This window comes from Mycobacterium sp. 3519A, from assembly GCF_900240945.1.
GTDB lineage: Bacteria > Actinomycetota > Actinomycetes > Mycobacteriales > Mycobacteriaceae > Mycobacterium.
The window spans coordinates 2,112,455-2,225,341 of sequence record NZ_OESG01000014.1 but is presented as its reverse complement, the minus strand read 5'-3'; the positions used below and the strand labels follow the sequence as shown (position 1 = coordinate 2,225,341).

113 protein-coding genes, 1 tRNA gene and 2 pseudogenes (1 of these 116 running past the window's edge) are annotated in these 112,887 nt (G+C 66.3%); 64 read left to right on the top strand and 52 right to left on the bottom strand.

Annotation, left to right across the window (positions count from 1 at the left end; all coding sequences use genetic code 11):
- The first annotated feature begins 6 nt into the window (after nt 1-6).
- The 10 genes from C1A30_RS31960 to C1A30_RS31915 all read left to right on the top strand — a co-directional run bounded on the left by C1A30_RS31960 (nt 7) and on the right by C1A30_RS31915 (nt 11,435).
- On the top strand, nt 7-1,689 hold the full coding sequence (locus C1A30_RS31960) for an acyclic terpene utilization AtuA family protein (protein WP_200828578.1): 1,683 nt from the start codon (nt 7-9) through the stop codon (nt 1,687-1,689).
- The gene (locus C1A30_RS31955) at nt 1,686-2,846 is read left to right on the top strand and encodes an acyl-CoA dehydrogenase family protein (protein ID WP_101952208.1); all 1,161 of its coding nucleotides are present in this window, start codon (nt 1,686-1,688) and stop codon (nt 2,844-2,846) included. Before C1A30_RS31960 ends, C1A30_RS31955 begins: the two co-directional genes overlap by 4 nt.
- A 59-nt stretch (nt 2,847-2,905) precedes the next feature.
- Nucleotides 2,906-4,438 carry an acyl-CoA carboxylase subunit beta gene (locus tag C1A30_RS31950; RefSeq protein ID WP_200828577.1) on the top strand — a complete coding sequence of 511 codons (1,533 nt, stop codon included), beginning with the start codon at nt 2,906-2,908 and terminating at the stop codon, nt 4,436-4,438.
- An 86-nt stretch (nt 4,439-4,524) separates the two neighbouring features.
- Nucleotides 4,525-6,459: a biotin carboxylase N-terminal domain-containing protein gene (locus tag C1A30_RS31945; protein ID WP_101952206.1), complete on the top strand. Its 1,935-nt coding sequence runs from the start codon at nt 4,525-4,527 to the stop codon at nt 6,457-6,459.
- The gene (locus tag C1A30_RS31940) at nt 6,456-7,616 is read left to right on the top strand and encodes an acyl-CoA dehydrogenase family protein (protein WP_101952205.1); all 1,161 of its coding nucleotides are present in this window, start codon (nt 6,456-6,458) and stop codon (nt 7,614-7,616) included. The genes C1A30_RS31945 and C1A30_RS31940 overlap by 4 nt, the downstream gene beginning before the upstream one ends.
- A complete protein-coding gene (locus C1A30_RS31935) occupies nt 7,616-8,386 on the top strand; it encodes an enoyl-CoA hydratase family protein (protein WP_101952204.1) in 771 nt (256 codons plus the stop codon). The genes C1A30_RS31940 and C1A30_RS31935 overlap by 1 nt, the downstream gene beginning before the upstream one ends.
- Nucleotides 8,387-8,539: 153 nt before the next feature.
- Nucleotides 8,540-8,860 (top strand): hypothetical protein, encoded by a 321-nt coding sequence (locus tag C1A30_RS31930; protein WP_142392693.1) that lies wholly within the window; start codon nt 8,540-8,542, stop codon nt 8,858-8,860.
- An 80-nt stretch (nt 8,861-8,940) separates the two neighbouring features.
- Nucleotides 8,941-9,702 (top strand): SDR family oxidoreductase, encoded by a 762-nt coding sequence (locus C1A30_RS31925; protein WP_101952202.1) that lies wholly within the window; start codon nt 8,941-8,943, stop codon nt 9,700-9,702.
- 93 nt (nt 9,703-9,795) lie between these two features.
- A complete protein-coding gene (locus C1A30_RS31920; RefSeq protein WP_101952201.1) occupies nt 9,796-10,377 on the top strand; it encodes a DUF1707 domain-containing protein in 582 nt (193 codons plus the stop codon).
- Between the two features lie 104 nt (nt 10,378-10,481).
- Complete coding sequence (locus C1A30_RS31915) at nt 10,482-11,435, top strand: IS481 family transposase (protein ID WP_101949618.1); 954 nt, start codon at nt 10,482-10,484, stop codon at nt 11,433-11,435.
- A 108-nt stretch (nt 11,436-11,543) separates the two neighbouring features.
- On the opposite strand, the gene C1A30_RS31910 is transcribed toward C1A30_RS31915, so the two are convergent.
- The 8 genes from C1A30_RS31910 to sfnG all read right to left on the bottom strand — a co-directional run bounded on the left by C1A30_RS31910 (nt 11,544) and on the right by sfnG (nt 21,392).
- Nucleotides 11,544-13,526 (bottom strand): VWA domain-containing protein, encoded by a 1,983-nt coding sequence (locus C1A30_RS31910; protein ID WP_101952200.1) that lies wholly within the window; start codon nt 13,524-13,526, stop codon nt 11,544-11,546.
- Nucleotides 13,519-14,901 (bottom strand): sigma 54-interacting transcriptional regulator, encoded by a 1,383-nt coding sequence (locus tag C1A30_RS31905; RefSeq protein WP_200828480.1) that lies wholly within the window; start codon nt 14,899-14,901, stop codon nt 13,519-13,521. The genes C1A30_RS31910 and C1A30_RS31905 overlap by 8 nt, the downstream gene beginning before the upstream one ends.
- Before the next feature lie 53 nt (nt 14,902-14,954).
- Entirely contained in the window at nt 14,955-15,602 is a 648-nt protein-coding gene (locus tag C1A30_RS31900; RefSeq protein ID WP_101952198.1) for an LpqN/LpqT family lipoprotein, read from the bottom strand.
- A 2-nt stretch (nt 15,603-15,604) separates the two neighbouring features.
- Nucleotides 15,605-17,284 carry a bifunctional phosphoribosylaminoimidazolecarboxamide formyltransferase/IMP cyclohydrolase gene (purH, locus tag C1A30_RS31895; RefSeq protein ID WP_235010292.1) on the bottom strand — a complete coding sequence of 560 codons (1,680 nt, stop codon included), beginning with the start codon at nt 17,282-17,284 and terminating at the stop codon, nt 15,605-15,607.
- Nucleotides 17,281-17,910 carry a phosphoribosylglycinamide formyltransferase gene (gene purN, locus C1A30_RS31890; RefSeq protein WP_101952197.1) on the bottom strand — a complete coding sequence of 210 codons (630 nt, stop codon included), beginning with the start codon at nt 17,908-17,910 and terminating at the stop codon, nt 17,281-17,283. Before purN ends, purH begins: the two co-directional genes overlap by 4 nt.
- 20 nt (nt 17,911-17,930) lie before the next feature.
- Complete coding sequence (locus C1A30_RS31885; protein WP_101952196.1) at nt 17,931-19,268, bottom strand: DUF6350 family protein; 1,338 nt, start codon at nt 19,266-19,268, stop codon at nt 17,931-17,933.
- A 60-nt stretch (nt 19,269-19,328) separates the two neighbouring features.
- Complete coding sequence (locus C1A30_RS31880; RefSeq protein ID WP_101952195.1) at nt 19,329-20,171, bottom strand: DUF5336 domain-containing protein; 843 nt, start codon at nt 20,169-20,171, stop codon at nt 19,329-19,331.
- Between the two features lie 90 nt (nt 20,172-20,261).
- The gene (sfnG, locus tag C1A30_RS31875; RefSeq protein ID WP_101953034.1) at nt 20,262-21,392 is read right to left on the bottom strand and encodes a dimethylsulfone monooxygenase SfnG; all 1,131 of its coding nucleotides are present in this window, start codon (nt 21,390-21,392) and stop codon (nt 20,262-20,264) included.
- Between the two features lie 480 nt (nt 21,393-21,872).
- Between sfnG and C1A30_RS31865 the strand changes: the two genes are divergently transcribed.
- Nucleotides 21,873-22,556: a sensor domain-containing protein gene (locus C1A30_RS31865; RefSeq protein ID WP_101952193.1), complete on the top strand. Its 684-nt coding sequence runs from the start codon at nt 21,873-21,875 to the stop codon at nt 22,554-22,556.
- A 487-nt stretch (nt 22,557-23,043) separates the two neighbouring features.
- Nucleotides 23,044-23,871 (top strand): hypothetical protein, encoded by an 828-nt coding sequence (locus C1A30_RS31860; protein ID WP_160112811.1) that lies wholly within the window; start codon nt 23,044-23,046, stop codon nt 23,869-23,871.
- 3 nt (nt 23,872-23,874) lie between these two features.
- Here the strand turns inward: C1A30_RS31860 and C1A30_RS31855 are convergent, their stop codons facing one another.
- Nucleotides 23,875-25,035, bottom strand: a complete 1,161-nt coding sequence (locus C1A30_RS31855; protein WP_101952191.1) for a type III PLP-dependent enzyme — start codon at nt 25,033-25,035, stop codon at nt 23,875-23,877.
- On the bottom strand, nt 25,004-25,519 hold the full coding sequence (locus C1A30_RS31850; RefSeq protein ID WP_101952190.1) for a hypothetical protein: 516 nt from the start codon (nt 25,517-25,519) through the stop codon (nt 25,004-25,006). Before C1A30_RS31850 ends, C1A30_RS31855 begins: the two co-directional genes overlap by 32 nt.
- 126 nt (nt 25,520-25,645) lie before the next feature.
- Between C1A30_RS31850 and C1A30_RS31845 the strand changes: the two genes are divergently transcribed.
- The 6 genes from C1A30_RS31845 to C1A30_RS31820 all read left to right on the top strand — a co-directional run bounded on the left by C1A30_RS31845 (nt 25,646) and on the right by C1A30_RS31820 (nt 29,509).
- On the top strand, nt 25,646-26,494 hold the full coding sequence (locus C1A30_RS31845) for an LLM class F420-dependent oxidoreductase (protein WP_101952189.1): 849 nt from the start codon (nt 25,646-25,648) through the stop codon (nt 26,492-26,494).
- 311 nt (nt 26,495-26,805) lie between these two features.
- Nucleotides 26,806-27,102 carry a type VII secretion target gene (locus tag C1A30_RS31840; RefSeq protein ID WP_101952188.1) on the top strand — a complete coding sequence of 99 codons (297 nt, stop codon included), beginning with the start codon at nt 26,806-26,808 and terminating at the stop codon, nt 27,100-27,102.
- Between the two features lie 21 nt (nt 27,103-27,123).
- Nucleotides 27,124-27,360: a hypothetical protein gene (locus tag C1A30_RS31835; RefSeq protein WP_142392691.1), complete on the top strand. Its 237-nt coding sequence runs from the start codon at nt 27,124-27,126 to the stop codon at nt 27,358-27,360.
- A 52-nt stretch (nt 27,361-27,412) separates the two neighbouring features.
- Nucleotides 27,413-28,495, top strand: coding sequence for a hypothetical protein (locus C1A30_RS31830; RefSeq protein ID WP_101952186.1), 1,083 nt, complete (start codon nt 27,413-27,415; stop codon nt 28,493-28,495).
- Nucleotides 28,496-28,511: 16 nt separating this feature from the next.
- Entirely contained in the window at nt 28,512-29,021 is a 510-nt protein-coding gene (locus C1A30_RS31825; protein WP_101952185.1) for a hypothetical protein, read from the top strand.
- 65 nt (nt 29,022-29,086) lie between these two features.
- Nucleotides 29,087-29,509, top strand: a complete 423-nt coding sequence (locus C1A30_RS31820) for a hypothetical protein (protein WP_101952184.1) — start codon at nt 29,087-29,089, stop codon at nt 29,507-29,509.
- A gap of 7 nt (nt 29,510-29,516) precedes the next feature.
- Here C1A30_RS31820 and C1A30_RS31815 read toward each other — a convergent pair whose 3' ends face one another.
- The 3 genes from C1A30_RS31815 to sucC all read right to left on the bottom strand — a co-directional run bounded on the left by C1A30_RS31815 (nt 29,517) and on the right by sucC (nt 33,224).
- Nucleotides 29,517-31,055, bottom strand: coding sequence for an acetyl-CoA acetyltransferase (locus C1A30_RS31815; protein WP_101952183.1), 1,539 nt, complete (start codon nt 31,053-31,055; stop codon nt 29,517-29,519).
- 89 nt (nt 31,056-31,144) lie between these two features.
- Nucleotides 31,145-32,047 carry a succinate--CoA ligase subunit alpha gene (sucD, locus tag C1A30_RS31810; RefSeq protein WP_101952182.1) on the bottom strand — a complete coding sequence of 301 codons (903 nt, stop codon included), beginning with the start codon at nt 32,045-32,047 and terminating at the stop codon, nt 31,145-31,147.
- Nucleotides 32,048-32,057: 10 nt separating this feature from the next.
- On the bottom strand, nt 32,058-33,224 hold the full coding sequence (gene sucC / locus C1A30_RS31805) for an ADP-forming succinate--CoA ligase subunit beta (RefSeq protein ID WP_101952181.1): 1,167 nt from the start codon (nt 33,222-33,224) through the stop codon (nt 32,058-32,060).
- 249 nt (nt 33,225-33,473) lie between these two features.
- Between sucC and C1A30_RS31800 the strand changes: the two genes are divergently transcribed.
- Together C1A30_RS31800 and C1A30_RS31795 are read left to right on the top strand one after the other, a co-directional pair.
- Complete coding sequence (locus C1A30_RS31800) at nt 33,474-34,541, top strand: M23 family metallopeptidase (RefSeq protein ID WP_101952180.1); 1,068 nt, start codon at nt 33,474-33,476, stop codon at nt 34,539-34,541.
- A 2-nt stretch (nt 34,542-34,543) separates the two neighbouring features.
- Entirely contained in the window at nt 34,544-35,131 is a 588-nt protein-coding gene (locus C1A30_RS31795; RefSeq protein WP_101952179.1) for a hypothetical protein, read from the top strand.
- On the opposite strand, the gene C1A30_RS31790 is transcribed toward C1A30_RS31795, so the two are convergent.
- On the bottom strand, nt 35,128-35,775 hold the full coding sequence (locus C1A30_RS31790; protein WP_235010288.1) for a LysE family transporter: 648 nt from the start codon (nt 35,773-35,775) through the stop codon (nt 35,128-35,130). The two genes, C1A30_RS31795 and C1A30_RS31790, sit on opposite strands and share 4 nt — an antisense overlap.
- A gap of 49 nt (nt 35,776-35,824) precedes the next feature.
- A complete protein-coding gene (pcrA, locus tag C1A30_RS31785) occupies nt 35,825-38,137 on the bottom strand; it encodes a DNA helicase PcrA (protein WP_101952178.1) in 2,313 nt (770 codons plus the stop codon).
- Between the two features lie 236 nt (nt 38,138-38,373).
- Between pcrA and C1A30_RS31775 the strand changes: the two genes are divergently transcribed.
- A complete protein-coding gene (locus C1A30_RS31775; protein ID WP_067809631.1) occupies nt 38,374-38,637 on the top strand; it encodes a chorismate mutase in 264 nt (87 codons plus the stop codon).
- Between the two features lie 126 nt (nt 38,638-38,763).
- On the opposite strand, the gene C1A30_RS31770 is transcribed toward C1A30_RS31775, so the two are convergent.
- Entirely contained in the window at nt 38,764-40,677 is a 1,914-nt protein-coding gene (locus C1A30_RS31770; RefSeq protein WP_101952177.1) for an acyltransferase family protein, read from the bottom strand.
- 52 nt (nt 40,678-40,729) lie between these two features.
- The gene (locus tag C1A30_RS31765; RefSeq protein WP_101952176.1) at nt 40,730-42,187 is read right to left on the bottom strand and encodes an NAD-dependent succinate-semialdehyde dehydrogenase; all 1,458 of its coding nucleotides are present in this window, start codon (nt 42,185-42,187) and stop codon (nt 40,730-40,732) included.
- 54 nt (nt 42,188-42,241) lie between these two features.
- Here C1A30_RS31765 and pgi point away from each other — a divergent pair, with 54 nt between their 5' ends.
- Nucleotides 42,242-43,903: a glucose-6-phosphate isomerase gene (gene pgi, locus C1A30_RS31760; protein WP_200828575.1), complete on the top strand. Its 1,662-nt coding sequence runs from the start codon at nt 42,242-42,244 to the stop codon at nt 43,901-43,903.
- 89 nt (nt 43,904-43,992) lie between these two features.
- On the opposite strand, the gene C1A30_RS31755 is transcribed toward pgi, so the two are convergent.
- From C1A30_RS31755 to C1A30_RS31730, 7 genes and pseudogenes are all read right to left on the bottom strand, one after another.
- Nucleotides 43,993-44,292 carry a hypothetical protein gene (locus tag C1A30_RS31755; RefSeq protein ID WP_235010286.1) on the bottom strand — a complete coding sequence of 100 codons (300 nt, stop codon included), beginning with the start codon at nt 44,290-44,292 and terminating at the stop codon, nt 43,993-43,995.
- Nucleotides 44,293-44,363: 71 nt separating this feature from the next.
- Nucleotides 44,364-45,113, bottom strand: coding sequence for an SDR family oxidoreductase (locus C1A30_RS31750; protein ID WP_101952173.1), 750 nt, complete (start codon nt 45,111-45,113; stop codon nt 44,364-44,366).
- Between the two features lie 9 nt (nt 45,114-45,122).
- Nucleotides 45,123-45,590: a zinc finger domain-containing protein gene (locus C1A30_RS36270; protein WP_235010408.1), complete on the bottom strand. Its 468-nt coding sequence runs from the start codon at nt 45,588-45,590 to the stop codon at nt 45,123-45,125.
- 183 nt (nt 45,591-45,773) lie between these two features.
- Nucleotides 45,774-46,016, bottom strand: a pseudogene (locus C1A30_RS36265) (DNA-formamidopyrimidine glycosylase family protein); the annotation flags it as partial.
- Nucleotides 46,017-46,032: 16 nt separating this feature from the next.
- Complete coding sequence (locus tag C1A30_RS31740; protein ID WP_101952171.1) at nt 46,033-46,425, bottom strand: phage holin family protein; 393 nt, start codon at nt 46,423-46,425, stop codon at nt 46,033-46,035.
- Between the two features lie 5 nt (nt 46,426-46,430).
- Entirely contained in the window at nt 46,431-47,174 is a 744-nt protein-coding gene (cobF, locus tag C1A30_RS31735; protein WP_101952170.1) for a precorrin-6A synthase (deacetylating), read from the bottom strand.
- Between the two features lie 15 nt (nt 47,175-47,189).
- Nucleotides 47,190-48,144: pseudogene (locus tag C1A30_RS31730) on the bottom strand (YihY/virulence factor BrkB family protein).
- A 115-nt stretch (nt 48,145-48,259) separates the two neighbouring features.
- On the opposite strand from C1A30_RS31730, the gene C1A30_RS31725 reads away from it, so the two are divergent.
- Nucleotides 48,260-49,150 (top strand): diiron oxygenase, encoded by an 891-nt coding sequence (locus C1A30_RS31725; RefSeq protein ID WP_101952169.1) that lies wholly within the window; start codon nt 48,260-48,262, stop codon nt 49,148-49,150.
- Nucleotides 49,147-49,425 (top strand): DUF4873 domain-containing protein, encoded by a 279-nt coding sequence (locus C1A30_RS31720; RefSeq protein WP_101953032.1) that lies wholly within the window; start codon nt 49,147-49,149, stop codon nt 49,423-49,425. The genes C1A30_RS31725 and C1A30_RS31720 overlap by 4 nt, the downstream gene beginning before the upstream one ends.
- On the opposite strand, the gene C1A30_RS31715 is transcribed toward C1A30_RS31720, so the two are convergent.
- Complete coding sequence (locus C1A30_RS31715) at nt 49,401-50,570, bottom strand: MFS transporter (RefSeq protein WP_101952168.1); 1,170 nt, start codon at nt 50,568-50,570, stop codon at nt 49,401-49,403. The two genes, C1A30_RS31720 and C1A30_RS31715, sit on opposite strands and share 25 nt — an antisense overlap.
- A 20-nt stretch (nt 50,571-50,590) precedes the next feature.
- Nucleotides 50,591-50,860, bottom strand: a complete 270-nt coding sequence (locus tag C1A30_RS31710; RefSeq protein WP_101952167.1) for a DUF4235 domain-containing protein — start codon at nt 50,858-50,860, stop codon at nt 50,591-50,593.
- Between the two features lie 66 nt (nt 50,861-50,926).
- Here C1A30_RS31710 and C1A30_RS31705 point away from each other — a divergent pair, with 66 nt between their 5' ends.
- The 4 genes from C1A30_RS31705 (at nt 50,927) to C1A30_RS31690 (ending at nt 55,543) form a co-directional block, all read left to right on the top strand.
- On the top strand, nt 50,927-51,793 hold the full coding sequence (locus C1A30_RS31705) for an LLM class flavin-dependent oxidoreductase (protein ID WP_101952166.1): 867 nt from the start codon (nt 50,927-50,929) through the stop codon (nt 51,791-51,793).
- Nucleotides 51,794-51,874: 81 nt separating this feature from the next.
- On the top strand, nt 51,875-52,891 hold the full coding sequence (locus C1A30_RS31700; RefSeq protein WP_101952165.1) for a chemotaxis protein CheB: 1,017 nt from the start codon (nt 51,875-51,877) through the stop codon (nt 52,889-52,891).
- 55 nt (nt 52,892-52,946) lie between these two features.
- The gene (locus tag C1A30_RS31695) at nt 52,947-53,645 is read left to right on the top strand and encodes an STAS domain-containing protein (RefSeq protein WP_101953031.1); all 699 of its coding nucleotides are present in this window, start codon (nt 52,947-52,949) and stop codon (nt 53,643-53,645) included.
- Nucleotides 53,646-53,692: 47 nt separating this feature from the next.
- On the top strand, nt 53,693-55,543 hold the full coding sequence (locus C1A30_RS31690; protein WP_255413276.1) for a CheR family methyltransferase: 1,851 nt from the start codon (nt 53,693-53,695) through the stop codon (nt 55,541-55,543).
- Here C1A30_RS31690 and C1A30_RS31685 read toward each other — a convergent pair.
- The gene (locus C1A30_RS31685) at nt 55,540-55,944 is read right to left on the bottom strand and encodes a hypothetical protein (RefSeq protein WP_101952164.1); all 405 of its coding nucleotides are present in this window, start codon (nt 55,942-55,944) and stop codon (nt 55,540-55,542) included. The genes C1A30_RS31690 and C1A30_RS31685 overlap by 4 nt on opposite strands.
- 71 nt (nt 55,945-56,015) lie before the next feature.
- The gene (locus C1A30_RS31680) at nt 56,016-57,014 is read right to left on the bottom strand and encodes a helix-turn-helix domain-containing protein (RefSeq protein WP_101952163.1); all 999 of its coding nucleotides are present in this window, start codon (nt 57,012-57,014) and stop codon (nt 56,016-56,018) included.
- 112 nt (nt 57,015-57,126) lie between these two features.
- Between C1A30_RS31680 and C1A30_RS31675 the strand changes: the two genes are divergently transcribed.
- Both C1A30_RS31675 and C1A30_RS31670 read left to right on the top strand, forming a co-directional pair.
- On the top strand, nt 57,127-57,888 hold the full coding sequence (locus C1A30_RS31675) for an SDR family NAD(P)-dependent oxidoreductase (protein WP_101952162.1): 762 nt from the start codon (nt 57,127-57,129) through the stop codon (nt 57,886-57,888).
- A gap of 76 nt (nt 57,889-57,964) precedes the next feature.
- Complete coding sequence (locus C1A30_RS31670) at nt 57,965-58,264, top strand: hypothetical protein (protein WP_101952161.1); 300 nt, start codon at nt 57,965-57,967, stop codon at nt 58,262-58,264.
- Here the strand turns inward: C1A30_RS31670 and C1A30_RS31665 are convergent.
- The 3 genes from C1A30_RS31665 to C1A30_RS31655 form a co-directional block, all read right to left on the bottom strand.
- On the bottom strand, nt 58,243-59,748 hold the full coding sequence (locus tag C1A30_RS31665) for a cell wall metabolism sensor histidine kinase WalK (RefSeq protein ID WP_101952160.1): 1,506 nt from the start codon (nt 59,746-59,748) through the stop codon (nt 58,243-58,245). The two genes, C1A30_RS31670 and C1A30_RS31665, sit on opposite strands and share 22 nt — an antisense overlap.
- Nucleotides 59,745-60,449, bottom strand: a complete 705-nt coding sequence (locus C1A30_RS31660; RefSeq protein WP_200828574.1) for a response regulator transcription factor — start codon at nt 60,447-60,449, stop codon at nt 59,745-59,747. The genes C1A30_RS31665 and C1A30_RS31660 overlap by 4 nt, the downstream gene beginning before the upstream one ends.
- Before the next feature lie 123 nt (nt 60,450-60,572).
- Nucleotides 60,573-61,460 (bottom strand): NmrA family NAD(P)-binding protein, encoded by an 888-nt coding sequence (locus C1A30_RS31655; protein ID WP_101952158.1) that lies wholly within the window; start codon nt 61,458-61,460, stop codon nt 60,573-60,575.
- 95 nt (nt 61,461-61,555) lie between these two features.
- Here C1A30_RS31655 and C1A30_RS31650 point away from each other — a divergent pair, with 95 nt between their 5' ends.
- A complete protein-coding gene (locus tag C1A30_RS31650; RefSeq protein ID WP_101952157.1) occupies nt 61,556-62,038 on the top strand; it encodes a helix-turn-helix domain-containing protein in 483 nt (160 codons plus the stop codon).
- A gap of 42 nt (nt 62,039-62,080) precedes the next feature.
- Here C1A30_RS31650 and C1A30_RS31645 read toward each other — a convergent pair whose 3' ends face one another.
- Together C1A30_RS31645 and C1A30_RS31640 are read right to left on the bottom strand one after the other, a co-directional pair.
- Nucleotides 62,081-62,995 (bottom strand): nuclear transport factor 2 family protein, encoded by a 915-nt coding sequence (locus C1A30_RS31645; protein ID WP_101952156.1) that lies wholly within the window; start codon nt 62,993-62,995, stop codon nt 62,081-62,083.
- A gap of 54 nt (nt 62,996-63,049) precedes the next feature.
- Nucleotides 63,050-63,829: an alpha/beta hydrolase gene (locus C1A30_RS31640; protein WP_101952155.1), complete on the bottom strand. Its 780-nt coding sequence runs from the start codon at nt 63,827-63,829 to the stop codon at nt 63,050-63,052.
- A gap of 186 nt (nt 63,830-64,015) precedes the next feature.
- On the opposite strand from C1A30_RS31640, the gene C1A30_RS31635 reads away from it, so the two are divergent.
- Together C1A30_RS31635 and C1A30_RS31630 are read left to right on the top strand one after the other, a co-directional pair.
- Nucleotides 64,016-64,963 carry a hypothetical protein gene (locus C1A30_RS31635; protein ID WP_235010285.1) on the top strand — a complete coding sequence of 316 codons (948 nt, stop codon included), beginning with the start codon at nt 64,016-64,018 and terminating at the stop codon, nt 64,961-64,963.
- 30 nt (nt 64,964-64,993) lie between these two features.
- On the top strand, nt 64,994-65,611 hold the full coding sequence (locus C1A30_RS31630) for an FHA domain-containing protein (protein WP_101952154.1): 618 nt from the start codon (nt 64,994-64,996) through the stop codon (nt 65,609-65,611).
- Here the strand turns inward: C1A30_RS31630 and C1A30_RS31625 are convergent.
- A complete protein-coding gene (locus C1A30_RS31625) occupies nt 65,604-68,603 on the bottom strand; it encodes a serine/threonine-protein kinase (protein WP_101952153.1) in 3,000 nt (999 codons plus the stop codon). The genes C1A30_RS31630 and C1A30_RS31625 overlap by 8 nt on opposite strands.
- Before the next feature lie 87 nt (nt 68,604-68,690).
- On the opposite strand from C1A30_RS31625, the gene C1A30_RS31620 reads away from it, so the two are divergent.
- The 3 genes from C1A30_RS31620 (at nt 68,691) to C1A30_RS31610 (ending at nt 70,941) form a co-directional block, all read left to right on the top strand.
- The gene (locus C1A30_RS31620) at nt 68,691-69,311 is read left to right on the top strand and encodes a glyoxalase (RefSeq protein ID WP_101953028.1); all 621 of its coding nucleotides are present in this window, start codon (nt 68,691-68,693) and stop codon (nt 69,309-69,311) included.
- Between the two features lie 185 nt (nt 69,312-69,496).
- Nucleotides 69,497-70,297: an alpha/beta hydrolase gene (locus C1A30_RS31615; RefSeq protein ID WP_101952152.1), complete on the top strand. Its 801-nt coding sequence runs from the start codon at nt 69,497-69,499 to the stop codon at nt 70,295-70,297.
- A gap of 41 nt (nt 70,298-70,338) precedes the next feature.
- Nucleotides 70,339-70,941, top strand: coding sequence for a TetR/AcrR family transcriptional regulator (locus tag C1A30_RS31610; protein WP_160112810.1), 603 nt, complete (start codon nt 70,339-70,341; stop codon nt 70,939-70,941).
- On the opposite strand, the gene C1A30_RS31605 is transcribed toward C1A30_RS31610, so the two are convergent.
- Nucleotides 70,881-73,172, bottom strand: coding sequence for an ATP-dependent DNA ligase (locus C1A30_RS31605; protein ID WP_101952150.1), 2,292 nt, complete (start codon nt 73,170-73,172; stop codon nt 70,881-70,883). The genes C1A30_RS31610 and C1A30_RS31605 overlap by 61 nt on opposite strands.
- 31 nt (nt 73,173-73,203) lie before the next feature.
- On the opposite strand from C1A30_RS31605, the gene C1A30_RS31600 reads away from it, so the two are divergent.
- Nucleotides 73,204-73,431, top strand: a complete 228-nt coding sequence (locus C1A30_RS31600) for a hypothetical protein (protein ID WP_101952149.1) — start codon at nt 73,204-73,206, stop codon at nt 73,429-73,431.
- Here the strand turns inward: C1A30_RS31600 and C1A30_RS31595 are convergent.
- The 7 genes from C1A30_RS31595 to C1A30_RS31565 all read right to left on the bottom strand — a co-directional run bounded on the left by C1A30_RS31595 (nt 73,413) and on the right by C1A30_RS31565 (nt 81,533).
- A complete protein-coding gene (locus C1A30_RS31595) occupies nt 73,413-74,819 on the bottom strand; it encodes an HNH endonuclease signature motif containing protein (protein WP_235010284.1) in 1,407 nt (468 codons plus the stop codon). The genes C1A30_RS31600 and C1A30_RS31595 overlap by 19 nt on opposite strands.
- 101 nt (nt 74,820-74,920) lie before the next feature.
- Nucleotides 74,921-76,180: a DUF4032 domain-containing protein gene (locus C1A30_RS31590; protein WP_101952147.1), complete on the bottom strand. Its 1,260-nt coding sequence runs from the start codon at nt 76,178-76,180 to the stop codon at nt 74,921-74,923.
- Nucleotides 76,180-77,259, bottom strand: a complete 1,080-nt coding sequence (locus tag C1A30_RS31585) for an ABC transporter ATP-binding protein (RefSeq protein WP_101952146.1) — start codon at nt 77,257-77,259, stop codon at nt 76,180-76,182. The genes C1A30_RS31590 and C1A30_RS31585 overlap by 1 nt, the downstream gene beginning before the upstream one ends.
- Nucleotides 77,260-77,270: 11 nt before the next feature.
- Nucleotides 77,271-78,140: a carbohydrate ABC transporter permease gene (locus C1A30_RS31580; RefSeq protein ID WP_101952145.1), complete on the bottom strand. Its 870-nt coding sequence runs from the start codon at nt 78,138-78,140 to the stop codon at nt 77,271-77,273.
- 2 nt (nt 78,141-78,142) lie between these two features.
- A complete protein-coding gene (locus C1A30_RS31575) occupies nt 78,143-79,117 on the bottom strand; it encodes a carbohydrate ABC transporter permease (RefSeq protein ID WP_101952144.1) in 975 nt (324 codons plus the stop codon).
- Entirely contained in the window at nt 79,117-80,481 is a 1,365-nt protein-coding gene (locus tag C1A30_RS31570; RefSeq protein WP_101953026.1) for an ABC transporter substrate-binding protein, read from the bottom strand. The genes C1A30_RS31575 and C1A30_RS31570 overlap by 1 nt, the downstream gene beginning before the upstream one ends.
- 14 nt (nt 80,482-80,495) lie before the next feature.
- A complete protein-coding gene (locus tag C1A30_RS31565) occupies nt 80,496-81,533 on the bottom strand; it encodes a sugar-binding transcriptional regulator (protein WP_235010283.1) in 1,038 nt (345 codons plus the stop codon).
- Nucleotides 81,534-81,639: 106 nt separating this feature from the next.
- On the opposite strand from C1A30_RS31565, the gene C1A30_RS31560 reads away from it, so the two are divergent.
- Genes C1A30_RS31560 through C1A30_RS31545 form a run of 4 tightly spaced genes read left to right on the top strand, consistent with a single transcriptional unit; the run spans nt 81,640 to nt 85,957 of the window.
- Nucleotides 81,640-82,641: an NAD(P)-dependent alcohol dehydrogenase gene (locus C1A30_RS31560; RefSeq protein ID WP_101952143.1), complete on the top strand. Its 1,002-nt coding sequence runs from the start codon at nt 81,640-81,642 to the stop codon at nt 82,639-82,641.
- Nucleotides 82,638-84,056 (top strand): mannitol dehydrogenase family protein, encoded by a 1,419-nt coding sequence (locus C1A30_RS31555; RefSeq protein ID WP_101952142.1) that lies wholly within the window; start codon nt 82,638-82,640, stop codon nt 84,054-84,056. The genes C1A30_RS31560 and C1A30_RS31555 overlap by 4 nt, the downstream gene beginning before the upstream one ends.
- Nucleotides 84,053-85,021, top strand: a complete 969-nt coding sequence (locus C1A30_RS31550) for a carbohydrate kinase (protein ID WP_101952141.1) — start codon at nt 84,053-84,055, stop codon at nt 85,019-85,021. The genes C1A30_RS31555 and C1A30_RS31550 overlap by 4 nt, the downstream gene beginning before the upstream one ends.
- A 9-nt stretch (nt 85,022-85,030) precedes the next feature.
- On the top strand, nt 85,031-85,957 hold the full coding sequence (locus C1A30_RS31545; protein WP_101952140.1) for a Ku protein: 927 nt from the start codon (nt 85,031-85,033) through the stop codon (nt 85,955-85,957).
- On the opposite strand, the gene C1A30_RS31540 is transcribed toward C1A30_RS31545, so the two are convergent.
- Nucleotides 85,958-86,425, bottom strand: a complete 468-nt coding sequence (locus C1A30_RS31540) for a glucose-6-phosphate dehydrogenase (protein WP_101952139.1) — start codon at nt 86,423-86,425, stop codon at nt 85,958-85,960.
- A 160-nt stretch (nt 86,426-86,585) separates the two neighbouring features.
- Here C1A30_RS31540 and C1A30_RS31535 point away from each other — a divergent pair, with 160 nt between their 5' ends.
- The 5 genes from C1A30_RS31535 (at nt 86,586) to C1A30_RS31515 (ending at nt 90,356) form a co-directional block, all read left to right on the top strand.
- Complete coding sequence (locus C1A30_RS31535; protein ID WP_101952138.1) at nt 86,586-87,377, top strand: SDR family oxidoreductase; 792 nt, start codon at nt 86,586-86,588, stop codon at nt 87,375-87,377.
- 10 nt (nt 87,378-87,387) lie between these two features.
- Nucleotides 87,388-88,461, top strand: coding sequence for a diacylglycerol kinase (locus C1A30_RS31530; protein WP_101952137.1), 1,074 nt, complete (start codon nt 87,388-87,390; stop codon nt 88,459-88,461).
- 34 nt (nt 88,462-88,495) lie between these two features.
- Entirely contained in the window at nt 88,496-88,786 is a 291-nt protein-coding gene (locus C1A30_RS31525; protein WP_101952136.1) for a hypothetical protein, read from the top strand.
- A 73-nt stretch (nt 88,787-88,859) separates the two neighbouring features.
- Complete coding sequence (locus tag C1A30_RS31520; RefSeq protein ID WP_369974194.1) at nt 88,860-89,066, top strand: hypothetical protein; 207 nt, start codon at nt 88,860-88,862, stop codon at nt 89,064-89,066.
- 63 nt (nt 89,067-89,129) lie between these two features.
- Nucleotides 89,130-90,356, top strand: coding sequence for an Nramp family divalent metal transporter (locus tag C1A30_RS31515; RefSeq protein ID WP_101952135.1), 1,227 nt, complete (start codon nt 89,130-89,132; stop codon nt 90,354-90,356).
- Here the strand turns inward: C1A30_RS31515 and C1A30_RS31510 are convergent.
- Complete coding sequence (locus C1A30_RS31510; protein ID WP_142392690.1) at nt 90,335-90,733, bottom strand: hypothetical protein; 399 nt, start codon at nt 90,731-90,733, stop codon at nt 90,335-90,337. The two genes, C1A30_RS31515 and C1A30_RS31510, sit on opposite strands and share 22 nt — an antisense overlap.
- A 159-nt stretch (nt 90,734-90,892) precedes the next feature.
- On the opposite strand from C1A30_RS31510, the gene C1A30_RS31505 reads away from it, so the two are divergent.
- Complete coding sequence (locus C1A30_RS31505) at nt 90,893-91,963, top strand: poly-gamma-glutamate hydrolase family protein (protein WP_101952133.1); 1,071 nt, start codon at nt 90,893-90,895, stop codon at nt 91,961-91,963.
- Complete coding sequence (locus tag C1A30_RS31500; protein WP_235010282.1) at nt 91,963-93,048, top strand: serine hydrolase; 1,086 nt, start codon at nt 91,963-91,965, stop codon at nt 93,046-93,048. Before C1A30_RS31505 ends, C1A30_RS31500 begins: the two co-directional genes overlap by 1 nt.
- Here C1A30_RS31500 and C1A30_RS31495 read toward each other — a convergent pair whose 3' ends face one another.
- Both C1A30_RS31495 and C1A30_RS31490 read right to left on the bottom strand, forming a co-directional pair.
- Nucleotides 93,049-94,413 carry an APC family permease gene (locus tag C1A30_RS31495; protein WP_101952131.1) on the bottom strand — a complete coding sequence of 455 codons (1,365 nt, stop codon included), beginning with the start codon at nt 94,411-94,413 and terminating at the stop codon, nt 93,049-93,051.
- Between the two features lie 11 nt (nt 94,414-94,424).
- Nucleotides 94,425-96,044 (bottom strand): amidohydrolase, encoded by a 1,620-nt coding sequence (locus tag C1A30_RS31490; protein WP_235010281.1) that lies wholly within the window; start codon nt 96,042-96,044, stop codon nt 94,425-94,427.
- A gap of 61 nt (nt 96,045-96,105) precedes the next feature.
- On the opposite strand from C1A30_RS31490, the gene C1A30_RS31485 reads away from it, so the two are divergent.
- The 3 genes from C1A30_RS31485 to C1A30_RS31475 are packed head-to-tail and all read left to right on the top strand — an operon-like array spanning nt 96,106 to nt 98,149.
- A complete protein-coding gene (locus tag C1A30_RS31485; RefSeq protein ID WP_101952130.1) occupies nt 96,106-96,861 on the top strand; it encodes a DUF1365 domain-containing protein in 756 nt (251 codons plus the stop codon).
- A gap of 14 nt (nt 96,862-96,875) precedes the next feature.
- The gene (locus C1A30_RS31480) at nt 96,876-97,439 is read left to right on the top strand and encodes a sigma-70 family RNA polymerase sigma factor (protein WP_101952129.1); all 564 of its coding nucleotides are present in this window, start codon (nt 96,876-96,878) and stop codon (nt 97,437-97,439) included.
- Nucleotides 97,436-98,149 carry an anti-sigma factor domain-containing protein gene (locus C1A30_RS31475; protein ID WP_101952128.1) on the top strand — a complete coding sequence of 238 codons (714 nt, stop codon included), beginning with the start codon at nt 97,436-97,438 and terminating at the stop codon, nt 98,147-98,149. Before C1A30_RS31480 ends, C1A30_RS31475 begins: the two co-directional genes overlap by 4 nt.
- On the opposite strand, the gene C1A30_RS31470 is transcribed toward C1A30_RS31475, so the two are convergent.
- Complete coding sequence (locus C1A30_RS31470; protein ID WP_101952127.1) at nt 98,146-99,237, bottom strand: glutamate--cysteine ligase; 1,092 nt, start codon at nt 99,235-99,237, stop codon at nt 98,146-98,148. The two genes, C1A30_RS31475 and C1A30_RS31470, sit on opposite strands and share 4 nt — an antisense overlap.
- A 156-nt stretch (nt 99,238-99,393) precedes the next feature.
- On the opposite strand from C1A30_RS31470, the gene C1A30_RS31465 reads away from it, so the two are divergent.
- The 6 genes from C1A30_RS31465 to C1A30_RS31445 all read left to right on the top strand — a co-directional run bounded on the left by C1A30_RS31465 (nt 99,394) and on the right by C1A30_RS31445 (nt 103,125).
- Nucleotides 99,394-100,218: an LLM class F420-dependent oxidoreductase gene (locus C1A30_RS31465; RefSeq protein ID WP_101952126.1), complete on the top strand. Its 825-nt coding sequence runs from the start codon at nt 99,394-99,396 to the stop codon at nt 100,216-100,218.
- A gap of 45 nt (nt 100,219-100,263) precedes the next feature.
- Complete coding sequence (locus tag C1A30_RS31460; protein ID WP_142392689.1) at nt 100,264-100,497, top strand: ANTAR domain-containing protein; 234 nt, start codon at nt 100,264-100,266, stop codon at nt 100,495-100,497.
- Nucleotides 100,494-100,631 carry a hypothetical protein gene (locus tag C1A30_RS35700; protein ID WP_160112809.1) on the top strand — a complete coding sequence of 46 codons (138 nt, stop codon included), beginning with the start codon at nt 100,494-100,496 and terminating at the stop codon, nt 100,629-100,631. Before C1A30_RS31460 ends, C1A30_RS35700 begins: the two co-directional genes overlap by 4 nt.
- Nucleotides 100,622-100,694, top strand: a tRNA-Arg gene (locus C1A30_RS31455). The genes C1A30_RS35700 and C1A30_RS31455 overlap by 10 nt, the downstream gene beginning before the upstream one ends.
- Before the next feature lie 238 nt (nt 100,695-100,932).
- Nucleotides 100,933-101,925 carry an IS481 family transposase gene (locus C1A30_RS31450; RefSeq protein WP_101953023.1) on the top strand — a complete coding sequence of 331 codons (993 nt, stop codon included), beginning with the start codon at nt 100,933-100,935 and terminating at the stop codon, nt 101,923-101,925.
- Nucleotides 101,926-103,125 (top strand): IS481 family transposase, encoded by a 1,200-nt coding sequence (locus C1A30_RS31445; protein WP_101952124.1) that lies wholly within the window; start codon nt 101,926-101,928, stop codon nt 103,123-103,125.
- A 105-nt stretch (nt 103,126-103,230) separates the two neighbouring features.
- Here C1A30_RS31445 and C1A30_RS31440 read toward each other — a convergent pair whose 3' ends face one another.
- The 3 genes from C1A30_RS31440 to C1A30_RS31430 form a co-directional block, all read right to left on the bottom strand.
- A complete protein-coding gene (locus C1A30_RS31440; RefSeq protein WP_200828479.1) occupies nt 103,231-103,857 on the bottom strand; it encodes a TetR/AcrR family transcriptional regulator in 627 nt (208 codons plus the stop codon).
- 11 nt (nt 103,858-103,868) lie between these two features.
- Nucleotides 103,869-104,585 carry an alpha/beta hydrolase gene (locus C1A30_RS31435; RefSeq protein ID WP_101952123.1) on the bottom strand — a complete coding sequence of 239 codons (717 nt, stop codon included), beginning with the start codon at nt 104,583-104,585 and terminating at the stop codon, nt 103,869-103,871.
- Between the two features lie 97 nt (nt 104,586-104,682).
- Nucleotides 104,683-105,480: an SDR family NAD(P)-dependent oxidoreductase gene (locus C1A30_RS31430; protein WP_101953021.1), complete on the bottom strand. Its 798-nt coding sequence runs from the start codon at nt 105,478-105,480 to the stop codon at nt 104,683-104,685.
- Nucleotides 105,481-105,684: 204 nt separating this feature from the next.
- Between C1A30_RS31430 and C1A30_RS31425 the strand changes: the two genes are divergently transcribed.
- From C1A30_RS31425 to speB, 3 genes are read left to right on the top strand one after another with little or no spacing between them, the layout of a single operon-like run.
- Nucleotides 105,685-107,247 carry an ABC transporter substrate-binding protein gene (locus C1A30_RS31425; protein ID WP_101952122.1) on the top strand — a complete coding sequence of 521 codons (1,563 nt, stop codon included), beginning with the start codon at nt 105,685-105,687 and terminating at the stop codon, nt 107,245-107,247.
- A complete protein-coding gene (locus tag C1A30_RS31420) occupies nt 107,244-107,846 on the top strand; it encodes a TetR/AcrR family transcriptional regulator (protein WP_101952121.1) in 603 nt (200 codons plus the stop codon). Before C1A30_RS31425 ends, C1A30_RS31420 begins: the two co-directional genes overlap by 4 nt.
- 22 nt (nt 107,847-107,868) lie before the next feature.
- Nucleotides 107,869-108,963 (top strand): agmatinase, encoded by a 1,095-nt coding sequence (gene speB, locus C1A30_RS31415; RefSeq protein ID WP_101952120.1) that lies wholly within the window; start codon nt 107,869-107,871, stop codon nt 108,961-108,963.
- A 9-nt stretch (nt 108,964-108,972) separates the two neighbouring features.
- Here the strand turns inward: speB and C1A30_RS31410 are convergent, their stop codons facing one another.
- A complete protein-coding gene (locus tag C1A30_RS31410; RefSeq protein WP_101953020.1) occupies nt 108,973-109,743 on the bottom strand; it encodes a class II aldolase/adducin family protein in 771 nt (256 codons plus the stop codon).
- A gap of 88 nt (nt 109,744-109,831) precedes the next feature.
- On the opposite strand from C1A30_RS31410, the gene C1A30_RS31405 reads away from it, so the two are divergent.
- The 4 genes from C1A30_RS31405 to C1A30_RS31390 all read left to right on the top strand — a co-directional run bounded on the left by C1A30_RS31405 (nt 109,832) and on the right by C1A30_RS31390 (nt 112,867).
- Complete coding sequence (locus C1A30_RS31405; protein ID WP_101952119.1) at nt 109,832-110,758, top strand: D-2-hydroxyacid dehydrogenase; 927 nt, start codon at nt 109,832-109,834, stop codon at nt 110,756-110,758.
- 132 nt (nt 110,759-110,890) lie between these two features.
- A complete protein-coding gene (locus C1A30_RS31400; RefSeq protein ID WP_101952118.1) occupies nt 110,891-111,517 on the top strand; it encodes a hypothetical protein in 627 nt (208 codons plus the stop codon).
- 85 nt (nt 111,518-111,602) lie between these two features.
- Nucleotides 111,603-112,580: an esterase family protein gene (locus tag C1A30_RS31395; protein ID WP_101952117.1), complete on the top strand. Its 978-nt coding sequence runs from the start codon at nt 111,603-111,605 to the stop codon at nt 112,578-112,580.
- 41 nt (nt 112,581-112,621) lie between these two features.
- The gene (locus C1A30_RS31390) at nt 112,622-112,867 is read left to right on the top strand and encodes a hypothetical protein (protein ID WP_101952116.1); all 246 of its coding nucleotides are present in this window, start codon (nt 112,622-112,624) and stop codon (nt 112,865-112,867) included.
- On the opposite strand, the gene C1A30_RS31385 is transcribed toward C1A30_RS31390, so the two are convergent.
- Nucleotides 112,864-112,887, bottom strand: the final stretch of a protein-coding gene (locus tag C1A30_RS31385; RefSeq protein WP_101952115.1) for a hypothetical protein. The gene runs 444 nt beyond the window's last position; the window shows 24 of its 468 coding nt (coding positions 445-468); its start codon lies beyond the right edge, outside the window; its stop codon occupies nt 112,864-112,866. The genes C1A30_RS31390 and C1A30_RS31385 overlap by 4 nt on opposite strands.

Here is a 112,887-nt window from a genome sequence, read left to right as displayed (position 1 = left end):
AATGCGGTGCGCATCGGCAACTGCTCGGGGTTCTACGGCGACCGGCTTGCCGCCATGCGCGAGATGCTCACGGGCGGCGATCTCGATTACCTGACCGGCGACTATCTCGCCGAGCTGACCATGCTGATCCTGGCCCGCGACCGGGCCCGCTCACCCGAGCGCGGCTACGCCAAAACCTTCCTGATCCAGCTCGAGGACTGCCTCGGGCTGGCACTCGACAAGGGCGTGCGGATCGTCGCCAATGCGGGCGGGCTGAACCCCGCCGGGTTGGCCACCGCGGTGCGGGCACTGGCCGAGCGACTCGGTCTGACGGTCAACGTGGCGCACGTCGAGGGCGACGACCTGGTGGGGCGCGCCGAGGAGTTGGGGTTCGGGTCGGTGTTGGCGGCCAACGCCTATCTCGGCGCCTGGGGCATCGCCGACTGCCTACGCGACGGCGCCGACGTGGTGGTGACCGGCCGCGTCACCGATGCGTCGGTGATCGTCGGGCCCGCCGCAGCCCACTTCGGTTGGGAACCCTCGAACTACGACGCACTTGCAGGCGCGGTGGCCGCAGGCCACGTCATCGAATGCGGCGCGCAGGCCACCGGCGGAAATTACGCCTTCTTCACCGAACTCGCCGACCTGACCCATCCCGGTTTTCCCTTGGCGGAGATCCATGCCGACGGCTCGTCGGTGATCACCAAGCATCCCGGCACCGGCGGCGCGGTGACGGTGGGCACGGTGACGGCCCAGTTGCTGTACGAGATCGGCGGTGCGCGTTACGCGAATCCCGATGTGACGTTGCGGGTGGACACCATCGAACTGTCCGACGACGGACCCGACCGGGTGCGGATCAGCGGGGTAAAGGGCGAGCCGCCACCACCGACGCTGAAGGTGTCGCTGAACAGCATCGGCGGATTCCGCAACGAGATGGCGTTGGTGTTGACCGGGTTGGACATCGAGGCCAAGGCCGACCTGGTGCGCAGGCAACTGGAAACCAGCCTGACGGTCAAGCCCGCCGAGATGGAGTGGACACTGGCGCGCACCGATCACGCCGACGCCGACACCGAAGAGACGGCCAGCGCGCTACTGCGGTGCGTCGTCCGCGACCCCGACCCCAAGACTGTCGGACGCCAATTCTCTTCCGCAGCAGTCGAACTCGCGCTGGCCAGCTATCCGGGATTCACCAGCACCGCACCGCCGGGCGACGGTCAGGTGTACGGGGTGTTCACCCCGGGATACGTCGACGCCACCGAGGTGCCGCACGTCGCCGTGCACGCCGACGGCACCCGGGTGGACATCACCGCGCCCACCCAGACGCTGGAGCTTGCGCCGGTACCGCCGTTCGCGCTCCCCGAGCCGTTGCCGTTCGGCGAGACGCGCCGGGTGCCGCTCGGTCGGATCGCAGGCGCGCGCAGCGGCGACAAAGGCGGCTCCGCGAATGTCGGGGTGTGGGTCCGCCGCGAGCAGCACTGGCGGTGGCTGGCGCATACGTTGACCGTCGAGAAGCTGCGCGAATTGCTCCCTGAGACAGCGGATCTGCCCGTCACCCGCCATGTGCTGCCCAACCTGTGGGCCGTGAACTTTGTCATCGACGGTCTGCTCGGGCAGGGCGTCGCCTATCAGGCGCGGTTCGACCCGCAGGCCAAAGGCCTCGGCGAGTGGCTGCGCAGCCGAACCATCGACATCCCGGAGAATATTCTATGAGCATTCGGAACACCCCTGAGCGCGAGCAGTTGCGAAAGACGGTGCGCGGCTTCGCCGAACGCGAAGTCCTCCCGCACGTCGACGAGTGGGAGCGGTCGGGCGAACTGCCGCGCGAGTTGCATCGCAAGGCGGGTGACCTCGGGTTGCTCGGCGCCGGGCAGCCGGAAGCGGTGGGCGGTGCGGGCGGCGACGGCGCCGACGCCGTGATCATCTGCGAGGAAATGCATTACGCCGGTTCACCGGGCGGGGTGTTCGCCTCGCTGTTCACCTGCGGGATCGCGGTGCCGCACATGATCGCCTCCGGCGACCAGCGGTTGATTGACACATACGTGCGGCCGACGTTGCGGGGCGAGCTGATCGGCAGCCTGGCCATCACCGAGCCCGGCGGCGGTTCCGACGTCGGCCACCTCACCACGCGGGCCGTCCGCGACGGGGACGACTACATCATCAACGGCGCCAAGACCTACATCACCTCGGGTGTGCGCGCCGACTACGTCGTGACCGCCGCCCGCACCGGCGGCCCAGGCGCCGCAGGGGTTTCGTTGATCGTCGTGGATAAAGACGGACTGGGATCCTCACCTGGTCTGCAAGTCAGCCGCAAGCTCGACAAGATGGGCTGGCGGTCGTCTGACACCGCCGAGTTGTCCTACACCGACGTTCGGGTGCCTGCGGCGAACCTGGTCGGCGCCGAGAACACCGGTTTCCTCCAGATCGCCTCGGCGTTCGTGTCCGAGCGCGTCGGCCTTGCCGCGCAGGCCTATTCGAGCGCACAGCGGTGCCTCGACCTGACCGTCGAGTGGTGCCGCAACCGGGAAACCTTCGGCAAGCCGTTGATCTCGCGGCAATCGGTGCAGAACACTCTCTCCGAGATGGCCAGGCGCATCGACGTGGCACGGGTGTACACCCACCATGTCGTCGAGCGCCAACTGGCGGGCGAGACGAACCTGATCGCCGAGGTGTGTTTCGCGAAGAACACCGCCGTCGAGGCGGGCGAGTGGGTGGCGAACCAGGCGGTGCAGTTGTTCGGCGGCATGGGCTACATGACCGAGTCCGAGGTCGAACGGCAGTATCGCGACATGCGCATCATCGGCATCGGTGGGGGCACCACCGAGATCCTCACTTCGCTGGCCGCGAAGATGCTGGGCTACCAGTCGTGACCGCACTGCGTTCCACCCTCGACGCCGCCTCACCCGGTTACACCGAAGCGGCGGAAGCGATGACGGCCAAGCTCGCCGAACTCGACGCCGAGCACGCCAAGGCGCTTGCGGGTGGCGGCGAGAAATACGTCAAGCGTCATCACGACCGCGGCAAGATGACCGCTCGCGAGCGCATCGAGATGCTGCTCGATCCCGATTCGCCGTTCCTCGAACTGAGCCCGTTGGCCGGCTACGGCAGCCAATTCGCCGTCGGGGCAAGCGTCGTCACGGGCATCGGCGCGGTGGAGGGTGTCGAGTGCGTGCTCGTCGCGAACGACCCGACCGTCAAGGGCGGCACCAGCAATCAGTGGACCTTGAAAAAGATGTTGCGGGCCAACCAGATTGCGCGGGAGAACCGGTTACCGCTGATCTCCCTGGTGGAGTCGGGTGGTGCTGATCTGCCCACCCAGAAGGAGATCTTCATCCCCGGCGGGCAAGGCTTCCGCGACCTGACCCGGTTGTCGGCTGCGGGCATCCCGACCATCGCGTTGGTGTTCGGCAATTCCACGGCGGGCGGTGCGTACATCCCCGGCATGTCCGACCACGTCGTGATGATCAAGGAGCGCTCGAAGGTGTTCCTGGCCGGCCCACCGCTGGTGAAGATGGCCACCGGTGAGGAGTCCGACGACGAGTCGCTCGGCGGCGCCGAAATGCACGCGCGCACTTCTGGTCTGGCCGACTACTTCGCTGTCGACGAACTCGACGCCATCCGGATCGGCCGCCGCATCGTCGCCCGGTTGAACTGGCGCAAACAGGGCCCGGCGCCGAGACCGTTCACCGAGCCGTTGTTCGACGCCGAAGAGCTGATCGGCATCGTCCCGTCGGACCTGCGCATCCCGTTCGATCCGCGCGACGTGATCGCCCGCATCGTCGACGGTTCGGAGTTCGACGAGTTCAAGGCGCTCTACGGGTCGTCACTGGTGACAGGTTGGGCCACGCTGTACGGCTATCCGATCGGCATCCTGGCCAACCACCGGGGTGTGCTGTTTTCCGAGGAGTCGCAGAAGGCCACCCAGTTCATCGAGCTCGCCAACCGATCCGACACGCCACTGCTGTTCCTGCACAACACCACCGGCTACATGGTGGGTAAGCAGTACGAGGAAGGCGGGATGATCAAGCACGGCTCGATGATGATCAACGCCGTGTCGAACTCGACAGTCCCGCACATCTCGCTGCTGATCGGCGCCTCCTACGGCGCGGGTCATTACGGCATGTGCGGACGGGCCTACGATCCGCGCTTCCTGTTCGCGTGGCCGAGCGCGAAATCCGCGGTGATGGGCGGCGCGCAACTGGCCGGCGTGCTGTCGATCGTCAGCCGCGCGGCCGCCGAGGCCCGCGGCCAACAGGTCGACGAGCAAGCGGACGCCGCGATGCGGGCCGCCGTCGAAGGCCAGATCGAAGCCGAGTCACTGCCGATGGTGTTGTCCGGCATGCTCTACGACGACGGCGTCGTCGACCCGCGCGACACCCGCACCGTGCTCGGAATGTGCCTGTCCGCCATCGCCAATGGCCCGATCAAGGGGACGTCGAACTTCGGCGTCTTCCGGATGTGAGCCCGCATGGCCGAACGTGAGCTTATGCCTGACATTTCGCGGAAAACTCGAACAAAACTTCACGTTCGGCATCGCGGAGGACACCAATGATCACACGAGTTTTGGTCGCCAACCGCGGCGAGATCGCCCGCCGGGTGTTCACCACCTGCCGCAGGTTGGGCATCGGCACCGTCGCGGTGTACACCGAACCCGACGCGGCGTCCCCCCACGTGGCAGAGGCCGACGCGGCGGTGCGCCTCGACGGCCGCAACGGATACCTCGACGCCGCACAGTTGATCGACGCCGCCCGCGCCGCGGGCGCCGACGCGATCCACCCGGGGTACGGATTCCTCTCGGAGAACCCCGATTTCGCGTCCGCGGTGATCGACGCGGGCCTCACGTGGATCGGGCCGCCCGTCGCCGCGGTCGCCGCGATGGGGTCGAAGATCGAGGCCAAGAAGATGATGGCCGCCGCCGGTGTGCCGGTGCTCGAGGAGCTCGACCCGGACACCGTGACCGCCGACCAGCTGCCGGTGCTGATCAAGGCGTCGGCGGGCGGCGGTGGCCGCGGCATGCGGGTGGTCCGCGAATTGTCCGACCTGTCAGCACAAGTGGAGGCCGCCCGCCGGGAGGCGCAGTCGGCGTTCGGCGATCCGACGGTGTTCTGCGAGCGCTACCTGGCCACCGGCCACCACGTCGAGGTGCAGGTGCTCGCCGATCAGCACGGCACCGTGTGGTCGGTCGGCGAACGCGAATGCTCGATTCAGCGCCGCCACCAGAAGATCATCGAGGAGGCGCCGTCGCCGCTGGTCGAGCGCACCCCGGGGATGCGCGCCAAGCTGTTCGACGCCGCCAGGCTCGCCGCCACCGCGATCGGATACACCGGCGCGGGCACCGTCGAGTTCATGGCCGACGAGCGCGGCGACTTCTTCTTCCTCGAGATGAACACCCGACTACAGGTCGAGCACCCGGTCACCGAGGAGACCACCGGACTCGACCTGGTCGAACTGCAACTGCAGGTTGCCGACGGCGGGCGCCTGGACCCGGAACCGCCGCCGTCGCGCGGGTATTCGATCGAAGCGCGGTTGTACGCCGAAGACCCGGCCAAGGGCTGGCAGCCCCAGGCGGGCACGGTGCATCACTTCGACGTGCCCACCAACGTCAGGCTGGACACCGGCGTCGTCGACGGCTCAGTGGTGTCGGTGTTCTACGACCCGATGATCGCCAAGGTCATCTCGTATGCGCCCAACCGGCGCCAGGCGTCGGCCGTGCTCGCCGGCGCGCTGGCGCGCACCCGCATCCACGGCGTGCGCACCAACCGCGATCTGCTGGTGAACGTGCTGCGCCATCCGGCGTTCCTCGACGGCGCCACCGACACCGCGTTCTTCGACACCCACGGGTTGGCCGAACTGGCCGCGCCACTGGCCGACGACGCGGCCGTCAAGCTGTCTGCGCTGGCCGCTGCGCTCGCCGATGCGGCGCACAACCGCAGCGCCGCAACGGTATTCAGCGCGGCGCCGAGCGGCTGGCGCAACCTGGCCTCCGGTTACCAGACCAAGTCCTACAGCACAGCCGGTGAAACACACGAGGTGCGCTACCGGTTCACCCGGGCCGGGGCGGAACTGCCGAACCACAACGGCGTGACACTGGTGACCGCGCACCCCGACCGGGTGGTGCTGTCGTTCGACGGCGTGGACCGCGCATTCGACGTGGCCCGCTACGGCGCCGACGTCTTCGTCGACTCGGCGCTTGGCCCTGTGCAACTCGTCGCCATGCCCCGCTTCGGTGACCCCGACTCTGCCGTCGCGCAGGGCTCGCTGCTGGCGCCCATGCCGGGCTCGGTGCTGCGGGTAGGCGCCGCGGTGGGCGACGCCGTGACGGCGGGCCAGCCCCTGATCTGGCTGGAGGCGATGAAAATGGAGCACACCGTCACCGCGCCGAGCGACGGTGTGCTCGCCGAACTCAACGTCGAGGCCGGCCAGCAGGTCGACGTCGGCGCCGTCCTTGCCCGCGTGGACACCCCTCAAGGAGACGCACAATGACAGGCTTCATCGAAACCGAAGAACAGCAGGCCTTGCGCAAGGCCGTCGCTGCGATGGCGGCCAACTACGGCCAGGACTACTACCTGGAGAAGTCCCGGGCAGGCCAGCACACCGACGAATTGTGGAGCGAGGCAGGCAAACTCGGCTTCATCGGGGTCAACCTGCCCGAGGAGTACGGCGGCGGCGGTGCCGGCATGTACGAGCTGTCGATGGTGATGGAGGAGATGTCGGCAGCGGGCTGTCCGCTGCTGATGATGGTGGTCTCCCCCGCGATCAACGGCACCATCATCGCCAAGTTCGGCACCGACGAGCAGAAGAAGCGGTGGCTGCCCGGCATCGCCGACGGTTCGACCACGATGGCGTTCGCGATCACCGAACCGGACGCCGGCTCCAACAGCCACCGCATCACCACGACGGCGCGCCGCGACGGCGGCGACTGGATCCTGTCCGGCCAGAAGGTGTTCATCTCCGGCATCGACCAAGCGCAGGCGGTGCTGGTCGTCGGCCGTACCGAAGACCACAAATCCGGCAACCTCAAACCCGCGCTGTTCATCGTGCCGACAGACACAAAAGGGTTGTCCTGGACCAAGATCGACATGGAACTGGTCACGCCGGAGAGCCAGTTCCAGGTTTTCCTCGACGAGGTCCGGCTGCCGTCGGATGCGCTGGTCGGTTCGGAGGACGCGGCCATCGCGCAACTGTTCGCCGGGCTGAACCCGGAGCGGATCATGGGCGCGGCCAGCGCGGTGGGCATGGGCCGGTTCGCGATCAACAAGGCTGTCGACTACGTCAAGACGCGGCAGGTGTGGAAGACGCCGATCGGCGCGCACCAGGGCCTGTCGCATCCGTTGGCGCAGAACCACATCGAGATCGAACTCGCCAAGCTGATGATGCAGAAGGCCGCATCGCTGTACGACGCGGGCGACGATGCGGGTGCGGCCGAGGCCGCGAACATGGCCAAGTACGCCGCCGGTGAAGCGTCGGTGCGCGCAGTCGATCAGGCGGTGCAGTCGCTGGGCGGCAACGGGCTGACGAAGGAGTACGGCATTGCCGCGGCGGTGACCGCGTCGAAGTTGGCGCGCATCGCGCCGGTGAGCCGGGAGATGGTGCTGAACTTCGTCGCGCAGACGTCGCTCGGACTGCCGCGGTCGTACTGATGGCGAGCCTGGTCCACTACGCCGTCGAGGGATCCGTCGCCCGGATCACCCTCGACTCGCCCGACAACCGCAACGCCTTGTCGACGAGGCTGGTCGACCAGTTGCACCAGGCCTTCACCGAAGCCACCGAGGAGTCCGGGGTGCGGGCGGTGGTGCTCGACCACACCGGCGGAACGTTCTGCGCGGGGGCGGACCTGGCCGAGGCGGCCGGGCGCGACCCCGGCGAGCTTGCGGTGTCCAGGGCCCGTGAACTCACCGCACTGCTGCGGCGGATCCTCGAGTTGCCGGTGCCGGTGATCGCGGCGGTCGACGGGCACGTCCGGGCGGGCGGGCTCGGCCTGGTCGGCGCGTGCGACATCGCGGTCGCCGGACAGGCCAGCACGTTCGCGTTGACGGAGGCGCGCATCGGTGTTGCGCCGTCGATAATCTCGCTGACGTTGCTGCCGAAGATGTCTGCGCGCGCCGCCGGCCGTTACTTCGTCACCGGTGAGAAGTTCGGGGCGGCCGGGGCCGCCGACATGGGTTTGATCACCCTCGCGGCCGACGACGTCGCAGCCACGGTCGCAACACTGACCGCCGAGATCGCCAAGGCATCCCCGCAGGGCCTGGCCGAGTCCAAGGCGTTGACCACCGCCGGGATCCTGGAAGAGTTCGACCGTCGAGCCGACGAGCTGACCGAGCAGTCGGCGCGGCTGTTCGTCTCCGAGGAGGCGCGGGAAGGGATGCTGGCGTTCCTGCAAAAGCGGCGCCCGCGTTTTGCTGACTCCTGAGAGTAACTTGCCAGAAATATGGGTAAGCCAAGCTAGCCGTGCGGACGTAAACTTATTGACGTAAACGTCAAACAGTTGCACACGCAACCTCAACTGAGGTTAGGGTCGGCTAAACGGGCGTACGGGGCGCCCGCCTGAAGTAAGGGAGACTTCATGAAGCGAATACTTGTCGCCGCGGCCGCCAGTGGCATCGGCGCGCTCGGAGCTGTTGGATTGATGTCGGCCGCGCCGGCGCAGGCCGAGGACTGCTCGAGCTTCAGGGTGTTGCAGGGCAGGTTTGTGTGCATCGCAGTGGGGCAGGCGGGAACGTTTATCGACTCGGTGAACCCGGTGAACCAGATCAACACGTTCCTGCACGGGACTGATGAGGTTCCGGGCGATCCCTCAACGAACGACGGTCTGGGCATCTTGGACCAGCCCAAGACCTTCGTCAACAGCGTGAAGACCTTCCTGAGCGGACCCACCCTCGGGTAGTCCTCAATAAGTCAACGGGCACTTGCACATTCGCGCAGGTGCCCGTTTTCTTGTGCTCGGCCGCGTAGGCTAAGCGACCGATGATCCGCAACGTCCTCGTCACCGGTGCGACCGGCACACTGGGCCGGAAGCTGGTTGGCGCGGCGACGGCCGCCGGACATCAGGTCCGCGCGATGAGTCGACGCAGTCACGTCGGCTACACGGGTGTCCATTGGGCCCAGGGCGATCTGTTGACCAACACCGCCGTCGACGCCGCCGTCGACGGCGTGAATGTGGTGGTGCACTGCGCCACTCAGGGCACCGCCGATAAGGACATCACCTCGACCGAGAACCTGATCACAGCGGCGCGCAAGGCGGACGTTGATCACATCATCTACGTGTCGATCGTCGGCATCGACCGGATCCCTTTGCCGTACTACAAAACCAAGCTGCGCGTAGAGCAGACCCTGAAAGCCTCCGGGGTCGGTCACACCGTGCTGCGAGCGACCCAGTTCCACGACCTGATCAAGATGACGTTCGCGATCCAGCGGTTCTCCCCACTGCTGTTGGCGGTCAAGGATGTGCGGTTCCAGCCCATCGACACCCGCGACGTCGCCGGCCGACTTGTCGAGTTGATCGACGCCGAACCCGCAGGACGAGCCCCCGACATCGGCGGGCCCACCGTGCACACCCACGCCGAACTCGCCAGCATCTATCGCAGTGCCCGCGATGGCCGCCGACCGGTGGTGGAGGTACCGGTGCCGGGGCGCATCGCGGCCGGCTACCGGACGGGCGCAAACCTGGCTCCGGACAACCCGGTGGGCAACATCAGCTTCACCGAATACGTGGCCGAACACGCATAAGTTTGCTCATCTAGCAGCTTCGCCGGAATGGCCGAGAGCACAGTTTGGCCAACGCCCTTGCATGTGCCAGCGTTAGTCGTAGTCTCGATATCGATGAGCACTCCAGCGCCGCGGAACAGTTCGATGCGTGCTGCAGACACCGATCGGATCCAGGTGGCGCAGTTGCTCACCGACGCCGCCGCCCAGGGTCGGTTGCCGCTGAGCGAATACGAAGACCGGCTGACCAAGGCCTATGCCGCGCAGACCTACGACGAACTCGACCGGATCAGTGCCGACCTGCCCGGTGCGGTCACCCGGGCACGTGGCGGCGGGCCGTGCCGACCCGCGCCGTCGACGCTGTTGCTGGCGATCATGAGCGGCTTCGAGCGCCGGGGTCGATGGAACGTGCCCAAACGCTTGACCACCTTCGCCCTGTGGGGCGGCGGCGTGGTCGATCTGAGGTATGCCGACTTCACCTCACCGGAGGTGGAGATTCACTCGTACTCGATCATGGGTGGCCAGACCATCCTGGTGCCGCCGGAGGTCAACGTCGATCTGCGCGGCGTCGGGGTGATGGGCACGTTCGAGCAGAACGTCAACGGCGAAGGCTCCCCCGGCGCGCCGTGCGTGCGGATCCGCGGCTTCTCGCTGTGGGGCAGCGTCGGGGTCAAGCGTAAGAAGCGCAAGGCCGCCTAGTTGTACCCGGACCGGACGTTCGTAGCAGGCGTGTCGGCTTGATGTGAGGAGAACCCCCGGGTGGGGTGTGGCTTGTCTAGGTCCACCACCGTCCGGAGGTTCTCGTGTCCCACCGTAATGCCCGTACTACGTTTCATGGCCGCCTGCTGATGGTGCGCCGCTATCAATCAGGCTGGGCTAAGGCCCATATCGCCAAAGCGATGGGAGTGTCACGCAAGTGCGTGCACACCTGGATAAGCCGGTTTGAGTCCGAGGGCGAAGCCGGGCTTGCTGACCGGTCATCGCGGCCGCACACGACCCCGACCCGCACGCCACGTGGCGTTGAGAACCAGATCGTGGCCTGGCGCCGGCGCCACCGCTGCGGTCCGGACGAAATCGGCGCCAAGCTCGGGGTGTGCGCCCGCACGGTGTCGCGCGTACTGAACCGGCGCCATGTGCCCTACTTGCGTGACTGCGACCCGATGACCGGTCAGGTAATCCGCGCCTCGAAGTCCACTGCCATTCGATACGAACGGGACCGGCCAGGCGAACTGGTGCACATGGATGTCAAGAAACTTGGCCGCATCCCCGACGGCGGTGGATGGCGAGCGTATGGGCGAGGACGCGCTCCGGATCGAGAACGCAAGCATGGCAACGGATTCGACTTCGTTCACTCACTTGTCGATGATCATTCCCGGCTCGCCTACTCCGAGATCTTGCCCGACGAAAAAGGCGCCACCTGCGCAGGCTTCCTGCGACGCGCGGCAGCCAACTTTTCCAGCCACGGCATCACCACCATCGAGCGGGTGATGACCGACAACGCGTGGGCCTACCGCTACTCACTGCGCGAAGTCTGTGCAGAGATCGGCGCCCATCAGGTCTTCATCAAACCGCACTGCCCCTGGCAAAACGGCAAGGTAGAGCGCCTCAACCGCACCTTGCAGACCGAATGGGCCTACCGACAGACCTTCGCCACCAACGCCCAACGCGCCGCAGCCCTTGCACCCTGGCTCAACTACTACAACACTCAACGCCGCCACAGTGCACTCGGTGGCCTACCACCCATCAGCCGACTGTGACCAACCTACTGTCCGGGTACACCTAGTCGGACGACGATCAAGCGGCGAAAAGCCGCGTTGTGGGGGTACCGCCCACGCGAAGCGTAGGGGGAGAGTCCGACAATTGGGCTAACGGCGGCGACGCGACCGCAGATAGTCGCCGACAACCGCCGCGCCCAACCCGTCCAGATCCGGCACCACCACCCGGCCCTCGACGCGGCGTGCGACCTGATCGATGAACCGGGCCAGACCCGGATCGCTGCCCAGCCGGAAGATCGTCACCTGAGCGCCCAACCGGGCCACGTCGTCGAATCCCTTGACGGTGTGCTGGATCGTGCGGGGATGCGGAGGGTAGTCGAAGAACACCGACGTCCCATCACCGTCGAAGTCCTCGAGGTGCGCGGTCGGTTCACCGTCGGTGACGACGAGCACCACCGGTTGGGCGTTGGGGTGACGCCGCAGGTGACGCCCGGCCAACGCCAACGCGTGGTGCAGGTTGGTGCCCTGCTCGTAGACGCCCTCCAGCCCGGCGAGTTCCGCCGCCGTCACCGTGCGCGCGTAGCGGCCGAACGCGATGATCTGCAGCGCATCCGACCTAAACCGGGTGCTGACAAGATGATTGAGCGCCAGCGCCGTGCGCTTCATCGGCACCCAGCGATTCTCCATCACCATCGAGAACGAGGTATCCACCAGCAGCGCGACCACGGCCTGTGTGCGGGTCTCGGTCTCGGAGATCTCGACATCGTCGACGGTGATCTTCATCGGCAACTCGGCCGTTCCGGTACCGGCCTGCCGCAGCACCGCATTCGTCAGCGTCCGCGTCACGTTCCACGGCTCGGTGTCGCCGAACGCCCACGGCCGCGTCGCGCCGGTCAACTCCCCCGCGGCGCCCGCCCGGCGGGTATCTCGCTCACCGTGCCTGCCTGAAAGCTGTTGCGCCACATCGCGTAACGCGGTCTGACCCAACTGACGCATCGCCTTCGGCGACAGCCGCCACTGCCCGTCGGAGCCGCGGTCCAGGAAGCCCTGGTCCATCAGCGCCCGCTCGAGTTCGGCCAGTGTCTTCGCGTCGACGGCCGCGTCCTCACCCAACTGTCGGACCAGCATGTCGAGGTCGACGTCCTCCATGGTGGCGCCCGCGTAGCTCTGCGACAGTGCCTCTGCGAGCTGCTCGAGTTCGGCGATGTCGGCCATCGCCTGCGCTCCCTCGCCCATCCCCATCGGATTGTCGCCCGAGAAACGTGACGAGCCCGTCCAGTCCTCGCCCGGTCGCGCCGCCTGCAGGTGCGCGTCCAACCGGTTGAGCGCGTTCATCAACGACGGCGAGCCAAACGCCTGCTGCGCCAACGCATCCAGCTCGGCGCGCTGTTCGGCCGACAGGCTGTTGCGGAACCGCTGAGCCGCGGCCGCCCGCTGGGCCAGCGAGTCGAGCAGTTCCTCGACGTTCTGCGGATTCTCCGGGAAGAACTCGCCGTGCTTGGCCATGAAGTCGTCGAAATCCTGCTGGGTGTCCTCGCCGCGAGAGTGCTTGTCCAGCAAGTCGTTCAGGTCGTCGAGCATCTCGTTGACCCGCTGCCGGTCCTCGTCGGTGGCGTTCTCCAACGCCTGCTTCATCCCGGCGAACCGCTGATCCAGCATCTCGCGGCCGAGCAGATCCTTGATCTGCTCGTACTTTTCGCGCGCCTCGGAGCTGCGCCAGTCGTAGTCGGACAGCTCCTGCACCGCCTTGGCGGGCGACGACGGCAGCGACTCGATCCGCATCTCGTTGAACCTGGCGTCGTCGTCCAGCGCGCGGGCCAATTCCTTGCGCTCGGCCAGCACGGCTTCGTCGAGCAGCTTCTTGATCTCCTGCAGCGTGCCGTCGAGATTGTTGCGCTGCAACAGCTCCCGGCGGCGACGGTTGGCTTCGGCGGCCAGCCGGTCGGCGCCGCGCATGTTCCTGGTGCCGCGGCGCATCAGCTCCGAGAGCGCCCGCCGCGGCGAGCTGCCCTCCATCACGTCCTGGCCGATCTGCTCCAGCGCCTCGCGAAGGTCGACGGGTGGCGCCAGCGGGTCCGGCCCGCCGGTGTATCGCGAATACCGCGACGAGTGCCCGTGCCCGGGTTTAGCCATATACCGTCTCACCTTCGCCGGACACCTTGTCGATGCGCTTGGCCAGATACAGCGCCTCCAACGCCAGCTCCACCGCGGCGGCGCGTTCGCCGTCGGACTTCGCGTCGAGGCGCTGCTGCACCTGGGCGATCGCGGGCACCTCCGGCACTGCGTCCAAAACCGCTCGCGCCGAGACCCGTTCGCCGGTGGTCACGGCAGAGCCGTTCTCGATGGCGGTCACCAGCGGCCCGACGTCGATGCCGCCGAGCAGCCGCTGCGCGGTGTCCGCGGTGGCCCGGCGCAGCAGGTGCTCGAGCACCGCCTGTTCGCGGCCCTCCTCACCGGACTCGAACTCCAGCTTGCCGCGCAGCACGTCGATGACGGTGCCGAGGTCGCACACCCGGGCCACCGGATCGGACTCACCGAGAACGGCGGAGCGATGCCGCGCGGCGGCGGCCACGGTCTCCGCGGCCGCGATGGCGAAACGGGCCGACACGCCGGAGCGTTGGTCGATCGAGTGCGACTCGCGCAGATGGCGGGCGAAACGGGCCAGCACCGCCAGCAGATACTCGGGCACCTCTGCGGCCAGATGCGACTCCTGCTTGATGACGCCCACCTCTGCCTCGAGTTGCAGCGGATAGTGGGTGCGGATTTCCGCACCGAACCGGTCCTTCAGCGGGGTGATGATGCGGCCGCGGTTGGTGTAGTCCTCGGGGTTGGCGCTGGCCACCACGACGACGTCGAGCGGCAACCGCAGCGTGTAGCCGCGGACCTGAATGTCGCGCTCCTCCATCACGTTCAGCATCGCCACCTGGATGCGCTCGGCCAGGTCGGGCAGTTCGTTGATGGCGACGATGCCGCGGTGCGCCCGCGGGATCAGGCCGTAGGCGATGGTCTCGGGGTCGCCGAGGCTGCGGCCCTCGGCCACCTTGATCGGGTCGATGTCGCCGACCAGGTCGGCCACGCTGGTGTCGGGGGTGGCCAGCTTCTCGGTGTACCGCTCGCTGCGGTGACGCCAGGCCACCGGCAGGTCGTCCTGCAGGGTGGCGGCGCGCCGGATCGACTCGGGCGTGATCGGCGTGTACGGATGCTCCCCGAGTTCTGAGCCGTCGATCACCGGCGTCCACTCGTCGAGCAGCCCGGCCAGCGCGCGCAGCAGGCGCGTCTTGCCCTGGCCGCGTTCACCGAGCAGCACCACGTCGTGTCCGGCGATCAGCGCGCGCTCCAGCTGCGGCAGCACCGTGTCCTCGAAGCCGAGGATGCCGGGCCACGGGTCGCGGCCCTCGGCCAGCGCGGCCAGCAAGTTCTCCCGGATTTCCTGTTTGACGCCCCGCTCGCGATGACCGGCGGCCTTCAGCTCACCAACGGTCCGGGGCAGATCTTGGGGTTGGGTCACCACACCACGCTACGACTCCCTCGGCGGTCGTGCGTGTCAGCACCCCGTCGGCGTCACCCCGACGCGGGCGGCAGGAACTGAAATCCGGTCAGGATCGCTTCCGCGTCGCGCCGGTAGGTGGGGTCGTCGGGGTTCGCCGTCTGGATGGTCACGCTCGCCGCGTACGTCGCGTCGTCGGTGTGCATGACGGCCATCACCACGGTGCCGGGGTGGGTGGCGAGGTTGCCCATCTCCGGCGTCAGGTACTGCACCGTCTCGGCCGGCTGACCGCACAGCGTGTGCTCCCTGACGCGCAGATCGGTGGCGCCGAACCCGGATTCCAGCGCCTCGCGCTGGCTGTCGAAGACGTCGGCGGGGTGCTCGAACCCCGGCACGCTCTCCAGGGTCACCACGACGTTCGGGGCGAAGCCGTCGGCGGTGAGGCTTCTGTTGATCATCGCGAACCGGAACAGCTCAGAATCCAGCTTCGTCGAACGCGTCCAGCCCTGGGGTTGCGGGATCTTCATCACCGGCTCGTCGTCCTTGACGGCAGGGATCGTGGTCAACGGCGCGTCGACGGCCTCGCATTGCGACGCATCGGCCAGCGGGGATCGGTCGTCGGCGGCGACCGCCCGCGCGTCGTCGACGTAGCGCGTGCACGACGCCACCAGCAGCGTCGCCAGCAGGAGCGCCACAGCGGCAGCCCGCGACACCGTCACCATGGTCAGTGCGCGAAATGCCGAGCGCCGGTGAGATACAGCGTGATTCCGGCCTTCGCCGCGGCCTCGGTCACCACGTCGTCACGCATCGAACCGCCGGGATGGACGATAGCCTTCACTCCGGCCGCCGTGAGCGTCTCCAGGCCGTCGGGGAACGGGAAGAACGCGTCCGACGCCGCGACGGCCCCCGCCACCCTGTCCCCGCCCCGTTCGACGGCCAACCTGGCCGCGTCGTTGCTGTTCACCTGTCCCATTCCCACCCCGACGGTGGTGCCGCCCTTCGCGACCGCGATCGCGTCGGCCACCCTGTCCCCGCCCCGTTCGACGGCCAACCTGGCCGCGTCGACGCGGTTCACCTGTCCCATGCCCACCCCGACGGTGGCGCCGCCCTTGGCGACGACGATCGCGTTGGACTTCACCGCGCGGCAGGTACGCCACGCGAATGTCAAGTCCGCCAACGTTTCCGGGTCGGCAGGCTCGCCGGTCGCCAGAGTCCAGTTCACCGGATCGTCGCCCTGCGCGTCGATCGCGTCCCGCTGCTGCAGCAGCAGACCGCCGCTGATCTGACGGAACTCGGTGCCGGCCTGCTGCGGTTCGGAGGCGACGAGCACACGGATGTTCTTCTTGCGCGCAAGCACTTCCACGGCACCGGGCTCATAGGCGGGCGCAATGATCACCTCGGTGAAGATGTCGGCGACGGTCTCCGCCATCTCGACGCTGACCGCGGTGTTGGCGGCGATCACACCGCCGAACGCCGACAGCGGGTCGCATTCGTGGGCCTTGCGGTGCGCGTCGGCCACCGACACCGACGAGATCGCGATGCCACATGGGTTGGCGTGCTTGATGATCGCCACGCAGATGTCCTCGTGGTCGAACGCGGCCCGCCAGGCGGCGTCTGCGTCGGTGTAGTTGTTGTACGACATCTCTTTTCCGTGCAACTGCTCGGCCTGCGCCAAGCCCGGCCACACGGCGTCGTTGCGGTACAGCGCGGCCTGCTGATGCGGGTTCTCGCCGTAGCGCAGCACCGCCGAGCGCTTCCACGTCGCGCCGAGCCATGCGGGCAACGGCGCCGCAGGCTGCTCGGGTGCCAGCACTGAGCCCATCCAGGAGGCCACCGCGACGTCGTATTCGGCGGTGTGCCGAAACGCCAACGACGCCAGCTTCTTTCGCTCGTCCAGCGTGAACCCGCCCGCCCGTACGGCGGCCAGCACACCGTCGTATCCCAGCGGGTCCACCACCACGGCGACGCTGGGGTGGTTCTTCGCCGCCGCACGCACCATCGACGGGCCGCCGATGTCGATCTGCTCCACGCATTCGTCGACGCTCGCCCCGGAGTCGACGGTCTCAGTGAACGGATACAGGTTGACGACCACGAGTTCGAAGGGCGCGATGTCGAGGTCGGCGAGCGCCGCGACGTGTTCGGGTTTGCGTTGGTCGGCGAGCAGACCGGCGTGCACGTGCGGGTGCAGCGTCTTGACCCGGCCGTCGAGCACCTCGGGAAAGCCGGTCACCTTCTCGACCGGCGTCACCGGAACACCGGCGCCGGCAATGGTTTTCGCGGTCGAGCCGGTCGAGACGATGTCGACGCCCGCGTCGTGCAGGCCGCGGGCCAGTTCGGCCAGCCCGGTCTTGTCGTAGACGCTGATCAGTGCACGGCGGATCTTCCTGCGCCCGTCCCCTGTCATCCTATGGTTGCCTTTCGTCCGGTCCAGGTCACGCCGCGGGTGGCCAGCGCTTCCAAAACGTCCACCAGTAGCCGTCTTTCGACCACCTTGATGCGCTCGTGCAAGGTCGCCTCGTCGTCGTCGTCGTAAACGGGGACGGACTGCTGCGCGAGAAGAGGTCCGGTATCGGTGCCCGCGTCGACCAGGTGCACGCTGCACCCGGTGACCTTGACCCCGTACTCGAGCGCTTCGGCCACCGCATGCGCGCCGGGGAAGGCGGGTAGCAGCGCGGGATGGGTGTTCACGATGCGGCCGAGGAACCGGGAAAGAAAGTGCGGTCCAAGGATCTTCATGAAGCCTGCCGACACCACGAGGTCCGGCTCGTGTGCGGCGGTGGCTTCGGTCAGCGCGCGGTCCCAGGACTCGCGGTCCTGGTGATCACCCAGGCGCACGACGTAGGTCGGCAGGCCGGCGTCCGCGCCGATCTCGAGCGCCCGGCACTTGCGATCGGCGCCGACCGCGACGATGCGCCCCGGGTAGTCGTCGACAGCGGCCTCGAGCAACGACTCGAGCAGCGAACCGGTTCCCGACGCCAGCACCACGACCCGCGCAGGCGCGCTCGGGGGCACACGAAGGGGCTGCTGCACGCCTCGACAATAGTGGGTGCCTAGTCGGCGGCTTCGCCCTTACCGTCGCGCGCGGCGTCGTCGTCAGCAACGAAGTGGTCCTCGGGGTCCTCGACGTCACCGTGATAGTCGGCCACCGGCACCGGCTCGTCGGGCAGCGGGTCGGGCTCGTCGGCGAGCACCACCGGTTCCGGCTCAGGTTCAGGCTCGGGTTCCGGCTCCGGTTCCGGTTCCGGTTTGATCCGCTTGGGCCGTCGCGCGATGCCGCCGCTCATCACCACCGTCAGCGCACCGATGCCGACGAACCAGAGGAAGACCGCGGGCGCGAAGGTGACCTGGTCGACGCCGACATCGCCGAAGTTCCCGAGTCGGCCGCCGCCCGCGAACCCCAGCAGCGCCATCGCCAGCGCCGCGATCAGAGCCGCGACGACCAGCTTGCCGAGCGCAGGCAGCAGCGGCAGCGGTCTGCGCGCGCACTGCTGCCCGACCGCGACAGCCGACGCCGCGGCGGCGATCAGCAGCGCCACCCAGATCGGTCCCAGCGGCGGCGTCGGCACCGCCGCCAGCACCGGTAGCGCCGGGATGTCGCCGCCGAACACCGTGAACGAACTGAACGTCGCGAGGCCGACGTGCGCACTGGACCCGACGGCGACCGCCGCGGTGCCGACCATCACGTTCGGGATGTACAGCACCGACAGCAGGGTCAGGCTGAACTGGCCGAACACCGAGTCGGTGATCGCGTACAGGTCGTGCATCGTCGACCAGTGCACGATCAGCGAGCCGACCATCACCACACCGGACAACCCGAGCAGGGCCAGCACTCCCGCGGTGGCCGCCCGGACTGCGTCCGGTAGCCAGTTCGGCAGCGGCGAGGCCGCCAATGTCCGGCGGCCGATGCGGGAGCCGACCCCGATCGCCGCGCCGATCGCGTGCACCGCCAGCACCCCGCAGAACGCCCGCAACGCGTTCGGGGTCTGCAGTTCGGTGAGCACCGAGGCGGCGTCGTGGATCACCGCCAGCGAGATCGCGGCGATCAGCAGCGGACCGCCGAGCGCCGCACCGACCACCCAGCGGGTCACGAACCACGAATGTTGCGGCGACGTGGCGACCGCGGTGGTGCGCGCCGTCCCCCAGACCATGGCCAGCACCGGCAGCAGCGGCATCACACCGAGCTCGCTGCCGCCGATCGAGACGGGCACCTGGTGCACGCCCAGCCACATGCTGGCGATCGCGCCGAGCGCGCCCGTCATGTCGCTGTTGGCGATCAGCAGTTGCAGCAACACCACGGCCGCGATGACGACCAGCGCCACGATCGACGGCCCGAATGCGACCCGAAGCAGCTCACGCGCCTGGCGTGTGCCGACTGGTCGTTGGTCCACGGGTGGGGCCGCTCCTCGCGCTAGCTCACGCGCGCGAAGTTGACGCACGCGCGGCCCAGACTACGACGGAGGCGGGCCGGACTGGGTGGAAGACGACGGCTGCGCGGGCACCTGTGTCGTCGGCGCGTTGCTTGCGTTGCTCGCACTGCCCGACGAAGGCGGCTGGCCGTAGGTGGGGAAGCCGGTGGGCGGCGTCGGCGGACCGCTCTGCGCACCTGGCGAGAAGCCCCCGCTCGACTGGCCACCGCCGGGGTAGCCGCCGCCATACGGCGAGCCGTAGCCGGGGCGCTGTTGCTGCTGCTGATGCGGCGGACCGGGCTGATGCGGCTGCCCGTAGTACGGGCCTGGCGCGCCGCCGTACTGGCCGTACTGCTGCTGCTGCTCGTAGCGGGGCTTCGGTGCGGGCGGGCTGATCACGCCCGCGTCGAACAGCAGCACTGCGACCGCGACGATGGCCTGCACCACGCCGAACGCGATGATCAGGTAGAGGCCCCACTTGATCTCCACGCCTTCCGGCGCGGTCAGCACGATCGCGATGGCCAGCAGGAAGCCGAGCACCGACAGCACCGCCACCACCGCGGGTGCCGCCTTCTGCTTGGGCACCAGTGCGACGCCCGCGATCAGGCCGGCGAGCAGCGACGCCACCACGCCGATGTCGAGCAGCGTCGGCGTGAACAGGTCGGTGCCTGCCGACGCGAACAGCGGGCCGTAGCTCGACACGTAGACCGCCAGACCGAGCGCGGCGACCGCGGCGGTCAGATAAAAGGGCAACTTGCTGGGGCCCTCGGCGGCAGGAGCGGACGCAGGCTCCGGCAATTTGCCGAACTGCTGAGTGGGCGCTGCGAACTGAGTTGTCGGTTGCTGCGCGGGCGGATATCCGGGGCTACCGGGCGGGTAGGTCATGACCTCTCCTGTGCTGGCCTGAGGGATTCAGATAACCACGCTAGCGCACCCCCGTTGTGAAGGGTTGTGAAGGCGGCGGGCGTCCGCGTCTCAGGCCGACACCAGCACCGGCGAATCAATCGAATCTTGTTCGGAATTCTCGATTTCCCGCACCAGGGGCAGTACTCGCGAACCGAAGTAGGAGATCTCTTCCTGGAAGTGCAGGAAGCCGCCGAGGATCAGGTCGACGCCGCGTTTGCGGTACGCCGCAACGCGTTCCGCGATCTGCTCCGGAGTGCCGATCAATTGCGTGCGGAATCCGTCGTTGTACTGCACCAAGTCTTCGTAAGAAGAATCGGCCCACATGCCGCGCTTGTCCGACGTCGAGTTGCCAGCCTGCTGTACGGCGGAGCGGAATCCTTCGACGGCGGGCCGGTTGGCCTTCGCGATGATCTCTCTGAGGACCTCTTTCGCTTCCTTTTCTGTATCGCGGGCGATGATGAATCCGTTTAACCCGAACCGGACCTCGCGACCCGCGTCACGCGCGTGGTCGCGCACCTCGACGACCTGTTCGGTCAGCCCGTCGAAATCCTTGCCGTTGGAGAAGTACCAGTCGGCGTAGTAGCCGCCGTTGCGCCGCGCGGCGGTCGAGTTGCCGCCCTGGAACAATTCCGGGTTGGGCCGCTCGGGTGTGTTCAGCGGCTTGGGCTTCAGCGTGAAGTCGTGGATGCGGTAGAAGTCGCCGCGGAAGTCCACGTTGTCCTCGGTCCATATCTTGCGCAGCACCTGCAGGAACTCGGCGCTGCGGCGGTAGCGCTCGTCGTGTTCCAGCCACGGCTCACCGAGGTGGGTGAACTCGTCTTTGAACCATCCCGACACCACGTTGACGGCGAACCGGCCGCCCGAGAGGTGATCGGCGGTGGCGCCGAGTTTGGCCAGCACCGCGGGCTGCCACAGGCCGGGGTGGACCGCGGCGATCACCTTCAGCTTCTGAGTGGCCAGCAACAGCGCCAGCGAGAAACTGGTCGACTCGTGCTGGTACTCGGCGCCGTAGCTGGCCTCATAGCGGACCTGTGACAGCGCGTATTCGAACCCGTTGTTCTCCGCGGTCTGCGCGAGCTTGACGTTGTATTCGTAGTTCCAGTCGGTGCGCTGCTCGATGTCGCTGGTGACCAGGCCGCCGCTGACATTGGGCACCCAATAGGCGAACTTGACGTGGTCTGCGATCCGTTCGGTCGTCATGGTGTGCATCCCACCAATTGGCAGCCCTGGCCGTCGCGGGTAACGCTCGCCATGACGTTAAGTGTCGTCACGAGGCGTGACGCGATAGCTGAAGCGCCATATGCTCTCGGCCCCAACGGAATCGGCCGGCCGCGAGCCATGCAGGTAGACGAACGACACCACTTCGTCGGGGGCAACCTGCGACTGCGCTCGTCGTTCGGCGAGTGCCAGGACCTCGTCAGGAGGCAGACTCGACGGGACGACCAGTGTGTCCCGCCGCACCTCGCCACCTCGCATGCCCCATCGTGACGCCATCGGCGTGGCTCGGGCCCGCGTTGTGCACCCCCTGAGCGCAACTGTGACTGACCTGTTTCGGGTCGTTATCAGAAAACAGGGACATCGTTATCGGAAACGGCGCGGATTCGACGGACGCGTCAGCGGACCTGTTACACCATGGCATCCGGGAGGTTTGGTTCGGCGAAAAATGGGGAGGCCGAGAGGATGCGTCAGCCTGCGGTTGCGTTCATCGTTGCCGTGATCTGCGTGTTGGCGACCGGATGCACGATGACTGGGCGGGCGGTCATGCCGTCCACGATTTCGACGATGATCCCGCGTCCACTGGTCGAGCGGGAACTGGCCGGGCTGCTGCTCACCGTCGAGCAGGTGAACGCCGCGATGGGGTCGACGGCAATGGCGGTGACCGGCACCGAGACGACGATGGCGGACAACAGCACGACCATGGCGCCGCCCGAGTGTCTCGCCGTGGACGGCGCCGCCGAGGCCGTGGTGTACGCGGACAGCGGTTTTTCGGCCGAGCTCGATCAGAGCCTCAACGACGGCGACCAGTTCACGCACTACCTCAAGCAGGCCGTGGTGCTCTATCCCCTCGTCGACAAGGCGGCCGCTTTCCTCGATCACTCCGCCCAGCAGTGGCGGATGTGCCAGCAGTACACGCACACCCAGAGCAACACGCAATGGTCCGTCGGGCCCATCGTCTACGCAGGCGGCGCGTTGAGCACCACGGTGACCGAACAGGATGCCGCGGCGCCGGGGTGGGGCTGCGGACGCGCAATGTCATTGAAGAACAACGTCGTCATCGACATCAACACGTGCAGCGCGGCTCCCGGCGACTCTGCATCGAAGATCGCCAACCAGATCGCCAAGAACGTGGCCGCGCGCTGGTGATGATCGATCTCCGCGACCGTTTAGACGACTCTCCCGATGTTGCTCGGCTCCGCCAGTCCTCAGCCTAAGGGCCGATCCCCGACATTCCTAAGCGTTCATTACCTGCGCTGTTACTCGATTTATTGACGGGTAGGTTGATTTTGGTAGGCTTTGCAGGTTACAGGCGTAGTTCGCCAGAGGGGGTAATCAGCAAATGTACACAACGAAAACCGTGGATTCTCGTCGCACGGCGACCGGCGCACTGGTCGCCGGCGTCGTGGCTGGCGGATTGTTCGCGAGCGCCGGACTCGGATCGGCGCCACCCGCGAGTGCGTCATGCGTATCGATATTCGGGATCGGCAACAGCGCCGACTGCACCAGCACGTTGTTCAGTGCGGCCTTCGCCATCGGTAACGGCGCAACCGCTCACGCCGATGGGTTGCTCGGCGCGGCCTTCGCGGTCGGCACCGCCGCCAGCGCCGTCACGAGCGCGGGTTCCGTCTTGAACGTGGCCGCCTCGGTGTTCGGTAACAACAATTCAGCATCGGCGATCGGCGGCTTGTTCAACTGGGCCTTCAGTATCGGCGGCAACAACAATGCCGTCACGACACAAGGCAGCTTCCGGAACACCGCTACCAATTTCTTCGGCAGTGACAACGAGGTCACCACGCAGGGCGGCTACTTCAACTTCGCTCGAAACGTACTCGGCACCGGCAACGATGTCAGGACCGTAGGCGGCAATTCCAACGCGGCGGTGAACCTTCTCGGCAACAACGGAACTGTCGAAACATTCGGCGGCACAGGGAATCTGGCGCGCAACCTACTAGGTGAAGACAATCACGTCACGACCGTTGGCGGCTATCTGGACACCGCCAGCAATCTGTTGGGTGGCACCGGCAACGTCGTCACGGCAGAAGGCGGATATTTGAACTCGGCCAGGAACATCGGCGGCAGTGGCAACACGCTGACCGCAGGTGGACCCGGCAGCCTCAACGGCGTCCTGAACGTCGGCGGCGGTAGCAATACGATCAAGGCGGGTGGCCCCGGCAATCTGAACGCTGGATTCAACTTCTTGGGCAGGAACAACTCGGTTTCCGCAGGCCCCGGCCCGTTCGCGCTTGCCGGTTCCGTCTTCCGCGACGGCCAAACCGTTACCAAGCAGAACCCCGGCGTCGCGATCAACGGGTTCCGCGTCGGCGGCAACGCCTTGACCAACACCCAGAGCACAGCGGCAACCACCGCCAAGACAACGACCAAGAAGGTCGACAGCGCGGCCGGACCGGCTTCGAGTGAAAGCAAGAAGCCCAAGAAGAAGGGCGGCGCCGACTCCAAATAGCCGCTAGCCCATGACGATCGGCGTGGCCGGGATGCCGTTGAACCGTGACGCCGTCACGCTGGTGTAGGCGCCCATCCTCGGGCTGACGACGATGTCGCCGACTTCGAGTGCGGGCATCGGGTAGCCGCGGGCGATCACGTCGGCGCTGTCGCACGTCGGGCCCGCCAGCGTCACCGGTTCGTGTGCCGCGGCGGCGTCGTCGGTGAGCTCGCGCAGCGCGACGATCGGCGGGTGCACGTCCTCGGTCATCACGTTGGAGTAGCTGCCGTAGAGCCCGTCGTCGAGGTAATGCCACACCTGACCGTCACGCTGCGCGCTGCCGACGACGCTGGTGAGCAGGGTCATAGCGTCGGCGGCCAGGTATCGGCCCGGTTCGGCCAGCAATGTGAAGTCGTCGCGCGACGCGCCGAGCGCGGTGTCGACGGCCTCGGCGATGTCGTCGAGCGTGGGCATCCGGTCGCGATAGGTGACCGGGAAACCGCCGCCGATGTCGATGACGCGACTCTGCACACCGAGGCTGTGGTCGATGTGCGCGATGAGGTCCAGCGTCCCGCGCAGCGCGGTGGCGTAGGGCTGCGGCGAGTCGCCCTGGCTGCCGACATGGAAGCTGAAGCCGGCGAACCGTACGCCCGCGGCGAGAACGTGCTTGACCAGCAGGTCGGCGTCGGCCGGTTCGACGCCGAACTTCGACGACAGATCGGATTTCGCCGACGGGTTGCGGAACGCCAGCCGGACCAGCAGTTCGATGTCGTCTGGGCGGCCCGCGAATTTGTCTGCCTCAGTGGGGTTTTCGACTACGAACAGCCGAACGCCCGCGGCGTAGGCCTTGTCGATGTCGGCGGGCTTCTTGATCGGATTGGTGTGGATGCAGCGGTCCATCGGCACACCGAGCTCGCCAAGCAGCGTCACCTCGGCGTCGGTGGCGACGTCGAAGCCGCCGCCGCACACCGCGATCGTCGACAACACCAGCGGATGCGGGCACGCCTTGACCGCGTAGTGCAGCTCAAAGCCAGTTAGCTTTTCGGCCAGTTCGCGGTAGCGGCGGGCGACCAGGTGCGGTTGCAGCACCAGCAGCGGTGTCCCGTGGCGTTCGGCCATTGCGGTGAACCGGCGGGCGTCCTGCCGCAGTTGCTCACACAGCTTCGACCGCCAACCCGGATTCATCTCTCACCTCCTGACGGCCGACCAACAGACCCTTGAATCGCTCGTAGCTGACGATCGCGAAGAGGTAGAACGCGACGTCGGAGACGAGCTTCCCGAAGATCCAGCCTGCGACCGTGCTGTCGAACAGCAGTGGGCCGACGTAGAACGCGGCGGGTCTGACCGCCACGCTGTCCATGAGCTCGGCGGGGCCGAACTCGACGGCCACGCTGCGCAGTGCCAACAGAATGGACAGCGCCACCCGCGGCGGCCACGACCGGTGGCTGTTGTCGCGGTAGTTCCACCGCAGCGCGCTGGTGTAGGCGGCCGCGTAGTAGCCGGCCGACGCGCCGATGGTCGCCGTGATCGCGGCGGCCGCCAACGAGCCCGTCATCAGATATGCGACCGCCGCGCCGCCCAACTCCCCCACGGTGCCCGCGATCTCGCACGGCAGGTAGCGGCGAAGCCATTCGCGCAGCTTGCTTCTGGTATTCCCCCCGGTTGTCACACCGTGAACCCTGCCGTGCGGGCATGTCCCGGTCGCGAGTAGACAGCTACGTATTTCTGCTCACGCGCCACTACCTAGCGACCCCCGGCCTTGCCCGACAGACTAGAACACGTTCTAATTCATGGCATGGACTACGGGCTCGTACTTTTCACCAGCGACCGCGGCATCACCCCCGCGGCGGCGGCCAAACTCGCCGATGACCACGGCTTCACCACCTTCTACGTGCCCGAGCACACCCACATTCCGATCAAGCGGCAGGCCGCGCACCCCACCACGGGAGACGAGTCACTGCCCGATGACCGCTACATGCGCACCCTGGACCCGTGGGTGTCGCTCGGCGCCGCGTGCGCCGTCACCTCGCGGGTGCGGTTGTCGACGGCCGTGGCGCTGCCGGTCGAGCACGACCCGATCACGTTGGCCAAGTCAATCGCCACGCTCGACCACCTGTCCGGCGGCCGGGTCAGCCTCGGAGTCGGATTCGGTTGGAACACAGACGAACTCGCTGACCACAATGTGCCGCCGGGGCGGCGGCGCACCATGCTGCGGGAGTACCTCGAAGCCATGCGCGCATTGTGGACCGAGGAGGAGGCCTCGTACGAAGGCGAATTCGTCAACTTCGGACCCAGTTGGGCGTGGCCGAAGCCGGTCCAGTCGCACATCCCCGTGCTCGTGGGCGCTGCGGGCACCGAGAAGAACTTCAAGTGGATCGCCCGCAGCGCCGACGGTTGGATCACCACTCCTCGCGACTTCGACATCGACGCGCCGGTCAAGCTGCTGCAGGACACCTGGGCCGCGGCAGGCCGCGACGGCGCACCACAGATCGTCGCCCTGGATTTCAAGCCGGATCCCGAGAAGCTGGCCCGCTGGGCCGATCTCGGCGTGACCGAGGTGCTGTTCGGGCTGCCCGACAAATCCGCCGACGACGTCGCCGCGTACGTCGAACGTTTGGCAGGAAAGCTGGCCGCGCTCGTTTAGCACCGAGTAGCGGCGCGGTCCGATTACGCGTAGTGCGCTACGCATGACGTGTGTCGTCCGCGCGACGACAGTTCACCGGTGAGCGTGCACAAACTACGGGGAGGACGTGTCATGCCATCCATCAGCCCACTCATTGCCAGGGTTTTCGACGATCCACACGCCGAACATCGTCGAAATGGAAACCAGCCGAAGCGAAGTCGGCACGAGTCTCGGGGGCGCGTGCAGCGGTCTAAGCGAGGCTAGCCGGCCGCACTGGTCTAGGCCGGTTTTGGTGCATATGGGCACCGTTGGACTCCATTACTGTTGCGGGTGTGACCGCACCAGTCGAGGTGGATCCCGCTGCACTGCAGGCGGTGGCGCGTGAGCTCGCCGCATTGAGCCACCAGTTGTCCGGCGAGGGCGTCAAGCATGAGACCCAACCCGCCGTGGCCGATCAACCGACGGGGCCCGCCGTCGTCGACCTGAGCGCCGCAGCCAACCACGTGGTCGGCGAGTGCGCCGCGAACCTGCTGCTGTTCGCGGAAAGTGTCGCTGCCGCGGCACGCTGGTACGAGGCCACCGATGCGGAAAGTTCGCACGAACTGGCGCGGCAGATGTTGCCGAAATAGCGGGTCAACATCATGGTCAACATGCCGACCCGGTCGCGGGTCGAGGCCTGGCGCGTCGACCACCTCGAGGTTGCCGCCGCTGCCTGGCAGCAGCAGACGATCCTCACCGAACACATCTACGGGCGCGCGCTGCAGGTTCGAGAACCTGGTCAAGATCCGCGGAAAGCTCGACCTCCTCAGGCAGGCGCAACAGATTGCAAGGACAGGAGCCGGCACCATCGCATCGGCCAAGACCGCGGCGGTGGCGGCGATCAATGAGGCAGTACGCCAATGGTTTTCGGTTAGCGAGCAGTTGCGTGTCACTGACCGGATGCCCGCCACTCTGGCACCGGCACTCGCCTTGGCGCGCAGGCTCATCGGCGCTCACCTTCAGGCAGACATCCAGGCCAAGGCCATCCAACTGGCGGCAGCCGACGACAAGGTCGCCGAACAACTCGACGGCGTCACGAAAACGCTGCGCGACTTCGATCTGGAAGGCGGCAAGGGGGCACCGGTTCCCGGCAAAGAGCCGACGATCACCGGTCCGGCGGGGCCGCTGAAACAAGACGACGACAAGGCTGACCTGAATGTCACCCTGCCCGGCAGCGACATCACCATCAGTGGCGATGGCCGCACGGGTTATCCGACACTCAATGGCGAGAAGAACCCGCTCGAAATCGAAGGAAACACACCCGGCAACGACACGATTCGGCCACTGCCTACAGGCACCATCGTCGGTCCGGACGGTAAGCAGTACGCGCTGTACAGCGAAGTCCCCTACAAACTTCCAAACGGGCAGGACAACCCGGAATACGCCACGGCGGACACCACGGTGGTGGATCTGGCCGATCCGTCGAAGAGCATCGGGGTGCTGCCCGGCATCGCCCAAGCCAGCGGAGCATACGATCCGGCGACCAATCGCATGGTCGTCGTGGGAAACACGGGCCCACACCGTGGCGACCGCACGAGAATGTTGTACGTGTCCGATCCCATCGACCCGGCCAACCCGAACGGTTGGATGACGTCGCTGAAGCCGGTTGGCGAGATCAAGGGTTTACCTGGCGATCGGGAGAGCCAACTCGTTGCCCTCGAGGGTGGTGGCTTCATGCTGGTGGGCTCGGACAACTTCAATCCCAACGTTCCCGGAGATCAGCCGATGGGCGCGATCACCGCGTCCACCCCGGAGGGGTTGCTGACCGCGCAGGCCACTCCGCTGTTCCCTCCCGGTGCATGGCCCGGTGGTGCCGCGCCCTACGGTCCGACCGTCGTGGATACGGTCTATGACCCGGTGACCGGAACGGAGACCGTGCAACTGAGGGTGAGCACCTGGGAAGACCCGCCCGGTTGGGACGGAACCGGAGTCAAGCCGTACCACCCGAAGACCTACACCACCTCGGTGACAGTCCAGCATTGATGCAAAAGGAGACGCAATGGGTGGTCTACGTCAGCTGACCCGAGCCCTCACCCTGTTGGCGGCGACCGCCCTTGCAGTCGTTGCCGGTCCGCCGCCTGCCGACGCTGCCCCTCCCGGATTTCCTGATCAGAATGCGTTTGTGGAGGCGTCGGGCAGCACCGACTTCTCCCGGCCGGACAAATGGGCGAACGGGTATGCGTTCTTCCGTACACCGGATGGGACCAGTTGCATGATCGGTAGTCTGAAGCAGTGCCACGGCCCGATACCGGGACTTCCTGCCAGTGATCCCGCGACGTGTCCGATGGTGATCCAGACCTACGACGCCCGATCAGAGCCCTTCCGAATCACCCAGTCGGACAAGACATGTGCGGCGCCGACGGATAACCTTCTTGACATCGGTCAGAAGTTGACGTTCGCGGCTTATGACACGACTTGCGTCGTCGGCGAGAACCGACTCACCGCGTGCATCGACTCCGGTAATGACCACGGGTTCGTATTGCAGCCCTCCGGCAGCTGGACCTTCTGATGCGGGCCGCGGTCTGCCTACTGCTAGTCGCCATCGCGCTCTGCGCATGTTCGCGATCTGCCTCGGTGAAAGCCCAACCGCCAGAAGGGTTTCCCGACCTGGGAACCTTCACCGCCGCCGACCCCGCCCAGTACACCTTGGGCGGCCGATCATTCGTCAGTCCGAAGCAGGTCAGCTGCGTGCTCGACCATGGGCCGCATAAATCGATCGTGTGTAGCGGCAGCCTGCCCGGCTTACCGCAGAACGTCCCCGGCGTCGGTTGCACGATCGCACACAAGCCCGACGCAGCGGCTGGCGACGCGCCCTACATGTTCGAACGCACCGGTCCTGACTGTGCTTCTTCCAGGTCTGTTCCCTTGGGGGTGGGTCAAAAGCTGTCCGGCGAGAACGGCACATGCGCAGTCGGTGAGAACGACTTGGTCGCATGCATCGACGCGGATATGAAACACGGCTTTGTCCTCACGCCTGCTGGCAGTTGGACGTTTTGACCGATGGTTACGCCAGCATCGCCCGGTTGCCGTTCTCGGTCGACCACACGCTAATCGGAGCGCCCAGCGGATCGCCGTCGGACATCAGAGCAACCAGATCGTCGTCCTCGGTGGTGGCCATGAAGCGGGAGTTGTCGGCGCTGAGGCGGCCGACGATGATCCCGGTGCGGATCGGCCAGTCGTAACGCACCGAATACGTTTCGATGGTCGCGGCGCCGTCTGCAGCGCGGGTCACCGGCACCTTCGGCAGCGCGGCGATCTCCTCGTTCAGTTCCGCGCAGCGGTTGGTCCGCCAGTCGACGGGTTCGGTGGAGTAGATGCCGACCGAGTACTTGCTCATGATGCCGCCGTTGGCGCCCACGAAGCCGAATTGACCAGGCGCGTTGCGCATTTCGATCACCGTCTCGGCGATGCCGTGCAGTGAGTAGCTGTTGCCGGGGCCGCCGAAATACGGCAGTCCGCCGGTGAGCGTCAGCCCACGCGGATCGTCGCCGTCGATGCCGAGGGCCTCGCAGGCCACGAAGACCGGAAACGGGAAGCAGCTGTACAGGTCGAAGGTGGCGACGTCGTCGGCACCGATCCCGGCCACCCGCAACGCTTCTCGGACTGCCATCACCGAGGCCGGGCTGGCTCCGAGATCGAGCCGGTCCAGCGTCGCCTGCTCGACCATGTCGGAATGACCGTGCAGATACACCCAGTTGCCTTCCGGCACACCGAGTCGACGGGCCGCCTCGACCGACATCATGATCGCCGCCGCACCCTGATTCACCTGGTCGCGGGCGACCAGCAGGCGCGGATACGGGTCGCAGATCATCCGGTTGTCGTCGCTGACGCCGACGATCTCGTCGACTGACCGCTCCACCGGCGACGACGAAAACGGATTCTTCGCAGCCACTTTCGACATCGGCGCGAACAGTTCGGCCATCTGCTGGCGGTAGTCCGCGACGCTGAGGCCCAGCCGTGCGCGGCGGGCGTTCTCCAGCAGCCCGTACTGCACCGGAGCGCCGGTCAGCCCGTGCGCAATGGTGTAGTCGTCGATGTAGCTGAACAGCTGATGACCGCGGTCTTCGAGCTGCCCCTCGACGTGTTCGGTGAAGTCGGGTTTGGCTTCGCCCCTTTTGGCGGCTTCGCGCCAGAACTTCACCGTCGACCCGGCTTCAGAACCCATGATCATCACGACGTCCGCGTCGCCGGCCGCGATCGTGTTGCCGGCCTCGGCGACCAGCTTCTGCGGCCCCTGGCCGCCGACCGGTTCGAGCACGACACGCGCGGGATCACCGCCGACCCGCTGCATGACCGACCGCGGGTAGTTGTTCGACTTGCCCAGTTTCGCGGGCATCGGTGAAGAGATCTCGAACTGCCGTAGCGCGTACACCGTGTCGATCGCCCCGGCGACCTTCGCCGCAGCGGCGCCGGTATCGGCCAGCGCAGCGCGGGCAGCTTCGGTCGCCAACTCCACCGCTGACATGCCCCGGTAGTCGGCGTCGTCGATGCGTTCGGTGAACTGCCCGACGCCGACGAGCACCGGGGTCCGCGGATCGACCATTACAGACCTCCTGACGGGTGTTAATTCGTCAGGCTAATCGACAACTAGAACGTGTTCCTAATCCTGCGGTCTAGTTCACATCGAGCGAATTACAGGCTCTGCAGGATCTCCCTGGCCAGGCGCGCGGTCTCCGACGGGGTCTTGCCGACCTTCACGCCGGCGGCCTCGAGGGCCTCCTTCTTGGCCTGCGCGGTGCCCGACGAACCGGACACGATGGCGCCCGCGTGGCCCATCGTCTTGCCCTCCGGCGCGGTGAATCCCGCGACGTAGCCGACGACCGGCTTGGAGACGTTGGCCTTGATGTAGTCGGCGGCCCGCTCCTCGGCGTCGCCGCCGATCTCGCCGATCATCACGATGACCTTGGTGTCGGGGTCCTTCTCGAACGCCTCGATCGCATCGATGTGGGTGGTGCCGATGACCGGGTCGCCGCCGATGCCGATCGACGTGGTGAAGCCGAAATCGCGCAACTCGAACATCATCTGGTAGGTCAGCGTGCCGGACTTGGACACCAGACCGATCGGGCCGGGGCCGCTGATGTTGGCAGGAGTGATGCCGACCAGCGACTGGCCTGGGGTGATGATGCCGGGGCAGTTCGGCCCGATGATGCGGGTCTTGTTGCCCTTCTCGACGTTATAGGCCCACGCATATGCGCTGTCCTGCACCGGAATTCCCTCGGTGATGACGACCAGCAGCGGAATCTCCGCATCGATGGCCTCGATGATCGCGTCCTTGGCGAATTTCGGCGGCACGAAGATGATCGAAACGTCGGCGCCGGTCTTCTCCATGGCCTCCTTGACGGTGCCGAACACCGGCAAATCGACGCTTTGTCCGTCCTTATCGACGTGCGACACCGTGGTTCCGGCCTTGCGCGCGTTGACGCCGCCGAGAATCTGGGTGCCTGCCTTGAGCATCCGCGCGGTGTGCGTGGTGGCCTCGCCGCCGGTGATGCCCTGGACGATGACCTTGCTGTCCTTCGTCAAAAAGATTGCCATTTCAGTCCTTTCAGGCGCTCGCGGCCTTGGCGGCCGCTACGTCGGCGGCTTCGTCCATCGTGCCCACCTCAGTCACCAGCGGGTGGTTGGCTTCAGCCAGGATGCGACGGCCCTCGTCGACGTTGTTGCCGTCGAGCCGGACCACCAGTGGTTTGTTGGCTTCGTCGCCCAGGATCTGCAGCGCCTTGACGATGCCGTTGGCGACCGCGTCGCAGGCCGTGATGCCGCCGAACACGTTCACGAACACACTCTTGACCTGAGGGTCGTGCAGGATGACGTCCAGACCGGCCGCCATCACCTCTGCCGAGGCGCCGCCGCCGATGTCGAGGAAGTTGGCCGGCTTCACGCCGCCGTGCTTCTCGCCCGCGTATGCGACGACGTCGAGCGTGGACATCACCAGTCCCGCGCCGTTGCCGATGATGCCGACCTCACCGTCGAGCTTGACGTAGTTGAGGTCGTGCTCCTTGGCCTTGAGCTCCAGCGGATCGGTGGCGTCGCGATCCTCGAACTCGGCGTGGCCGGGCTGACGGAAGTCGGCGTTGGCGTCCAGCGTGACCTTGCCGTCCAGCGCGAGGATCTGGTTGTCGGGCGTGCGCACCAACGGGTTCACCTCGACCAGCGTGGCGTCCTCGGCGACGAACACCTCCCACAGCTTCTGGATCGTCACCGCGGCCGCGTCGAGCACCTCGGCGGGCAGGTGGCCCTGCTCGGCGATCGAGCGCGCGAACGCCAGGTCGACGCCCTTGACGGCGTTGACGGGCACCTTGGCCAGCCGTTCGGGCTTGGTCGCCGCGACCTCTTCGATCTCCATGCCGCCCTCGACCGAGCACATCGCCAGGTACGTGCGGTTGGCACGGTCCAGCAGGAACGAGATGTAGTACTCCTCGGCGATGTCGCTGGCCTCGGCGACCAAGAGCTTCTTCACGACGTGGCCCTTGATGTCCAGGCCGAGGATGTTCTGCGCGTGGGTGAACGCGTCGTCGGGGGTGGCCGCGTACTTCACGCCGCCCGCCTTGCCGCGGCCGCCGGTCTTCACCTGCGCCTTGACCATGACGGGTCGACCGATTTCGGTGGCGATGGCCTTGGCGCCCTCAGCGGTGTCGGTCACCCGACCCGGCGTGCTGGGCACGTTGTGCTTGGCGAACAGCTCTTTCGCTTGGTATTCGAAGAGATCCATGGACTCACTGTCTTTGTGCGTTGACGTCGAAGGTTTGCGCCCGACGGGCCAGGGGGAACTTTATCCACACGGAATAACGCCTTCCCCATCGCCCACCGGTCATGTGGTAGATCTCACCGCCCGCCGTCACGTGATACAAGTCACAATCCCCGGCGGAATACCGTCTCGGGTTGCCACGAACATTGGGATTTGGTTAACGTGCCTCTGGTCTAGATCACGTTTCGGTCACGACTAGAAGGACATTCCAGGTTGGCACGGCACCGTTCGTCTGAGTCTCCGGTGGAGGTCACGACGAACGCTCGGCACTCATGGGCCGAACCTGAAGCTTCTGAAATCACCGACATCATCCCGTTCAACGAGTTCGGTGACCTCGCTGACCTCGACTTTCGCGAGAACACCGCGTTCGACCGCGAGTCCCAGGTGATCCGCGCCCCCGAGTTGGACGACCTCCACGACACCGACGATCTGATCCCGTTGCGGTTGGCGGTGCCGTCGGAGTTCCGGCCGGATGCGCGTGACGAACGGCGCGTCTCACACGCCTACCGCGACAGCCACACCGACACCAGCAACGGCGTCGCGGCCACCGACATCATCGACATCTCGGGCCGTCGTGGTCTGCACCGCAAGGACGACGTGCCCGTCAAGGGCCGGCTGATGGTTGCGGCGATGGCCGTCGGCGCGACCGCCGCGGGCGCGTACACGATGGCCAACACCTCCGACCAGAAGAAGCCGTCGGAGGCGGTGCTCGCCGCCGACACGTCGTCGATGGCCGGCGGCGTCGTCACCGGCTCGACAGACGGCATGCAGATCGTGTCGGTCACGCCTGCGGCCAACTCGTCGGTGCACGCCGAGGAGATCACCAAGGCCGCCGCGTTCGCGCAGGAGCGCGCCGAGCGCGAGGCGCGGCTGAACCGGCCGCTGTTCGTGATGTTCACCAAGGGTGTGTTCACGTCCGGCTTCGGCTATCGCTGGGGCGTGCTGCACGGCGGCATCGACGTCGCGAACGCCATCGGCACGCCGATCTACGCGGTCGCCGACGGCACGGTGATCGACGTCGGACCCACCGCGGGTTACGGCGCGTGGGTCAAGATCCGCCACAACGACGGCACGGTCACGCTGTACGGCCACGTCAACACGTGGCTGGTCAGCAAGGGCCAGCGCGTGATGGCGGGCGATCAGATCGCCACCATCGGCAACCGCGGCAATTCCACAGGGCCGCACTGCCACTTCGAGGTTCTGCTCAACGGCACCAACCGGATCGACCCGTTGCCGTGGCTGGCGCAGCGGGGTCTTAGCCCCGGCAACTACGTTGGCTAAGTGTGAGCGACGGCCCGTCCGAACCGACCCCTGAACAACCCCGCATTCGACGCAACGGCGCCACGCCGTCGTCACCGATGCCCGCCCAGTCCGAGCCGCAGACGTCGATCATCCGGCGGCATCCGACCGGCGAGTTCCCGGCCCTGGTCGAGCCGCAGACGTCCTACATTCCGCGGGCCAAGCCGGTGGCCGTCGGCCCGACGCGGTCGGCGCAAGCCACCCCCACGGCGGCCATCTGCACCACCATCGCCGCGATCCTGTCCGGCTGGGCCACCGCGGTCATCGCCACAGATCTGATCACGGGCTGGTGGCGCACGGATCGGCTGTTCTGTGTCGCCATCGGCTTCCTCACCGCGGTGTCGGCGGGCGCGCTCATCAGCGGGCTGATCGCGCTGCTGCTGAGGCGGCGCATGGGCCGGCTGCTGATCGTCGTCGGCGCGACCGTGGGGCTGCTGATTTTCGCCGGCCTGTTCGTCGCGGGCGCCAACCTGGCGGCGCCGGTGTACGCGATTCCAGTGCTGCCGCTCGCCAGCATTCTGCTCGCGCTGCTGCCCGCCACGGGCCGCTGGGCGCGCAGCGCCAACCCCTAGGCCGTCGCGGCCCGGCGCACCAGCGCCAGCACCACCGCCGCGGTGGCGAACAGCCCGGAGAAGAACCGGTTCATCAGCCGTTGCCGACGCGCGCCAAGCGCCCGCAGCAGGCGCGTCGCGAGGCCGGCGTACCCGCTCATCACGACGACGTCTGTGGTGATCAACGTCAACCCGATCACCAGATACTGCCGTGCCAGCGGCACCGTCGGGACGACGAACTGCGGCAGCACGGCGAGGTAGAACACCAGCGCCTTCGGGTTGGTCGCATTGACCAGAAATCCCCTCGCCAGCAACGGAATTCCCGCACGCGTCGACCCGCCGCCGACCTTCTCAGCCAACGCAGACGCCGACGCGCGCCATTGGCGCACCGCGAGGAAGAGCAGATACAGCACGCCCGCGAACTTGATGACCGTGAACGCCAGCATCGACTTGGCGACGATGGCGCCCACACCGAGCGCCACCAGGGACAGCTGAAGCACCAAGCCCAGTTCCTGGCCGACGATGCTCCAATACGACCGCAACAGGCCGTGGCTCAGGCCTGACGACATCGACTGGATCGCGCCCGCGCCGGGGGACAACGCGATCGCGATCGACGCGCCGAGGAAGCCGAGCCACAGATGCCAGTCGCTGGAGACGGTGTGCACATCAAGGCCAACGCGAAGCGGGCGCCGAATTGTTGCGCCCGAGCCCGATCTACAGCTTGCTCACAGGAGCATGGTTGTGCATCAGCTTGACCCGGCCCGCGCTGCCGAAGTCGATCAGCGACATCGCCGACTCCCCCACCCCGGACACCTCCTCGACGCGGCCGAGGCCGTACTTGTCGTGGGTGACCCGGTCGCCCGGCTCGAGCACCAGCAGCGGGCGCTTGCCTGCCGCCGAACGCGTCGGCGCCGGGCGTGGTGTCCCGAACCGTCCCGCGCCGCTAACGGGTGCCGACAACGACGGCGGCGGTTCGACGCGCCGCCAGTCGATCAGCTCCTGCGGGATCTCCTTCAGGAACCGCGATTCGGGGTTGAGCATCGGCTGCCCCCACGACGAGCGGACCCTGGCCCTGCTGACGTACAGCCGCTGCCGCGCCCTGGTGATCCCGACGTAGGCCAGCCGCCGCTCCTCGGACAGTTCGGTCGGATCGCCGAGCGCCCGCATGTGCGGGAACATGCCGTCCTCCCAGCCGGTCACGAACACCACAGGGAACTCCAGTCCCTTGGCGGTGTGCAGGGTCATCATGGTCACCACACCCGCGCCATGCTCGGGCAGTTCGTCGGCGTCGGCGACCAGCGACACCCGCTCCAGGAACTGGGCTAGCACGCCGGTGTCAGGGATGTCCTCGTCTTCCGGATTGACCTCGCCCATGGCTTGCGCGTTGGCCATGTCGGTGCTGAATTCGTGTGCGACGCTGACCAATTCGTTCAGGTTGTCCAGCCTGGCCAAATCCTGCGGATCACTGGAGTTCTCGAGTTCGGTTCGGTAGCCGGTGCGGTCGAGCACCGCCTCGACCAGTTCGCCGAGTTCACCGTCGAGACGCCCGCGCAGGTCGTCAAGCAGTTCAACAAAACTGGCGATGCACTTCTCCGCGCGGGTGTTCAACATCGGCACCTTGCCCGCCGCCGCGGCCTGCAGCGCTTCGTTGAAGCTGACCCCGGTGTTCTCGGCGTACACCGCGACGCAGGCCTCCGCCCGGTCGCCGATGCCGCGGCGCGGCGTGTTCAGGATGCGTCGCATGCTGACCGAGTCACCGGGGTTGTCGAGCACCCGCAGGTACGCGACGATGTCGCGGATCTCGCGGCGTTCGTAAAAGCGAACGCCGCCAACGACTTTGTACGGGATGCCCGCGCGGATGAACACCTCTTCCAACGCTCGCGACGAGTTGTTGGTGCGGTAGAACACCGCGACGTCGTTATAGGTGATCTCACCCTTGTCGGCGAGCGCGTCGATCTCCTCGGCGACGAAGCGGGCCTCGTCGTGCTCGTTGTCGGCGACGTAGCCGACGATCAGCTCGCCCTCGCCCGCATCGGTCCACAACCGCTTCTCGCGACGGCCTGCGTTGCGGGAGATCACCGCGTTCGCGGCGCTCAGGATGTTCTGCGTCGAGCGGTAATTCTGTTCCAGCAGAATGGTTGTGGCATTGGGGTAGTCGCGTTCGAAGTCCTCGATGTTGCGGATGGTGGCGCCGCGGAACGCATAGATCGACTGGTCGGCATCGCCGACCACACACAGCTCGGCGGGCGGGACACCGTCCTCGGTTTCGCGACCCACGAGTTCGCGCACCAGCACGTACTGCGCATGGTTGGTGTCCTGATATTCGTCGACGAGGATATGCCGGAACCGCCTGCGGTAATACTGCGCAATCTGCGGAAAGGCTTGCAGCACAGCGACTGTCTCGCCGATCAGGTCGTCGAAGTCCAACGCGTTGGCGGCCCGCAGCCTGCGTTGGTATTCGGCGAACACCTCGGCGATGATCCGGGGCAGGTCCTCCATCGCGTTCGACGCGTCGTAGGCCGCCTGCTCCGGCCCGATCAACTCGTTCTTCAGGTTGGAGATCCCGTTGGCCAGCAGCCGCGGCGAGTACCGCTTGGTGTCCAGGCCCATGTCCTTGCCGATCATCAGCAGCAGCCGCCGCGAGTCGTCGGCGTCGTAGATCGAGAAGTTGGAGTTCAGTCCCTTGATCAAGGACGCCTGGTTGCGCAGGATCCGCACACAGGTGGAGTGGAAGGTCGACACCCACATGGACCGGGCGCGAGGCCCGACCAGTTGCACCACGCGTTCGCGCATCTCGGCGGCGGCCTTGTTCGTGAACGTGATGGCCAGCACCTGACCCACGCCGACGTCGCGGGCGGCCAGCAGGTAGGCGATGCGGCGCGTCAGCACCGCGGTCTTGCCGGAGCCGGCGCCCGCCACGATCAGCAGGGGGGTGCCTTCGTGCAGCACGGCCTCGCGCTGTTGCGGGTTCAGGCCGTCCAGCAGGGCTTCGGAGTCGGAATTCAGGTCGGTCACGTGCAAACTCATGTCTGCCCCAACTTACCGCTGTGAGGGGACACCCTTTGCGCTCCCACGGCCTCAAATGGCACACTTCTAGACGTGCTCATGCAGCAAGGACGATTTTTTTACGGGTACCGGCCAGCGGTGCCCGTGGTCTAGCTGCTTACAAAGAGCCCCGCGGTCCGCTTCCGGATCCGGGGCTCGTCTCTTGTGTGAGGCCCGAAACCGGATGAGACCGACCACCCACACAATGAGGAGCCGAAATGACTATCGAAATGGAACCCGTGGCTGAGATTGACGACCTGCGCCGCGAGATCGACGAGCTCGACGCGGCGATACTGGCCGCGGTCAAGCGGCGCACCGAGGTGTCCAAGCTGATCGGTAAGGCGCGGATGGCCTCCGGCGGCACCCGTCTGGTGCACAGCCGCGAGATGAAGGTCATCGAGCGCTACAGCGAGCTGGGCCCCGACGGCAAGGACCTGGCGATGCTGCTGCTGCGCCTGGGCCGCGGCCGACTCGGCCACTGAGCGCAATAACCGCGGACCGCTCGTTGCGGGGGGATGCTCCTGCGCATGCTCTGCCCGAGTTCGACACTATGGCTGTGCTTTGCCCCTGGAGCCTGTCTCACCACAGCCCTGGTGTCGAAATGGGACCTAGCGCTTCAGCGCGTCGGTCAGCCACGGCGTCAGCCACTTGACCGCCTCCGGCGTCGGGTGCACACCGTCCATGCGCATCTTGATGCCGTCGACTTTGTTGGTGTAGTAGCCGTTCGGGCCCAGCTTCTTGTTCAGATCGAGCACGGTGATGTTCGGCCGGTTGCCAATCACGCTGCGCAACAACTTGTTCCACCGGTCGGCGCGGGCAGGCTGGTCTTCGGGATACAGGCTGCCATCGGGCCGCTCGCCGCGACGGTTGTACGGCTCGGTGGTCACCACCAGCCGGGCGCCGGTCGACGTCAGGATGTCGAGTGCGCGTTGCAACTCGCCGCGTAGGTAGGCGTCGTATCCGTCCTCGCCGATATGCGTCCAGTTGCCCTCGTTGACCCGGTCGACCACCTCCCAGCGGCCGATGATCAGCAGCACGACGTCGGGCCGGTCATGGTTGATCCGCTGCGCCCACCGCTGCGGCCAGGCGTCGCATTCGGGTTTCTGGTTCAGCGTCTCGCCGGCATACCGGTAGGGCCCGCCGCGGGCCACCCCGCAGCCGATCGTCGTGTAGTTGGCGAAGCTCAGCCCCGGCGTCGGCGGCAGGTACCGCATCAGCGTCCACGCCACCGAATCCCCGAACACCGCGACCCGCTCGGTCCCCGGCGCAACCCGCCCCGACGGCGACCTCACCTCGACCGGCCGCTCCGGTGACACCAGCGCCGCCGAGTCGATACTGCTCAGACCGGGCTCGGCGGGTTTGACGTTCACCGGCAGCACCGTCATGGTCACCACCGCCGCGGTCGCTGCCGTCGCACCCGCCAACGGCAGCATCGGCACGAACACCGGTCGCCAGCGCCGGATCGGCTGCTCGAGCAGCCACCACGACGCCGTCGCCACCGCGACCGTCGCCGCGCACCGCACCCCGAACAGCGGCCACCCCGACCAACCCGTGCGCTCCCCGTTCACGGCCAGAAAGATCGGCCAGTGCCACAGGTAGACGCCGTAGGAGATGGCGCCGAGCCACACCAGCGGCCGCCACGCCAGTGCCTTCGCCACGGGTGAGCCCTGGTCCAACGCCACCGGCGCCACCACCAGCACCGCGGCGACCGCCACCGCGATCAGCAGCCCGTGGGAGAAGTCGCGGGCGCTGCCGGTCGCGTAGTGCGCCAGCGCGCCAAGCCCGGCCAGTCCCACGATCGACACCGCGGTCGCGGCCCACCGCCGGTACCGGGTGCGGATCAAGGTGCCGCCCGCGGTCAGCACCCGCCAGTCGCGCACCAGCAGCGCGGCCGCGGCGGCGCCCACCATCAGCGCCTCGATGCGGGTGTCGGTGCCGAAGTAGACGCGATTGACGTCGGACGCCATCAGGATCGCCGCGGCGGCCGAACCCGCGGCGCCGAGCACGGCGAGCCCACACACCGCCCACCGGGCCCGCGCACCGAACACCGCGGCGACGGCGAGCACCAACAACGGCCACAGCAGGTAGAACTGCTCCTCGACGCCGAGCGACCAGGTGTGCTGCAGCGGCGACGGCGGGCTGCCCTGCGAGAAGTAGTCGGTCTTCTGCGCGACGAACGCCCAGTTGGCCGCCCAGAACAAGGCGGCGACGGCGTCGTCGCGCAGCGTCGTGGTGGCTTCGGAGGGGAAGAACCTGCGCGCGGCGACGACGGCCATCACCATCACGATCAGCGCGGGCAACAGCCGGCGGGCCCGCCGGATCCAGAAGTCGCGCAGCCGGATTCGGCCGGTACGGGCCCGCTCGTCGAGCAGCAGCGAGGTGATCAGGAAGCCACTGAGCACGAAGAAGACGTCGACACCCAGGAAGCCGCCGGAAACGCCGGGGATGCCGCCGTGTTCGGCGAGCACGAGTGCGACGGCGACGGCGCGGATGCCGTCCAACGCGGGAATCGCCTGGCGCACTGCGCGAAGTCTAGGGCGGCAACCCCGACCAGCCGAGAAGGCGCGCTGGCGACTACTTCGTCAGCGCGATGTACTTGACGTCGAGGTATTCGTCGATGCCCTCGAAGCCGCCCTCGCGGCCGAAGCCGGATTCCTTCACCCCGCCGAACGGTGCGGCCGGATCGGAGATCACGCCGCGGTTGACGCCGACCATGCCCGATTCGATGCCCTCGGCCACGCGTAGCGCGCGGTCCAGCGACTGGGTGTAGATGTAGGCCGCCAAGCCGTACTCGGTGTCGTTGGCCGCCTTGATGCCCTCTTCCTCGGTGTCGAAGCCGGTGATCGGCGCGACCGGCCCGAACACCTCCTCCTTGAGGATGCGGGCGTCTGCGGGCACATCGGCCAGCACCGTGGCGGGGTAGAAGTTGCCAGGCCCGCCAGGAGCCACGCCCCCGACGGCGACCGTCGCACCGCGCGACACCGCATCGGACACCAGGTCCTCGACGGTGGCGACCTGCTTGGCGTTGATCAGCGGACCCAGCGTCGAGGAGTCGTCGATGCCCTTGCCAAGGGTGAACTCGCTCATCCGCTTGACCAGTTTCTCGGTGAATTCGTCGCGCACCGCGTTGGCCACGTGGAAGCGGTTGGCCGCCGTGCAGGCCTCGCCGCCGTTGCGCATCTTCGCCAGGATGGCCCCTTCGACGGCAGCGTCGACATCGGCGTCGTCGAACACGATGAACGGCGCGTTGCCGCCCAACTCCATCGACGTGCGCAGCAGCTTGTCCGCCGACTGCTTGACCAACGCCTTACCCACCCCGGTGGACCCGGTGAACGTCAGCTTGCGCAGTCGACCGTCGTTGATCAACGCCTCGGTCACCGGCCCCGGGCTGCTGGTCGGCAACACCGACAACACGCCCTTGGGCAAGCCGGCCTCGTCCATCAACTTGGCCAGCAACAGCATGGTCAACGGCGTCTCCTGCGCCGGCTTGACGATCATCGTGCAGCCCGCCGCGAACGCCGGGCCGATCTTGCGGGTGCCCATCGCCAACGGGAAGTTCCACGGCGTGATCGCATAACACGGGCCCACCGGCTGCTTGGTCACCAGGACGCGGCCGGTGCCCGCCGGGCTCGGGGTGTAGCGGCCGTGCACGCGGACCGCCTCCTCGGCGAACCAACGGAAGAACTCCGCGCCGTATTTGACCTCTCCCATGCTCTCGGGCAGCACCTTGCCCATCTCGAGGGTCATCAGCGTCGCGATGTCCTCGGCACGCTCGGTGATCTTCTCGAACACCGCGCGCAGGATCTCGCCACGCTCACGCGGCGCGGTGGCCGCCCACTCCGCCTGTACTGCGCACGCAGCGTCCAGCGCGGCGATCGCGTCCTCCGGGGTTGCGTCGGCGACAGCAGTCAGCACCCGATCGTCGGACGGGTCGAGCACGTCGAATGTCGACTTGCTCATCCGTTCCTCACCGCCGATCCACAGACCGGTGGGTACTGACTTAAGCAAGGCTTGGATCTGGGGGGCGTCCATAACTCTCTCTTACACCTTTGGATAATTGACCGCACTAGGGTCGTCTACATGACGATGAACACGCAGCAGATTGCCGATATTTCAGCCACTGACGCCTGGCAGGCCCTGCAGCGCCATCACGACGAAATCAGTGGTAAGACGTTGCGGGAGTTCTTTGCTGAGGATCCCCAGCGCGGCACCGAGCTGACGCTGAGCGTCGGCGACCTGTACATCGACTACAGCAAGCACCGGGCGTCTCGGGAGACGCTGGGATTGCTGCTCGACCTCGCCCGCGCCGCGAACCTCGAACAGCACCGCGACGCAATGTTCTCCGGTGTGCACATCAACACCTCGGAGAACCGGGCGGTGCTGCACACGGCGCTGCGGGCCCCGCGCGGCGTCGAACTGGTGGTCGACGGGCAGAACGTCGTCGACGACGTGCATGCGGTGCTCGACAAGATGGGCGACTTCACCGACCGGCTGCGCAGCGGCGAGTGGACCGGTGCCACCGGTGAGCGCATCAAAACCGTCGTCAACATCGGCATCGGCGGCTCGGATCTGGGGCCGGTGATGGTGTACAACGCGTTGCGCCACTACGCGGACGCGGGTATCTCGGCGCGGTTCGTCTCGAACGTCGACCCCGCCGACCTGGTGGCCAAGCTCGACGGACTCGACCCTGCCACAACGCTTTTCATCGTCGCGTCGAAGACGTTCTCGACGCTGGAGACGCTGACCAACGCGACGGCGGCACGCCGTTGGCTGACCGACGCGCTCGGTGACGCCGCCGTGTCCAAGCATTTCGTCGCGGTGTCGACGAACAAGAAGTTGGTCGACGACTTCGGCATCAACACCGAGAACATGTTCGGCTTCTGGGACTGGGTCGGCGGCCGCTATTCCGTCGACAGCGCAATCGGTTTGAGCGTGATGGCCGCCATCGGCCGCGAGCGGTTCGCCGACTTCCTCGCGGGGTTCCACATCGTCGACGAGCATTTCCGGACCGCACCGCTGGAAGCCAACGCGCCAGTGCTGCTGGGCCTGATCGGCGTGTGGTACAACAACTTCTTCGGTGCCGAGACGCGCGCGGTGCTGCCGTATTCGAATGACCTGTCGCGGTTCGCGGCGTATCTGCAGCAGCTGACCATGGAGTCGAACGGCAAGTCGGTGCGCGCGGACGGCACACCGGTGGTGACGAGCACCGGTGAAATCTTCTGGGGTGAACCAGGCACCAACGGACAGCACGCGTTCTATCAGTTGATCCATCAGGGGACGCGGTTGATCCCCGCGGATTTCATCGGGTTCTCGCAGCCGACAGACGATTTGGCGACCGCCGACGGCTCCGGCAGCATGCACGACCTGCTGATGAGCAACTTCTTCGCGCAGACGCAGGTGCTGGCGTTCGGCAAGACGGCCGAGGAGATCGCCGCCGAGGGCACGCCGCCAGAAGTGGTGCCGCACAAGGTGATGCCGGGCAACCGGCCGTCGACGTCGATCCTCGGCACCAAGCTGACGCCGTCAGTGGTGGGCCAGTTGATCGCGCTTTACGAGCATCAGGTGTTCACCGAGGGGGTCATCTGGGGCATCGACTCGTTCGACCAGTGGGGCGTCGAACTCGGCAAGACGCAGGCGAAGGCGTTGCTGCCGGTGATCACCAGCGACGCCTCGCCTGCGCAGCAGTCGGACTCGTCCACCGATGCGCTGGTGCGGCGCTACCGCACCGAGCGCGGCCGGACCGCCTGAGAGCCGCGAGCAGACGCAAAGTCGCACGAAACCCGCCCTAAAAAGTGCGACTTTGCGTCTGCTCAGCGCGGAGGGCGCGGGCGGACGGCTTAGCCCGGCAGGTCGATGGTCCGGCACGGGCCGCCGGGAATGCAGGCGACTCCGCCGCCCGGTCCGGCCTGAGCCCACGGTCCGTTGGGCACACCGGCCCAGACTTGGCCGTTAGAGCCTGCCACCGCGCCAGGCCCACCCGGGACCTCCGCGCCGGCGCCCTGCGGACCGGCCGACGGCGTGCAGGGAGTGCCGTCAGGGTTGAAGCACGGCGGTGGTGGCACCGGATCATCGGCTATCGCGACGGGTGCTGCGGCGATCGCGGCTGCCGCGGCGCCCGCGAACAGTAAGGGCGTCATCTTCGTCAGTTTTACGATCATGCAGTTCGGCTACCACGACGGCCGGACCGCTAAACCTCTAGTGCGGCTAATTAGGCGAACTTGGCAGCCAGTTGCGGCGGCAGCAAGCGCAGCACCTGCACCAGCGGCACCCACGGCCACCGCGGCACCGCGGCCCGGCCCGGTTCGCGTTCGATGGCGTCGACCATCGCCGTCGTCCCGGCGTCGTTGTCGACCATCAGCGTGGTGGTGTCGGCCTTCGCGGTCATCTCGGATTCGATGTAGCCCGGCTCGATCACCGTCACCTTGATCGGGCCCTTCGCGTATTCGGCGCGCAGCGACTCGCCAAGCGACGACAACCCGGCCTTGCTCGCGGCGTACGCCGCGCGGACTCCCGGCACACCCTTGTTGGCGAGCACCGACGAGATCAGCACCAGATGCCCACCGCCTGCCGCGGTGAACATCTCGATCGCGGTCTCGATTTGCACAAGGGCGGCAACGAGATTCGTCTCGACAGTGGCCTTGTTGGCCCACAGCTTGCCGGACCCCAGTCGAGCGCCCTTCCCGATGCCCGCGTTGACGATGATGCGGTCGATGCCACCCAGCGCATCGGACAGTTCGGCGAACACCTTGGGCACCTGGTCGTGGTCGTTGACGTCGAGTGCCGCGACCGCGACCGTGATGCCGGGATGGCGCTCGAGCAGTTCGGCGCGCAACTCGTCGAGGCGGTCGGTACGACGGGCGCACAGCGCCAGGTCACGGCCTTTCGCGGCGAACTTGCGTGCCATGCCTGCGCCAAGGCCCGACGACGCGCCGGTGATCAGGATTTTCTGCCGAGTCATCCCAGCAGATTATTTCAGCAACCGCGACAGCCGACGATCGGCCAGAATCTTGCCGCCCGTCTGACAGGTTGGGCAGTACTGAAAAGACTTGTCCGCGAACGACACTTCCCGCACGGTGTCCCCGCACACCGGACACGGCAGACCGGTGCGCGCATGCACCCGCAGCCCGGATCGCTTCTCCCCCTTCAGCGTTGCGGCCTGCTGCCCCACCGACCGTGAAACCGCGTCGGTCAGCACGGAGATCATCGCGTCGTGCAGCGCGGCCAATTGCGCGTCGGTCAGCTTGCCAGCGGTGGCGAACGGCGACAGCTTGGCGACGTGCAGGATCTCGTCGCTGTAGGCGTTGCCGATCCCCGCGATCACCTTCTGATCAGTGATGACGGTCTTGATCCGCCCGCCCTGCCCGGCCAGCACGCCCGCCAGGTCCTCGGGCCCCAGCGACAGCGCGTCCGGGCCGAGGGCCGCGATGCCGGGCACCTTGGTCGGATCGTCGACGAGCCATACCGCCAATCGCTTCTGCGTACCGGCCTCGGTCAGGTCGAACCCCGGAGCCGCGACGGCGGCGACATTGGACCCGGGCGCCTCGCCGGGTGTCCCGAGGTGCACCCGCAGCGCGATCGGCCCTTTGCCCGGTTTCAGCGGCGCCGCGGCCAGCTTGTCCGACCAGCGCAGCCAACCCGCCCGCGACAGATGTGTGATCAGATGCAGGTCGCCGGCCTGCAAGCCGAGGTATTTGCCCCACCGGTTGGCCCCGGTGACGGCCTGCCCGTGCAGCGCGGTCAGCGGCGGGTCGAACGTCTTGAGCACTGACAGCGCCGCAACGTCGACGCGTCCCACCGTCAACCCGACGGCGTGACGGCGCAGGTGGTCTGCCAGGGCTTCGACCTCAGGTAGTTCCGGCATGTGTCCAGTGTGCCGGTCAACGCCCGACTCGGTCGCCGGCGATCAGCGACAGCACCCAGCTCACGATCGACAGCACGATCGCCGCCCAGATCGCCGTCCACCAGAAATCCTCGATGTAGAGGCCCCAGTGGGTGGTGTGCTCGGTGATCCGCGACGTGATCCACAACATCAGCGCGTTGATCACGATGTGGAACAGGCCGAGCGTGAGGATGTACAGCGGAATCGAGATCAGCTGCACGATCGGCTTGATGATCGCGTTGACCAATCCGAAGATCACCGCGACGACGAAGATGATGCCGACCCTGGCCAACGTGGTGTCCCCGCCGACGAATTCGATGCCGGGAACGATCTTGGTGACCACCCACAGCGCGAGGCCGGTGAGCGCCGCGCGCAGCAGGAAGCTCCCCATGGCCGCTAGTCTGCCGGGCGCAGCAGGTAGGTGTCCATGATCCAGCCGTGCCTGGCCCGCGCGTCGGCCCGCATCTCGACGATCGCCACACCGACCTCGCCGACCGTGCCGGACATCAGCAGTTCGTCGGGCGTGCCGAGATAGGCACCCCACCAGATTCGGGTCTGCGGCGGGCATGCCTGGAACGAACAGTCGCCGTCGAGCATCACCACGGCGCTGCCAGGCAGCCCGCTCTCGCGTAGCTGCCTGCCGGTGGTGATCAGTACCGGTTCGCCGACATCGTTGAGCGGGATGCGATGTCGCGCCGTCAACGCCTGGATCGCGGTGATGCCGGGTACGACGTCGTAGTCGATGTCGACGCGGGCCGCGACCGACTCGAGGATCCGCAGCGTGCTGTCGTACAGCGACGGGTCACCCCACGCAAGAAACGCTCCGACGCCGCCTGGCGCCAACTCCGCTTCGATCGCATCGGCCCACACCGCCGCCCGCGCGGCGTGCCAATCGGCGACGGCCTGCCGATAGTCGCCGGACTTGGCACGCGAAGGATCGGGCAGTTCGACGAACCGGTAGCCGGGTTCCCGGATGAACCGACGGCAGATCTCCCGCCGCAGCGCCACCAGATCGTCCTTCTGCGCACCCTTGTCCATCGCGAAGAACACCTGGGTGTCGTTGAGCGCGGCCACCGCCTGCGCCGTCACGTAGTCCGGATCGCCTGCGCCGATGCCGATCACATGGATCCGTCGAGTCACGGCTGCGAGTATGCGCTAGGCCCTCCGGCCGCGTGAATGTCGGAGTCGCCTCGCCCGTTCGAGGTCCTTCTTCTCCGCGGCCTCATCCTTCTTCAAACCTCGCGCATCCTTCGGCGGCAGTTGCAGTTCGCGCTCGGCGGGCAAGCCGGCTTGAAGCTGGCGCCCCCGCTCCAACTCGGCGTCCAGTTCGGCACCGAACAACAACGCCAGGTTGGTGATCCACAGCCAGAGCAGGAACACGATGACACCCGCCAGCGCGCCGTAGGTCTTGTTGTAGCTACCGAAGTTCGCGACGTACAGACCGAACAGCACCGACGCCAAGATCCAGACCACGATGGCCACCCCCGCGCCGATGCTCAGCCACCGGAACCTGGGTTGTTTCACGTTCGGGGCGACGTAGTACAGGATCGCGACCGACACGGCGATGAACACCAGAATGATCTGCCACTTGACCACATTCCACGCCGCGACGGCCACATCGCTGAGGCCCACCACATTCCCTATCGACTCCGCCACCGGCCCGCTGACAGCGAGCATGAACGCCACCACCGCCACCATGACCAGCCCGGCGAGGGTGAGCAGCAATTGAACCGGTCGCAGCTTCCCCCGAGGCCGACCACAGCGCCCCCGCCATGCCGACGATCAACGCCAGTCCCGCCGACGGGCTCTCGACGAGTTGTTGAATCTGCTGACGCAGCATGTCGACGGCGGACCCCGGCGCGACGTCGTCCGCGATGCCGATCACCGCGTCGGTGGTGCGCTGGCCCTGCCTGAACACTCCAAGCAGGGAGACCACCACGACGAGTGCCGGGAACAGCGCGAGGATGGCGTAGTAGGTCAGCGCCGCCGCGAGATCCGTGCACTCGTCGTCGACGAACTCTCTGGCTGTCTTACGCACCACGTAGCGCACCGACGGCCGGGTCAGATCGGCAGGCGACTCGGGCTTCTGCGGGTCGTCGGGTTCGGGCATCGCCATGCCCGGTCGATACCCGGGTGCCAGAAACTCAAACGCTGACCAGCGGCTACCCCGAGTACCCGGTACCGCAGGTATTGACTGGGCGCACAGCCGGACCTACCTTTGGGCCATGACTGCACCCACTCGTGAGGAATTCGCCGAACGCCTCCTGAAGGGTTCGGTCAAGAAGTCCTACGCGCCGGTCGTCGACATCGACTGGGATGCGCCCCAGGATCCCGACAAGTTCTACCTGCCGCCGAAGACCGTCTCGCTGTATGGCACGCCACTGTGGGAAGCCATGACCCGCGCGCAGCAGATCGAACTGTCGCGGCAGGAACTCGTCAACACGCTGTCGGCAGGCATCTGGTTCGAGAACATTCTCAACCAGGCGCTGCTGCGCAAGATGATGCATCAGGACCCCACCGCGAACGCCACGCACTACGAACTGACCGAACTGGGCGACGAGACGCGACACATGGTGATGTTCGGCAAGGCGATCGACCGGGTCGGTGCAAAACCGGTGCGGCCCAAGTACTACCAACGCGTCATCATCAACGCGCTGCCGTTCGCGTTCCAAGGCCCGATGCTGTGGGTGGCCGCGCTGATCGGCGAGGAGATCTTCGACTCGCTGCAGCGCCAGATGATGGACGACGACGAGCTGCAGCCAATGATTCAGCGGCTCATGCGCATTCACGTCACCGAGGAGGCCAGGCACATCCAGTTCGCCCGCGACGGCCTGCGTAAGCGCGTGCCGCACATGCGGCGACTGCCGCGGTTCTTCGTCGCCAACATCAACGGTGTCGGCGGGTTGTTCTTCCGGTTCCTGTTCACCAACAAGGTCCAGTACCGCCGCGTCGGCCTCGACGCCCGGGAAGCCCGTCGGATGGCCAGGACCAGCCCGCACCGGATCGAAACCCAGATCCTCGGGTTCGCGCCGCTCGCCGCCTTCCTCGAAGAGGTCGGCCTGATGGGCCCCATCGCAAGGCGGATGTGGCGGCGCAGCGGCTTCCTGCCCCGATGACCGCCGTCTACGACGGCCCCGCCGCCATGCGCGTCGACGAGGTCAGCCATCCGGTCCGGGTCCGGCTGACCGGGCACATGGACCCCATCGACGGCAAATACCATTGGCGCGGAATGGTTTTCGAGCTGACGGCAGCGGTGAAGCTGCCGAAGCAGGTCGCCGTGACGATCGGCGAGCGCACCGCCGACGCCCACCTCACCGAGATCACGCCGTGGGGCACCCACGCGATTGCCGGCGTGGGCGCGCCGCCTTACCCCTTGGACCAGGACGCCTGAACCGCCGCCGCCAACAATCCGACCGCGAACACCCCGCCGACGATTCCCGAGATCAACAACGGCACCCGGCCGTCGGCACCCCACAGCAAGCCGGCCCACAACCCGGCGCCCAACACCGCGAACCCGCTGGCGCCTTGAAACACGCCCTGCGCGCTGGCCTGCAACTCGGACCCGACAAGCGACGAAATCCAGGCCTTGCCAACACCATCCGTACAACCGGTGAACAGCCCGTAGACACCGATCAACACCCAGGCCGCCATGGTGTTGGTGGTCAGGCCAAGCCCGGTGTAGCCGATCGCGAAGAACACCAGGCCGATACCGAACACCGCGGGCCGCGGTATCCAATCGGCCAGCAGCCCGGCGGGGTAACTCACCAACGCGTACACCGCGTTGTAGGTGACGTAGGCCAGGATCACTTCGACGACAGAGAACCCGATCTCGTTGAGCCGCAACAGAAGTAGCGCATCCGGGAAATTGACCAGGCCGAACAGCACCAGCACCGCGGTCACCCGCCAGTAGCGGCGCGGTAGCTCACGCACCCTGGCGAACACCGCGCGACGAGCGACGGGCGGCAACGCACGTCGGGTCTCGCGCACCAGGAACACCAACGCGACACTCAACACCGCAGGGACGACCGCCACCCACAGCAGCGGCGCGATCCGGTGGCCGAGCAGTTCGTAGCCGGCCAGCCCGAGCAGCGGGCCCACCACCGCACCCAGCGTGTCCGCCGTGCGGTGAAAGCCGAACACCCGGCCACGCGCCGCGTCGTCGATGTCGACGACCAACAACGCGTCCCGCGGCGCACCGCGAATTCCCTTGCCCAGCCGGTCGACAACGCGTCCGGCGAGCACGCCCGGCCAGCCTGCGGCCGCAGCCACCAGCACCTTGCCAAGGGCCGCCATCCCGTAGCCCGTCGCAATAAGCGGGCGCCGCGCGAACCGGTCACCCAGCGGACCCGACGCCAGCTTGGTCAGCGAGGCGGCGCCCTCCGCCACGCCTTCGACGGCGCCGACGACCGCGGCGGGCGCGCCCAACACGGCCGTCAGGTAGATCGGCAGCAGCGGATAGAGCAGCTCGCTGGCCGCGTCCTGAAGTAGCGAGACAGCGGAAAGTACCCGCACATTGCGGGTCAGCCAGGGGCGCACCTAGGCCATGATGCCCGGGATTACTGGGGACTCTCGTTGGTCAGCGCCTGGAAACCCTTGGCCTGGCCACGGGCCAGCGCGGCGCGGACGATGCCGACGATCAACCCCTGCACCGCCGCGGCGATGAACGCCTCGCGCGTGGACCGCGACAAATCCTGCGGCTCGGGGGGCTCCTCGTTGGACGGGCTGATCCGTTGCCAGATCTCGGTGAAGATCTTGCCCGCCAGCAGACCGCCGGCGACGCTGCTGCCGATGGAGAGTGGCTTGTACAGTGCTTTGGCGGGGCTCATGCACACCAACGTTCCCGGGGGCGCGATCCTTAAACACAAAACTAGAACGCGTTCTAGTATGGCGACGTGCGCTTCACTTTCGCCGAGGCAATGACGGATCCCACCTATTACATCCCGCTGGCCAAGGCCGCAGAGGCCGCCGGCTACCACGCGATGACGATCCCGGACAGCGTGGCCTACCCGTTCGAATCGGATTCGAAGTATCCCTACACCCCCGACGGCAGCCGCGAATTCCTGGACGGCAAGGCGTTCATCGAGGCCTTCGTGATGGCAGGCGCGCTGTGTGCCGTCACGACGACGTTGAAGTTCAACTTCTTCGTCCTCAAGTTGCCGATCCGCCCGCCCGCGCTGGTCGCCAAACAAGCCGCGTCAGTGGCCGCGCTCTTCGACAACCGACTCGGTCTCGGGGTGGGCACCAGCCCGTGGCCCGAGGACTACGAACTGATGAATGTGCCGTTCGCCAAGCGCGGAAAGCGGATGGACGAATGCATCGAGATCATCAAAGGCCTTACGTCCGGCGAGTATTTCGAATTCCACGGCGAGTTCTACGATATCCCGAAAACGAAGATGACCCCCGCGCCCACCAAGCCGATACCCATTCTGGTCGGCGGCCACGCCGAGGCGGCGCTGCGACGCGCGGCACGGTGCGACGGCTGGATGCACGGCGGCGGTCAGCCCGAGGAACTCGATCATTTGATCAAGCGGCTCAACCAGATTCGCGAAGAAGAAGGGCGCACCGGCCCCTTTGAGATTCACGTGATCTCGCTCGACGCGTTCACCGTCGACGGCATCAAGCGTCTCGAGGACAAGGGCGTCACCGACGTCATCGTCGGCTTCCGCTACCCGTACATCATGGGCCAGGACACCGAACCGTTGGACGCCAAAATCCGTCATCTCGAGTCGTTCGCCGAGAAGGTGATGGCCAGAATTTGAGCGACGCCATCAACGCGAAATAGGCGTACCGTCAAGGCCAGAAAGGGGTTATCCAGCGGGGGCACGGGTAGCCAATGTGCGATGGCAAGCACGAACAACGGCGGTGCGGCGCAAAAGGTGGTGGCGATAGGCGCCTCCGCTGGCGGCGTCGAGGCGCTGACCCAATTGGTCGGCAAGCTGCCCGATGACCTTCCTTACGCGGTTCTGGTCGCGCTTCACCTGCCGCCGAACGCGCCAAGTGTGCTGGCCCGGATTCTCGATCGCGCCGGGCCGCTACCCGCACACGCCGCGAAGGACGGCGAAGAATTGACGGCGGGGCGAATACATGTCGCGGTTCCGGACCGCCATCTGTTGGTCAGCGACCACCGCGTCGTGCTGTCCGAAGGTCCAACGGAGAACGGCCACCGCCCGGCCATCAACGCCATGTTCCGATCGGTGGCGCTCAACTTCGGCGCGCATTCGATCGGGATGCTGTGTTCCGGCGTCCTCGACGACGGTGTGCTCGGGGCGGCAGCCATCCGGTCCAGGGGCGGCATCACGATCGTCCAGAAACCGGACGATGCGCTGTATCCGAGCATGCCTCTCAACGCAATACACGCAGGAGTCGTCGACCATCAGGTCGCCGCCACAGAAGTCGGTCCGCTCTTGACCCGGTTGGCCGAGCGCGACATCGAGGAGCGCGAAATGGAGACCGACCGGAGCATGGAACTGGAGAACCGGATCGCGATGGGCCGCAGATTCTCCACCTCATTCGACGCCGAAGCGCTCGGCCCGCATTCCGGCTACACATGTCCCGACTGCAACGGTTCGTTGATGAGCGTCAGCGAGAACAACTACCGGTGCCGCGTCGGTCACGCGTGGACGGCGGACGCACTCCTGCGGGCGCGCGACGACGAGATCGAGAACGCGCTGTGGGTTGCGCTGCGCAGCCTGAGGGAGAAGGCCACCCTGTCGCGCAGGCTCGCCAGTCAGGTTGGTCCCGGCATGCTGCACCGTCGTTACCTCGATCTCGCCGACGAGGCCGAGCACGCGGTGTCTGTGCTGGGCAAGCGACTGTCAGAGGCGGATGCCGGTTCAGGAGTCCGTGGTGACGGGTAAGCCCTGCAGCACACTGAACATCGCCACCGAGGCGGTGGACGCGACGGCGATCCTGATGACCCCCCGCGGCACGCTCGACAGCGTCACCTACCGGTCACTGCGCGACGGAATCATCAAGACGGCGCTGGAGGAACCGAAGGCCGTCATCGTCGACGTCACGTATCTGGATGTGCCCGCCGAATCCGCACTGGTGGTGTTCACCAGCGCACGCTGGTATGTCGCGCAATGGCCCGAGGTGCCGATCCTGTTGGTGTGCGCGCATCCCGCGGGCCGCTCGGCGATCGCACGCAACGGCGTCTCGCGCTATGTGCCTGTCTATCCAAGTGTTCGAGCCGCGATCGATGTCGCCTCGTCTACCCAGTCTCCGCGGCGGCGCCGACGGGTCCGGGCCCAGTTGCCCGCCAAATTGGCCAGCCTGCGCCGCTCCCGCGAACTGGTGGCCGAGTGGCTGACGGCGTGGTCGCAACCCGAGTTGATCGCGGTGACCAAGGTGGTGGTCACGACGCTGGTCGAAAATGTTCTGCAGCACACCGACAGTGCCCCCGGAGTCCGGTTGGAGTTCGACGGCTCGGCGGTCACCGTAGCCGTCGAGGACGCCAGCCACGTCCAGGCCGGCCCGCGCGAGGAGCAGAAGCCGTACCAAGCGCCCTCGGGACTACACATCGTTTCGGCGCTCTGCCGCGCCTGGGGCAATGCGCCGACGTCGACTGGTAAGACCGTGTGGGCGGTCATCGGTCCGGAGAACAGGCTCTAGCCGAGTATGTTCGGATCGGCGGCACGTGGTCGACGAATGGACGAGGGTTGAACAGGCAGACTCCGGAGAACGGGGAAGCGTTCGAAGCGCTGTTGCGCTATATGCGGGATTCGCGGGGATTCGACTTCACCGGCTACAAGCGCACATCCCTGATGCGGCGCGTGCGCCACCGGATGGACACTGCGGGACACGAAACCTTCGAAGAGTATCTCGACGTGCTGCAGGCCAGCTCGGACGAATTCGCCGCACTGTTCAACACGATTCTGATCAATGTCACTGGCTTCTTCCGCGACCCGCCCGCGTGGGATTACGTCCGCGAAGAGGTGGTCCCGGCGATACTCGCGGAACGGGGACCCGGTGATCCGATCCGGGTGTGGAGCGCAGGCTGCGCGTCCGGCCAGGAGGCGTACACGTTGGCCATGGTGCTCGCCGACGCGCTGGGTCCCGACGATTTCCGTCAGCGCGTCAAGATCTACGCCACCGACGTCGACGAGGACGCACTCGCCGAGGCTCGGGCTGCGACGTACGACGAAAAGGCCGTCGAATCCGTTCCGCCCGCCCTGCTCGAGCGCTACTTCGAATCGATGAACGGTCGCTACGTGTTTCGCAAAGACCTGCGTCGGGCAGTGATCTTCGGCCGCAACGACCTTGTGAAGGACGCGCCGATCTCACGCGTCGATCTGCTCGTGTGCCGCAATACCCTGATGTACCTGAACGCTGATACACAGCGAAATGTCCTGGGTCGCTTGCATTTCGCCTTGGCTCCCCAGGGCACGTTGTTCCTGGGTCACGCGGAGATGCTGCTGAGCCACAGCGACAAGTTCACCCCGGTGAACCTGAAGCACCGCATCTTCCGGAAGGCGGCGGGCTCGCACAACGGCATCGACCGGTTCGAGAATGCAACGGCGTTCTACGACCGGCACGGCGACCTGCCCGGTCTGGCGCCCATCCGCGAATTGGCTTTCCGCGCAAGCCCTGTCGCGCAGATCGTGGTGACGGGCGAGGACACCGTCGCGATGATCAACCAACAGGCGGAAGCGACGTTCGGACTGTCGGCACGCGACATCGGCCGTCTGCTGCGCGATCTCGAGGTCTCCTACCGCCCGGTGGAACTGCGCGCATACCTCGAGCAGGCCAAAGTGGAGCGTCGGTCGGCCCGCATCCAGGACGTGCAATGGCAGCGGCCGGGCGCCGACACGGTGTGGTTCGAGATCCACGTGAACCCGCTCGTCGACGCGGAGAACGGGCTGCTCGGCGTCTCGATCGTGTTCTTCGACGTGACCGCGACCAGAGCCCTGCTGGACAAGGTGGTTCAGACGAACCGTCAGCTCGAGGCGGCCTACGAGGAGTTGCAGTCCACCAACGAAGAACTCGAAACCACCAACGAGGAACTGCAGTCGACGGTGGAGGAACTGGAGACCACCAACGAGGAGCTCCAGTCCACCAACGAAGAACTCGAGACCATGAACGAGGAGCTGCAGTCCACCAACGACGAACTGCACACCATCAATGACACCCTGCGTGAGCGCAGCATCGAGCTCAATGAGGCGAAGACGTTCCTGGACTCGCTGGTCAATTCCATCAAGCTCGGAATGGTGGTGGTGGACCGCGAGATGCGGGTGGTGGTGTGGAACCGCGGCTGTGAAGAACTCTGGGGCCTGCGTGCCGACGAGACAGTCGGAAAATCGTTGAACTCGTTGGACATCGGGCTGCCCACCGACGGTGTGAAGCCGCTGATCGGCAAGGCCTTCGTCGATCCGGACGTCACCGAGGAGACCGTGCTGGATGCCGTCAACCGGCGCGGTCGTCAGGCGCGCGTGCGGGTCACCTGCACCGCGTTCCGGTCGACCGAGGACGGGGTCAACGGTGCACTGCTGTTGATGGAAGTCTTGAACTAACGCCTTCGGCGCTGGTCGCGCTTTTCGGCCACGTGCTCCCTGGCAGCCGCTTGTTCATGCCGCCGCGCCTCGTCGCGGTGATGCTCGGCGGCGTCCTGATGTTGATCGCCCCGTCCGTCACCTTCGAGCAGCGCGGCTTGTTCGTGGGCGGCCGCGGCCCGTAAGTGCGCCCGCTCCGCGTCGAGATGCCGTAGTGCGGCCGACTCGTGCGCACTGCGCGCCCGTTCGAGCGCCTGCTCGGCGCGCCGCCGTGCCTGCGCCACGCTCTGCGTGGTCGCAGGCACGCCGCGGGCCAGTTCGTTGAGTCGCTGGTGCAGTTCGGCCGCCCGCTCACGCGCCGACTGAGCACGCGAGTCGGACTGCGTGGAGTCGCTGGTTGGGCCGTCGCCTGTGGTGGTCATCGCTTCCTGCTCGGCATCGATGCTGCCGAGTAAAACGATACGTCTGCGGCCCAGGTCAGCGCGGAAAACGGCTATCCGCGCAACGTCGAGTGCGGACTCTGCCCGTACGTCTGCCGGTACAGCACAGCGAAACGTCCGGTATGGGCGAATCCCCAGCGTGCCGCGATATCGGTCACCGTGCTGTGGGTCCGGTCGCTGGTCAGCAATTCCTGGTGGGCGTAGTGCAACCGCAGCCGGCGCAGATACTGCAGCGGCGTCGTCTCCAAGTGCCTGCGGAACATGTACTGCACCGCGCGGGGCGTGACATGGACGGCCTCCGCGATATCGGCGAGTCCGATGTCATTGGTCGCGTTCGCGTCCATGTACTCCATCGCGCGGCGCAGCAGTACCGGCTTGGCGTCGGTGCGGTCGTGCGGCGTCGGGGAGGTGGCGGACGAGTTGGGAAACGTCGACAACGTGACGGCGGCCAGCATTCGGCTGGCGTTGCCGAGCACCAGCGGTGTGGTGACCGCGTCGTCGGCGAGCAGGCTGCGCTTGATGAAGCTGACGGTGTCTTTCCACAGCCGGGCGGCCTGCGCGTCGATGGGCTGGAAGCTGGAGAACCGGACCGGCAGCGGCGCCTGGGTGCTGGGCAACCCCGTGGCGACGCCTGCGACCAGCGACTGGTCGAGCACCACGGAGGTCAGGCGGACGTCGCGGGCGCGACAGTGATGCGGCAGGTGCGGTTGAGACACCATCGCGATGTCACCGGCCCTGGCTTCCCCCTCGAGTCCGTCGCACGATCCGGACAACTCGCCGCCGGTCGCCCACAGCGCAATCACCCTGTTCAGGGGATCGGGTGAGGCCTCCACGTACCCGGGCGAATACATCTCGTCGATCGCGAACGGCCCCACATCGGTGCGCGCATGCGCCAGCAACGGGCCTTCGATGACGGCGGCGTGCCTGCGGGAGAGCCGCAGCCGCGCCCCGTACAGGTCTTCGAGAAATTCGTCCGCGTCCTCGGGGTCGCAGATCTCGACCTTCGTGCGTTCCGGAAGACGAACCTGAATGGCGTTGACGATGGAGCTCACCTCTTCAAGGTGACGCGACGGGGCATGGGCTCAGCCCCCCGGATATATACCCTCACCATACGCCGTGGTGGCTGCAAAAGGACGTTTCAGCGCGGTCAGCTAGCCTGACCGGGTGTCCGTACTCGACAAGTTCCGACTCGACGACAAGGTAGTCATCGTCACCGGCGCCTCGTCAGGCCTTGGAGTTTCGTTCGCGGAGGCCTGCGCGCAGGCCGGAGCCGACGTGGTGCTGGCCGCGAGGCGGGTCGACAAGCTTTACGCGACAGCACGTCTCGTCGAGGAGGCCGGGCGGCGCGCGCTGACCGTCGCGACGGACGTCGCCGATCCGGCTCAGTGTCAGGCCATGGTCGACGCCGCGATCGCCGAATTCGGCCACGTTGACGTGCTCGTGAACAACGCAGGCGTCGGCACCGCGGTGCCGGCGACTCGTGAGACGCCCGAGGAGTTTCGGGCCGTCATCGACATCAACCTCAACGGCTCGTACTGGGCCGCGCAGGCGTGCGGAAAGGTGATGCAGCCCGGCAGTTCGATCGTCAACATCTCCAGCATCCTCGGCATCACCACCGCCGGACTGCCGCAGGCGGCCTACAGCGCGAGTAAGGCCGCGATCTCCGGCCTGACCCGAGACCTGGCGCAGCAGTGGGGCTCTCGTAAGGGCATTCGTGTCAATGCGATCGCGCCTGGCTTCTTCGAGTCCGAGATGACGGACGCGTACGCACCCGGTTACATCGAGAGCCTCAAGCCGCGAGTGTTGTTGGGCCGCATGGGAGATCCGACCGAGCTCGCTGCCACGCTGGTGTGGCTTGCCTCGGATGCGGGCGGCTTCGTCACCGGCCAGACCATCGTCGTCGACGGCGGAGTGACGATCACCTGATTCATAGCAACCACATATGTTTGTGTTCACTATGAAGAGCTAGCGACCCCATGTCCGGCTAGCAACACTGAAGTGCATGAAAAGCTATGTCGCATTTGGATTTACCGCAACCACCCTGACGTCGGCCGCGCTCACGCTCGCCGCCGTCGCCACCGCAGCGCCAACCGGTCCGACGACGGTCGACCAGACGGTGCGAACACTGGAAGCCAGCGGCTACCACGTCATCGTCAACCGCACCGGGGCCGCGCCGCTGTCACAATGCAGCGTCAGTGGCGTGCGCCAAGGTCAGACCCATTCGACGGCCGATTCGCGTGGCGGCAGCTCGATCAACACCACGATCACCTCGAAGACCGTCTACGTCGACGTGGCGTGCTGAGCACCCATCCGAACCTTCGGCAACTTCATCCTGAAAGTCGTTCTACCGCTGGCAGATTCAGCTTCGATTGTGCCGCCGTGCGCCTCGATGATCGAGGCGCAGATGGACAGCCCGAGGCCGAAACTTCCCGCCTCGCCTGACCGCGACTTGTCGGCGCGGACGAACCGCTCGAACAGATGCGGCAGCAGTTCGGCGTCGATTCCCGGGCCGTCGTCGGTGACGGTCAACTCCACGTATTGCGGACCGGTGGCGAGCGTCGACGTCACCGTCGTGCCTGCGGGCGTGTGCACCCGGGCGTTGGTCAGCAGGTTGGCGATGGTCTGGTGCAGCCGCGCATGGTCGCCGCGCACCAGCACCGCGGCGTCGGGAACGTCGGTCAGCCATCGATGTTCCGGCGCGGACACTGCGACGTCGTTGACCGCGTCGACGACCAGGTCGGTCAGGTCGACCTCGGTGGTGTCGAGGTCCTGGCCCTCGTCGAGCCTGGCCAGCAACAACAGATCGGCGACCAACGCGTTCATCCGCCTGGTCTCGGCCTCGATGCGGGCAAGCGAGTACTCGGTGGTTTCCGGGAGCACCGAGCTGTCCTGTCGGGTCAACTCCGCGTAGCCGTGAATGGCCGCCAGCGGGGTGCGCAGTTCGTGGCTGGCGTCGGTGATGAACTGGCGCATCCGCTTATCCGACGCCGCCACGTCGGCCAGCGCGCGCTCCACATGGTCGAGCAGCCGATTGAGCGTGTCGCCGACCAACCCCACCTCGGTGCGCGGATCGGTGTCCCCGGTGGGCACCCGCGGTGTGATCGCATGGTGGTCGCGATCCAGCGGTAGCGCCGCCACTTCGGCCGCGGTCGCGGCCACCCGATCCAGCGGGCGAAGCGCAAACCGCACGATCGCGACCGTGCCCGCGGCGGTGATCAGCAAGGCGAGTGCGGTGATGGCCGCCACGATCCCGGTTTCGCGCGTCATCGCGTCCCACGCCGGCTTGCGCGACACCCCGGTCACCAGCGTCTCGTCGCCGTCGCCGGGGCGGGCGACCATCCGGTAGTAACCCAGCTCGGGCAGTTTGACGGTCTGCGCTTCCCCAGTCGCCCAAGACATTTCAGCGATCTTCTGGACCGCCTCCGGCGGCGCTTTCCGCGACTCCCCATCGACGAAGAACGCCGAGTCCACCACCTTGCCGTTCTGGATCAGCGCGATCACGTTGCCGGGCGCCTGCCCGATCAGGTGGGTCAGCGGCTTCATCGCGCCTGGCGGCGGCAGCTGCCCTGACGCGTCCGGTGTGATGCGGTATTTCGTCACCGCCTGGCTGAACCCATTGGCCGAACCCGACAGTTGCGCGTCGATGATGCCGAGCACCGAGCCGCGCAGGCTGAGCACCGAGCTCACACCAGCCGCCACCAGCACCACCATGACCACCGCCGAGACGCCGATCACCAACTGCCGCAACAACGTCCAGCTGCGCCAGATACGTGTCAACCCCGTCATTCGGACGGCCGCAGCATGTAGCCGACGCCGCGCACGGTGTGGATCATCGGCTGTCGTCGGGCGTCGACCTTCTTGCGCAGGTACGAAACGTACAAATCGACGATGCTGGACCGGCCGCCGAAATCGTAGTCCCAGACGCGATGCAGAATCTCCTTGCGGCTCAACGCCCGTCGGGGATTGCGCATCAGGAACCGCAGCAGTTCGAACTCGGTCGACGTCAGCGAGATCGGATCGCCCGCGCGGGTGACCTCGCGGCTGACGCCGTCGAGTTCGAGGTCGCCGACCGTCAACGTCTCGTCGTCGGCGGGCGTCAGATATGCCGACCGACGAAGCAGCCCGCGCAACCGGGCCACCAACTCCTCAAGGGAGAACGGCTTGGTCATGTAGTCGTCACCGCCCGCGGTCAACCCGGTGACCCGATCGACCACGGAGTCGCGCGCGGTCAGGAACAGCGTCGGGGTGTAGGTGTCGGCGTTACGGATCTGCTGCAGCACACCAAGGCCGTCCATATCCGGCAGCATGATGTCGAGCACGATGATGTCGGGTGCGTTCGCGCGGTACTTTTGCACCGCCTCTGCCGCGTCATGGGCGACGTCGATCTCCCAGCCCTCGTACTGCAGCGCCATCCGGACCAGGTTGGTCAGCGCGCGTTCGTCGTCGACAAGGAGCACCCGGATCGGTGATCCGTCGGGGCGGTACATCCGCGGCAACTGGCCGAGGATGGCGCGCCGCGGCCCCTGGTCGCGGGCAGGCACAGACGTCACCCGACCATTCTTGCGACCTCGCAGGGGATCGTCGCCAACCTCATAGATATTTCACATGGATCAGACGGTCGTCGCGGCGTAGGCGAGTTCGAACAAGGCCCGGTTGTCGTTGACGAAGTCCTCGACGGTGCTCAACGGGCGCCCGAGGATGGTCGGCGCCGTGTCGGTGACGCCGGCCAGCCGTCCCTCCTGCTGATCGATTGTCACGGCCTCGAAGTGCCTGAGCTTGGCGGTGTCATCGGGGATGCCGAGCAGGTCCAGGAACGTCGACACGGTGGTTCGTTCGAACGGCAGGTCCCTGCCGAGCACCCGGCCGACTTCAGCGGCCAGTTCCCGGTGGCTGTATTCGACGGGGCCGGTCAACGTGTAGGTGCGGCCGGCGTGCGCCTCGGGGTCGGCCAGGATTGCGGCCGCGGTCGCTGCGATGTCGCGTCCGGCGATCGGGGCGAACCGACTGTCGGCGTCATAGGGCATGACGTAGCGGTCGTACCGGATCAGATGCGCGATGTAGGTCAGCCATTCCATGAAGAACGTGACCCGCAGATTGGTGGTCGGCACGCTCGACCAGTCGAAGACCTGCTCGGAGAGCCAGTGGTTCTGGGTCGCCTTGCTGCGGGCGTAGGGGCGCGACTGAATGTGCGACATGTTGACGATCAGTTCGAGGTCCTGCTCGCGGGCGGCCTGCGCGAACATCACCGCCGCCTCGACAAGTCCTTCGCCGACCGGGAAGTTGAAGTAGGCGCGCTGCACGCCGTCGAGTGCCGCCCGCACATCGCGAAAACTGAGCAGGTCGCCGAAGACCACCTCGGCACCGGCGTCGCGAAGCCGTTGGGCGCGGGCGTCGTCTGTGCGCACCATTGCCCTCACGTCAACGCCGCTGCCGAGCAGCTGGTCGACCATCGGGCGTCCAGTATCGCCATTGGCCGTCGTCACCAAGATTGTCGTCATGAGCTTGTCCCGTTTCCTAGCTGAGTATGCTTTTACATACTCAGGTGTAGCACCTGCGTATGGTTAAAGCAACCCAGGGAATCGAGTGAAGTCAGATGACAATCCTTCAAGGTCAGCTCGCCGACCGCGAATCATGGTCACCGGTCGGCATCTGCCAGATCGAGAAGACCATGGATTTGGTTGGCACGAAATCCGCCATGTTGATCATGCGGGAGGCCTACTACGGCACCTCCCGCTTCGAGGATTTCCGGCGGCGGGTCGGACTCAGCAGAGCGGTGACTTCGGCACGGCTGACCGAACTTGTCGCTGTCGGCCTGCTGGAGCGAAGGTCCTACAGGGAACCTAGCCGCCGCAGCCGCGACGAGTATGTCGTCACCGAAGCCGGAGTGGATTTCATGCCCGTGGTGTGGGCGATGTTCGAGTGGGGCAGACGGCACCTTCCGGGTAGTCCAGCATTGCAGCTCGCCCATCGTGACTGCGGCGCCGAAGCCACCGTCGAGATCTGTTGCGCGCGTGGACATCAAGTGCCCGCCGACGAACTCGTCGTTCAGCTTCCGCCGGGGGCCAAGCTGGTCTAGACCCGAAGGCGAGGCCGCAGGGACGCCCGCCACGGCTTGCGATCAAGAGAAGTACGCGTCGAATGAACTGACGTCGGTCAGGGTCGCAGTCACGCCCGCGACCTTGTCGTCACGAATCGTGAGGACGTTGATCACGTCCTGGTCAATGCGCTTGCCGTTGTGTTCGCCAGTGTCGTGCAGTCTGACCGCAACTGTGTCCACCCCGAACGTAGATCCCAGCGGTGAGATGTGCAGGCCGTACGTAGCGAAGATGTCGGCGAGTCGGAGGACGTTATCGATTCCCGTCGTCCGACCCGAAATCACGCTGGTACCGGGGATCGTCCACTCGATGTCAGGAGTAGCGTTTCGCGCGATGCCGGCATGATCGTCATGCACCACGGCATTGGCGAACGCCCTGACGATCTCCTGCTGCCGCTGACTCGCCTGTTCGTCGTCGTCCGGTGACGCCGCACTAGGCGCAATACAACAAAGAGCGATCCCAATGACGGCCGCGCCCAAAAGTGGAATCGATACGCCTTTCCCAAACAAGCGCTCAAAGGGCCGCATCACGCGTCTTCTCATCACCGTATCGATGGAGTACGCGTTGTGCTGAAGGGCCGCGATCAGTGCGGCCAGGATCGCGGCGTGAATCAACTGCTCGCCGATCACCGACCAGTTCTGCACGGTGGTCGACCCGAAGATGAAAACCGTCATGGTCAGCGTGCCGACCACCAACGCGACTCTGGTGAACAAACCGAGGATCAACAGCGCGCCGGTACAGCACTCGACGAACGGCAACGCGTACGCGACGGCGGACACCAGGATGCCCGGCACGATGGAAGTGGCGAATTCGCGTGTCACGTGCTCGTGGAAGCTACCCACGATGGGGATCCGAACCAGGCCGTGCCCGAACAGGCTGCAGCCCACGGCCAGCCTCAGCAGGAGATAGGCAATCCTGCGGTTAGCCTCTTGACTCATCGCGTGAATTGTCGGTGACCGCACCGCTTTTCGGGCTGTGAGTCTGCCGCGAGTTCACTGCCGGTTAGCGACGAGCCACTCGTCTATCGCCACCGCCGCGTCGTTCCACACCGGATTGAGCGGAATTCCGTGACCGGTGTTCGCCAGCGTGATGCAATCCGCGTCGATGTCCTTGCCGAGAGACAGCACAGCCTGGGCGGGCACCAGCAGGTCCAACTCCGCGGCGAAAACCAGGGCGGGCACGCGCAAGGGGCGGGTGTCCACCTCGCAGAGCCATCGCGTCGCTTCCAGAACGGCCCGCGGCGACTCCGCGCACAGCAGAGACCTGTACCGCTGCGCCTCGTCGGGACTGACATCGCCCCACCACGCTGCGTCGACCATCTCTTCAGGCGGTGTCCACAATGTCGCCGGATCGACCGGCAGGTCGATTGGCTGCGTACCGAATCCGGCAGGCACCACGGGGGCGAGCAACGCCAGTCCTGCGACAGGATGGACGTACGCATAGGCCAGGCTCGCCAGTCCGCCCATGCTGTGGCCGATGACCACCGGCAGGTCGTCCAGACTTTCGGCGACCTGGCCGATCTCGGTCGTCACGTCGAGGATCGATCGCGACAACGCTTCGGTACGCGGCAGGTCCCGGGAGCCGTGATGGCCCAACCAGTTGAGGCACACAGCGAGCCAACCGCGCTCAGCCAGCCACGGGGCCATCTTCTGCCAGGACCAACTTCCGTGGCATCCGCCGTGCACGAACAATAGCGGCGGCCGCTCCGATGCGCTGCCATATATCTCGACGCGGATCCCGTTGACCTGGACATCGCGGTACTCAATGGGCAACGGGTCTCTCCTCTGAGGTCGTTGGTGTAACGAACGCTATCTTCTGAAGCTGGAGAAACCCTTACCTGGCGGATAGAAAACCCTTCCCTTGCCGGCGCCAAGTCTGCCTTTGCGGTGATTACGTTGCCCAGACGCGACAACGACGATGAAAGTCGTACTTGAAACGACTGATATAGGACCCCTCGAATGTTTGCGACAGCCCAAGACGAGACGGTGCGGATGCGCCCCGTGGAGCCCAAGACAGTGCGGATGCGCTTCGCCGACCTGCACGCCAAAGCCCTTCCCAAAGCCATCAGCGCGTTCGACGGCAAGACCGTGCGGATCAAGGCGCTGGACGTGCCGGTGGTCGGCAAGGTCGCCAACACGGTCCGGCAACGCTACGTCGACCTGAACCGCCGCGAGGTCAAGGCCCCGACCAAGTGGGAGATGGCCCGGCTCGCGCTGGTGCTGCTGCTGGCCTCGATGCCGATCCTGGCCATCTCGGTCGAGGTGTTCGGGCTGGCCTCGCAGAGCGCCATCACGATGGTCACCATCACGCTGGTCGCCGTGCTCGCCACGCTGATTGTGTTCGCACCGCATCGGATCGACATGATCGTCGGTCGCGGCCTGATCTCCGGCATGGTGGCGTGCATCGTCTACGACGGCGCCCGACTGTTCGCCGTCCATGTGCTGGGCCTGATGGGCGACTTCATCCCGACGATGGGCTCGTTCGTGACCGGTGAACCGGACACCGCGGGCAGCGCGGCTGTCGGCTACGTCTACCGCTACATCGGCGATGCCGGCGGCCTGGGTGTCGCGTTCTTCGTTGTCGCCTTCGCGATCGGCATCGACCGCTGGAAGAACGTCTACCAGGTGCTGGCGTCGGTGGCCTTCGCGGTCTTCCCGACCTGGGCGGGTCTGATGGCGACCGTCGCATTGGCCCCGCACGGCGAGGAGCGGATGTTCCCGCTGAACGCCGCGACGATCATCATCACTCTGGTCGGGCACCTGGTCTTCGGGCTGGTGCTGGGGCTGGCCTTCCTGAAGGCGCCGCGAGGACGCGACCGCAGCGAGTGGCCGTGGCCGCCGCTGGTGGAGTCCGCACCGGCCAAGCGGGTGGTGCGGTTCGCGAAGAAGATCACCAGCTCGCCCTAGCCCGCGACTCAGTAGGACACAATTGCCATCATGTCTTCCCACCTGGAAGTCTCGAAGCCGTCCGGACGCGAGTTGGTCCCGCTGACCGGTCAACGGGTGACGCTGGGCAAAGCCGCCAGCAATGACGTCCCGCTCGAACACGACGAAACCGTCTCGCGGCTGCACGCGGTATTCGAGAACCTCGGTTTCGCCTGGTCGATCCGCGATCTCGGCAGCCGCAACGGCACCTACCTCAACGGCGAGAAGATCACGGCCGAACGCGTGCTGCGCTCCGGTGACGAGGTCCGCGTCGGCCGGTCCAAGGTGGTGTTCTGGGAGGTGAAAGACTCAGGCGACGGGAGGCTCGACGAGGAGACCAAGACCGCTGCGACCGTCGAACTGCCGCCCCGGCTGACCCGGCGCGAACTCGACGTCTTGGTGGTGTTGTGCCGGCCGTTGGTCTCCGACGACCCGTTCCCCGAGCCCGCGTCGGTCCGGCGGATGGCCACCGAGCTTTTCGTCACCGAGGCCGCGGTCAAGCAGCATCTGCAGAACCTCTACGACAAGTTCTCGATCCCGCAGGAGGGTGACCGCCGGGTCCGGCTGGCCAACGAGGCGCTGCGCCGCGGCGCGGTCACCATCGCGCAACTGCGCAACCCCGCTAAATGAATTCGAGTTCCTCGACAGTGGCGATGGCCCCTTCATGCGACGGCCGGTCCGCACCGCCGATGCAGTAGACGGCCGACCCGTCCGCGGCCACCACCTGGCCGTGCCGCGGTGTGCCGAGCGGCGCCGCCTCGCTCCACTTCCCGTTCGTCACGTCGTACATCTCGACGGTGGCCAACACCCGCGTCGGCTCCTCGCCGCCGACCGCCACGATGCGGCCGTCGATGAACGTGGCGCCGTAGCTTCCGCGCGGAGTCGGCATGTCCGCCAACTTCTCCCAGTTACCCGAGGCCGGGTCGTACCGCTCCAACGCTGCCGAGTTCTCGTCCGCGGACAGCATTCGGCCGCCGACCGCGTACACATAGGTGCCGTCGGACACCGCCGCCAAATGCTCACGCGGCGTTGGCAAGTCGGCTGCCTGCGTCCAGGACTTGCCGTCGAACACCTCGGTCTGCGGGACGAGTTGCTTGTTGTTCTGCCCGCCGACGACGACGAGCTTGTCGCCGACGACGGCAGCCCCTGCCGCGGCCCGGGCATGTTGCAGGGCAGGCAGTTCCGTCCAGGTGCCGCCCCGCAACGCGAACACCTTGTTCGACGCCTCCGCGATCTGGTCTGTCGCGCCGCCGATCACGACCACCTCGCCGCGGTATGTAGCCCCTGTGGCGTGATGCAGGGGCACCGGCAGCGGCGGCTGCGTCTGCCACACTCCCGTCTTGGGGTCGAAACTCTCCACCGTTTGCAGTGTTTCGCCTTCGCGAATGCCGCCCGCCACCCAGATCTTTCCGTCCTGCACGGTCCACGCCATCATCAACCTCGCGGTCGGCGCGTCCGGCAGGGACTGCCACGCCGGCGCCGGTTGCGGTTTGCGCGGCGCCAGCCGCAAGGCTTCTGCGGATGCCGTGATCTGGCTGTCGCCGGGGCCGGTCGACCCGCCGATCGCGTACACGGTCTTCCCGACTCCCGCGACCGCCATGCCGTGCCGCGCTGTGCCGAGGTCGGGGAGGCCACTCCACGATTGGGTCATCAGATCGAGCGCGACCACGCTCTTGCTCGGTTGGCCACCTGACATGCCACCCACCGCGACGAGCCGGCCGTCGGCATAGGCCACTCCGAGGTCGCTGCGTCGACCGGGCATCTCAGGCAGGGTCGTCCAGGTGTCCGTCGCCGGGTCATACGCCTCGACCGTCGCCACGTCGGCGGCCCCGGTGGACCCGCCGAGGACGTACACCAGCTTGCCGTCCGATGCCGCACCGGCCAACTGTCGCGCGGTGGGGATCGGAGCGCCGAGCTTCCATGACGTGCCGTCGAAGATCTCGGTGGTGGCGAGTGGTTTGTCGTCGGCCCCGACTCCCCCGGTGACGATGATCCGGTCGCCCACGACGGCGGCGGCCGCAGCTGCCCGCGGCTGCAACAGCGGCGGCAACTCGGTCCATCGGCTGTTGACCACGCGCCACACCCGGTCCGTCGCGACCTTGGAATCGGCGCCTTCGGTGCGCCAGCCGCCGACCACGACAGGGGTGTCCTGCCACGTCGCCGACATCGCGTGCTGCACGGGAACGGGTAGGTCGTCGCCGCTCTTCCAACTGTCGATGGCGGGGTCGTAGCCCTCGTGGCCACCGAGCAGCCGGTTGTCGGCGCCCATGCCGCCGAAAATCCAGATGGTGCCGTCGGCTTCGGTGGCGGCCGACGCGTAGGTGGCGGCGGGTGCGTCGGCGATCGGCTTCCATGCGGGCGGCGGTTCGGTGGTCGGCGGTGATGGCGGCGCCGCCTCACCTCCACCGCTGTGGCGCGACGACGTGACGATGAAGACGCTGGCGACCACCAACACCAGCACCGCCGCGATGGCGCCTGCGGCGATCAGCAGCTTCTTGCGGTTCCCGTCCTTCGGCGGGGCGGACGGCGGCGGCGCAGGCTGCGCAGGCGGAGGGGGATTCAGCGCCTGCCACGGCAGGCTGGATGCGCTGACGGAGGCGGTGCGGGCGAACATGTTGGGATTCGGCGGCGGGGTCGACGCGGTCGCTTCGCCGGACAGGACACCGGTGGGCGGACTACCGCCGCCCGACGACTCGAGCTGAGTCGGCGGCACCGACATCGCGTAATCCTGGCCGGCCTGCTCGTGGTGGCCGCCCGGCTCGCTGAGCGCCATCGGATCGGTCGGTAAGCCGTTGTGCCGCTGGGCCAATTGCAACGCGTGGCCGAAATCCTCCGCAGATGCGTAGCGTTCGGCCGGTTCGATCGCCATCGCCTTCTCGATGGCGGCGCAGATGTCAGGCGGGATGCCTGCGGGCCGCAGGTCCGGCACCGGCGTCGAGGTGATCCGCAGATAGTGCGCGATGAGTTCCTCGTCAGCGTTGCGCTCATGCGGGGCCCTGCCCGCGATCAACGCGTAGATCGTCGCGCCCAGTGAGTAGACGTCGGCGGCCACCGTCGGCGGCTTTCCGCCGAGTACCTCGGGCGCGGTGTAGGACAGGGTGCCGGTGAAAAACCCTGTCACCGTTTTGTATCCGCCGACGATGCGCGCCGTGCCGAAGTCGCTCATCTGCGGTTCGCCGTAGTCGTTGACCAGAACATTGGCGGGCTTGATGTCGCGGTGCAAGGTGCCTGTCCGGTGCGCGGTTTCCAGCGCCCCGCACAATTTCACGCCGATGCGCAACGCCTCGGGCCACCCGATCCGGCCCTCCCGCCGCACCCGTTCCGCGAGGGAATTGGCTGAGTGATAAGGCATCACGATGAACGGCCGGTTACTTTCGGTGACACCGACTTGAAGGATGTTCACGATGTTCGGATGGCCGGACAGCGCGCCCATCGCGTAGCCCTCGCGCAGGAAACGTTCCCGGTCGTCTTCGTCCAGATCGGACGCGAGCACCTTGATGGCCACACTTCGCCCGAGGGCCTTCTGATGGCAGCGGTAGACGACGCCGGATCCCCCTCGACCGATTTCGACCGCGTCCTCAAAACCGGCGGCTGCCAGCTCAGACGCTATTCCGCTCGGCATTTTGGCTTCGCCCCTCCGCTGAACTGCACATGGTTTGCTTAAAAGGTACCGAGCAACGGCATCACAAAAGTGGGATTCGCATCAGCCATGACAGTCAGGGTCGACGAGTTGCAAATCGCTGATCCGTCGCAGGTTTGGACGGGAGCAGGTTTCTCCGTCGACTCCGATGCCGTCTGCCGTGTCGGCGGCGTCCGCATCCGACTGGGCGGGCGCGGCGCCGGGATCGTCGGATGGTCGTTGAGCGGCGCGCCGTCGGACAGTCAGGACCTCGACGGCATCCCGACGACGTGGTCGACGCCGGTCAGCGCAGCGCCCGCCGCTCACGCCAACGGCGTCACCGCGATCGACCATGTCGTGCTGATGTCGCCCGATCTGAGCCGGACGGTCGCAGCGCTGGCCGCGGTCGGTGCCGCCCGGCGGCGTGAGCGCGATGCGGAACTCGGCGGACAAGCGATCCGCCAGGTGTTCTTTCGGCTGGGCGAGGTGATCCTCGAAGTCGTCGGTTCGCCGGACACCGCAGCCGACGGGCCTTCGCGGCTGTGGGGAATCACGTTCGAAGTTGCGGACATCGACGCCACCGCCGCGTACTTCGGTGACCGCACGACGCCGGTGAAGGACGCGGTGCAGCCCGGACGCCGGATCACCACGCTTCGGCATCGCGATCTCCGGATGTCGGTGCCGACCGCGATGATCTCGGCGCGCCACTAGGGGCGTGCTGGCGCGAGGGTCGACCGCGGCTGAAGAGCTTGTGCCGCTTAGCGTTCGGTAGCGGTATCCAGTAGGCGGACGATCTGACGGGAATTTTCTCGGCTCCGCCGTGGTTCCTGGCTTTGCGATGCTTATGTAACACTGTTCCATAAGATCCGTCATCGCCCCGACAGACAGGACCATTCATGACCAACGTCGTCTTCATCCACGGGCTCTGGATCTCCCATACCGCCTGGCAGCCATGGATCGAACACTTCACCACCAACGGCCATCACGCGATCGCCCCTGCCTGGCCGGGCGAATTCGCGACCGCCGACGAGACGCGGCGGGGCGCCACGGAGCAAGCGGGATACGGCATCGACGAGCTGACCGAACACTTCGCCGACGTCATCGCCGAGTTCGATACCCCGCCGGTGGTGATCGGCCATTCCTTCGGCGGCCTGATCGCCCAGAAGCTGTTGGGGCAGAACAAGGTGGCCGCCGCAATCGCGATCGACCCGGCTCCGATCAAGGGCGTGAAGCCGCTGCCTTTCGCCCAGTTGCGCTCGGCCTTCCCCGTCCTGGGCAACCCGCTCAACAAAGGACGCGCCAAGGCACTGACGCAGGCGCAGTGGCGATACGGCTTCGGTAACGCGTTGACCGTCGAGGAGTCGGACGCCCTGTGGGAGCAATGGTCGATCCCCTCGCCAGGCAAACCGCTGTTCGAAGCCGCGACGGCGAACTTCTCGCCGAAGTCACCCGCGAAGGTCGACACCGCCAACAGCAATCGCGGGCCATTGCTGATCACCGGCGGCTCCGCCGACCACACCGTGCCATTGGTGTCGGCGAAAGCGGCTTACGGCCTGTACAAAAATTCGTCTGCCGTGACCGATTTCCACGAATTCGAAGGCCGTGGCCACTCGCTGACCATCGACCACGGATGGCGTGATGTCGCCGACACCGCTCTCGCGTGGATGGCCCAGCGGCAGGCCGACATCGCAGCATGACGCCTCGCCGCCGCACCGCCAGCCATCAGGTCTCGGTCGCGTTGCTCGACGCGGCCGAGGCCGTGCTGGATCGCGATGGCGTCGACGGTGTGACGATCCGTGCCGTCGCGCAGCGCGCCGAAGTCTCGCCGATGAGCGTGTACAACCGGTTCGCCAACAAAGACGGTCTGATCGTCGCACTGGCCATGCGGACACTCGAGCAGTTGGCCCAGGCGATCGAGGTACCAACCGACATTGATCCGGTTGAACGTTTCGCTTCGGCATGCCGGAACTATCGCGCGTTCGCCCTGCGCTATCCGGCCCGATATTCGTTGATCTTCGGCGCGGGCAGTCCGCTCGAAGACCAATCGTCTGAGGTCGCGCGCGCTGGTCACGCGGTGTTCACCGTCCTCGTGGAGTTGATTCGCGCGATGAAAAGCTCGGCGTCGGAACAGGAGTCAGCGCAAGATGCACAAGCCGTCTGGAGTGCAATCCATGGTGCCGTGACCATCGAACAGACCGGCATCGGTCAGACACCCGACGCCACGGATACCTTTGAACACATGCTCGACCTGTTCATCCACAGCCTCGCATCCGGCCGGCGTCATTCCCAGACGACTTCGCCGGGCGTCTTGTCAGGTCGAAGTCCGCGCCAACTCGGTTGACGCAACCGGCCGTCGGAGGTCCGCTCGCTGTAGCGCACCTCACCGACCAGTTCCGGCCGAACGAACGTGACGCCCTTGGCATCTTGCGTGGAAAGCCTTGCATTGAACGGTGATTCGTCGGTTTCCAAGGGTTTCAGCAAACCTTTGAGTTTGGTGAGTTCCTTCTCGGTGAACCCGGTGCCGACACGTCCGACGAACTGGAGGCCGTCGTCGGCCGGGATGCCGAGCATCAGCGCCCCGATGCCGCTGGAGCGGCCGCCCTCGCCTTGCCGCCAGCCGCCGATCACCACTTCCTGGGTGTTCCAGATCTTGTCTTTGATCCACGACGATGAGCGTCTGCCCGGCTGGTAGGTCGAATCACGCTTCTTGGCGACCACGCCCTCCCAGCGGTGCTCGCGGGCGTGTTCCATCGCCTCGGGACCGTCACCGGGCAGGACGTCGGGCACGATGAGCCCGCCGCCCTCGGCTAACGCCTCCAGCAGCCTGCGGCGATCAGAGTACTTGGCGCGCAACAGGGATCGGCCGTCGAGGAACAGGATGTCGAATGCCCAGTACTCGACCCGAGTGGACCGCGCCCGGTTCTGCATCTCAGAGAAACTCGGCACTCCGTTGCGGTCGAGCGCCACCGCTTCGCCGTCGAGAATCACGTGATGGTCGGCGAGATCGGCGGCCAGCGCCTCGAATTGCGGATACTCGCGGGTGACGTCGCGGCCGCGGCGAGAGCGCAAGTTCAGTCGGCCGTGGTTGACTTCGGCGATGACGCGGTAACCATCCCACTTGCCTTCGAACGCCCATTGCGAGGCCTTGAGCTTGGCGACCGATCCCTCCGTCGCGAGCATCGGCGCGAGGTCTCCCGCCTGGGGATGCTGCTGCTCCTTCATCCGGTGCGCCAGCCAGTTCTTGCCGTCTGTCTGGATCAGCGCGTACCGGCCCTCGATCTTCTTGCCGTGCAACGTGATTATGACCTCGCCGCCCTTGGCGGGGCCGTCGGGCGGATGGTCGCGGAACTTCTCGGTCTCGTATGTGCCGGTGTCCCAGATGATCACCTTGCCGCCGCCGTACTCGCCCCTCGGGATCTCACCCTCGAAGCTGCCGTACTCGAACGGGTGATCCTCGGTGTGTACGGCCAGATGGTTGACCGACGGCGTATCGGGCAGATTCTTCGGTATGGCCCAACTGACGAGCACGCCGTTGCGCTCCAACCGGAAGTCGTAGTGCAGTCGGCGGGCATGGTGCTCCTGGATGACGAAGAAGTCGTCGTTGCCTGCGGTGGGCGCGAGGTTCGGCACGGGTTCGGGGGTCTTTCCGGCGTCGCGCATGCTGCGGTAGGTGGTGAGCGCGTCGGCCACCGGCGCGTCGGTGTCCATCGCGGCCAACAGGTCACCGTCGCGTGCGACGCGTTCGAGCACCTCGTCGAAGCGCAGATGCCGCAGGTCGGGGTCCTCGATTTCGTCCCAGGTGCGGGGGGCGGCGACGGTGGGCTCCTCCCGGCCACGCAGCGAGTACGGCGCGATCGTCGTCTTGTTGGCGTTGTTCTGGCTCCAGTCCACGAACACCTTGCCCGCGCGCAGGCTCTTGGTCATGGTGGCCGTCACCCGCTTGGGCATTGTTTTTTCCAACTGCATCGCGATCCGCCGCGCCAACACGGACGCGCCGTGCGAGCTGATCGGTTTCTCCAGCGGCACATACAGGTGCAGGCCCTTGCTGCCGCTCGTCAATGGGTAAGTGGTGAGCCCGATTCCGGTGATGAGCTCGCGGACCTCGTGGGCCACCTCGCACAGTTGCCGGAAGGTGACGCCCTCGCCGGGGTCCAGGTCGAACACGACCCGGGTGGCGAGGCCCGGCGTCTGCTCGGCGCCATGTTCCCGCGTCCACGTGCTGACGAATCGCCATTGCGGCACATGCACTTCCAGCGACGCCTGCTGCGCGATCCACGCCAGCCCTTCGGCGGTGTTGATGATCGGATACGTCGTCGTGCCCGACTTGTGGGAGATCGAACCCCGCTCCAGCCAGTCGGGCGCCGAACTGGCGAGCTGCTTTTCGAAGAACGACGGTTCGTCGACACCGTTGGGCCAGCGTTTGCGGGTGACGGGGCGGCCTGCGATATGCGGGAGCATCGCCTCGGCGATGTTGACGTAGTAATCGAACACCTCGGCCTTGGTGGTGCCCGTCGCCGGGTACAGCACCTTGTCCGGGTTGGTCAGCTTCACCCGACCGAATCGATCCACCACCTCACGGTATATACCCGCGTACCGTTGAACTATGGCGAAGATCTTCGCGGCGTGCCTGCTCACAGCGGTTGCCGCGCTCGTCGGGGCCCCGCAGGCGGCAGCCGACCCTGAAGATCGTGTGCCCTACTGCTCGGGCGACCAATCCCCGATGGACGCCTACTGCAGGCCCATGCCGCACCAGTCGTTCACCGACGACGCGCCCGGCGCCAACCCAGGCGTGTCGCTCGGCACCAACCCGGGCTACGAACCGGTCACCTGAAATCCCGCCTCGTCAGGCGGGTCTGGGTCGTTGTCTGGTGGGCGGAGGAGTTTTTCGGGGGTGTGGTAGGTGTTGATGCGGGTTTGGCCGGTGTCCAGGTGGGGTGGCGGAATCCATTCGACTTCGTGGCGCTCGTTCATCCGGGTTCTCCAGCTGTTGGGGCCGACCATCCGGTTATCCGGCCCGCACGCCAACCCCAGCTCGTCGACGTTGGTTTGGCCGTCATCGGCCCAATCAGCGGCCGCGTGGTGGACCTGGCAGCCGTAGGCGGGCACCGTGCACCCCGGTTTGGTGCACCCCCCATCACGGGCGATCAGCATCATCCGCTGCGCCACCGACGCGGTGCGACGGGTGCGGAACAACTCCAACGCCGAGCCGGTCGCCCCATCGAATACCGCCAACCACAGGTGCGCACGCGCCGCCATCCGGATCAGTGTGGGCAACGGCACCACCGTGCCGCCACCGGTGACCCCAACCCCGGCGCGGTGTTCCAAATCTTGCAGCGTGGTGCGGATGATGATCGAGGTCGCCACCCCATTGTGCTGACCCAACGCCCCGCTTTCCAACACACTGCGCCCCGCCACCACCAGCGCATCATGCTGACGCTGACCCAGGCTGCGCTGATCCTCGTCGATCTGCTCCTGAGTCGGGGTGCCCGACACACAGGGCTGCTCATCATCGGGATTACACATCCCCGGAGCGGCCAACTTCGCCCAGATCGCTTCCCAGATCGCCCGCCCCTCCGGGGTCAACGTGACGGTCAGACGGGAGGTGCCGTCGGCTTGTTGCGGACCCATCGTGGCCTCGCGCCGGCGTTCACGCGCGGCATCGTCGGGTTCGGCGCCGTCCTGATCGAGCAGAAACACCAGCCGGAAGGCGGCTTCCTTCAACTCCTTGGGCCCCACGCCCAGCGCGGCGCGCACCAGATCAGCCTCGACCTGATGGCGGGTGGCCACATCCACCCCGGCCGGAATCGCGGCCATCGCCTTGCGCAGCACCTTGACATGCTCACCGGTGATCGCCCCATGGGCCTGGGCGGCGGCGGTGTAGGCCAACACCGGCTCCAACGGCTGCCCCGACACGCTGTGCCGCGGCGCCAACACCTCGGCCTCGGCCAACCGCCGACCCGCCTCCTTACCCGACAGCCGCCACCGGGTCGCCAACACCTGCCGCCAGGATTTGGCACCCAACTCCCTCGGCGTGGCCTGGGTCTGCAACCGGGCCAACAACCCATTGCGGTGGGCGGGCAACTGACACGACAAGATCTCGACCTCATCAAGCACCGCCAACAACTGCGGACGGGTCAACGCCTCGGCGGTCAGCCCGGTCAGCGCGGTATGCGCGGCGCGCACCGCCGCCACCGCCTCCTCGACCGCAACCCCACCCATACCATCGAACATATGTTCGACACTTAAGGAAACTCGAGTGCGGAACCGAAGAAAACTCTAAGAAATTGTCGCTCGGTCAAACACCTGCTGCTCAACGGGATTCACTCGTCGCGCAGTACCTCGAACGGCTCCGTCGGCACCTCCGCAATGGCCAGCTTCGCCGCGGAGTCGACCGGGATCACGCCGCGGGACAGCGCTGCCAAGGCCTTGTTGGTGCCGACGTCATGGCCCGCCTTCTCGCTCAGCAGCCACCGCACCTCGAGCAGATCGCAGTATGCCTGGATCGGGGTGCCTTTCCGACCGACCACGTCGTGTGCCAACCGTTCGTACGGGGTGAGCACCTCGATCACCCACAACCGGGCGGCGGTCGAGTCGTCGACGTCGTGTCCCGCTTCGCGGCACAACTGAGCCTGATACGCCTGCATGTCGCCGAGCAGGATCTCGGCCTGCCCCTCTCCGACATCCAGGCCGGTGAGGTCCCGCAACCGTTGCGCGTGGTAGCGCCGATCACCAACGGCGACACGGATTTTGAGTCGGCTCGGATCATCGCCGACCGGTTGCAGGGACACTTCGTCGACGACGAAACCCAATTCGTTCAGCTTGCGCACCGTTCCCTCGACCCGGTACCGGTCGGCGAAGTCGAACGTGGGCTCGGCGTGCAGCGCGTCCCACAGCTCGTAGTAGCGGGACCGGGTCTGCTCCGCCTCGTCGATCAGCACGTCCTCCAACGTCGACCGGCCGAGGCGTTCGGCGAGATCGATCATGCCCATCGCCACGTTCTCCACCATGATGTCGAGGTCGTGCTCGCGCTGTCCGCGACTCAAAACCGGGTGTACTTCCGAGGTTTCGGCATCGACCAGCTGCGCCTGCAGGAGCTGCCCGTCACGGGAAAACAACGTGTTCGCCAGGGAGCAGTCGCCCCAGAACACGCCGTGCCGGTGCAGTTCCACCATCAGCCAGGCCATGGCGTCCAACAATCGCGCGCGGTGCTTGGGCTGGTCTGTGGGCAGCCGCATGAAGAGCCTGCGGTATTGCCAGGACCCCTCGAGGTAGCGGGTCACCAGGATCGCGGTGTCGAACTCGGGCTGCAGCACCAAGCCCGCGGGCCGCACGGCGGGCAGCCCTTTGTCCTCCAGGCTGCGCAGTACGTCGTACTCCTTGACCGCGATCCGCGCGGGCATGTCCTTGACGGCCCACAGCAGACCGTCGGCGTCGACGAACTTCACCAGGTGACGGCTTGGCCCTACCGCGATGTCGCGCAGTGGGACGTCGGGGACGTTCCAGTCCTCAAGCGGTCGGTCCCACGGCAACCCGAGGAGCCCGGGAGTCGGTGCCCGGAGCCGGAACTCCGGTGCACGCATTAGTTGATGCGTTCGCCGGTGTCCGGATGGAACAGGTGCACAGCGCCTTCGGGGTGCCTGCGCAGCCGAACCGTGTCGGCCAGTCGCGGCGCCGTGCGGGGATTGCACCGCGCGACCAATTCGACGCCGGACCCCGCGTGGGTGTACACGTAGGCCTCGCTGCCGAGGTCCTCGACGAGATCGACGACCACCTCGACACCACCGGAATCGGTGAGTTCCAGTTGCTCAGGCCGGATTCCGAACATCACCTCGGTCAGGCCGGCATCGCTCAGCTTGGTCATGTGCTCGCGTTCGAGTTCCAGCGTCGAGTCGCCGATCTTGACGCCGTCGGCGGTCACCGGCAGCTTCACCAGGTTCATCGCGGGGGATCCGATGAACCCGGCGACGAACGCATTGGCGGGCCGGTCGTACAACTCGTTGGGCGAGGCGAACTGCTGCAGCTTGCCGAACCGAAGGACCGCGACCCTGTCGCCCATCGTCATCGCCTCGACCTGATCGTGCGTGACGTAGACGGTGGTGGTGCCGAGACGCCGTTGCAACGCGGCGATCTGGGTGCGGGTCTGCACGCGCAGTTTCGCGTCGAGGTTGCTCAGCGGCTCGTCCATGCAGAACACCTGTGGCTCACGGACGATCGCGCGGCCCATCGCCACGCGCTGGCGCTGACCGCCGGACAGCTTGGCGGGCTTGCGGTCCAGGAACTCGGTGAGATCCAGGATCTTCGCCGCCTCCTCGACCTTCTTGCGCCGCTCGTCGGCGGACACGCCGCGCAACTTCAGCGCGAAACCCATGTTCTCGGCGACGGTCTTGTTCGGGTACAGCGCGTAATTCTGGAACACCATCGCGATGTCGCGGTCCTTCGACGGCACACCGGTCATGTCCTTGCCGCCGATCTCGATGGAGCCTTCGTCGATGTCCTCGAGGCCGGCAAGCATGCGCAGCGCGGTGCTCTTACCGGAACCCGAAGGGCCGACCAGGACGACGAACTCGCCGTCTTGGATGTCGAGGTTGAGCGAGTCAACCGCGAGCTTGTCCGAACCCTCGTAGATGCACGAAGCGTTCTTGTACGTGATTGCAGCCATCGGTCTTCCTTCTACTTGATCGCGCCGAACGAAAGTCCGCGCACCAGCTTGTTTTGCGCGAACCACCCGCACAGGATCACGGGCAGAGCGGCCATGGTTGCGGCCGCCGAGAGGACGGCCCAGTACTGACCCTCACCGGCGATGAAGCCGACGAGGTACACCGGCATGGTCTGAGCGTTCACCGCAGTGAGGTTCACCGCGAAGAAGAACTCGTTCCACGCGAATATCACGCAGATCAACGCGGTGGCCGCGATGCCGGGAGAAACCAGCGGGAGGATGACCTCACGCACCGAACGCCACAAACTCGCACCGTCCAGGCTCGCTGCTTCGAGTAGTTCGCCGGGCACCTCGAGGAAAAACGACCGCATCATCCAGACTGCTATCGGCAGATTCATCGAGGTGTACAAGATGACCAGCGCCCAAATATTGTCCAGCAGACCGATGTTCGACACGATCACATACAGCGGCAGGATCGCCGCCACGATCGGCAGCATCTTGGTGCTCATGAAGAAGAACAGTGCGTCCTGTGTCTTGCGGACCGGCCGCAGCGACAATGCGAACGCGGCCGGAGTCCCCAGTGCCAGCACGAGGACCGTCGAAACAACGGTGGCGAAGATGGAGTTGAGCAGTGGGGTCCCAATGCCCTGCTCGAACACCGCCTTGAACTGATCCAGCGTCGGGGTGAAGAACAGCTTCGGCGGACTGGTGGCCGCGTCACCCTCTTGCTTGAAGGCCGTCAGGACCATCCAGAACACCGGGAAGAAGAACCCAAGGCCCACCAGCCAGGCCACGATGCCCCACGGGCTGAACTTGCGGCTCTTCTTCTTCGAGGCCGTGGCGGCCGCCGTTGTCTCCGTGGATTTCTCAACTGTGGTCGTCATGACTACGCCGCCTCTTCCTTGCCGCTGAACGACTTGAATATCAATCGGAGCGCGAAGCTCGCGATGATCATCGTGAAGATCACCACCACGACGCCCATCGCCGCCGCCTGGCCCATGTCGAAGCCGAGGAATGCGCGCTGGTAGATGTAGAACGGCAGGTTCGCGCTCGCGATACCCGGACCGCCCTGCGTCAGCATGTAGATGGTGTCGAAGGTGTTGACCAGATAGATCGCGCCGAGCACGACACCCAGTTCGATGAAGCGCCGAAGGTGGGGCAGCGTCAACTCGCGGAAGAGTTGGAACGCGCCCGCACCGTCGACTCGACCGGCCTCCAGGATGTCGCGAGGCATCGACTGGAGGCCGGCGAGGATCAACAACATCATGAACGGCGTCCACTGCCAGATCAGGACGACCATCACCATCTGGAACCCGTATTCGCCGATCCAGTCGACCGGCCCGAGGCCCACGATCGACAGCACCCAGTTCAAAATGCCGTTCGTGGCGTCGAGGATCGTGGTCTTCCAAACCAGCGCCGCTGCAACGGGAGTGATGAGGAAGGGGGTGATGAGCAGGGTCCGCACCACACCGCGACCGAGGAACGCGCGGTCGAGTAACAACGCGATCAGCAGACCGAGAAACGCGGAGACCAGCACGACGACCACGATCAGTAGCACGGTGTTGAAGGCCACCGTCCAGAATTGGCTGTCCTTGACGACCGCGATGTAGTTGTTCAGCCCGACGAACCGCCGGGACCCCGGGCGAACCAGGTTCCACGACAGCGTCGAGTAGTACAGCGTGAACAGGAACGGGATCTGCGTCACGACGATCATGAAGATCAAAGCGGGCAGCAACGGCCCGCGCCGTCGCCATCCTTCGGCGCGGCTCACCCCGACGTCCTGCGCCTCTCGGATCTTGCGAACCCGTTCGGCGACTGCCGCGTCGCTGGCGGCGGCTTCGGTATCAGCGGTTACAGTCATCACTTCTCCTGATAGCTTCGGCCGACGACCTCGGCGTATTCCTGTGCTTGGGCCAGCGCGTCGTCAACGGACTTCTGCCCTGCCATCGCCGCGCTGATCTGCTGGCTGACCCGTGTCCCGAGATCCTGGAACTCCGGAATCCCGACGAACTGGACGCCGGTGTACGGAACCGGTTGCACCGTGGGCTTGTTCGGCGAGGAATTCTCGATCGACTTCAGCGTCAACGGACCGTATGTCTTGGAAATCGCCTCGTACTCAGGCAGTTGCGTATAGGTCGAAGTCCTGCTGCCAGGTGGGACGCGTGCCCAGCCCAGCTTCTCGCCGACCAGTCTCATGTAGTCCTTGCTGGTCATCCACGAGATGAACTTCCATGCGCCGTCGGGGTTCTTGGCATGCGTCGGTATACCGAGCGACCACGTGTACAGCCAGCCCGAGTTCGGTTTCTCGGCGATCGGTGCGGAGAGGTAGCCGATCTTGCCCTGCAGATCCGGGTGTTCCTTCGGGTCCTCGAGCACCGACACCGCCGACGTCGCGTCGTACCACATCGCTGTCTGGCCCTGCCCGAACAGGTTGGCGCACTCCTGGAATCCCGTCGACGAGGCGCCGATCTCACCGGCGTCCTTGACCAGGTCCACGTAGAAGTTGACGGCCCTTTTCACCTCGGGGCTGTTGAGTTGAGCGTTCCATTGCTCGTCGAACCAGCGCCCGCCGAACGTGTTGATCACGGTGTCGAGGGGCGCAAGCACCTCACCCCAGCCGGGCTTGCCGCGAAGGCAGATACCCGCGTCCGAGATGCCCTTGGCCTTGATCGTCTTCGCCCAGTCCGCGACCTCACTCCACTGCGGCTGGTAGTTCGGGTCCTTCGGGACCTGGATGCCCGCCTGTTCGAACATGTCCTTGCGGTACATCAGGAATGACGACTCGCCGTAGAACGGCACCGAGTACATGTTCCCGTCATAGGACAACGACTCCCGCAGCGACGGAATGAAGTCGTTCTCGTCGTAGTCCGGGGTGTCCTTCATGTAGTCGTTGAGCGGAAGCAGCCAGCCAGTTTTCGCCCACTGCGGCGTCTCGAAATTGCTGATCATCACGACGTCGAACTCACTGCCGCCCATCGCCGTCGACATGGTGATCTTGGCCCGCGCCTGGTTCTCCGACAACGAGATGAACTTCAGCTTGGTGCCGGGATTCTCCTTTTCGAACTCCGAGGACAGCTTCTGAGCGTCGGTCATCTGCGAGTTGGACACCAGGGCGATCGTCACCTCGTTCGCTGATGCCCCCAGGCTGCCCGCGCCCGCGCACCCGGAGGTGAGCAGGAGCCCAGTCGCCGCCAAACCCGCTCCGAGTCTCTTTAGCGCTTTCACTTTGACTTCACCTTTCACTGTGCCAATAGCCAACGGGCACAATCGATGTCACAGACCAGCAGACGTGCGAGCTTGCCGCGCAACGCGCCGAGGGTGGCGCTGTACTTGGTTTCGTCGCTGGAGATCAGGATGGTCTTCTCGCAGGCCCGGATGTCCTCGAGCGGAACGGAGACAGCACGCTGTTGTAGTTCGGTGTCCACGGGCGCGCCCTCGGCGTCGAAGAACCGGCCGCCGATCTCACCGACCGCGCCGAGCGCGATCAATTCGTCGAGCATCTTGGTGTCGAGGAAGCTGCCCTCGAACAGGGTGGTCGACGTCGACACCGCACCGACGCCGAACAGCATCACGTCGGCCCGTCGGCCCGCTTCTAGCGTGCGGGAGATCAGCGAGTCGCTGCGCATCGACGCAACCGTCGACGGGTCGGCGTAGAGCGGTGCGGGCAACCGAATCGTGGTGGCCCGCAAAATATCTGCGCAGCGACCTAGGATGAACTCGGTGCCGGTCTGATACGCGGCGGTCGACATCGCGCCGTCGAGTTGGACCACCGCGCGGCAACTGGCCACCCCGGGAGTGAGCGCGTCGGCCACTGCGACCTGCTCGGGGCCCCACGTGAAGCCGAGGACATCGTCGGGCGAGAGCCGGCGCATCAGCAACGCGGCTGCCGGTCGGCCGATGCTGGCGTATGCGGCGGGCCGTCCTGGCGAACCGACGTCGATGCCGTGGCCCGCGACGACTGCCTCGGTGAGCCCGAAGCGCTGCTCGAGTTCGCGTTCCTCGTCGGCGTGCAGATCGTCCTGCATATCCGGCGGGACGACGACCTCGATGCGGACCAGTCCCCTGGCTTTCGCCCTGGCGACCAGTCGGCCCGCCGTCGGACGCGAGACGCCGAGCCGCGAGGCGATCTCCGCCTGGGTCAGGCCGTCGAGGTAGTAGAGCGTCGCCGCCCGCAGTGCGAGTCGCAGGTCTTCGGGGGTGGCCGCGCGGTCGCGCACAGTCGACACGACCTGGCCGCCGAGCTCGGTGACCTTGCCATTCGACGTCGGTGTCGACACTGCCACTCCTCTCCGACCGGTGAACATTTGCTCAGGGGTGCGAGTAGATGCTCATGAGGCTAGCATGGAGACTGTGACGCACACAACACTTTCCTCAGATACCCGAATGCGGGCCGCAGTACTCGTCGAGCCAGGTCGCATCGAAATGGAGGAGCGACCGGTCCCCGTGCCCGGGCCGGGTGACGTGCTGGTGCGGGTGTCGTCGGTCGGGGTCTGCGGGTCCGATACGCACTATTACCGGCACGGCAGGATCGGCAATTTCGTGGTCGAACAACCTTTGGTGCTCGGCCACGAGGCGGCCGGCACCATCGTCGGCGTCGGCGCCGGCGTCCCGGCCGAGCGCATCGGTGAGCGGGTGTCGATCGAACCGCAACGCCCCGACCCCGACAGCGACGAAACCCGCAGCGGCCACTACAACCTGTGCCCGCACATGCGGTTCTACGGGACCCCACCGGTGGACGGCGCGTTCTGCGATTACGTCACCATCGGCGCCGGGTACGCCCATCGGGTGCCCGATTCGGTATCCGACGACGCCGCGGCGCTCTGTGAACCGCTGTCGGTCGGCATCGCCGCGGTGCGTAAAGCAGGCCTCGACGGTGGCGCGCGTGTGCTGATCACCGGCGCGGGGCCGATCGGGATCGTGCTCACTCAACTCGCCAGGGCGTACGGCGCCACCGACATCGTGGTCAGCGATCCCGACGAGGCGCGCCGGGTCCAGGCGAAAGAGTTCGGCGCGACAGCGGTGCTCGATCCGACCGCGGAGCCGATCGGTGATCTGGGGGTCGACGCATTCATCGACGCATCCGGCGCACCCTCGGCGGTCGTCGACGGGATCCGCGCGGTGCGGCCCGCGGGGACGGTGGTGCTCGTCGGATCGGGCGCAGAGTCGATGGAGTTGCCGACGCAGCTGATCCAGAACCGCGAACTGGTTCTCACCGGCGTGTTCCGATATGCGAATACGTGGCCGACGGCGCTCGCGCTCGTCGAGTCGGGTCGGGTGGATCTCGACGCGATGGTGACCGCGCGCTTTCCCTTGGAGAAGGCTGCCGACGCCCTCATCTCTGACCGCACACGGGGTAGCGTCAAGTCCGTGGTGGTGGTGTCATGAAGCTGAACTCGTCGACCCTGGCCCAGCTTCCGATCGACAAGCCCAGCTATCGCCGTGACGAAATCGGCGTCGGCATAGTGCATTTCGGTGTCGGCGGATTTCACCGTGCCCATCAGGCGATGTATGTCGACCGGCTGCTCGAGATGGGACTGGCGACCGAATGGGGCATCTGCGGGGTCGGGGTGCTGCCCGCCGACCGCAAGATGGCCGATGTCATGGCCGCGCAGGACTGCCTGTACACGCTGCTGCTGCAGAATCCGGACGGCAGTCGCACCGCGCGCGTGATCGGGTCGATCGTCGACTACCGCTACGCACCCGACGACCCCGAAGCCGTCGTCGAACTGCTTGCCGCGCCGAGCACGCGGATCATCTCTTTGACCATCACCGAGGGCGGCTACAACATCGACAATCTCGGCGAGGTCAACGTATTCGGTTTGGTCGCCGATGCATTGGCGCGCCGACGCGACCGCGGGATCGCATCGCCGACGATCGTGTCGTGCGACAACATCGAGAACAACGGCGACGTGGCGCGGCAGGCCTTCACCACTTACGCCGAACGGATCCATCCCGGTCTCGGCGCGTGGATCACCGAGCACACCCACTTCCCCAATTCGATGGTCGACCGCATCACGCCCGTCACCACGCCTGACGTGATCGGGCTGCTGGCAGAGGAATTCGGTGTCGAGGACCAATGGCCCGTGGTCGCCGAGCCGTTCACCTCGTGGGTACTCGAGGACGATTTCGCCGACGGGCGGCCACCTTTGGAGAAGGCCGACGTGTTGTTGGTCGACGATGTCACGCCATATGAGTTGATGAAGTTGCGACTGCTCAACGCGAGCCATCAGGCCCTGTGCTACTTCGCATATCTGGCCGGCTACCGGTTGGTGCACGACGCCGCCGGTGACCCGCTGTTCGCCCAATTCCTGCTCGAGTACATGGATTCCGAGGGAACGCCGACGCTCAAACCGGTGCCCGGCATCGACCTGCCCGACTACAAGCGCACACTGATCGAGCGGTTCGCCAACCCCGGCGTCAAGGACACCATCGCGCGGTTGTGCTTCGGGTCGTCGGATCGCATCCCGAAATGGCTCGTGCCGGTGATCCGCGCCAACCTCGCCTCGGGTGGCCCGGTCCGGTTGTCGGCGGCGGTGGTGGCCAGTTGGGCCCGTTACGCCGAGGGCGTCGACGAACAGGGCCAACCGATCGACGTGCAGGATCAGTTGGCCGACACGCTGGTGCCGTTGGCGCAGTCGCAGCGCGAGCACCCGACAGCGTTCATCGAAAACACCTCATTGTTCGGTGATCTCGCGGCGCAACCCCGGTTCGTCGAGGCGTATCTGTGGGCGCTGGACTCGCTGCACCGCGACGGGGCACGCGCGACGCTGGAGACGTTGCTGCTGAAGGAGACGACATGACCGTGCCCGGCGCGCCGCAGCGGGCGCTGGTGATCGGCGAGGCGCTGATCGACATCGTCGAGCGTGACGGCGAAGTCACCGGCGAGCACGTCGGCGGCAGCCCGTTGAACGTGGCGGTCGGGCTGGCCCGGTTGGGTCGCGGTGTCGACTTCCTCACCCACATCGGTGACGACGCGCGTGGCCACCGCATCCTCGACTACGTCAAGCAGTCTGGCGCGCAACTGGTTTCGGGAAGTCTATCCGCTGAGCGCACACCGACCGCGCTGGCCACGCTGGACGCCACCGGATCGGCGCAGTACACGTTCGACATCGACTGGCAGCTGTCGGGCACACCGGAGGTGGCGCCGCCGCTTGTCGCGCACACGGGGTCGATCGCGACGGTGCTGGAACCGGGGTGCCGGGCCACCGCCGCGCTGCTCGACGCGTATCACCCGTCGGCGACCATCACGTTCGACCCGAACGTGCGGCCGGCGTTAATCGAGGACGACGACATCGCACGCGGCCGCATCGACCGGTGGATCGAACGCTGCGATGTGGTCAAGGCCAGCGATGAGGACATGCGCTGGATCGACCCCGACCGCACGCCGGAGCAGATCGCCGCGACATGGCTGGCGCTGGGCCCGTCGATCGTCGCGGTGACGATGGGTGAAGCGGGCGCGTTCGCGATGTGCGCGGCGGGGACCGTGCGGGTGCCCGCGCGCAAAGTGAACGTGGTGGACACCGTCGGGGCGGGTGACGCATTCATGACGGGTCTGATCGACGCGTTGTGGTCGCTCGGCTTGCTGGGCGCGGCGCGCCGGGCGCAACTGGCGCAGATACCGACGGAGGCGCTGACCGGGGTGGTGCAGACGGCGGCGTTGTCGTCGGCGTTGACGGTTGCGCGTGCCGGGGCTGACCTGCCGGATCGTGCGACGCGCGACGCCGCGGCGGCCGGGTCCGGCCCGTTGTTGCCCCAACCGGGCTAGCCTGGCCTTATGCGTTCCATATGGAAGGGTTCGATCGCGTTCGGCCTGGTGAACGTTCCGGTCAAGGTGTACAGCGCGACCGAGGACCACGACATCAAGTTCCATCAGGTGCACGCGAAGGACAACGGACGCATCCGGTACAAGCGGGTCTGCGAGGTTTGCGGCGAGGTCGTCGAGTACCGCGACATCGCGAAGGCCTATGAATCCGACGACGGCCAGACGGTCGTGATCACCGACGAGGACATCGCCACGCTTCCGGAGGAACGCAGTCGCGAGATCGAGGTGCTGGAGTTCGTTCCAGCCAATGAGATCGATCCGATGATGTACGACAAGAGCTACTTCTTGGAGCCGGACGGGAAATCGTCCAAGTCCTATGTGCTGCTGACCAAGACGCTCAAGGAGACCGACCGCGTCGCGATCGTGCACTTCGCGTTGCGCAACAAGACACGGCTTGCCGCGTTGCGGGTGCAGGATTTCAGCAAGCGCGACGTGATGATCGTGCAGACGTTGTTGTGGCCGGACGAGATTCGTGATCCCGACTTCCCGGTGTTGGACAAGGAAGTCGAAATCAAACCGGCGGAACTGAAAATGGCCAGCCAGGTGGTCGAGTCGATGACCGACGACTTCAACCCCGACCGCTACCACGACGACTATCAAGAACAATTGCACGAGCTGGTCCAGGCGAAACTCGAAGGCGGCGAAGCGTTCACCACCGAGGAGCAGCCGAAGGAACTGGACGAGACCGAGGACGTGTCGGATCTGCTCGCCAAGCTGGAGGCCAGTGTGAAGGCGCGCCGCGGTGGCGGGTCGGACGGCGACAAGCCGGCCAAGAAAGCTCCGGCGAAGAAGTCCGCTGCCAAGAAGTCGCCGGCGAAGAAGGCGGCCAAGAAGTCGCCTGCGAAGAAAGCAGCCAAGAAGGCCGTGGCGAAGAAGTAACTACGCGGGCAGATTCACTCGCAGCGCATCGTGCTCGTCGAGGATCCGACGCAGCGCCGCGTCCATCGGATGCGCCGATGCGAGGTCGCGGCGATACCCGTCGTCGACCACGGCGACCGCACGCTCGGGTAATTCGGCGGTGTCGACTTGGTCGACGAGCGAGTCGAACATCCCCGGCGGCGTGGCCAGGTAGTACAGGGCCCGGCGGGACTCGGTCAGCCCGGCCGCGTACATCAGTCCGTGTTGGGTGATCACGAAGAGTTCCGAGGAGATGCCCGGGTGCGGGGTTTCGGCCGTGCCCCACGCCATCGCGGCGTGCCGCATCTGCGTCAGCCGATCCGGGATGTCGTCGCTGAGCGTGAACAACCTCGCAACGAGTGCGTCGCCCGTCAGCGGACACATGTCGACCGCAGCCCGGAAGTACCGCTGGAAGATCTCTCCGAAAAAGTCGTACCGTTGCTCGCTCATCGCGGCTCCCCACATTCGGACGTACATCCAGTGTGCGCCCGTCGGCCGCGGTAGGAGAAGTGGCTGGGAGTTCTCACGAAAATAGAACGTGTTTCAAAAACGTCCCTCGCGGCAGTCGAAAGCCTGTTACGGTTCGCGCGGCAAGGGAAGGACGACACACGTGATTCTCGACAAGTTCAGACTGGACGACCAGGTCGCGGTGGTCACCGGCGCGGGCCGCGGACTGGGCGCGGCGATGGCGGTGGCATTCGCGGAAGTCGGTGCGGACGTGGTGATTGCAGCCCGCACGCAGTCGCAACTCGAGGAGGTCGCCGAGCAGGTCCGAGCGGCGGGCCGCAAGGCGCACATCGTCGTCGCCGACCTCGCGCACCCCGAGGACACAGCCAAGCTGGCGACCGAGGCCGTCGACGCCTTCGGCAAACTAGACATCGTCGTCAACAACGTCGGTGGCACCATGCCGAACACGTTGCTGACCACCTCGGTCAAGGACATGAAGGACGCCTTCACCTTCAACGTGCTGACCGCTCACGCCCTGACCACCGCTGCGGTTCCGCTGATGCTCGAACACTCCGGCGGCGGCAGCATCATCAACATCACCTCGACCATGGGCCGGTTAGCGGGTCGCGGATTCGCCGCATACGCCACCGCCAAGGGAGCGCTGGCGCACTACACCCGGCAAGCCGCCCTCGACCTGTGCCCGAAGATCCGGGTCAACGCGATCGCACCGGGATCCATCCTCACCTCAGCGCTCGACATCGTCGCCTCCAACGATGAACTCCGCGAGCCGATGGAGAAGGCAACCCCCATGCGGCGACTCGGCGATCCGGCCGACATCGCCGCTGCCGCCGTCTATCTCGCATCTCCTGCGGGCAGTTTCCTGACCGGCAAGATGCTCGAGGTCGACGGCGGCCTCAACATCCCCAATCTCGACCTACCCATCCCCGACCTGTGAGGAGCTAGTCATGGCCATCAGAGTCGCGCAGATCGGCACCGGCAACGTCGGCCGCCACGCGCTGGCCCAACTCATCACCGACCCACGCTTCGAACTCACCGGCGTCTGGGTGTCCGGCGACTCCAAGGCCGGCAAGGACGCCGGAGAGCTTGCGGGGCTTGACATTTCGACGGGCGTCATAGCCACCACCGACCTCGACGCGGTGCTGGCCACCAACCCCGCGTGCGCCGTCTACTGCGCGATGGCCGACAACCGGCTGCCCGAGGCCCTCGAGGATTACCGCAGGATTCTCGCCGCCGGCGTCAACGTCGTCGGCAGCAGCGCCGTCTTCCTTCAATACCCGTGGGAGACGCTGCCGGCGGAGCTCATCACCCCGATCGAGGACGCGGCCAAGGCGGGCAACGCCAGCGTCTTCGTCAACGGCATCGACCCCGGCTTCGCCAACGATCTGGTGCCACTCGCACTGGCCGGCACGTGCCAGAGCATCGAGCAGATCCGCTGCATGGAGATCATCAACTACGACACTTACGACAGCGCAACCGTCATGTTCGACGTGATGGGCTTCGGCAAGCCGCTCGACGAGATCCCGATGCTGCTGCAGCCCGGCGTGCTGAGCCTGGCGTGGGGATCGGTCGTGCGCCAACTCGCGGCGGGACTCGGCATCGAACTCGACGAGGTCACCGAGACCTACACCCGAACCCCCGCGCCCGAGGACTTCGACATCGCGTCGGGCCACATCGCGAAGGGCACCGCCGCGGCACTGCGCTTCGAGGTGCGCGGCATGAAGGACGGCAAGGTCGCTGTCGTGCTCGAACACGTCACCCGACTGCGCGACGACCTGCACCCGGATTGGCCGCAGCCCGCCCAGGAAGGTGGGTCGTACCGCATCGAGATCACCGGCGAACCGTCCTACGCGCTCGACCTTTGCCTGAGCAGCCGCAAAGGCGATCACAACCACGCCGGATTGGTCGCCACCGCCGCGCGGGTCGTCAACGCGATCCCTGCCGTCATCGACGCCGATCCAGGTATCACGACGACGCTCGACTTACCCCTGATTACCGGAAAAGGGCTGTACGCTGGCTGATAGCTGGGGGCTGATTGACAAGAAGGACATGCCTATGCGGAGGACCAGGCGCTACTTCACCCCGCTGATTGTCGCGGCAGGCGCCGCAGCGGCACTTATCTTCGCGCCCGCCGCCCTTGCCGATCCCGGCGACTCTTCCACGTTGCCGGACTGCACCAGCGTCGGCGGCGTGACCGATATGGGTGCCGGGACGACCGAATGCGCGACGCCCGGCAACGTGCAACTCAACGCCACCCCGCCCGAACCGGATTACCCCTATCCGTGGGATGACGAGTTCTGGGGTCCGGCGTTGATCATCGGTGGCGGTGGCGGGGGTCATCGCTAACCATCTGTTCCATGGCCCATTAAGGAGGCCTACCATGCGGGCCTTTATTCGTTCTCTCCCAATGGTTTTGGCGGTGAGCGGCGCCTGCGCCGCGGTGACCCTGGCGCCCGTTGCCGCGGCCCAGCCACAGTGCACGACCACCGCTCCGTACACCACGCAGTGCCAGACCAACGGCAGCACCTCGATCGTCACGTCGCCCCAGCAGAACAACTGGTACGGCGGTTGGCCGTGGTGGGGCGGCGGCGGCTTGGTCATCGGCATCGGCGGGTGGGGCTGGTAGCTACCCTGGGGTTTCGGCTAACCTAACTTTTCTATTCGCATCACCGGATAGAAAGTAGGTTAGGTGATTCAGGACGCCGAGCCGCGGCTGCGGCCGAGCTGGCTTCTGCTGGGGCCTGCGTTCGTCGCGGCCATCGCCTACGTCGACCCCGGCAACGTCGCCGCGAACGTCAGCGCCGGCGCGCAGTACGGCTTCCTTCTGGTCTGGGTCATTCTCGTGGCCAACGTGATGGCCGGCCTCGTGCAGTTCCTCTCGGCCAAGCTGGGACTTGTCACCGGTCGCAGCCTGCCAGAGGCAGTCGCCGATCACACCCGCACGCGTACCCGCATCGCCTATTGGCTGCAGGCCGAATTGGTGGCGATGGCGACGGATCTCGCGGAAGTGGTGGGCGGCGCGATCGCGCTGCACCTGCTGTTCGATCTCCCTCTGCTCATCGGCGGAGTGATCACGGGCGTGGTGTCGCTGCTGCTGCTGGCGGTGCAGAACCGTCGCGGCCAACGCCTCTTCGAGCGGGTGATCAGCGGGCTGCTGCTGATCATCGCGATCGGCTTCCTGACGAGTTTGTTCGTGGAACCGCCGCCCGTGAGCGACGTGGCGGCCGGCCTGTTGCCGCGGTTCGACGGCGCCGAGAGCGTGCTGCTCGCCACCGCGATGCTGGGCGCGACGGTGATGCCACACGCGGTGTATCTGCATTCCGGGCTGGCCCGCGACCGGCACGGCCACCCCGCCGCGGGCAGGCAGCGGCGCTGGCTGCTGAAAGTGACGCGGCTGGATGTGACGCTGGCGATGCTGGTCGCAGGTGCGGTGAACCTGTCGATGCTGCTGGTGGCCGCCACAAACCTGCAGGGTATGGACAGCACCGACTCGATCGAAGGCGCGCATGCCGCGGTCCACGACACGCTGGGCCCCACGGTCGCGCTGTTCTTCGCGGTGGGATTGTTGGCGTCCGGGTTGGCGTCGACGTCGGTGGGCGCGTACGCGGGCGCGATGATCATGCAGGGCCTACTGCGCCGCTCCTATCCGCTGTTGCTCCGTCGACTGGTCACGCTGATCCCGGCGCTGGTGATCCTGGCCATCGGCATCGACCCCAGTCGCGCGCTGGTGTTGTCGCAGGTCGTGCTCTCCTTCGGCATCCCGTTCGCGCTGATCCCGTTGGTGCGGCTGACCAGCAATCCCGACCTGATGGGCGAGGACACGAATCACCGCATCACCACGGCGCTGGGATGGGCCGTCGCCGTGCTGATCAGCCTGTTGAACGTCGGGCTGATCTACCTGACGGTGAAGGGCTGATCGGAAACCTGGATCTGCCGAGGTGGTTTGGTCACCCCGGGCGCGATGGCCATGTCAGTCGGGATCCGGATGGTGCCAGGAATTTGCCGCGTTCCCGCCGTGTCACCGGGCGGAGCCTGGCAGTCTTGCGTGGCCGCGTTCCATACCCCGTCGTTGTATTCGCAACAAGTCTTAGCAGCCTCGGTCAACTCCTGCAGGGTGATCTCGCCCCTCTGGTAGTGCGCCCTGGACTGTTCCATGCAGTAGTCGTAAGTCTCGATGTCCCATACCTTTTGGGCGTTTGCGACCGCAGTGAGTCCAGCGGATGGGAGGGCGACAGCGGCCACGGCGCCGACGAGCACCGCTGCGTATTTGATGCGATTGCGCTTTTGGCTCACGGTGGCTTCCTCTCGCCGTCTGATGAGGAAAATGCTCCGCGGTCAAGGCCCGTTCCGTAATCGCTGCGAGGCCAGAATTGCCCGCCTGACGAGGAAGATTTGTCTATCCCTGCGGTAAGCCCGCGGATGGGCAGTCAGGCGTCTGGGATAATCGATTCAATGCGTGCACGTCACAGCTACTTCGCGTACGGGTCCAACCTGTGCGTGCGGCAGATGGCGCAGCGATGCCCCGGCGCGGTTGATCCCAGGCCCGCGATGCTCGCCGACCACGACTGGCTGATCAACGAGCGCGGTGTGGCCACCGTCGAACCGTTCGACGGGTCGCAGGTGCACGGTGTGGTGTGGAAGGTCACCGACCGCGATCTGGCCACGCTGGACAGCGCCGAGGGCGTGCCGGTGCGGTATCGCCGTGACCGACTGACCGTGCACACCGACGACGGTCCCGACGAGGCGTGGGTGTACATCGACCACCGCGTCGATCCCGGCCCGCCGCGCCCTGGGTACCTGGAGCGCATCGTCGACGGCGCGATGCACCACGGCCTGCCCCACCGCTGGATCGAATTCCTGCGGCGGTGGGACCCCGCGAACTGGCCCATGCGCATCGACATGCCGAGTTCCGGAGCACCACAGTCGCTTTCGGAGTTGCTGGCCCAGCCCGGCGTCAGCGAGGACAGCACGCTGCGGTCCCGGTTCGGCTTCCTTGCCATCCACGGCGGCGGGCTCGAGCAGATGACCGACGTCATCGCCGAGCGGGCCGCTGACGGCGCCGACGCGTCGCTGTATGTGTTACGGCATCCCGACGGGTATCCGCACCACTTGCCGTCGGCGCGTTACCGGGGCGAGGAGTCCGAACGGTTGGCCGAGTTTCTCGACCACGTCGAGGTGGTGGTGTCGCTGCACGGGTACGGCCGGATCGGACGCAGCACCCAACTGCTGGCGGGCGGGCGCAACCGAGACCTCGCCAAGCACCTGGCACGCCACGTCGAGGTGCCCGGCTATCAGGTCGTCACGGACCTCTCCGAGATCCCACGCGAACTGCGTGGCCTGCACCCCGACAACCCGGTCAACCGAGCCCGCGGCGGCGGCACCCAACTGGAGTTGACGCCCAGGGTGCGCGGCATCAGCCCCCGAAGCGGGCTGCCGGGCGACGACGGCCTGAGCCCAGCGACGTCGCGGCTGGTACAGGGCCTGATCGCGACCGCGCGGTCGTGGCAACTAACCTCGGCTTAGTGCGCATCCTCACGATCGCTGCCGCTCTTCTCGTTTGTCTCACCGCCGCATGCTCACAAACCGCCCCCGGACTGAGCGACGCCCTGGCCACCGTCGTGGAAGAAGATCAGCTGCCCGGCGGTGTCGCGGCCGTACGTGAATACGACGGCGTCACTCGAGGCTCGGCCGGATATTCCGACGTCGACACGAACACCCGATTCGCGCCACACACCCACATCCGGGCCGCGAGCATCACCAAAACCTTTGTCGCAGCGACAGTTCTGCAGCTCGTCGCCGAAGGCAAGGTCGATCTGGACGCGTCGATCGAGACGTACCTACCGGGCCGGATCCGCGGCAAGGGTATCGACGCCAAGGCCATCACGGTCCGCCAACTGCTGCGGCATCAGAGCGGGCTGCCGGAGTACTTCGACGCCAGCACACCGGTTCCCACTGAGCCCGTCACCGCCGATCAACTGCTCGACGCCGCGCTGAAGCGGCCGCCGCAGTTCCCGCCAGGCACCGCGATGAAGTACACCAACACCAACTACGTCGTCGCAGGCCTGCTCATCGAGAAGCTGACCGGGCATCCGGCCGCCGAAGAGATCACCCGCCGAATCATCAGCCCGCTCGGTCTTTCCGACACCTACTTCCCCGCGCCGGGCGACAACGGGCTACGCGCGCCCTTCGCCCACGGCTACGAGTTGGTCGACGGAAAACGCAAAGACGTCACGACTTTCAACGCTTCGGCCGCCGGGATGGCCGGCTCGCTGGTGTCGACGAGCGAGGACACGTCGGCGTTCATCACCGCCCTGCTGGACGGCCGCGTCGTCGCGCCCGCGCAACTGCGCGAGATGATGACCACCGTCGACTGGAAGGACGCCGGACCCGGCTTCCACTACGGGCTTGGCCTCACCGGCGTCGACCTCGACTGCGGCGTCAGGGTGTGGGCGCACGGCGGCGACATCGAGGGCTTTCACAGCCTGATGGCGAAAGGATTTGGCGGACCGGCGGTTTCGGTCACGTTCACCCAGAACCCGCCTGAGACCGAGTCGATGGCCAACGATCCGCGCGCCGCCGTGCTCAACGCCGTCTACTGCCCGGCCTAGTCACTCCTCCAACGCGAGCACCGGCGTGGGCCGCTGGAAGCCGCGCGTCATCCACAACAGCCACAGGAACCCGACCGCGAACCAACACAAGCCGAACACAAGCGAATAATTCGACAGGCTGGTCCACAGCCACACGGTCAGGCCGAAACCGATCAGCGGCAACACAAGGTTGTTGACGAAACCGCCACCACCACGGTCGCCTGCGTCGACGAAGTAATGCTTGATGACGGTGAGGTTGACCGCCGAAAAGGCCACCAGCGCACCAAAGCTGACGATGGAAGCGAGCGCGTCCAGTTGAGCCCAGATGGCGGCGAGCGAAACCACCGACACCACTAGAATCGCGTAGGTCGGGGTAGTGAACCGTGGCGGGATGTGCCCGAACACCCGCCGCGGCAGGATGCCATCGCGGCCCATCGCGTACAGGATCCTGGCCACCGAGGCCTGCGAGGTGATCGCCGAGCCCAGCGCGCCGGCGACGTAGGCCGCGGTGAAGAACGTCGACAAGAACTGGCCGCCCGCGGTTTCCATCACGTCGAGAGACCCGGAGTCGACGTCGGCGAACTGATTGGACGGGAACACCAACTGCGAGACGTACGACAGCAGGACGAAGAGCAGGCCTGCGGTGACGGTGGCGATCATGATCGCGCGCGGCACGCTTCGCCTCGGCTCGTTGGCCTCTTCGGCCAGTGTCGACACCGCGTCGAAACCAAGGAACGACAGACACAGAATGGCGGCGCCCGCGAGCACCGGTTGTAGCCCGGGTGCGGTGCCGTCGCCGGCGAACGGGCCCCCCAGATTGACTGTGCCGCTGTGCGACAACGTGACGAAGGCGAGCACCAGGAACACCACGATGAAGACCGTCTGCAGTGCGATGATCAGGAAGTTGGCCCGCGCCACCGAGACGATGCCGAGGATGTTGAGCACCGTGACGATGACGATCATCAGGAGGACGAACACCCACGCCGGGATGGCGGGGATCGCGGCGTTGAGGTAGATGCCGATGACCAGATAGTTCAGCATCGGCAGCAGCAGGTAGTCCAGCAGCAACGACCACCCGGCCAGGAAGCCGATCGGGGCCCCGAACGTGCGCTGGGTGTACGCGTATGTCGAACCGGCCACCGGGTACGCGGCGGCCATCCTGGCGTACGACCGAGCGGTGAATACCATGGCCGCCAGGGTCACCAGGTAGGAAACCGGAAGTCGGCCACCGCTTTCCTGGACGACGATCCCGTAGGTGGTGAACACCGTCAGCGGGACGATGTACACCAATCCGAACAGGACTAGCGACGGTACGCCGAGAACTCGACGCAGGTGGCCTTCGCCCGGCGGGGCGACGGCTGGGGTATCCGACGACGCTGTCGACATGGTAATCCCTTTCAACCCGTGGCCGAGTAGACCGACCGACCTGACAGATATGTAGCCCGGATGCCGACATCGGCCAGACCGTCCGGTGGCGTCGTGCGCGGATCGGAGTCCAACCACACCAGATCGGCGCTCGCACCGGGAGTGATCGTGCCCCAACGTCCTTCGGCGAACGCCTGTTTCGCGACTCCCGCCGTGTAGGCGCTGAGCGCGCGTTCGACGGTGATGATCTCCTGCGGTGTCCAGCCGCCGCGCGACACGGCGACCGCGATGCCGTCCAACGGCGCGCCCGAGGACACCGGCCAGTCCGAGCCGAACGCCAGCGGTGCCCCCGACTCGTAGAGACTCTGCATGCGGTACTGCTTGTCGCTGCGGTCGGGTCCCAGCCGCGGGATGGTCAGTTCCACCATCAGCGGGTCGAGCTGCGCCCACAGCGGTTGCATGTTGGGGATCACGCCAAGGGCGGCAAAGCGTTTCAGGTCGGCATCGTCGACCAGTTGCGCGTGCGCGATCACCGGCCGCCGGTCTTTCGGCCCGTTGACGGCGACGACGTGTTCGATGGCGTCGAGCGCCTGGCGCGCGGCGGCGTCGCCGATCGCGTGGATGTGAATCTGGAAACCGCGTTCGTCGACCGCGCGGGCGGCGTCGGCAAGGTTCTCCCACACCTGCATGCCCCTGTTGTTTCCCGGGTCGCTCCGCTCCTGCCCTCCGTGGCCGTGCAACGTGCCGCAATACGGCGCCAGCAGCGCCCCGGTTTCGTTCTCGATCACCCCGTCGGCGAAGAACTTGACCGTGTTGGCGGTCAGCAACGGCGAGGCCGCCTCCTGCACGCGACGGCGGGCGTCGACGAAGTGGTCGAGTTGCGTGTCGAAGTAGCGCGGATCCGCGTACAGGCCGAGGTTGAACCGGATTTCGAGCGCGTCCTGTCGGGCGGCGTCCAGATAGGTGTCGACGTCGGCGGGTTCGACCCAGGCGTCCTGCACCCAGGTCACGCCGCGCTCCTGGTAGTAGCGGGCGGCGGTTTGCAGCGCGCCTACACGGACCGCGGGGTCGCGGGCGGGCACGATCTTGTGCACGAGGTCCACAGCCCCCCACTCGCGCAGCGTGCCCAGTGGCGTGCCGTCATCGCGGCGCGGGATCTCGCCGAGCACCGGATCAGGTGTGTCCGTGGTGATGCCTGCCCGCTGCAGCGCAACACTGTTGCACCACACCGTGTGGTAGTCCCACGCGCGCAGCACGACGGGCCGGTCGGGCACCGCGGCGTCCAGCCAGCGCGCGTCGAAAAGCCCGCCGGGCGCCATGCTGCTCTCATACGAGGCGCCGACGATCCACTCCTCGTCGGGATGGTCGGCGGCGTAGCGCTTCACCTCGGCCACGATCTCGTCGACCGTCTGGCACGGTCGCACCTGCGGGCCCACCGCCTCGAGGCCGCCCGGCAGCGGGTGCGCATGCCCGTCGCCAAATGACGGCATCAAAAACCCGCCGTCGAGGTCGATCTCCTCGGCCCCGCCGGCCTGGGGGTGCGCAGCGTCGCCGATGGCTCGCACCACGCCGTCGGTGACCAGCAGCGCGTCGGTGGTCTCGCCGCTCACACCGGTCCAGATGGTCCCGCCACGGAAAAACGTCGAAGGCACCACGGGAACGTATCGCACCAATCCGCGCGCCGTGCGGTTCCGAATACCTGGCGTGGAGAGCATGTCGCCGCCGGCGCTGTACCGGACCCGGGTCACTCATTTGCGCCGTGCGCCGACGCATCACTACTTCGAGCACCACGGCTACTACTGGTATGTCGACATCGATGACCTGCCGCGGTTGCCGCGGTGGCTTCGGCCGTTTGCGCGATTCCTGGCAACCGATCATCTCGACGGCGCGCCCGACGATTCGTTGCGTCAGCGCGTCGACAGCTTCCTTGCCACACACGGCATCGACTCGCGCGGTGGAAGGATCACCGCGGTGATGCAGGCCCGCGTGCTCGGGTACGCGTTCAATCCGCTGACCCTGTACTGGTGTCACGACGCGAACGGCGCGGTGCGCCACGTCGTCGCCGAGGTGCAACACATCGCCGGCAGCAGGCACGCGTATTTGCTGCCACCCGAACAAGCCGCGATGGTGCGGAAGAAGGTCCGCGCTTCTCCGTTCAACGACGCCGACGGCTACTACCTCGTCAGCGCACCGCTGCCGGACGACGAACTCGACGTGAGGATTTCGCTGCACCGCGAGAATCAGCCCGCTTTTGTTGCGACCCTGCGGGGCGGCAGGCGTCGCGCCGGCGTTGGCATGCTGTTGTGGCTGCAGGTGGCTGCGCCGCTGGCTCCGTTGATGGGCGCCTTGGGCTTTCGCGTCCAGACCATGATCCTTCGGCTGCGAGGAGTACCGCCCGTGCGGGCATACGAAAATCATTACGGCTCGGCTGATTTCGCATCAAGCACAGCCAAACCCCGAATATCGTGACGACATTGGGGCCGATGGCTAGGCTACCGCTCGTGACCACCGAACTCGACGCGTTGCTGCACCAGGTGGCTCGCCGAGACGTCGATGCGTTCGCCACGTTCTACGACCGCACCCGGGCCAGGGTGTTCGGCCTGGTCACCCGTGTGCTGCGGGATCCCGGGTACAGCGAGGAGACCACGCAGGAGATCTATCTGCAGGTGTGGCGCACCGCCGACAGTTACGACCCGGCCGCCGGGTCGCCGCTGGCGTGGTTGCTGACGTTAGCGCACCGGCGCGCGGTGGATCGGGTCCGGTCGGAGCAGGCGGCCAGTCAGCGCGAGTCGCGCTACGGCGCAGCGAACGTCGATCCGCCGTCGGACCAGGTGGCGGATTCGGTGATCCTGCTCGACGAGCGGCGCCAGGTGGCCGACTGCCTGGACTCGCTGACGGATGCGCAGCGCGAGTGCATTCAGCTCGCGTACTACAACGGATTGACGTATGTCCAAGTGTCGGAACGATTGTCGGCCAATCTGGCGACGATCAAGTCGCGGATGCGCGACGGCATCCGCAGTCTGCGCAAGTGTCTGGGGCTGGCATGACAGAGCCGACTGATCCTGACCTGATCGCGCTGGCGACGCCGTATGCGTTGCACGCGGTGTCCGATGCCGAGCTTGCCGACATCGAGCAGCGGCTCGCGGCCGCTACCCCGGAGGTCGCGGCGGCGTTCGCCGAAGAGGTCCGCGCCGTCAGGGAGGCCATGGCTGCGGTGTCGGCAGGCACCGCCGTCGAACCACCCGACCAGTTGCGTGCACGCCTGCTGACCGAGGTCACCGGTGATCCGGTGCGCAGCATGAATCGGCGGCTCAGGCGATGGCAGACCGTCGGGTTGGCCGCGGCGGCCGCGGTGCTCATCGGCCTCGGTGCGCTGGGGGTCGGGATCGCGCTACAGCCGACACCGACACCGTCGACGGCGGAGCAGGTGTTCGCCGCACCGGATGTGCGGACGGTGTCCGGCCAGATTCCCGGCGGGGGAACAGCGACCGTCGTGTTCTCCCGCGACAAGAACGCCGGTGTGCTGGTGATGAACAACGTCGCTCCGCCGAAGCCTGGGACGGTGTATCAGATGTGGCTGATCGACAACAAGGGGCCGAAGTCGGCGGGGACGATGGCCGCCGAGAATGTGGCGCCGTCGACGACGGCGGTGCTGCCCGATCTCGGCGATTCGCAGATGCTGGCGTTCACGGTTGAGCCGCCCGGCGGTTCGGCTCAGCCCACCGGTGCGCCGTTCGCCAAGCTGATGTTGACCTAAGACAATGTGGCGGCGGCCAATTCGGCGACGACGTCCTTCGCGTCGTGTCGCCGGTTCCATGCCCGTCGTTGCCGTATCGCGCCGTTGCCTTCGTCGTCCAGTCGCGCCAACGCAGATACCACCGTCTGGTAGTCGCCGACGTCTTCCAGCGCCGGCCGGACGTGTTCGACCATGTGCTGCAACAACTTTCGGGCCGGCATCGGAGCGTGGCTCTCGAGCAGATCGATCGCCTGCCCGTCCAGGCCGTCGCGGGCCGACTTCCAGTAGGCGACCTTCAGCGCCTCCGGACTCAGCGGCGCAGTCGGATCACCGCGTCGTTCGGCGGTCAGCGCCGTCATCACCGCAGCCCGAATCAGGCTGGCCAGCAACACCGTTTCGCCCACCGTCGCGGGAACGTCGGCGACACGCACCTCGACGGTCGGGAACTTGGCCGACGGCCGCACGTCCCAATAGACCATGCCGTCGTCCAGCACCGCCCCGGCTCGCCGCAGCATCCCCACCATCGCGTCGTACTCGTCGATGGAATCGAAATGCGGAGGCGGCCCGGCACTTGGCCAGCGCGCCCACACGATGCTGCGCCAGCTTGCGTAGCCGGTGTCGGCGTCGCGGTACACCGCCGAATTCGCGGTCAGCGCGAGCAACAACGGCAGCCACGGGCGCAGCCGATTGGTCACCCTGATCGCGAGCTCTCGGCTCGGCACGGCGACGTGCACGTGGGCGCCGCAGATGCCCTCTTCGGCGATGCGGCCGAACTTCGCAGCGATCTCGCGGTACCGCGGGGTGTCGGTGATCGGGAAACCGTGCGGTCGTGTCGGAGGCAGGGCGGCGGCGAGCAGTTGCGCTCCGGCGGCTTCCGCGGCCTCGGCGGCGATGCGCCGCAACCGGGTCAGCTCGTGCAGTAGTTCGCCACTGTCGCTGACGACTTCGCTGGTGGTCTCGACCTGACAGCTGGTCAGCTCGAGTTGCAACTTGACGCGGCGCTCGGCGGCGTGGCCGGCGACGGCTTCGTTCGCGGCGACAGGTGCACCGGTCGCCGGGTCGACGAGGAGAAACTCTTCTTCGACGCCAAAAGTGGGATGAGTGGCCATGGTCAAAATATTGATCCGGCCCGTCGGATATCTCACGACGGGCCGGATCGGGCGGTAAGTCCTTCTGCTGTGGACCTCGGGGGTCAAGGTCGGCGGATCTGTATTGCCCACTGGCGGCGCTGGCCAAACATCGTCGGCGGCTGCTTACATCGACGCATGGTCAACGACTTCCGGTTCGGTCTCGGACTGCACGACGCCAGGACGCGGGCGAAGGTTCAGGACGCCGCCCGCCTCGCCGAGGAGCTGGGTTACGACGTGCTGCACGTGCCGGATCACCTCGGTGCGCCCGCGCCGTTTCCGGTGCTGATGTCGGCCGCCGCCGTCACCAGCGCGCTGCGGTTTGGCACGTTCGTCCTCAACGCGGGCTTCTACAAGCCGGCGCTGCTGGCCCGCGACGTCGGTGCGCTGCGCGACCTCACCGAGGGCCGGTTCGAGCTGGGGCTCGGCACCGGATATGTGCGCGAGGAGTTCGAGGCTGCCGAGCTGCCGTATCCGAGCGCGCGCCAGCGGGTCGACCACATGCAGCACGTCATCGAGTACATGCGCGAGCACCTGCCCGATGTGCCGATCTTGATTGCGGGCAACGGTGATCGGGTGCTAACCATTGCCGCGAAGCAGGCCGACATCCTCGGCCTCACCGGCGGCGACCGGGCGGCGACCGAGTCTGACGACCCGCTGGCCGAACGGATCGGCTTCGTCCGCAACGCCGCGCCGGAGCGGTTCGACACGCTCGAGTTGAACCTGGCCATCATCGCGATGCCGATCGACGAGTCGGGCATGCCGGATTTGAAGATTCCCCGCCAGTTCCTGCCGCATCTGAGTGACGAGGAGTTGCTGCGGCACCCGGGTGTGCTGTCCGGGTCGACGCAGGACATGGCCGACCGGATCCGCAGCTACCGCGACGACTACGGAATCAGCTACATCATCGTGCAGGCGCCGCATGTGGAGGTGTTCGCGAAGGTCATCGCGGAACTGCGCTGAACCGCATGTTTTGATCGTGTGCTGGCGGGAAACCCGCAGTCCGTCATGGACGATGTCAGGACTCTCGCGCGCGCCGAGGGCGTGCTGATCGCATTTCGGCGCTGCTCGGTCGACGCCGCATTGGAGGAGATCGTCAGCGCGTCGAAGCGGCACTGGGTGCCGACGTTGTCGATCGCGGCGGCGTTGGTGGCGCTGGCCCAGGATGCGCCGGGTGACGACGACGCGACGGCGGCCGCCCGCTACGAGTGGGGTGCGCTGCTGGAGAAGGTGGCGCCGTGATCAAGGCGTTCGCGTGCTGGGTGCGGGCGCGCTACCCGAAGTGGGCGACGGTGCGCGGGCACCTCGCTTTGGCCGCGCTGTGCGGGCGTGACAAACCGCAACCGGTAAGCTCCGAGCGGGTCACGCCCTCGTAGCTCAGGGGATAGAGCACGGCTCTCCTAAAGCCGGTGTCGCAGGTTCGAATCCTGCCGGGGGCACCCCTTCTGATGTATTACCTCGGTTGATGGCTGACATTTCTATGTCGGGTGATGCCTGACAGTGTTTCGGCTGATGCTTTACACCTACTTCGGCTGATCCTTGACACTCCCTAGATGTACTGCCCAGGGAGGTTGGTTGGGGAAGTGTGACGACACGCTGTAGCGGTCGTTGATGGCGAAGGCCTCCTGTCGTGGGGTGGAGCTGCTACCACTTCACCGCAACTATCAGGAGGCCTTCGTGGTCCACGCTAATGCTGTTTTGACTCCTCGTGGACGCCTACTACTGGCGCGTCGCGTCGTCGAGGAGGGCTGGCCGATTGTTCGGGCCGCCGAGCACTTCCACGTGTCCTGGCCGACCGCCAAGCGATGGGCCGCGCGGTATGCGGCCATGGGCCCACAAGGCATGACCGACCGATCCAGCCGGCCGCACCGCAGCCCCACGCGCACACCCTCGACATTGGTACGAAAGATTGTGCATCTACGGTGGCGGCATCGACTCTCACCCTTAGCGATCGCCTCCCGGTTGTCGATGCCAGCCTCCACGGTGCACGCGGTGCTAGTGCGGTGTCGACTGAATCGCCTGTCGCACATTGACATTCGAACTGGTGAGATTATTAGACGCTACGAGCACGATCATCCGGGTTCGCTGATGCACATCGACGTTAAAAAGCTTGGCAACATCCCCGTGGGCGGTGGGTGGCGCTTTGTCGGCCGCGCCCAGGGCACGAAGAATCGAACTACGACTCCCGGCGCCACCCGCAACCATCGATGGCAACCGATCATGGGGCATGCCTACGTGCACACCGTCATCGACGACCACTCGCGCGTGGCCTACGCCGAAATCCACGACAACGAAACCGCCCAGACCGCCATTGGTGTCCTGCGCCGGGCAGCAGGCTGGTTCCGTATGCGCGCCGTCCCCATCGAACGCCGCCTCACCGCCGCCGGCCCTTGCCACAAGGCCCGCGCATGGCGCGCCTCGTGCGCTGAACTGCAGATCGAGCACAAACGCACCCGGCCGTACCGCCCACAGTCCAACGGCGATATCGAGCGGTTCAACCGCACAATGGCCCAAGAATGGGCCTTCGCGCGCCACTACCCCAACGAACTAGCCCGACGATCCGCACTTCCAGCCTGGCTCCATACCTACAATCACCACCAGCAACACGCGGCGATCGGCAAGGTCGCGCCCATCACACGGTTGACCAACCTCCCTGGGCAGTACACCTAGATGAGGGAGTTGAGCGTGGCTGAGCAGCGGTATCAGGCCGTGTTGGCGGTGATCAGTGACGGATTGTCGATTTCGCAGGTCGCCTCGAAGGTTGGGGTGTCGCGTCAGACGTTGCACTCGTGGTTGGCCCGCTATGAGGCCGAGGGTCTGGGAGGTCTGATCGATCGGTCGCATCGGCCGGTGTCGTGTCCGCATCAGATGCCGGCTCATGTGGAGGCGGCGCTGTTGGAGCTGCGGCGTTCGCGGCCGTATTGGGGGCCGCGGCGGTTGGTGTTTGAACTGTCTAAGCGCGGTGTTAGGCCGGTGCCCTCGGAGTCGGCGGCCTATCGGGCGTTGGTGCGTGCGCAGATGATTGATCCGCATCTGCGGGATCGGCGCTCGCGCAAGTGGAAGCGCTGGGAACGTGGCGCGGCGATGGAGTTGTGGCAGATGGATGTGGTCGGCGGGGTCCCGGTGGCTGATGGCACCCGCGCCAAAGCTCTCACTGGCATCGATGATCACTCCCGGATGTGCGTGTGCGCGAAGTTGATGGCTCGTGAGCGCACGCGCGCGGTTTGCGATGGGTTGCGCGCGGCGCTGGGGACCTATGGTGCGCCGGTGCAGATCTTGACCGATAACGGCAAGGTGTTCACCGGCCGGTTCAACCATCCGCCGGTTGAGGTGCTCTTCGACGCGATCTGTCGCGAACACGGCATCGATCATTTGTTGACTCAGCCCCGCTCGCCGACGACGACGGGCAAGATTGAGCGGTTCCATCGCAGCCTGCGCGCGGAATTTCTCAGCGGCAGAGCGCCTTTCGCGAATTTGAGGGCGGCCCAGCAAGCCTTGGATGAGTGGGTGGGCTTTTACAACACCACCCGCCCCCATCAAGCCCTACAGATGGCGACTCCGAACTCACGGTTCACCCCGCAAACCGTGGTTGCCGATCCCGCGGTGGGGCCGCCGGCCGAGCAGGGACTGCGCGCTGAGCGCACCGGTTCGGACTGGGTAAGCCGGCAAGTCACCAGCAATGGGGTGGTGAGCGTGTCCTGGCAGCAGGTCAGCCTGGGCCGCCACTACGCCGGTTCGCGTTGCGATGTCCACGTCGACGGTGGGTTGCTGCGCTTCTACATCGGCGACGTGTTGGTCAAGACCGCCGCCCGAAACAGCACCGGCGAGGTAAGAAACAAGCGGGCCCTGCGCACAAACGCCGGACCCTAAAACACAACAAGAGTGTCAAGGATCAGCCGGAGTAGATCCGTCAAGAATCAACCGAAGCTCAACAGGGGCACCCCTTCTGACCTGCGAAGATCGTAGGTCGAGCGCCTACGGCGCGGGCCGCCGATATGCGCCGTGCCACCAGATCGCGCCGAGCTCGCGCGCGAACTGAGTGTCACCGCTACCGTCGTCGACACTGATGTGATGAGCGATTGCTTGGGCGCCGCCCCAGACGATGACTCTGCTTGCAGCAACGGGCGATAGCTCGCTGATGGTGGCCCCCGACCGCTGCTGCTCGGTGAGCGTTTGACAAACCGCCCTTTCAAACTCGTCCAGGTCGGCGGTGTAGAAGTCGTGCACCGCCGGGTCGTAACTCGCGAGCTCACGGACCGCGGACAGCACCGCGAAGTTCTCGCGATGGATCCGGATGACTTCGAGGAAGAATTCGGCATAACGCGCTGCGCCGTCTTCACCTGCGGCTGGATCCCATGCGCGGGCTAGGTCAAGCAGACGTTCGCGAAGCGTGTCGGTAAGCCGGATCAGCAACGCGGACTTGTCGCGAAAGTGTGCGTAGAACGTGGCGCGCGAGACGCCGGCTTCCTCGAGGATGCGCTGAACACTGATCTCGGTGAACAGCTGACCGGCGTTGAGCAATCGCTCGACTGCATCTAATAGTCGCTGCTCGGAACCGGATTGACGGTCAGCGTCGCGCCGTTGTCGGGTGATCGAAGCCACGGGCCCGGACCTTACCCAGCGACGGCATACGGCCGGGCGAGCTGACTGAGAACATCAGCGAACTCGTTCGGGTGCGAATAGAACGGAGTGTGATGTCCCGGGCAGCGATAAACGGTCTGTGCGCGCGCAGCGAGCCGTTCCGCGACGGTCCCCGTTATCGACAGATCAGCGGCGGGGATGACGTAGCTGTTGGGTACCGTTCGCCAGCCGGCACGCGTCACGGTTTCGAAGTCCGATCGGCGCGATTGGGGCACCAGTCGGCTACAAGCTTCGGCGGTTTCAGAGTTGTCCGGGTTGCCGTCGTAAAAAGCGGCCGGCAGATTCAGGTCCGAATTGATCGCCGACCGAACACCTTTCAGCGAGGGCGGCCTCGGAATGCCGTGGGTTTGGAACACTCCCTCACCCACATCGAGCATGTAGGCCGCGACAAAGACCGCGTGCACCACATTCGCCGCACCAGCGATGGCCTCGGTGGCTGGTGCACCTCCTTGGGAATGGGCGACGACGATGACGGGCCCGTCGACCGCGTCGATCGCCGCGCGCACAACGCGGGCATCGTCGTACATTCCCGGCAGCGGTTCAGCCCGGTCCGGGTCACTAATCGCACTGGGCAGCGCCACCGCGTCGGTGGCCCATTCACGTTGTTGCAGCACGGATTGCAGCCGCTCCCACACCCACGGGCCGTGATGGCCGCCGTGCACCAACACCATTCTCGGCCGATCAGGCATGGCGCTCTCCCCGCGTTGTCTCCCGGTGGTCAAAGCCGATCATACAACCTGTCCATACAGTGTGTATGGACAGCGCCGAGGAAGAACGGGGCTACGGTCAGTCGCCGGTCTTGACGCTGACGATCGAGTTGCCGCCGTCGATCGTCAACGTCGTGCCCGTCACGTACGACGCGCCCGGCGCCGCCAGGAACGCGATACCGGCGGCGACCTCGGCCGCCGTCGCCGACCGGCCCACCGGCGTGGCATTGCCCGCGGCGACCTCCGACGGAAGTTGGGCGGCCGTCGCGATCCAACCCGGTAGCACCACGTTGGCCGTCACGCCGTCCGCCGCATAGTCGACTGCGACCGAGCGCGTCATCCCCAGCATCGCCGCCTTCGCGGTGTGGTACCCGACGTCGCCGGTGTAGGCAGTGAGCGCACCGGCCGTCGACGCGACATTGACGATGCGGCCGTAACCCCGCTTGACCATCCCCGGCAACGCCGCCCTGGTGACGAAGAACGCGCTGTCCAGATTGCGCCGCAGCGCCAGCGCCCACTCGTCGTCGGTCATCACCATCAACGGGTTGGGCTCTTCGGGGATGTGCACCGACGCCAGGCCAGCGTTGTTGACCAAGATGTCGACCTTGCCGAAGGTCGCCTCGGTGGCCTCCACCAACCCTCGTGCGGCGTCGGGATCCATCAGATCGGCCGTATGCGACTGCGCGGCGATGCCCTCCTGCCGTAGTTCCTCGGCGCGCGCGTCCGCGCGATCGGTGGTTCCCGTGACCATCACCGATGCGCCGAGCTGACCCAGCAGGCGGGCCGACGCAAACCCGATGCCGAGATCACTGCTCGATCCCGTGACGAGGGCGACCTGACCGGTCAGGTCGAATGCACCTGGCACCGATGTCGACATTGTGTTGTTTCCCTTCATATTTCGCCCATCCCCGCCACGCAGCGTAGAGCCAGCAGGCCAACGCTTCTAGGTCAGCCGACCAAAACTTGGACGTTCGTACAAACTTGTAACTGCCCCGTCACACCGCCGAAACGCGATATGCCGACACTCATTCGCAACCCGGCCAGTCGGGCCGAAAAGTACTTACGCGCAGGAGCTCTGAGCATGAACCTCAAGTCCGGTCTGGCAACTCTCGCTGTCACCGGCCTCCTGCTGACCGGCACGGCATGCTCGGGAAGCAGCAACACCCCCACCGACAACGCGGCCCTGCGCTCGTCGGTGCGCACTCCCCTGCTGAGCGACCCACCCCCACTGGACCCCGATACGTTCTATCAGCCCGAAGGCCTACTGATCATGACCTCGGCGTATCAGGGTCTGCTCCGCTACGCGCCCGGGACGACGAAGATCGACGGCCTGCTGGCGACCAAGTGGACCGTCTCCCCCGACGGGCTGACCTACACGTTCGCGCTGCGGCCCGCGGTCAAGTTCGCCGACGGAACGCCGTTCGACTCCGCCGCGGCCAAGGCCAGCTTCCAACGCCGAATCGACATGGCGGCCGGGCCGTCCTACATGCTCGCCGACGTCGCGGACATGCAGACACCGGACCCGCTGACCTTCGTGGTCCACCTGAAGAAACCCGTCGCACCGTTCCTCGACTACCTCTCCTCGCCGTATGGGCCACTGATGACCAGTCCCACCGCCGTCGCGCAGCACGCCGCAGGCAACGACCACGCATCCGCATGGCTGGCTTCACATACCGCGGGCACCGGTCCCTACGAACTGACCGAAGCCGTGTCCGCCAGCCATTACACGTTGAGCGCCAACAAGAACTACTGGGGTCCCGCACCGCAGATCAGCACCATCACGCTTCCGGTCATGACGGCCACCGCCGTTCAGCGGCTCCAACTGAGCACCGGCCAACTCGACATGATCCTGCACGGATTGTCGAAAGGCGACTACGAAGAACTGGCCAAGGGCCCGAACACCGAAGTGCTGCAGCAGAACGCGTTGATCAAGGCGCTCATCATGGTCAACCCCGATTCGAAGGTGTTCGGGCCGCTCCCCGCGCGAGAAGCGCTCAGCGCCGGGCTGGACCAAACCGCCCTGACCACAACGGTATTCGGCGCGCAGGGCTCGCCGTCCACGCAGTTCTACCCGACTGGGATGATGCCCGACGGCGCCGTGCCCGACCAGCACCATTTCGACCCTTCCAAACTGGCGGCCCTTGGCAGTAAAGGCGGTGCCGTGGAAGTCGGCTACCCGACCGGCGACAGCACCCTGCAGGACCTGGCCAACCAGATCCAAGTGATCCTTCAGCAGGCCGGCCTGACCGCCACCATCCGCGACTTCCCCTCGGCGCAGTTCTTCGCCCTGACCGAACACCCCGAGCAGCGCCCCGACCTGCTCCTCGCATCGTGGAACCCCGACGCCGCGCACCCCGACACCTGGTCGCGGATCTATCAATACACGAACGCGCCGGTCAACCTGCAGGGCTGCTCGGTGTCGGCCGCGGACAAGCTGTTGGACGAGGGAAGTGCCGAACCCGACCCCGCGAAATCCCAAGCGCTCTACGTGGAAGCGGCCAAGGCATACCGCGATTCGCTGTGCTGGGTGAACATCGCCGACCTGCACAACACCGTCGCCACCCGCAAGGGTTACACCGACTGGCAAGGCCAGCCGGCCTGGATGTGGGACACCGACTTCTCCTCGCTCAAGTACCAGGGATGACCGGGCACACTGCGCGTGGCGCACAGCGCCGTACCGAAATCATCGACGCGGCAATCGCGGTCATGGCGAAAGTCGGCCTGGCCGGGCTGTCGATGCGCGTCGTGGCCAACGAGGCGCAAATACCGCTCGGCGCGTTGACCTACTACTTCAACGACAAGGCCGACCTGATCGCCCAGGCTTTCCAACAACTCTCCGACCGCGAGATCGACCGCGTCGTCCAGACCGTCGGCCGGTTACAAGCCTCGATGCCCGCAGAGCATCTCGCGGACCTGGTGGCGGACATGATCATCGACGGGTTCACGTCCCCGCAGGGTGCCATCGTGACCCGCTACGAACTTCTCACCGAAGCCAGCCGCGACGAACGGCTACGCCCCATGTTCGAGGCGTGGTACGCGGCCATGGTGCCTGCGCTGAGCCGGCTGTTCCGGGAACTGGGCTCGCGGCAACCCGAACTGGACTCCCGCACCATACTGGCGGTGATGGCCGGCCTGGAGATCGACAACCTCTACCGCCCACTCGGACCAGTGGACAAACGGCGCATCCGCGCCACCCTCCGACACGCATTCCGCGCAGTGACCGCTCTGCACGACCACGCATAACCGACCACCGAAAGCAGAAACCATGGCATTCACCGGCTTTGGCCCAGACATCACTTTCCTCGGCGTGCCCCGCTGCGACCTCGACGACCCGTCGACATACGCCGACGCCGACATCGTCATCCTCGGCGCACCCCTCGACAGCGGGACCAACTATCGCTCCGGCACACGCTTCGGTCCATCGGCCCTACGGCAAGCCTGCTACCTGGCGCAGGACGGTTCCCGGCCGAGCCTGGCGCTGCGCGTCGACGGACTCAAGGACCTGCGGGTGTATGACGCCGGCGACGTCGAGTTCTACAACGGAAACATCGACCAGGCCGTCCAATTGATCGAGGCCGACGTCCACAAGATCGCCTCGTCGGGCGCGATCCCGATCATTCTGGGCGGCGATCACACCATCGCGTGGCCCGACCACACCGGCGTGGCGCGCCACCACGGGTTTGGCAAGGTGTCGATGATCCACTTCGACGCGCACGCCGATACCGGCGACATCCACCTGGGTTCCCTTGTGGGACACGGCACCCCGATGCGACGGCTGATCGAATCCGGTGCGTTACGCGGAGACCGGTTCCTGCAACTGGGATTGCGCGGCTACTGGCCCGACGAACCGGTCCTGCAGTGGATGGCCGCCCATGGGCTGCGCTCCTATGAGATGACCGAGATCGTCGCACGCGGACTGGAACCCTGCCTGACCGAAGCCTTCGAGATCGCCACGTCGGATTGTGACGGCGTGTTCCTGTCCGTCGACATCGACGTGTGCGATCCTGGCCACGCACCGGGCACCGGAACTCCTGAGCCAGGCGGTTTTTCGGCTCGCCAACTGCTCGATGCGGTCCGGCGGATCTGCTACGAACTGCCGGTGCTCGGAGTCGACGTCGTCGAGGTGTCTCCACCGTACGACCACGCCGACATCACCGCACTGCTGGGGAATCGTGTGGTGCTGGAGGTAGTTTCGGCGATCGCGCGGCGCAGGAAAGACGCGGCGCAAGGCACCACCTGGGACCCGCGTCAGCCCTTGTTGGAGGGCCGGGAGGTCGACGAGCAACTGCGACTGATCGCCGAGGGTGAACAGGCGCGTCGTCGTGGCGAGGGAACACCACGACCACACCACCACCACTAGAACTGGCGGCTACCGCCCTGCCACGCTGGCGTCAGGCAGGTAACTACGCTGCGCCCACTGGAATGCCTGCCACGCGGCGACCTCGTCGAAGTCGTCGTGCACCCGCCTGGCCCAGTCAGGCCCGATCGGGCAACCGTCAGAAGCCTTCACCTGCACCTCGGCGCACCGCTCCATCAGCAGGAAGAAGCCGACCGCGGCGTCGATGGTGGCACCCACCGTCAGCAACCCATGGTTGCGCAGGATCGCGGCACGGGCACCGCCGATCGCCGCGGCAATCCGCTTGCCGCCGTCGGTCGAGGAGATGTTGACTTCTTCGTCGTCGAAGATCTCGTGATCCTCGAAGAACGCACACGCTTCCTGTGAAATCGGTTGGAGTTTGGTGACTTTCGCTGAGAACGGCGTGCCGTACGGTGTGTGGCAATGCGCGGCCGAGATGATGTCCGGCCTGGCCTCGTGGATCGGATGGTGAATGTAGTAGGCCGCCATGTTGATGTAGCCGCCGCCCTCGATGGTGCCGTCGGGGCGGACGAGCACGAGGTCGTCGGTGGTCATGTGCCGGAAGGGTGCACCGTAACGGCCGAGCCAGAAGCAGTCGGTCCGCTCGGGGTCACGCGCCGAGATGTGGCCGTCCCCGAGCGAACCCCAGCCCATCGCGCCGAACACCCGATACGCCAGCGCGAGCCTGCGCTTGCGGTGGGCGCGCAGTTCGGCGGGATCGGTGATCTCGGGCTCGTAAGCCGCGGGATCGAGGAATTGGCGGTCAGTTGCCGGTTCACCCATGGCGACCATTCTTGTGTAGTCAGCGACATATTGCTTTTCGATACAATATCGAATTCACCTGTGACCGTCGGAGTTGAGTGGAGCAGCTGTGCCCGAACGCCCCCGCGTCCTCGTCCTGGTCGAGCCGGACCCCGACGTGCCGCCACCTCCGCTGCACCTCATTCCCGACGACGTCGAGGTGATCCAAATCGACTCCGCTCCAACGGATGACGATCTCGCGGGGGCGTCCGTGCTGTACATCTGGGACCACCGGTTCGCCGACCTCGCCCCGCTGCTGCGCCGCACCGACGACGTGCGCTGGGTGCACGCCGCATCGGTCGGGGTCAACCGGCTGATCTGCCCCGAGCTGGGTTCGATCACGCTCACCAACTCGCGCGGCGTGTTCGACACGTCGATCTCCGAATGGGTGCTCGCCGCCGTGCTCGCACACGTCAAGGGGATGGCTGAGTCCTGGGCGTTGCAACGAGAGCACACGTGGCGATACCGCACGACGGGGCGGCTGGCGGGTACCCGAGCAGCCGTGGTGGGCACCGGTTCGATCGGCCGGGCCATCGCCGACCGCCTGGCCCGCCTCGACGTCCATGTCACGTTGGTCGGCCGCAACGCCGACCTCGTCGCGGTGGCCGCCGACGTCGACGTGCTGGTGCTGGCGGTGCCACTCACCCCAGCCACCACGGCGCTTGTCGGGGCCGAGGTGCTCGACGCGCTCGGACCGCGCGGATTCCTCGTCAACGTGGGCCGCGGACCGACCGTCGTGGAGTCCGACCTCGTGGACGCGCTGCGGGCGGGCGCACTGGCCGGCGCGGCTCTCGACGTGTTCGAGGTCGAGCCGTTGCCTGCCGACTCGCCGCTGTGGTCGATGCCGAATGTGTTTGTGTCGCCTCATATGTCGGGTGATTATGTCGGTTTCGAGATCGACCTGATGGAGGTGTTCACTGACAACCTGCGGCGTTGGCTGCGCGGCGAACCGCTGCACAACGTCGTCGACACCGCCGTCGGCTACGTGCCACGCTGAGCGGACGACAAATCGGGGCAGCATCGTTGTATGGCATGTGCATGCTTTGACCGCGCAATTGCGGCACTATGGAGTTGACGCCCAGCGGTCTGGCGCCCCAGACCGAAAAGCGACGTGTAAGTAGAGATACCGATGTCTGTCCCGCGACCGCATGACCGACCGATACGTATCCCCGAGGCGCCTGACGACGCCCTGGAAACCTTCACGTTGTGCTTACCGCGCTGGCGCATCTTCGCGCTGTTTCGCCGTAGCCCACTGATACGCGCCACCGATCGGATCGAAGCGCTGGTGACGGTGGTGGCCGTCATGGCGTCGGTGCTGGTCATCCCGGTCGCCGCCGCGGCGGGCACCGCGGTCTACGACGCACATCGCGAGATCTACGCCGAGCAGCACCTCACCCGCCACCTCGTCCCCGCGACGATCACCGGCAACGCTGCAGCCGCGACCATCTCGCGAACCAGCACCGCCGTGGTCGCGGTCCAGTGGTTCGACGCCGGGATCGAACACACCGGCGTGCTCGCGGCACACGAGGTGGCCAAACTCGGTGACCAGACCGCAGTCTGGCTCGACGACAATGGCGCACTCACCGAAGAACCGACCCCGACCAGCCAGGCCGCACCGGATGCGGTGACGTTCGCGTTGTTCATCTGGGCGGGGGTCACCGCTGCGGCGGGTGCGCTGTTGGCCGGCACCCGCGCGGTATGCGACCGCGTGCGCGCCAAGAAATGGGAGCGCACCATCGAGGCCCTGTTCAGCTGAGAGGTGCCTGGCAGTTTGGTTCGAGTTCGCGCACAGCTCGCCGCGTGCCGAATGAGACGACAGCTCAGCGGCGTTCACCGATGGTGTGAAGAGACGGCAATGGCGAACGAGGATATTCGGTAAGCGGCTGACGATCGCCGCGTTGACGGCATCACTGATCTGGGCAGCTGTTTCTGTTCTCGGCAGCGTCGGGACGGCGTCCGCGTTCTCCCGGCCGGGCCTGCCCGTCGAGTACCTGGAGGTGCCGTCGGCGGCCATGGGACGCGACATCAAGGTGCAGTTCCAGGGCGGCGGCACGCACGCCATCTATTTGCTCGACGGCCTTCGCGCCCAAGACGATTACAACGGCTGGGACATCAACACCCCCGCGTTCGAGTGGTACAACGGCTCGGGTCTGTCGGTCGTGATGCCGGTCGGCGGAGAGTCCAGCTTCTACTCGGACTGGTATCAACCCGCCGTCGGTAACGGGACAACACAGACCTACAAGTGGGAGACGTTCCTGACGCAGGAACTGCCCGCCTGGCTGTCGGCCAACAAGGGCATCAGCACGACCCGCAACGCCGTGGTCGGGTTGTCGATGTCGGGATCCGCATCGCTGATCCTTGCCGCGTATCACCCGCAGAACTTCATCTACGCGGGCTCGCTGTCGGGCTTCCTGCATCTGTCCGACGGCATCTGGCCCACGCTGGTCGGTTTCGCGATGAACGACGCGGGCGGCTTCAAGGCCGACGCGATGTGGGGTCCGGGCAGCGACCCGGCTTGGGCCCGCAACGATCCGACCGTTCAGGTCGGCAAGCTCGTCGCAAACCACACCCGGCTGTGGATCTACGCGGGCAACGGGACACCGTCGGATCTCGGCGGCGCCAACGTGCCCGCGGAGTTCCTGGAGAACATGCTGCACCAGAGCAACGTCGACTTCCAGAACGACTACCAGGCCGCCGGCGGCAACAACGCGACGTTCAACTTCCCGCCGAACGGCACCCACGACTGGCCGTACTGGGGCGCGCAACTGCAGGCCATGAAGCCGGACGTGCAGCGCGTGCTGGGCGCCAGCGGCACATAGTTGGGATCGGTAGCGGTGGCCGCCTTCTTCACTTGGGAGCTATGACTCACAACGTGAAGAAGACGGCCGCCAAGGCCCTGATGACCGGCGTGGTCGCGATGGCAGGCCTTGGTCTGGCGTCAGGCACCGCGCACGCGTTCGATCCGCAACCCGACCCGCCGAGTAATCCGCGCGTCACGGCGGTGAACCCGCAGAAGTCGTTCGGCGACGGGAGCGTCCGGGTGGGCGACGGCAGCGTCCGCATCGGTGACGGCAGCGTCCGGATCGGCACCCAGGCCAGCGGCTAACGCAGCGCCGCGGGATCCGC

What these genes read in the sequence shown, in the direction of transcription:
- C1A30_RS31955 (WP_101952208.1), top strand. Translation starts at nt 1,686, where the DNA reads ATGAGCATTCGGAACACCCCTGAGCGCGAGCAGTTGCGAAAGACGGTG.
- C1A30_RS31950 (WP_200828577.1), top strand. Translation starts at nt 2,906, where the DNA reads ATGACGGCCAAGCTCGCCGAACTCGACGCCGAGCACGCCAAGGCGCTT.
- C1A30_RS31945 (WP_101952206.1), top strand. Translation starts at nt 4,525, where the DNA reads ATGATCACACGAGTTTTGGTCGCCAACCGCGGCGAGATCGCCCGCCGG.
- C1A30_RS31940 (WP_101952205.1), top strand. Translation starts at nt 6,456, where the DNA reads ATGACAGGCTTCATCGAAACCGAAGAACAGCAGGCCTTGCGCAAGGCC.
- C1A30_RS31935 (WP_101952204.1), top strand. Translation starts at nt 7,616, where the DNA reads ATGGCGAGCCTGGTCCACTACGCCGTCGAGGGATCCGTCGCCCGGATC.
- C1A30_RS31930 (WP_142392693.1), top strand. Translation starts at nt 8,540, where the DNA reads ATGAAGCGAATACTTGTCGCCGCGGCCGCCAGTGGCATCGGCGCGCTC.
- C1A30_RS31925 (WP_101952202.1), top strand. Translation starts at nt 8,941, where the DNA reads ATGATCCGCAACGTCCTCGTCACCGGTGCGACCGGCACACTGGGCCGG.
- C1A30_RS31920 (WP_101952201.1), top strand. Translation starts at nt 9,796, where the DNA reads ATGAGCACTCCAGCGCCGCGGAACAGTTCGATGCGTGCTGCAGACACC.
- C1A30_RS31910 (WP_101952200.1), bottom strand. Translation starts at nt 13,526, where the DNA reads ATGGCTAAACCCGGGCACGGGCACTCGTCGCGGTATTCGCGATACACC.
- C1A30_RS31900 (WP_101952198.1), bottom strand. Translation starts at nt 15,602, where the DNA reads ATGGTGACGGTGTCGCGGGCTGCCGCTGTGGCGCTCCTGCTGGCGACG.
- purH (WP_235010292.1), bottom strand. Translation starts at nt 17,284, where the DNA reads ATGACAGGGGACGGGCGCAGGAAGATCCGCCGTGCACTGATCAGCGTC.
- C1A30_RS31880 (WP_101952195.1), bottom strand. Translation starts at nt 20,171, where the DNA reads ATGACCTACCCGCCCGGTAGCCCCGGATATCCGCCCGCGCAGCAACCG.
- sfnG (WP_101953034.1), bottom strand. Translation starts at nt 21,392, where the DNA reads ATGACGACCGAACGGATCGCAGACCACGTCAAGTTCGCCTATTGGGTG.
- C1A30_RS31865 (WP_101952193.1), top strand. Translation starts at nt 21,873, where the DNA reads ATGCGTCAGCCTGCGGTTGCGTTCATCGTTGCCGTGATCTGCGTGTTG.
- C1A30_RS31855 (WP_101952191.1), bottom strand. Translation starts at nt 25,035, where the DNA reads ATGAATCCGGGTTGGCGGTCGAAGCTGTGTGAGCAACTGCGGCAGGAC.
- C1A30_RS31845 (WP_101952189.1), top strand. Translation starts at nt 25,646, where the DNA reads ATGGACTACGGGCTCGTACTTTTCACCAGCGACCGCGGCATCACCCCC.
- C1A30_RS31835 (WP_142392691.1), top strand. Translation starts at nt 27,124, where the DNA reads ATGCCGACCCGGTCGCGGGTCGAGGCCTGGCGCGTCGACCACCTCGAG.
- C1A30_RS31830 (WP_101952186.1), top strand. Translation starts at nt 27,413, where the DNA reads ATGCCCGCCACTCTGGCACCGGCACTCGCCTTGGCGCGCAGGCTCATC.
- C1A30_RS31825 (WP_101952185.1), top strand. Translation starts at nt 28,512, where the DNA reads ATGGGTGGTCTACGTCAGCTGACCCGAGCCCTCACCCTGTTGGCGGCG.
- C1A30_RS31815 (WP_101952183.1), bottom strand. Translation starts at nt 31,055, where the DNA reads ATGGTCGATCCGCGGACCCCGGTGCTCGTCGGCGTCGGGCAGTTCACC.
- sucD (WP_101952182.1), bottom strand. Translation starts at nt 32,047, where the DNA reads ATGGCAATCTTTTTGACGAAGGACAGCAAGGTCATCGTCCAGGGCATC.
- sucC (WP_101952181.1), bottom strand. Translation starts at nt 33,224, where the DNA reads ATGGATCTCTTCGAATACCAAGCGAAAGAGCTGTTCGCCAAGCACAAC.
- pcrA (WP_101952178.1), bottom strand. Translation starts at nt 38,137, where the DNA reads ATGAGTTTGCACGTGACCGACCTGAATTCCGACTCCGAAGCCCTGCTG.
- C1A30_RS31775 (WP_067809631.1), top strand. Translation starts at nt 38,374, where the DNA reads ATGACTATCGAAATGGAACCCGTGGCTGAGATTGACGACCTGCGCCGC.
- C1A30_RS31765 (WP_101952176.1), bottom strand. Translation starts at nt 42,187, where the DNA reads ATGGACGCCCCCCAGATCCAAGCCTTGCTTAAGTCAGTACCCACCGGT.
- pgi (WP_200828575.1), top strand. Translation starts at nt 42,242, where the DNA reads ATGAACACGCAGCAGATTGCCGATATTTCAGCCACTGACGCCTGGCAG.
- C1A30_RS31755 (WP_235010286.1), bottom strand. Translation starts at nt 44,292, where the DNA reads ATGACGCCCTTACTGTTCGCGGGCGCCGCGGCAGCCGCGATCGCCGCA.
- C1A30_RS31750 (WP_101952173.1), bottom strand. Translation starts at nt 45,113, where the DNA reads ATGACTCGGCAGAAAATCCTGATCACCGGCGCGTCGTCGGGCCTTGGC.
- C1A30_RS31740 (WP_101952171.1), bottom strand. Translation starts at nt 46,425, where the DNA reads ATGGGGAGCTTCCTGCTGCGCGCGGCGCTCACCGGCCTCGCGCTGTGG.
- C1A30_RS31725 (WP_101952169.1), top strand. Translation starts at nt 48,260, where the DNA reads ATGACTGCACCCACTCGTGAGGAATTCGCCGAACGCCTCCTGAAGGGT.
- C1A30_RS31720 (WP_101953032.1), top strand. Translation starts at nt 49,147, where the DNA reads ATGACCGCCGTCTACGACGGCCCCGCCGCCATGCGCGTCGACGAGGTC.
- C1A30_RS31710 (WP_101952167.1), bottom strand. Translation starts at nt 50,860, where the DNA reads ATGAGCCCCGCCAAAGCACTGTACAAGCCACTCTCCATCGGCAGCAGC.
- C1A30_RS31700 (WP_101952165.1), top strand. Translation starts at nt 51,875, where the DNA reads ATGGCAAGCACGAACAACGGCGGTGCGGCGCAAAAGGTGGTGGCGATA.
- C1A30_RS31695 (WP_101953031.1), top strand. Translation starts at nt 52,947, where the DNA reads ATGACCCCCCGCGGCACGCTCGACAGCGTCACCTACCGGTCACTGCGC.
- C1A30_RS31685 (WP_101952164.1), bottom strand. Translation starts at nt 55,944, where the DNA reads ATGACCACCACAGGCGACGGCCCAACCAGCGACTCCACGCAGTCCGAC.
- C1A30_RS31670 (WP_101952161.1), top strand. Translation starts at nt 57,965, where the DNA reads ATGAAAAGCTATGTCGCATTTGGATTTACCGCAACCACCCTGACGTCG.
- C1A30_RS31665 (WP_101952160.1), bottom strand. Translation starts at nt 59,748, where the DNA reads ATGACGGGGTTGACACGTATCTGGCGCAGCTGGACGTTGTTGCGGCAG.
- C1A30_RS31660 (WP_200828574.1), bottom strand. Translation starts at nt 60,449, where the DNA reads ATGTACCGCCCCGACGGATCACCGATCCGGGTGCTCCTTGTCGACGAC.
- C1A30_RS31655 (WP_101952158.1), bottom strand. Translation starts at nt 61,460, where the DNA reads ATGACGACAATCTTGGTGACGACGGCCAATGGCGATACTGGACGCCCG.
- C1A30_RS31650 (WP_101952157.1), top strand. Translation starts at nt 61,556, where the DNA reads ATGACAATCCTTCAAGGTCAGCTCGCCGACCGCGAATCATGGTCACCG.
- C1A30_RS31645 (WP_101952156.1), bottom strand. Translation starts at nt 62,995, where the DNA reads ATGAGTCAAGAGGCTAACCGCAGGATTGCCTATCTCCTGCTGAGGCTG.
- C1A30_RS31635 (WP_235010285.1), top strand. Translation starts at nt 64,016, where the DNA reads ATGTTTGCGACAGCCCAAGACGAGACGGTGCGGATGCGCCCCGTGGAG.
- C1A30_RS31630 (WP_101952154.1), top strand. Translation starts at nt 64,994, where the DNA reads ATGTCTTCCCACCTGGAAGTCTCGAAGCCGTCCGGACGCGAGTTGGTC.
- C1A30_RS31625 (WP_101952153.1), bottom strand. Translation starts at nt 68,603, where the DNA reads ATGCCGAGCGGAATAGCGTCTGAGCTGGCAGCCGCCGGTTTTGAGGAC.
- C1A30_RS31620 (WP_101953028.1), top strand. Translation starts at nt 68,691, where the DNA reads ATGACAGTCAGGGTCGACGAGTTGCAAATCGCTGATCCGTCGCAGGTT.
- C1A30_RS31615 (WP_101952152.1), top strand. Translation starts at nt 69,497, where the DNA reads ATGACCAACGTCGTCTTCATCCACGGGCTCTGGATCTCCCATACCGCC.
- C1A30_RS31600 (WP_101952149.1), top strand. Translation starts at nt 73,204, where the DNA reads ATGGCGAAGATCTTCGCGGCGTGCCTGCTCACAGCGGTTGCCGCGCTC.
- C1A30_RS31595 (WP_235010284.1), bottom strand. Translation starts at nt 74,819, where the DNA reads ATGGGTGGGGTTGCGGTCGAGGAGGCGGTGGCGGCGGTGCGCGCCGCG.
- C1A30_RS31590 (WP_101952147.1), bottom strand. Translation starts at nt 76,180, where the DNA reads ATGCGTGCACCGGAGTTCCGGCTCCGGGCACCGACTCCCGGGCTCCTC.
- C1A30_RS31585 (WP_101952146.1), bottom strand. Translation starts at nt 77,259, where the DNA reads ATGGCTGCAATCACGTACAAGAACGCTTCGTGCATCTACGAGGGTTCG.
- C1A30_RS31580 (WP_101952145.1), bottom strand. Translation starts at nt 78,140, where the DNA reads ATGACGACCACAGTTGAGAAATCCACGGAGACAACGGCGGCCGCCACG.
- C1A30_RS31575 (WP_101952144.1), bottom strand. Translation starts at nt 79,117, where the DNA reads ATGACTGTAACCGCTGATACCGAAGCCGCCGCCAGCGACGCGGCAGTC.
- C1A30_RS31560 (WP_101952143.1), top strand. Translation starts at nt 81,640, where the DNA reads ATGCGGGCCGCAGTACTCGTCGAGCCAGGTCGCATCGAAATGGAGGAG.
- C1A30_RS31555 (WP_101952142.1), top strand. Translation starts at nt 82,638, where the DNA reads ATGAAGCTGAACTCGTCGACCCTGGCCCAGCTTCCGATCGACAAGCCC.
- C1A30_RS31550 (WP_101952141.1), top strand. Translation starts at nt 84,053, where the DNA reads ATGACCGTGCCCGGCGCGCCGCAGCGGGCGCTGGTGATCGGCGAGGCG.
- C1A30_RS31545 (WP_101952140.1), top strand. Translation starts at nt 85,031, where the DNA reads ATGCGTTCCATATGGAAGGGTTCGATCGCGTTCGGCCTGGTGAACGTT.
- C1A30_RS31540 (WP_101952139.1), bottom strand. Translation starts at nt 86,425, where the DNA reads ATGAGCGAGCAACGGTACGACTTTTTCGGAGAGATCTTCCAGCGGTAC.
- C1A30_RS31530 (WP_101952137.1), top strand. Translation starts at nt 87,388, where the DNA reads ATGGCCATCAGAGTCGCGCAGATCGGCACCGGCAACGTCGGCCGCCAC.
- C1A30_RS31525 (WP_101952136.1), top strand. Translation starts at nt 88,496, where the DNA reads ATGCGGAGGACCAGGCGCTACTTCACCCCGCTGATTGTCGCGGCAGGC.
- C1A30_RS31505 (WP_101952133.1), top strand. Translation starts at nt 90,893, where the DNA reads ATGCGTGCACGTCACAGCTACTTCGCGTACGGGTCCAACCTGTGCGTG.
- C1A30_RS31495 (WP_101952131.1), bottom strand. Translation starts at nt 94,413, where the DNA reads ATGTCGACAGCGTCGTCGGATACCCCAGCCGTCGCCCCGCCGGGCGAA.
- C1A30_RS31485 (WP_101952130.1), top strand. Translation starts at nt 96,106, where the DNA reads ATGTCGCCGCCGGCGCTGTACCGGACCCGGGTCACTCATTTGCGCCGT.
- C1A30_RS31480 (WP_101952129.1), top strand. Translation starts at nt 96,876, where the DNA reads ATGGCTAGGCTACCGCTCGTGACCACCGAACTCGACGCGTTGCTGCAC.
- C1A30_RS31475 (WP_101952128.1), top strand. Translation starts at nt 97,436, where the DNA reads ATGACAGAGCCGACTGATCCTGACCTGATCGCGCTGGCGACGCCGTAT.
- C1A30_RS31470 (WP_101952127.1), bottom strand. Translation starts at nt 99,237, where the DNA reads ATGGCCACTCATCCCACTTTTGGCGTCGAAGAAGAGTTTCTCCTCGTC.
- C1A30_RS31465 (WP_101952126.1), top strand. Translation starts at nt 99,394, where the DNA reads ATGGTCAACGACTTCCGGTTCGGTCTCGGACTGCACGACGCCAGGACG.
- C1A30_RS31460 (WP_142392689.1), top strand. Translation starts at nt 100,264, where the DNA reads ATGGACGATGTCAGGACTCTCGCGCGCGCCGAGGGCGTGCTGATCGCA.
- C1A30_RS31445 (WP_101952124.1), top strand. Translation starts at nt 101,926, where the DNA reads ATGAGGGAGTTGAGCGTGGCTGAGCAGCGGTATCAGGCCGTGTTGGCG.
- C1A30_RS31435 (WP_101952123.1), bottom strand. Translation starts at nt 104,585, where the DNA reads ATGCCTGATCGGCCGAGAATGGTGTTGGTGCACGGCGGCCATCACGGC.
- C1A30_RS31430 (WP_101953021.1), bottom strand. Translation starts at nt 105,480, where the DNA reads ATGTCGACATCGGTGCCAGGTGCATTCGACCTGACCGGTCAGGTCGCC.
- C1A30_RS31425 (WP_101952122.1), top strand. Translation starts at nt 105,685, where the DNA reads ATGAACCTCAAGTCCGGTCTGGCAACTCTCGCTGTCACCGGCCTCCTG.
- C1A30_RS31420 (WP_101952121.1), top strand. Translation starts at nt 107,244, where the DNA reads ATGACCGGGCACACTGCGCGTGGCGCACAGCGCCGTACCGAAATCATC.
- speB (WP_101952120.1), top strand. Translation starts at nt 107,869, where the DNA reads ATGGCATTCACCGGCTTTGGCCCAGACATCACTTTCCTCGGCGTGCCC.
- C1A30_RS31410 (WP_101953020.1), bottom strand. Translation starts at nt 109,743, where the DNA reads ATGGGTGAACCGGCAACTGACCGCCAATTCCTCGATCCCGCGGCTTAC.
- C1A30_RS31400 (WP_101952118.1), top strand. Translation starts at nt 110,891, where the DNA reads ATGTCTGTCCCGCGACCGCATGACCGACCGATACGTATCCCCGAGGCG.
- C1A30_RS31390 (WP_101952116.1), top strand. Translation starts at nt 112,622, where the DNA reads ATGACTCACAACGTGAAGAAGACGGCCGCCAAGGCCCTGATGACCGGC.